At 42.0% G+C, this 88,745-nt stretch carries 70 protein-coding genes; 28 read left to right on the top strand and 42 right to left on the bottom strand.

Features of this window, described 5'->3' with window-relative positions; translation table 11 throughout:
• Nucleotides 1-38: 38 nt before the first annotated feature.
• From G327_RS0110675 to metA, 3 genes are all read right to left on the bottom strand, one after another.
• Entirely contained in the window at nucleotides 39-3,284 is a 3,246-nt protein-coding gene (locus G327_RS0110675) for a DEAD/DEAH box helicase (RefSeq protein WP_019614767.1), read from the bottom strand.
• 175 nt (nucleotides 3,285-3,459) lie between these two features.
• Nucleotides 3,460-7,140, bottom strand: a complete 3,681-nt coding sequence (gene metH / locus G327_RS0110680) for a methionine synthase (RefSeq protein ID WP_019614768.1) — start codon at nucleotides 7,138-7,140, stop codon at nucleotides 3,460-3,462.
• A gap of 997 nt (nucleotides 7,141-8,137) precedes the next feature.
• On the bottom strand, nucleotides 8,138-9,055 hold the full coding sequence (gene metA / locus G327_RS0110690; RefSeq protein WP_019614770.1) for a homoserine O-acetyltransferase MetA: 918 nt from the start codon (nucleotides 9,053-9,055) through the stop codon (nucleotides 8,138-8,140).
• Between the two features lie 130 nt (nucleotides 9,056-9,185).
• Here metA and G327_RS0110695 point away from each other — a divergent pair, with 130 nt between their 5' ends.
• Nucleotides 9,186-9,668, top strand: a complete 483-nt coding sequence (locus tag G327_RS0110695; RefSeq protein ID WP_019614771.1) for a GNAT family N-acetyltransferase — start codon at nucleotides 9,186-9,188, stop codon at nucleotides 9,666-9,668.
• A 124-nt stretch (nucleotides 9,669-9,792) separates the two neighbouring features.
• Here the strand turns inward: G327_RS0110695 and G327_RS24460 are convergent, their stop codons facing one another.
• The 16 genes from G327_RS24460 to gspC form a co-directional block, all read right to left on the bottom strand.
• Complete coding sequence (locus tag G327_RS24460; protein WP_019614772.1) at nucleotides 9,793-10,158, bottom strand: response regulator; 366 nt, start codon at nucleotides 10,156-10,158, stop codon at nucleotides 9,793-9,795.
• Nucleotides 10,159-10,248: 90 nt separating this feature from the next.
• Nucleotides 10,249-10,884, bottom strand: coding sequence for an SCO family protein (locus G327_RS0110705; RefSeq protein WP_019614773.1), 636 nt, complete (start codon nucleotides 10,882-10,884; stop codon nucleotides 10,249-10,251).
• Nucleotides 10,885-10,971: 87 nt separating this feature from the next.
• Entirely contained in the window at nucleotides 10,972-11,601 is a 630-nt protein-coding gene (gene lexA, locus G327_RS0110710; protein ID WP_026339308.1) for a transcriptional repressor LexA, read from the bottom strand.
• Nucleotides 11,602-11,751: 150 nt separating this feature from the next.
• Nucleotides 11,752-12,207 carry a DUF3465 domain-containing protein gene (locus G327_RS24465; protein ID WP_019614774.1) on the bottom strand — a complete coding sequence of 152 codons (456 nt, stop codon included), beginning with the start codon at nucleotides 12,205-12,207 and terminating at the stop codon, nucleotides 11,752-11,754.
• A 31-nt stretch (nucleotides 12,208-12,238) separates the two neighbouring features.
• Complete coding sequence (locus G327_RS0110720) at nucleotides 12,239-12,988, bottom strand: type II secretion system protein N (RefSeq protein WP_019614775.1); 750 nt, start codon at nucleotides 12,986-12,988, stop codon at nucleotides 12,239-12,241.
• Nucleotides 12,989-13,012: 24 nt separating this feature from the next.
• Complete coding sequence (locus G327_RS0110725) at nucleotides 13,013-13,495, bottom strand: type II secretion system protein M (RefSeq protein WP_019614776.1); 483 nt, start codon at nucleotides 13,493-13,495, stop codon at nucleotides 13,013-13,015.
• A complete protein-coding gene (gene gspL, locus G327_RS0110730) occupies nucleotides 13,495-14,694 on the bottom strand; it encodes a type II secretion system protein GspL (RefSeq protein ID WP_019614777.1) in 1,200 nt (399 codons plus the stop codon). Before gspL ends, G327_RS0110725 begins: the two co-directional genes overlap by 1 nt.
• A gap of 51 nt (nucleotides 14,695-14,745) precedes the next feature.
• Nucleotides 14,746-15,720, bottom strand: a complete 975-nt coding sequence (gspK, locus tag G327_RS0110735; protein ID WP_033298195.1) for a type II secretion system minor pseudopilin GspK — start codon at nucleotides 15,718-15,720, stop codon at nucleotides 14,746-14,748.
• An 11-nt stretch (nucleotides 15,721-15,731) separates the two neighbouring features.
• Nucleotides 15,732-16,367, bottom strand: a complete 636-nt coding sequence (gspJ, locus tag G327_RS0110740; protein WP_019614779.1) for a type II secretion system minor pseudopilin GspJ — start codon at nucleotides 16,365-16,367, stop codon at nucleotides 15,732-15,734.
• On the bottom strand, nucleotides 16,354-16,740 hold the full coding sequence (gene gspI / locus G327_RS0110745; protein WP_019614780.1) for a type II secretion system minor pseudopilin GspI: 387 nt from the start codon (nucleotides 16,738-16,740) through the stop codon (nucleotides 16,354-16,356). Before gspI ends, gspJ begins: the two co-directional genes overlap by 14 nt.
• A complete protein-coding gene (gene gspH, locus G327_RS0110750; protein WP_019614781.1) occupies nucleotides 16,737-17,330 on the bottom strand; it encodes a type II secretion system minor pseudopilin GspH in 594 nt (197 codons plus the stop codon). The genes gspI and gspH overlap by 4 nt, the downstream gene beginning before the upstream one ends.
• A 31-nt stretch (nucleotides 17,331-17,361) precedes the next feature.
• A complete protein-coding gene (gene gspG, locus G327_RS0110755; RefSeq protein WP_019614782.1) occupies nucleotides 17,362-17,820 on the bottom strand; it encodes a type II secretion system major pseudopilin GspG in 459 nt (152 codons plus the stop codon).
• A 120-nt stretch (nucleotides 17,821-17,940) separates the two neighbouring features.
• A complete protein-coding gene (gene gspF, locus G327_RS0110760; protein WP_019614783.1) occupies nucleotides 17,941-19,155 on the bottom strand; it encodes a type II secretion system inner membrane protein GspF in 1,215 nt (404 codons plus the stop codon).
• A gap of 1 nt (nucleotide 19,156) precedes the next feature.
• Nucleotides 19,157-20,689 (bottom strand): type II secretion system ATPase GspE, encoded by a 1,533-nt coding sequence (gene gspE, locus G327_RS0110765; protein WP_019614784.1) that lies wholly within the window; start codon nucleotides 20,687-20,689, stop codon nucleotides 19,157-19,159.
• Nucleotides 20,689-22,665: a type II secretion system secretin GspD gene (gspD, locus tag G327_RS0110770; protein ID WP_019614785.1), complete on the bottom strand. Its 1,977-nt coding sequence runs from the start codon at nucleotides 22,663-22,665 to the stop codon at nucleotides 20,689-20,691. The genes gspE and gspD overlap by 1 nt, the downstream gene beginning before the upstream one ends.
• A 100-nt stretch (nucleotides 22,666-22,765) precedes the next feature.
• Nucleotides 22,766-23,692: a type II secretion system protein GspC gene (gene gspC / locus G327_RS0110775; protein WP_019614786.1), complete on the bottom strand. Its 927-nt coding sequence runs from the start codon at nucleotides 23,690-23,692 to the stop codon at nucleotides 22,766-22,768.
• Between the two features lie 416 nt (nucleotides 23,693-24,108).
• Between gspC and hslR the strand changes: the two genes are divergently transcribed.
• The 3 genes from hslR to pckA all read left to right on the top strand — a co-directional run bounded on the left by hslR (nucleotide 24,109) and on the right by pckA (nucleotide 27,353).
• A complete protein-coding gene (hslR, locus tag G327_RS0110780) occupies nucleotides 24,109-24,513 on the top strand; it encodes a ribosome-associated heat shock protein Hsp15 (RefSeq protein WP_019614787.1) in 405 nt (134 codons plus the stop codon).
• A gap of 145 nt (nucleotides 24,514-24,658) precedes the next feature.
• A complete protein-coding gene (gene hslO / locus G327_RS0110785) occupies nucleotides 24,659-25,519 on the top strand; it encodes an Hsp33 family molecular chaperone HslO (RefSeq protein WP_019614788.1) in 861 nt (286 codons plus the stop codon).
• A gap of 202 nt (nucleotides 25,520-25,721) precedes the next feature.
• A complete protein-coding gene (gene pckA / locus G327_RS0110790; RefSeq protein WP_019614789.1) occupies nucleotides 25,722-27,353 on the top strand; it encodes a phosphoenolpyruvate carboxykinase (ATP) in 1,632 nt (543 codons plus the stop codon).
• Between the two features lie 69 nt (nucleotides 27,354-27,422).
• Here the strand turns inward: pckA and G327_RS0110795 are convergent, their stop codons facing one another.
• The gene (locus tag G327_RS0110795) at nucleotides 27,423-28,334 is read right to left on the bottom strand and encodes a DMT family transporter (RefSeq protein ID WP_019614790.1); all 912 of its coding nucleotides are present in this window, start codon (nucleotides 28,332-28,334) and stop codon (nucleotides 27,423-27,425) included.
• A gap of 106 nt (nucleotides 28,335-28,440) precedes the next feature.
• Here G327_RS0110795 and G327_RS0110800 point away from each other — a divergent pair, with 106 nt between their 5' ends.
• Nucleotides 28,441-29,355 (top strand): LysR family transcriptional regulator, encoded by a 915-nt coding sequence (locus G327_RS0110800; RefSeq protein WP_026339312.1) that lies wholly within the window; start codon nucleotides 28,441-28,443, stop codon nucleotides 29,353-29,355.
• A 9-nt stretch (nucleotides 29,356-29,364) separates the two neighbouring features.
• Here the strand turns inward: G327_RS0110800 and G327_RS0110805 are convergent, their stop codons facing one another.
• Nucleotides 29,365-30,453: a hypothetical protein gene (locus G327_RS0110805; RefSeq protein ID WP_033298189.1), complete on the bottom strand. Its 1,089-nt coding sequence runs from the start codon at nucleotides 30,451-30,453 to the stop codon at nucleotides 29,365-29,367.
• 479 nt (nucleotides 30,454-30,932) lie between these two features.
• Here G327_RS0110805 and G327_RS0110815 point away from each other — a divergent pair, with 479 nt between their 5' ends.
• Nucleotides 30,933-31,922 carry a 2-hydroxyacid dehydrogenase gene (locus G327_RS0110815; RefSeq protein WP_019614794.1) on the top strand — a complete coding sequence of 330 codons (990 nt, stop codon included), beginning with the start codon at nucleotides 30,933-30,935 and terminating at the stop codon, nucleotides 31,920-31,922.
• A 60-nt stretch (nucleotides 31,923-31,982) separates the two neighbouring features.
• On the opposite strand, the gene G327_RS0110820 is transcribed toward G327_RS0110815, so the two are convergent.
• On the bottom strand, nucleotides 31,983-32,915 hold the full coding sequence (locus tag G327_RS0110820; protein WP_019614795.1) for a Gfo/Idh/MocA family protein: 933 nt from the start codon (nucleotides 32,913-32,915) through the stop codon (nucleotides 31,983-31,985).
• A gap of 158 nt (nucleotides 32,916-33,073) precedes the next feature.
• On the opposite strand from G327_RS0110820, the gene G327_RS0110825 reads away from it, so the two are divergent.
• The 4 genes from G327_RS0110825 to G327_RS0110840 all read left to right on the top strand — a co-directional run bounded on the left by G327_RS0110825 (nucleotide 33,074) and on the right by G327_RS0110840 (nucleotide 38,895).
• On the top strand, nucleotides 33,074-33,649 hold the full coding sequence (locus tag G327_RS0110825; RefSeq protein WP_019614796.1) for a TetR/AcrR family transcriptional regulator: 576 nt from the start codon (nucleotides 33,074-33,076) through the stop codon (nucleotides 33,647-33,649).
• Nucleotides 33,650-33,957: 308 nt separating this feature from the next.
• Entirely contained in the window at nucleotides 33,958-35,373 is a 1,416-nt protein-coding gene (locus G327_RS0110830) for an aminotransferase class V-fold PLP-dependent enzyme (protein WP_019614797.1), read from the top strand.
• A gap of 263 nt (nucleotides 35,374-35,636) precedes the next feature.
• Nucleotides 35,637-36,569, top strand: a complete 933-nt coding sequence (locus G327_RS0110835) for a transporter substrate-binding domain-containing protein (RefSeq protein WP_019614798.1) — start codon at nucleotides 35,637-35,639, stop codon at nucleotides 36,567-36,569.
• A gap of 4 nt (nucleotides 36,570-36,573) precedes the next feature.
• A complete protein-coding gene (locus G327_RS0110840) occupies nucleotides 36,574-38,895 on the top strand; it encodes a putative bifunctional diguanylate cyclase/phosphodiesterase (protein ID WP_019614799.1) in 2,322 nt (773 codons plus the stop codon).
• Between the two features lie 53 nt (nucleotides 38,896-38,948).
• Here G327_RS0110840 and G327_RS26850 read toward each other — a convergent pair whose 3' ends face one another.
• The 3 genes from G327_RS26850 to G327_RS0110855 form a co-directional block, all read right to left on the bottom strand.
• A complete protein-coding gene (locus G327_RS26850; protein WP_019614800.1) occupies nucleotides 38,949-39,122 on the bottom strand; it encodes a hypothetical protein in 174 nt (57 codons plus the stop codon).
• A 220-nt stretch (nucleotides 39,123-39,342) separates the two neighbouring features.
• On the bottom strand, nucleotides 39,343-39,801 hold the full coding sequence (locus G327_RS0110850) for a methyltransferase family protein (protein WP_019614801.1): 459 nt from the start codon (nucleotides 39,799-39,801) through the stop codon (nucleotides 39,343-39,345).
• Nucleotides 39,802-39,820: 19 nt separating this feature from the next.
• Nucleotides 39,821-40,495, bottom strand: a complete 675-nt coding sequence (locus G327_RS0110855) for a hypothetical protein (RefSeq protein ID WP_019614802.1) — start codon at nucleotides 40,493-40,495, stop codon at nucleotides 39,821-39,823.
• 259 nt (nucleotides 40,496-40,754) lie between these two features.
• Here G327_RS0110855 and G327_RS0110860 point away from each other — a divergent pair, with 259 nt between their 5' ends.
• Nucleotides 40,755-41,318, top strand: coding sequence for a phosphoribosyltransferase (locus G327_RS0110860; protein WP_019614803.1), 564 nt, complete (start codon nucleotides 40,755-40,757; stop codon nucleotides 41,316-41,318).
• A gap of 53 nt (nucleotides 41,319-41,371) precedes the next feature.
• Here the strand turns inward: G327_RS0110860 and G327_RS0110865 are convergent, their stop codons facing one another.
• Nucleotides 41,372-41,968 (bottom strand): acyl carrier protein phosphodiesterase, encoded by a 597-nt coding sequence (locus G327_RS0110865; RefSeq protein ID WP_019614804.1) that lies wholly within the window; start codon nucleotides 41,966-41,968, stop codon nucleotides 41,372-41,374.
• A gap of 247 nt (nucleotides 41,969-42,215) precedes the next feature.
• Here G327_RS0110865 and G327_RS0110870 point away from each other — a divergent pair, with 247 nt between their 5' ends.
• Nucleotides 42,216-43,706, top strand: coding sequence for an alpha/beta hydrolase (locus tag G327_RS0110870; protein WP_019614805.1), 1,491 nt, complete (start codon nucleotides 42,216-42,218; stop codon nucleotides 43,704-43,706).
• Between the two features lie 83 nt (nucleotides 43,707-43,789).
• On the opposite strand, the gene G327_RS24470 is transcribed toward G327_RS0110870, so the two are convergent.
• The 3 genes from G327_RS24470 to cra all read right to left on the bottom strand — a co-directional run bounded on the left by G327_RS24470 (nucleotide 43,790) and on the right by cra (nucleotide 46,301).
• Entirely contained in the window at nucleotides 43,790-44,536 is a 747-nt protein-coding gene (locus G327_RS24470; protein WP_019614806.1) for a metallophosphoesterase, read from the bottom strand.
• A gap of 50 nt (nucleotides 44,537-44,586) precedes the next feature.
• On the bottom strand, nucleotides 44,587-45,105 hold the full coding sequence (gene speG / locus G327_RS0110880; RefSeq protein WP_019614807.1) for a spermidine N1-acetyltransferase: 519 nt from the start codon (nucleotides 45,103-45,105) through the stop codon (nucleotides 44,587-44,589).
• A gap of 212 nt (nucleotides 45,106-45,317) precedes the next feature.
• A complete protein-coding gene (gene cra, locus G327_RS0110885) occupies nucleotides 45,318-46,301 on the bottom strand; it encodes a catabolite repressor/activator (RefSeq protein ID WP_019614808.1) in 984 nt (327 codons plus the stop codon).
• 301 nt (nucleotides 46,302-46,602) lie between these two features.
• Here cra and fruB point away from each other — a divergent pair, with 301 nt between their 5' ends.
• The 3 genes from fruB to fruA are packed head-to-tail and all read left to right on the top strand — an operon-like array spanning nucleotide 46,603 to nucleotide 50,413.
• Nucleotides 46,603-47,724, top strand: a complete 1,122-nt coding sequence (fruB, locus tag G327_RS0110890) for a fused PTS fructose transporter subunit IIA/HPr protein (protein WP_019614809.1) — start codon at nucleotides 46,603-46,605, stop codon at nucleotides 47,722-47,724.
• The gene (pfkB, locus tag G327_RS0110895; RefSeq protein ID WP_019614810.1) at nucleotides 47,721-48,680 is read left to right on the top strand and encodes a 1-phosphofructokinase; all 960 of its coding nucleotides are present in this window, start codon (nucleotides 47,721-47,723) and stop codon (nucleotides 48,678-48,680) included. The genes fruB and pfkB overlap by 4 nt, the downstream gene beginning before the upstream one ends.
• Nucleotides 48,677-50,413 (top strand): PTS fructose transporter subunit IIBC, encoded by a 1,737-nt coding sequence (fruA, locus tag G327_RS0110900; RefSeq protein WP_019614811.1) that lies wholly within the window; start codon nucleotides 48,677-48,679, stop codon nucleotides 50,411-50,413. The genes pfkB and fruA overlap by 4 nt, the downstream gene beginning before the upstream one ends.
• A gap of 148 nt (nucleotides 50,414-50,561) precedes the next feature.
• Here the strand turns inward: fruA and pulA (G327_RS0110905) are convergent, their stop codons facing one another.
• Nucleotides 50,562-54,602, bottom strand: a complete 4,041-nt coding sequence (pulA, locus tag G327_RS0110905) for a pullulanase-type alpha-1,6-glucosidase (protein ID WP_019614812.1) — start codon at nucleotides 54,600-54,602, stop codon at nucleotides 50,562-50,564.
• A 1,356-nt stretch (nucleotides 54,603-55,958) separates the two neighbouring features.
• Between pulA (G327_RS0110905) and pulA (G327_RS26030) the strand changes: the two genes are divergently transcribed.
• Nucleotides 55,959-62,156 (top strand): pullulanase-type alpha-1,6-glucosidase, encoded by a 6,198-nt coding sequence (gene pulA, locus G327_RS26030; RefSeq protein ID WP_051090307.1) that lies wholly within the window; start codon nucleotides 55,959-55,961, stop codon nucleotides 62,154-62,156.
• 511 nt (nucleotides 62,157-62,667) lie between these two features.
• Here the strand turns inward: pulA (G327_RS26030) and pulA (G327_RS0110915) are convergent.
• Nucleotides 62,668-65,952, bottom strand: a complete 3,285-nt coding sequence (pulA, locus tag G327_RS0110915) for a pullulanase-type alpha-1,6-glucosidase (protein ID WP_019614813.1) — start codon at nucleotides 65,950-65,952, stop codon at nucleotides 62,668-62,670.
• Between the two features lie 1,371 nt (nucleotides 65,953-67,323).
• Here pulA (G327_RS0110915) and G327_RS0110920 point away from each other — a divergent pair.
• From G327_RS0110920 to G327_RS0110930, 3 genes are all read left to right on the top strand, one after another.
• The gene (locus G327_RS0110920) at nucleotides 67,324-68,181 is read left to right on the top strand and encodes an MIP/aquaporin family protein (protein ID WP_019614814.1); all 858 of its coding nucleotides are present in this window, start codon (nucleotides 67,324-67,326) and stop codon (nucleotides 68,179-68,181) included.
• Between the two features lie 73 nt (nucleotides 68,182-68,254).
• Nucleotides 68,255-69,778 carry a glycerol kinase GlpK gene (gene glpK, locus G327_RS0110925; protein ID WP_019614815.1) on the top strand — a complete coding sequence of 508 codons (1,524 nt, stop codon included), beginning with the start codon at nucleotides 68,255-68,257 and terminating at the stop codon, nucleotides 69,776-69,778.
• 258 nt (nucleotides 69,779-70,036) lie between these two features.
• Nucleotides 70,037-70,810, top strand: a complete 774-nt coding sequence (locus G327_RS0110930) for a DeoR/GlpR family transcriptional regulator (RefSeq protein ID WP_019614816.1) — start codon at nucleotides 70,037-70,039, stop codon at nucleotides 70,808-70,810.
• 68 nt (nucleotides 70,811-70,878) lie between these two features.
• Here G327_RS0110930 and glpQ read toward each other — a convergent pair whose 3' ends face one another.
• Together glpQ and glpT are read right to left on the bottom strand one after the other, a co-directional pair.
• Nucleotides 70,879-71,961 (bottom strand): glycerophosphodiester phosphodiesterase, encoded by a 1,083-nt coding sequence (gene glpQ, locus G327_RS0110935; RefSeq protein ID WP_019614817.1) that lies wholly within the window; start codon nucleotides 71,959-71,961, stop codon nucleotides 70,879-70,881.
• A gap of 186 nt (nucleotides 71,962-72,147) precedes the next feature.
• Nucleotides 72,148-73,533 (bottom strand): glycerol-3-phosphate transporter, encoded by a 1,386-nt coding sequence (gene glpT, locus G327_RS0110940; RefSeq protein ID WP_019614818.1) that lies wholly within the window; start codon nucleotides 73,531-73,533, stop codon nucleotides 72,148-72,150.
• Between the two features lie 472 nt (nucleotides 73,534-74,005).
• Between glpT and glpD the strand changes: the two genes are divergently transcribed.
• The 3 genes from glpD to G327_RS0110955 all read left to right on the top strand — a co-directional run bounded on the left by glpD (nucleotide 74,006) and on the right by G327_RS0110955 (nucleotide 76,970).
• On the top strand, nucleotides 74,006-75,553 hold the full coding sequence (glpD, locus tag G327_RS0110945; RefSeq protein WP_019614819.1) for a glycerol-3-phosphate dehydrogenase: 1,548 nt from the start codon (nucleotides 74,006-74,008) through the stop codon (nucleotides 75,551-75,553).
• Nucleotides 75,554-75,805: 252 nt separating this feature from the next.
• Nucleotides 75,806-76,117, top strand: a complete 312-nt coding sequence (locus G327_RS0110950; protein ID WP_157601082.1) for a hypothetical protein — start codon at nucleotides 75,806-75,808, stop codon at nucleotides 76,115-76,117.
• A 109-nt stretch (nucleotides 76,118-76,226) separates the two neighbouring features.
• Complete coding sequence (locus G327_RS0110955; RefSeq protein WP_019614821.1) at nucleotides 76,227-76,970, top strand: DsbA family protein; 744 nt, start codon at nucleotides 76,227-76,229, stop codon at nucleotides 76,968-76,970.
• 272 nt (nucleotides 76,971-77,242) lie between these two features.
• Here the strand turns inward: G327_RS0110955 and G327_RS0110960 are convergent, their stop codons facing one another.
• The gene (locus G327_RS0110960) at nucleotides 77,243-77,725 is read right to left on the bottom strand and encodes a GreA/GreB family elongation factor (protein WP_019614822.1); all 483 of its coding nucleotides are present in this window, start codon (nucleotides 77,723-77,725) and stop codon (nucleotides 77,243-77,245) included.
• A gap of 270 nt (nucleotides 77,726-77,995) precedes the next feature.
• Here G327_RS0110960 and G327_RS0110965 point away from each other — a divergent pair, with 270 nt between their 5' ends.
• The 3 genes from G327_RS0110965 (at nucleotide 77,996) to G327_RS0110975 (ending at nucleotide 80,591) form a co-directional block, all read left to right on the top strand.
• Nucleotides 77,996-78,307, top strand: coding sequence for a hypothetical protein (locus tag G327_RS0110965; RefSeq protein ID WP_019614823.1), 312 nt, complete (start codon nucleotides 77,996-77,998; stop codon nucleotides 78,305-78,307).
• Nucleotides 78,304-79,335, top strand: coding sequence for an HlyD family secretion protein (locus tag G327_RS0110970; RefSeq protein ID WP_019614824.1), 1,032 nt, complete (start codon nucleotides 78,304-78,306; stop codon nucleotides 79,333-79,335). The genes G327_RS0110965 and G327_RS0110970 overlap by 4 nt, the downstream gene beginning before the upstream one ends.
• A gap of 272 nt (nucleotides 79,336-79,607) precedes the next feature.
• Nucleotides 79,608-80,591, top strand: coding sequence for a LysR family transcriptional regulator (locus G327_RS0110975; RefSeq protein ID WP_019614825.1), 984 nt, complete (start codon nucleotides 79,608-79,610; stop codon nucleotides 80,589-80,591).
• Between the two features lie 40 nt (nucleotides 80,592-80,631).
• Here the strand turns inward: G327_RS0110975 and G327_RS0110980 are convergent, their stop codons facing one another.
• Complete coding sequence (locus tag G327_RS0110980) at nucleotides 80,632-81,609, bottom strand: zinc-dependent alcohol dehydrogenase family protein (protein WP_019614826.1); 978 nt, start codon at nucleotides 81,607-81,609, stop codon at nucleotides 80,632-80,634.
• Nucleotides 81,610-81,751: 142 nt separating this feature from the next.
• On the opposite strand from G327_RS0110980, the gene G327_RS0110985 reads away from it, so the two are divergent.
• Entirely contained in the window at nucleotides 81,752-82,642 is an 891-nt protein-coding gene (locus tag G327_RS0110985; protein ID WP_019614827.1) for a LysR family transcriptional regulator, read from the top strand.
• 31 nt (nucleotides 82,643-82,673) lie between these two features.
• Here G327_RS0110985 and G327_RS0110990 read toward each other — a convergent pair whose 3' ends face one another.
• Nucleotides 82,674-82,973 carry an ArsR/SmtB family transcription factor gene (locus tag G327_RS0110990; RefSeq protein ID WP_026339319.1) on the bottom strand — a complete coding sequence of 100 codons (300 nt, stop codon included), beginning with the start codon at nucleotides 82,971-82,973 and terminating at the stop codon, nucleotides 82,674-82,676.
• Between the two features lie 195 nt (nucleotides 82,974-83,168).
• On the opposite strand from G327_RS0110990, the gene G327_RS0110995 reads away from it, so the two are divergent.
• On the top strand, nucleotides 83,169-83,867 hold the full coding sequence (locus G327_RS0110995; protein WP_019614829.1) for a glutathione S-transferase family protein: 699 nt from the start codon (nucleotides 83,169-83,171) through the stop codon (nucleotides 83,865-83,867).
• Here G327_RS0110995 and G327_RS24480 read toward each other — a convergent pair.
• Nucleotides 83,806-84,522 (bottom strand): helix-turn-helix transcriptional regulator, encoded by a 717-nt coding sequence (locus tag G327_RS24480; RefSeq protein ID WP_019614830.1) that lies wholly within the window; start codon nucleotides 84,520-84,522, stop codon nucleotides 83,806-83,808. The genes G327_RS0110995 and G327_RS24480 overlap by 62 nt on opposite strands.
• A 193-nt stretch (nucleotides 84,523-84,715) precedes the next feature.
• Here G327_RS24480 and G327_RS0111005 point away from each other — a divergent pair, with 193 nt between their 5' ends.
• On the top strand, nucleotides 84,716-85,198 hold the full coding sequence (locus G327_RS0111005; RefSeq protein WP_019614831.1) for a GNAT family N-acetyltransferase: 483 nt from the start codon (nucleotides 84,716-84,718) through the stop codon (nucleotides 85,196-85,198).
• Nucleotides 85,199-85,766: 568 nt separating this feature from the next.
• Here the strand turns inward: G327_RS0111005 and G327_RS26035 are convergent.
• The 5 genes from G327_RS26035 to G327_RS24495 all read right to left on the bottom strand — a co-directional run.
• The gene (locus G327_RS26035) at nucleotides 85,767-86,528 is read right to left on the bottom strand and encodes a substrate-binding periplasmic protein (RefSeq protein WP_019614833.1); all 762 of its coding nucleotides are present in this window, start codon (nucleotides 86,526-86,528) and stop codon (nucleotides 85,767-85,769) included.
• Nucleotides 86,529-86,727: 199 nt separating this feature from the next.
• Nucleotides 86,728-87,024, bottom strand: a complete 297-nt coding sequence (locus G327_RS0111020) for a hypothetical protein (RefSeq protein WP_019614834.1) — start codon at nucleotides 87,022-87,024, stop codon at nucleotides 86,728-86,730.
• A gap of 204 nt (nucleotides 87,025-87,228) precedes the next feature.
• Nucleotides 87,229-87,789, bottom strand: a complete 561-nt coding sequence (locus G327_RS0111025; protein ID WP_019614835.1) for a GNAT family N-acetyltransferase — start codon at nucleotides 87,787-87,789, stop codon at nucleotides 87,229-87,231.
• A gap of 37 nt (nucleotides 87,790-87,826) precedes the next feature.
• Nucleotides 87,827-88,399, bottom strand: a complete 573-nt coding sequence (locus G327_RS24490) for an esterase/lipase family protein (RefSeq protein WP_019614836.1) — start codon at nucleotides 88,397-88,399, stop codon at nucleotides 87,827-87,829.
• A 23-nt stretch (nucleotides 88,400-88,422) separates the two neighbouring features.
• Nucleotides 88,423-88,745: ISAs1 family transposase (locus G327_RS24495; protein WP_019614837.1), on the bottom strand; the 323-nt coding region annotated here is incomplete at its 5' end.

The following is an 88,745-nucleotide window of genomic DNA, read 5'->3' on the forward strand; positions in this document are numbered from 1 at the left end:
TTTACTGACGATGCAAACTTATTCATCACCGTCACAGTTTAATAACGTTCAAACAGTTTGAGTAATGCATCACTGTTATCAGGCGCAAACTTCTCTTCCTGTTCTTTGCCATAAACACTGTCGGCTAGTTTCTGTTTACGTGTCTGCAGAGCTAAAACACGCTCTTCAACGGTATGTTCACAAATCAGCTTATAAACAAATACCGGTTTATCCTGGCCGATACGATACGCGCGGTCCGTTGCCTGATTTTCTACAGCAGGGTTCCACCAGGGATCGTAATGAATAACGGTATCAGCAGCGGTTAAGTTCAGGCCGACACCACCCGCTTTTAACGAGATAAGGAATACCGGCACATCTCCGGACTGAAACTTATCAATAACCTCTGTACGGTTACGGGTCTGCCCGGTTAGCTTCACAAAGTCGATTCCCTCAGCCTGCAGGGACTCTTCAATCAGACCTAACATCTGTGCGAATTGTGAGAAGATCAGAATGCGGCGCCCTTCTTCAATCATCTCCGGCAGAATTTCCATTAAGAAATCCAGTTTAGCTGAACTTTTAATATTCTGTGCATGTTCAAGTTTCACTAAGCGGGGATCACAGCAGGCCTGACGCAGTTTAAGCAGTGCATCTAAAAATTCGATACGGCTTCTTGCCATACCTTTTTCTTTGAGCAGATCGCGTACCTTCGCTTCCATGGTGACACGAATACTCTCATATAATGTGCGCTGATCATTAGGCAGAATAACATTATGGATAATTTCAGTTTTAGCCGGCAGTTCTTTTGCAACATCATCTTTGGTACGGCGTAATAAAAACGGCCGGGTCTTTTGAATTAACCAGTCTTGAATCTGCTGATTACCCTCACCTTCAATACCTTTACGATAAAAACGATTAAAGGTACTGTGAGTCCCTAAAAAGCCGGGCATTAAGAAATCAAACAAAGACCATAACTCACCCAGATGATTTTCCATTGGTGTACCGGTCAGACATAAACGTTGTCTGGCATTAAGCTGCTTGATACTTTTGGTCATCTTCGCCAATGGATTCTTAATTGTCTGCGCTTCATCAAGAATTAAATCAGAGAACTGCATCTCTTCAAGCTGGGCAAAGTCCCGTCCAACCAGAGGATAAGTTGTGATCACTAAATCATAATCGGGCACATCTGCAAAGTATTGATGCCTATCGGTGCCGTGCAGCACCAGTACTTTTAATGTAGGAGTGAACTTAACGGCTTCATTCAACCAGTTGCCCACCAGTGAGGTCGGGCAGATCACCAGAGCAGGGTTTTCTAACTGGCCGCGCTGTTTTTTATACAATAAATACGCCAGAGCCTGGATAGTTTTACCCAGGCCCATATCATCGGCTAATACTCCGGAAAAACCATATTCATTTAAGAATACCAGCCAGTTTAATCCGGTTAACTGGTAATCACGTAATGTTGCATTAAGATTTTCAGGCAGCTCTACCGCCTGGATACCGGAAAAATTAGCCAGCTTTTCTGCTAATGCTTTTACATGGTCCCCGCCTACCCAGCGGTTTATCTCTGGTAACTGTGCTAATAAAGCAGCCTGGCTTTGCGGCAGATGAATATTGTCATTATTGACTTCACCCAACTCCTGCAGAATAGATAAAATCGGCTGAATAGATTCACGCTTAATACGTAACGGACGTCCATTGGGCTGTGCCAGCAGAATATCAAACTGATGCTGCTGCCAGTCTTCGTTGCTGCGCAGCCATTCTAATAATAAAGGCAGCAGTGCAATACGCTTACCGTCAATTTCAATAGAGACTCCTAAATCAAACCAGTTACCCTGCTCTTCAACTTCAATATCAATACTGTCAATCTGATCGCTTTGTAATGCCAGTTCAGAAGAGATATCAAACCGCCAGCCTAAAACCTCTAAACGAGCTTTATGAGCCGTCAATAGAGACAACCACTGGAACTGCTGCGAACCGCCTAATTCTGGAGGTAAAATGCCCAGTAACTGCGCAGTTTTAGGCTGTTTAGGATCGTACATGTGTACGTCAAGCAGACACAACTGTTCAAACTCGCGCATCGCCAGAGACTCTTTTTCAACCTCACGCGCGATGTTGACTATTTCATTTTTCCACATAAACTGCGTGCGGTCCGGTTCATCAGTCACACTCGGATTCAGTACCAACTCGCCGTAACAGAAAGTTAAACGAGCAAGAAATAACGGCTGCTCTTTAATGTTTTTTTCATTAAGCTCAAATACAACCTGTAACGGCTCACTAATATTACGTGTCTGGAATTCAATAGGGTTAGGCAGAACGGCCTGAGGAAAACGCAGTGAAACTTCCTGAGTAAAGTGCACACACTGTTTTTTAGCCAGCGGCGGGGTTTTTAACAGAGATAATACCCAGTCTCGATCAAATTCACTGCTTATCTCACCAACTAAGCCTTTATCGGTATCCAGATAATAAGGCTGAGGAGTTGGTACCAGCAGCCAGTTTTCACAGTCCTGCAGGCTGACTTGTAATTGTTTTAAATTATCTTCCTGCTCTAACCATTGTAGCTGCAGTTCTTTACTTTCAGAATGATGCAGGGGCAGTGATAAATCGTTCCAAAAACAACGCCCGCTTGCCAGAATTTTCTGAAGTGCCAGCAAATCATGTTCATTGTGGATATATGTTTTAGCCAGCTTAGGCACTCGCCCTTCTTTAGCTAATAACAGCTGCAGAATACTAACATCTTCAGCTTTAACCCATTTATAACTTTCCATCCAGGATTCATTATCAACCACTGAAATAAGATCTTTTTCAGCAAAAACACTGACATTTTCGCTTTTTAAAAAGCGTACAGAGCCGTATTCAACCTGCAGGTACTGCAGTGAATGGTTGTATAGGCTTTTATTAAAAGACAGGCGGAAATAACCCTGATAAGCACTAGCGCTAGTAACCGGCTGTTTTTTGGCTAACTGTGCCTGGAGCAGTTCAAACCAGGTCTGATAGCTGTTTTCAATATTATAATTGGGAGTATCTGCCTGATAAGCAAGCAGTAGAGCCACTGCGTGTTTACAGTTCCAGCCCACAGGACAGCTGCAGGTACTGTGGATAATAAACCCGCCTTTATTGGATTTTTTAATTGAAGCCGTGGTTTGATAAGGCGTTTCTGATGTCCCTTTAACACTGCCGCTAAGTTTATTTTCCTGCTCATCATATTCACACGATAAAACGCGGCTTTCTTTAAAATAACGCGTTCCCCGGTCAATAATATTACGACCGAAACTAGTGAAAATATCTTGCTGAGTAATTTTGGGCATCTGTCCAACCAACTATAAAAACGGATCGCCAATGATAGAGGCAGCGGTGCAATAAATAAAGATTTATTCCGCTATAGCAAGATAAATCAGTGAATATTTTATAGCATGAGCCAAAAGGGAGCCGAAGGCTCCCTTTGAGTTTACAACAAAGCGCAGATTAATCTACGTTTACTATTTACAGATTCGGACCTAACCAGCGCTGTGCCGTTTCTAGATCCCAGCCTTTGCGATGTGCATAGTCTTCGACCTGGTCCGGTTGAATTTTAGCAACGGCAAAATAACGGCTTTCAGGATGTGAGAAGATCCAGCCTGAAACGGCAGCTCCCGGATACATTGCGTAACTGGAAGTTAACTGCATACCGATTTCCTGCTCCACATTCATCAGGTTCCAGATAATTTCTTTTTCACTATGCTCTGGACAGGCCGGATAGCCAGGAGCTGGACGAATACCCTGATATTTCTCACGAATCAGATCATCGTTTGCCAGCGTTTCATGCGGCGCAAATCCCCAGTATTCTTTACGGGTCTGCTGATGCAGATATTCCGCAAAAGCTTCTGCTAAACGGTCACATACTGCCTGCACAAGAATAGCATTATAGTCATCGTTATCAGCTTTATAGCGTTCAGCAACTTCGCGTTCGCCAATCCCGCCTGTCACCGCAAAAGCAGCTAGATAATCCGCAACACCTGAAGACTTAGGCGCCACATAATCCGATAGACAGTGATTTACAAAGGGAGCTTTTTTCTCAGTCTGCTGACGTAAGTTTTCACTTACCTGCAGTATTTCAGTGCGGGATTCGTCCGCATATATTTCAATACTGTCGTTTACACTGTTTGCCGGAAAAATTCCCACAATGCCGCTGGCAGATATCTCACCGCCAGATTCCACTGTATCAAGCATCTTAAGTGCATCAGCGAATAAACGCGAAGCCTCCACACCAACCACTTCATCTTCTAATATACGCGGGTATTTACCAGCAAGGCCCCAGGTCATAAAGAAAGGCGTCCAGTCAATATATTCTCGTAATGTCTTAATCGACATATTTTTTATCACTTGTACACCAAGCTGTTTCGGTACCGGCGGCTGATAATTTGCCCAGTCAATTTTAGCGCAGTTATCACGGGCTCTCTGCAGAGAAACGGGTGCACTGCGGGGGCGCTTATTGGCATGCTGTTCACGCACACGCTGATAGTCCAGATCCAGTTTTTCAACAAACTCAGGTTTATGTTCAGGGTTTAATAATTTCTGACAAACACCTACAGCACGTGACGCATTGGATACGTAAACAACCGGCTGATCGTAATTCTGCTCAATTTTAACTGCAGTATGTGCTTTAGAAGTTGTTGCCCCGCCGATCAGCAGCGGTAACTTCAATCCCTGCCGCTGCATCTCTTTAGCCACATAAACCATTTCATCAAGAGAAGGAGTAATTAAACCGGATAAACCAATTATATCGGCATTTTCCGCAATAGCCGTTTTAATTATTTTCTCAGTAGGAACCATTACGCCTAAGTCGATAATTTCATAGTTATTACACTGCAGAATAACACCCACAATATTCTTACCGATATCATGTACGTCCCCCTTCACGGTTGCCATCACGATTTTACCGTTAGCTGCACCGACCTCTTTAGTTTCCTCTATAAAAGGATTTAAATAAGCAACAGCCTGCTTCATCACTCGCGCAGATTTAACCACCTGCGGCAGAAACATTTTACCTTCACCAAACAAATCACCAACAATATTCATGCCGTCCATTAACGGCCCTTCAATCACTTCGATGGGTTTATCAGCATCCAGACGAGCTTGCTCTGTATCTTCCTCAATAAACTCGGTAATACCTTTTACTAAGGCATGAGCAATACGCTCATTAACCGGCAGTGTGCGCCACTCCAAGGCTTTGCCGTCATCGACTTTTTCAGTGCCGGAATCTCGGTAGTTTTCTGCAATATCCAGTAACGCATCGGTAGCATCCGGACTGCTGTTTAAAACAACAGCTTCTACAGCATCTTTGAGCTCTTTGGGGATATCATCATAAATGGCCAGCTGAGCCGCATTAACAATGCCCATATCCATACCATTTTGGAAACAGTAATAGAGAAATACCGCGTGAATCGCTTCACGAACCGGGTTGTTACCACGGAAAGAAAATGAAACATTAGAGACACCACCTGAGATCATCGCATGCGGCAGGTTATCTTTAATATCTTTAACGGCATCAATAAAATCAACGGCATAGTTATTATGCTCTTCAATACCCGTTGCTACGGCAAAAATATTCGGATCAAAAATTATATCTTCAGGTGGGAAACCAACCTGGTTGACTAAAATATCGTAAGAGCGCTGACAAATTTCGAACTTACGTTTTCGGGTATCGGCCTGACCGACTTCATCAAAGGCCATTACAATCACCGCAAAACCATAACGGCGAATTAACTTAGCCTGACGGATAAAATTATCAACACCTTCTTTCATGCTGATTGAGTTAACAATACCTTTACCCTGTACACACTTAAGGCCTTCTTCTAAAATTTCCCATTTAGAAGAATCGACCATGATCGGCACACGGGAAATATCCGGTTCAGAGGCACATAAATTGAGAAAACGTTTCATCGCATATAATGAATCAAGCATCGCTTCATCCATATTGATATCGATAATATCGGCACCCGCTTCAACCTGATGCAGTGCAACTTCTAACGCTTCATCATACAGCTCGTCTTTAATTAAACGTTTAAAACGTGCCGAACCAGTAACATTGGTACGTTCGCCGACATTCTGGAACAGTGAATCTTTACTAATAGTCAGTGCTTCTAAACCGCTTAAGCGGCAGGCTACTTCAATTTCCGGCAGGGCCCGAGGTTTAACCCCGGCTACCACATCCGCCATCGCTTTAATATGTGCGGGGGTCGTACCACAACAGCCGCCGACTAAATTTAAAAAGCCGCTTTCAGCCCATTCTTTAATATGCTCAGCCATTTCATCAGCTTCTAAGTCGTATTCACCAAAAGCATTAGGTAAACCAGCATTGGGATGCGCTGAAACAAAGGTTTCTGAAATACGCGACATCTCCTGCACATACTGACGCAGTTCATCGGGCCCAAGTGCACAGTTCAAGCCAAAGGAAACAGGCTCAATATGACGCAATGAGTTATAAAAAGCTTCCGTTGTCTGCCCGGACAGTGTACGTCCTGATGCATCGGTAATGGTACCCGAGACCATTACCGGTAATTTATAACCAAGCTGTTCAAAAACGCCGCTGACCGCAAATGCAGCAGCTTTGGCATTCAGGGTATCGAATACAGTTTCAATTAATATTAAATCACAACCGCCTTCAATTAAGGCCAAAGTTGATTCAGAGTAAGCTTCCACTAATTCATCAAAACTGACATTACGAAAAGCCGGATCATTGACATCGGGAGAGATTGAACAGGTTCTATTCGTCGGGCCTAAAACACCAGCGACAAAACGCGGGCGGTCCGGTGTTTCTGCTGTTTTCTGATCCGCGACCTGACGGGCAATACGCGCGGCCTCTCGATTGATTTCAGCTGAGAGATGTTCCATCTCGTAATCAGCCATCGCGATAGTGGTCGCATTAAAAGTATTTGTTTCAAGAATATCAGCGCCGGCATCGAGGTACTCTCGGTGAATATCAGCAATAATATCCGGCTGAGTTAAAACCAGCAGATCATTATTACCTTTGACATCACATGACCAGTTCGAGAAGCGTTCACCACGATAGTCCTGCTCTTCAAATTTATATGCCTGGATCATGGTGCCCATGCCGCCGTCAATAAGCAGAATGTGTTTTTCCAGTTGAGCTTTAATAAGTGCACTGCGATCGTCGACTAACATAGAGTTCCCTGTTACTTTACTGATTAAGTTGTACAGATATTAACATAAAAGCAATATGCATTTACGCCTGAAGATGGACAGCTGTATGAAATATTTAGTTATAAATAATGAATAAATTGATAGTTGGGGCAAGCTTGAAAGAAGCGGCAGATAAATCAGGCATAAAAAAAGCGAGCTAGGAACAGCTCGCTTTTGCTTAAAAGAACATTTGCAATGTCATCACGATAAACATAATTAATAGTTTTATGCTTTCTGGCTTTTACCATCCTTCAGCTCTTGTACTCCATTAACCTTAACAAACATAAACGACTACAACTAACTTTGTTTATAAATGAAACAGGCTCCAAAAACACAAACCAAAAATACTCGAAACTAACACAATAAAACTACAATACATTTATCTTATGATCGACTATCACGTTACAAAAAAAGCAGTAATAGATGAGCCGACTTATTCGGCGGTGAGCTGCTTAAAAAAACACGCTCCTAAAATTTATTACTACCTTTAAGATACTGATATGAAGTAATAATATATATTCCCTCCATGTTAGTGATACATCTGAAACCAGCGTTTTATTTCAACTAACAATAAACCTGAAATAAAAAGATCCTTTCCCTAAACCCCTTCGGGCGATTGAGTTACAATTACTAACTGCAGCTCCTAACTGGGTCCAGATCTTACTAAAAACTGATATGAAGTAATAAACTATCCTCCACTTGGTTTTTAAGATTATCAACGAATTATTTACAATAACAAAACACACAATTTAAAAAAACAAAGCCGCAAATTACAATTTATAAGGCTTCTTAAACTACTAACCGATTTGTCAAAAATCAAACTACTAACATATTGTAAAAATTCGCTGCGCTAGGTATACCTTGTTTGTCCTCCAGCTCATTAATTACTATTAAGTGTAGGTCTGATTCAACACATTACCAGCCCGCAAAATTGTTTATAATTCGTTTTTAAAGGTGCGTCACACTTTTATTTTTTTGATTATTTCAGCTCTGCTAAATCGTACGGCGTTACTTGATAAACACAGTAGTTTAACCAGTTGCTGTATAACAAATTTCCGTGACTTCGCCAGATTGCACGAGGTATTTCATTCTCATCATCACCAGGATAATAATTGACAGGCAAAACCGGATCTAAGCCTTCATCCTGATCACGTAAATACTCATTATTTAATGTATTAGCGTCATACTCCGGGTGCCCTGAAATATAGACCTGACGACAATCAGGGCTGGCTGCTAAATAAACACCGGCATCAGGCGCATCAGCAAAAATTGTTAAGTCACTTTTTTCTGCCAGCTCTTCAGAATTAAACTCGGCAAAACGTGATAAAGGCGCCCAGAATTCATCATCAAAACCGCGCACTAAAGGATGATGGTGATCATAAGTACGATGCAGATAAATACCTGATAATTTCGAATCACGAGTTGTTTTATCAAAGTCATATAAGTATTTAAGGGCTGCCTGTGCAGCCCAGCATAAAAACAGTGTGGAGGTCACGTTATGGCGGGACCACTCTACAATTTCAGTAAACTTATCCCAGTAGTAGACATCTTCAAACGGAATTTTTCCAAGCGGTGCGCCGGTAATAATAAAACCATCCCACTTCTGATCTTTAACACGCTCAAAATCACCGTAAAATTTATCTAAATGTTCTTGAGGGGTATTACGTGAGGCTCTGGCATCCACGCGTAATAACTCTACATCTACCTGCAGCGGAGTATTAGAAAGCAGACGCATCAACTGAGTTTCAGTTTCAATTTTTTTCGGCATTAAATTCAAAATTAATACCCGCAGAGGACGAATATGCTGATGGCTGGCACGAGACTCAGACATAGTGAAAATATTCTCTGATTTTAATATTCCGGCAGCAGGTAAATCATCAGGTATACGAATAGGCATTACAATACTCCACATAAATTCATTTAGACATCTAGAAGTCTAACACTAATTGATACAAAACTTCTAAATTTATTCATAGTGGTGATAATATCGACACAATAGTTGATGATGAATTTAACAAGGAGTGAAAATGTTTAATATTGTCCAGGCAGATTTAACCATAGCAGAGCATGCACAGGCTTACCTGCAGCTGATGTCTCATTACGCTTTAGATCCCATGGGAGGTGGTGAAGCTCTCTCTGATTTTGCAAAAGAAAACCTTATCGAAGCACTGTTAAAACGCAATGATGTATTTATAGTATTAATCTTTAAGGATAAAAATCCTGCGGCTTTATTAACCGCAATTGAAGGATTTTCAACTTTTGCATGCCGGCCTTTGTTAAATATTCATGATCTGGTTGTACATAATAATTATCGAGGCCAGGGATTGAGCGGGCAGTTATTTGCGGAGATTGAAAAAATAGCCCGATCAATAAAATGCTGCAAAATCACCTTGGAAGTATTAGAGGGTAATCAGATTGCTAAAAAAGCTTATAACAAACAGGGGTTTTCAGATTATCAGCTGGATCCAGAGTGCGGCAGCGCGCTCTTCTGGAGTAAACCTTTAAATTAATAACGGCCATTTTTATTAAGGCCGACATTAAAGCATTAATTACTGTCCACAATGTGTGATTGCCGTATCCTGAGTAAGCGCACCAGGTACAAAGAAAAAGGCAGGCTTTCTCATTTGAAGCACTCTAACTGGACAGTAGTTTTGCACTTTTAAAAAGCAGCTCATCCATCGTGAAAGGGATAGAGAGGTAACTATTAACAGCAACTCCCCTTGATGCAACCTCTTCTTCTCCTAAGGGCTCATCGATTAATATCAGCACGGGAGTAAAACGGTTTTGAGAATGATTTCGTAATTGTTCAGCCAGATTTAAACCATCAACCAGCGGCAGATTCAAGGTGGTTATTAATAAATCGACCTCTTTTTCAGCTATATAATCTAAAGCTGATTTGCCGTCAGAGGTTAATACTACGTGATAGTTTTTCTGCAATAATGCAAATTCGATGGAAGCGCTTAAAGATGCTGATGCTGCTGCTAATAATATAATTTTCATATTCCCTCTCAGCTGTTTCAGCTTGCTGTCACATTAATTTACAAGCAGTAAAGCAATATACCTGGCAGTAAAAAAAACGCAGGCTATTTTTTACTGCCATTGTTGATAAATATGATGAATATCTTGAACCATTAAATCCATATTAACATGTGCGATACCATCTTTATTAAGTCGCGCTTTAAATGAAGCATGGTGCTCCCCCCGCGGGTTAATCAGAACAATTGAAGCGCTATGGTCAACTAAATAATACTGATCAGTATCCCCCTCATCCACAATACTATAAACAAGCCCTAAATTCTGAGCAAAAGGAAACAGTTTCTGGTGAGTGCTGGTCGTGCCTTTAAAATTAGGATTAAAGTAACTGACATATTCAGCTAGCTGCTCTGCTTTATCGCGGTTAGGATCAACCGACACAAATACAACTTGAATATTTTTATAGGGTGCTTTGATAAGTTCAGGGTATATACGGTCTAGGTCCGCTAAGGTTGTGGGACAGATATCAGGACAAAAAGTATAACCTATAAAAAATAAAGTCCATTTATTCAATAGATCTTTATTAGTGAAGGTACGATCTGCGGACATAATAAATGAAAAATCAGGGACAGTTTTACCTGCATCTTGGAGCACCAAAGAGGGATTTTTGGAAATAAGGTTATCGGCCTGCCCCCGTCCGAAAAAAGACACAATGCATATGAATACAGCAATACCCAATAACCTTTTTTTCATTTTTGCAGCCGCTCTGTAGTTCGAATAATCCCGGCGATTATTCTTTTCAATATCAACTAAACACCTAATTTTCCAGACAAACTTTGTTTACATCCAGTCCGCCGTACGGATCACACCAACAGCAATACCTTCAATATCAAATGACTGGTATTCTAAGTCTACTTTAATGGGATCAAATGAGCTGTTTTCCGCTTTTAATATTACCTGACTACCTTCACGGTAAAAACGTTTCACAGTGACATCATCTTCAACACGCGCGACAACTACCTGACCATTACTGATATCCTGAGTTTTATGCACAGCTAATAAATCACCATCCATAATACCGATATCCTTCATACTTTCCCCTTGAACACGCAGCAGGAAATCAGCGCCAGGATGAAATAATGACGGATCAACATCATAATGCGCCTCAACATGTTCCTGCGCTAAAATAGGCTCTCCAGCAGCAACCATACCAACCAGCGGCAGCCCTTCATCATTGGCAGCCGCATTATTTTTATGCTCCGCTAAAACCCGGATTCCCCGTGATGTACCGGACAATATTTCAATTGCGCCTTTACGGGCTAACGCTTTTAAATGTTCTTCAGCAGCATTCGCACTGCGAAAGCCAAGAATTTTAGCCAATTCTACACGTGTAGGGGGCATGCCGGTTTTTTGAATCTGATCTTTAATCACATCCAGAACTTCATTCTGACGCTTGGTTAACTCTTTCATTAGTTTTCTCCATGCTAAACCCAAACTACTTAAAATACATTAAGTTAACTTAGATAACAAATAAACTGTAAACATAAACAGTGTATATCTATACACGCCATTATACCAGTTGAGATAAGTAATTTTTTAAATCGAATGAGAGTTATATTTTTATTGATATGTAAGGTCGTTGAACTTTAGCCAGCCTGATTTTTTCGATTCGTCAGCAAGCAGGTGAGTTCCTATAATCAGTCCACCTTTATAGTTCCACCGATACACTCCGTAAAACTCCAGTGACTCCCCAATCTTTAAGTCCGGAACAGCTTGACCTGCCTCGATATTGTGCTTAATAATCAGCTTTCTACCGGAGCTCAAACGAAGCAGTATCTGCTGAGCAGCAAAAGGTTTGTCCTGATTTTTTAATATTTTAATAATTCTACCGACACTATGAACCTGCTGACCGCCGCGCTGCTGCTTATAAAGAAACTCAATGTGGTCCACTCCTTGTATAAGTTTGTCCATCTGCACGTCGTCATCATTGTAAAGTGCGTTTAACTCATCACTTTCATTTGAGAAACAGGCCGATAAAAGCGCCACCAAGGATAAAATCAGGACTGTTCTCGACATTGACTTTTCCCTCAGAGAATAAAAAACACAATTACAGCTTGCCGTTAAATTTTAAGATAGTCGCACCAGAAGAATCTTTTCCGCCAATCCATGAAAGTCCCTGCTTAAATGTCGGGTTAAGCTTATTAGTTGCTTTAATTAAGCCGTTCAGCTGGTATGCCTGATGCTCTTTAAGCAGTGCATTTGCCGTTGTATGAAGCTGCTCTGACTGTTGTTTTAAATCAGCGCTTATCTGCCCCTTATCACACCCCAAATCAATATCTACCGATGCTAAATCAATTTTACCCATATCACTGTTAATCTCTGCATCCTGCCAGCTGATACGCCCGTCAAGTTCCTGGCAATATGGTTCCCCCTGCGAGCCCTGTTTTACCTGCAGCGTAATATCACCAGTGGCTTTTATCGGTACAGGCAGCTTGATGTATGAAAGGATCTCTGAAGCACTCGAGTCTATCAGTAAGTTTTCTACCGCTAAGCCGGAAAAGCCAGCTAAAACAGAACCTTTACCTGACATCTCTGTATTACCATTATTAAACTTTATATCTAGCTTCAACTGCAGGCTAAACAAAGCAGACCAGTCAATTTTCCAGGAGAACTTTTTCAGCTGGTATTTGTTATAGCTGACCTGGGATGCTTTTCCGTCCCACAAAGACCCCGACGGGTTACTAACTTTTACTCCCGCCTGTGCAGGAATAAATCCCGTCACCATTGACGCAGGTAGCGTTATCAGTAAAGAAATAATGTATAACAGAAAAAAAGCTGAAATAATTTTAATTTTCATGAAGATTGAATCTCTTTGCAGGATCTAGTGCCCAAGTAATAAGCGATTAATTTTTATGTAACCTGCTTTATCTGTCCTTGATAAATCAGAGTTAATAACTGAAACTGAATACTGATTGCTTAACACTGTTAACCAGTTTACAAAGCGGTTAAATTCAACATCATTCACCGAAACTTCGATTCTTCCTTTTCTATCCACAATACGCGAGAAACTAATTCCCTGCTTCTTGGCACTGCGAGTAACAATTTGTGTTAAGTTTAAACGGTTGCCGTTTTTTTTATTCTCTGCAGCCCCCGCTTTGCGTAATACAGCGGCTTTATCTTCGACCCAGGATAATGTCTGCTCTGCCCTGATCAGCTGCTTTTTATTATTATCAAGCTGTGCCGTCAGCGGTTTCCACGCTCCCCAGTAAATAACCGCCAGCAATAAAAAAACACCTGTTAATGAAAAAAGCTTCTGCTCTCTTTCAGAAATACTCTGCCACCAGGCTTTAAACTGCTCAACCATTATTTCTTCCTTATTGTCAGCATACCGCTAACTCGATTCTTATTATTTGTCAGAGCCCCCTGCTGCACTGTGTACTCCTGCGGCAGTGAAGCTGAAAATTTCTCAAAAGCAGGGAAATTTTTACCACTGGCTAAAATCTGTATCTCCTGCTTTCTACTGTCAAATTTTATGCTCTGCGGCTGGAGCTCTGAATTATTATCAAATGCAGGTGCCAGCTCATTCAGCATAGGCAGAAAACCAGAGTCAGCCTCGCCGCTGTCTAAATTTTTTAACATCGTATTCAGTTTTTTCTTAATACGCGCATATCTTAATTTACTTTCTGCCGGAAATGCTTTGCTGTAAACCAGTTCAGTCCGCTGTTTAGCCAGCTCCGTTTTTTTCAATACCTGTTCATTTTTAACATAAATATTAAGCATAAAAACCAACATTAAAACAGCGACCACAACGCCAGGGACTCGCCATTTATCAAAGTTCTTATTACTTTCTGACTGTACTTTAAATTCACCGTTGAGCAGATTAAATTTATTACCTTTAACCCCGTCGCTTAATAATGCCATCGGCAGGACCGGCTCCGCATTTAGCCACTCTCCAGAATGCTTTTCAACGGCTGTACTATGGCTTTCAATAACTTGAGACGGCAGATCGGTAAGTTTGCTCTGCAGGATAGACTCAAGCATAAGCTCATCACAACTCCAGGCAATCAGAGAGCTTTCTCGAATTAACCACTGTTTATCAAGCTGTACTGCCTGCCAGCTGCCGTTATCTGAAAACGGTAGTGCTAACCCTTCCGGGATAAACTGCTCGGCTTTTATCTGCGCATTTTCCAACCAGCTTAACCAGTTAATCATTTTAGATTGTTCGCAGACGGCAATATGGATCAGATCCTTCTCTTTTGCTAAAACCGTAAAATGTAGTTTTTCTACATCAGAGGCTAATTCCTCTTCAACCAGGTAGGGTAACCCCTGCTGCATCTGCCGGGTAAATACACCGTTAATCGCAACGGGTTTAATGCACACATCAACCCCCGGCAGCAGACACACAACAGAACGCTGCAGCGCTTTATCTGTTAGTAAATCTAACTGCTCTGCATTATCAACTTCACCTGATGCAATAATTTCATTCTCATCATCAGACCAGATAAGCCAATGGTTCTTCTGCGAAGCTTCACTCGCTAAGCGAATTATTAATCGTTCAGTCACCACACTCTCCATTTACCACCAAGCGGCTCACCCTTTTTTGTAACATTAAACTCATCTAACTCCACCAGACTGGTAACGAATTACCTCTGCTTTTTTTGAAACAATAGTAAATAACAGCTTTATTGCCAGCCAACGCTCTTCAAACTGGACTACCCCGTCCAGTTGAAAAAACTCGCTGCTGACATTCAACTGCCCTTTTAACTCCGCAGATATCACTAAGCCGCTAAATAAACTTTCTGCTAAGAATTCATCCACATTACTCCAGCCGCTTGTCGGCCGGTCTACAAGCAGTGAATGAAAATCACTGATAGAAATATCATGATATTTTTTAAACAGGGCATGTAAAATCTCTGCCTGTTCAGTACTTACGGTATTAACATTTATTTTTTGATCCTTTGCAGGGATCGCACATAAATACGGCTCGATACGGGCATAGACATTTTGGCTAACCCCCTGAACGGCACGCAGCTCACTAATATCAACCATCAGATTATTGGCGGCTAGATGCGGTACTGATCGAGCCTGATAAAAGCGATCTTCCGCACCAGTTCCCGAACCTGAACTGTCGTTTTGATCAATCCAGTCTCGTGTTGACTCAGCAATAACCTCTGCGCCGTAATCATCAATCTCCAGTGCTACCAGCAGATCCTGAAACTGCGTTATTGGAGTCGCGCGATCTCCGTTTTCACTGTCAGCCACTGCAAGAGCATTGACATTAAAACAGCTTCTTAAATCTTTAAATTCCCCCGCCATAAGGCCGTTATCAAGGGGAAAAACCATATCAGGGGTTGCCCAGGTCTGATCTAGACTGACCACTTCACTATCAGCAAAGTCTTCATTCAGGGTTTTAATGCCTAAATCTATACTGGACTGTCCGTACCAGTAAACTTTTTGTGAGAAAGTTAAACCTTCTGTACGTTTTAAACCTAAGGTTAAACGCCCGGTCATTGTTGCAGCAATGGTAACCATAATCGCCAAAATCATTAATACAGTTATTAAAGCGATACCACGTTGTTTTTTATTCACTGCCAAAGCCATTATTGAAGCACCTCACCAGCAGAAATTAAAAATACCCGCCTCAATTCTGAAAAATGCTCGCTGGTTATATTTATTTCAATACCTTCAGGTAAGCTTTTAGGACTATCCCAGGTATCCTGCCAGCCATTATTCCAAAAACGAAAAGTTAACTCTGTCACGTCTTCTAATAGCACCTGCATTTCCGGCTCCTGTCCAACCACAATATCAGGATAAAGAAAATACAAGCGCTGTAACTGCCCTTCTTTAATCAGATAACGTACCCGCACAATCTCTGAACGAGGCAGCAGTCCTAACGGATTGGTCCAGCCGAGGCGGTTAAACTCAATGCCTTGATCATCCGACTCAAATAGTTCCTTATCAACCCTTAAAGCACGAAAATTTTCCGTTTCCAGACCGTCTTCTCGCGATGTACGCGCTACAATTTGGGTAAAATCCTGCTCAATAATCAGCATTGCACGCTGCAGTTCCGTTAGGCGTTCACTGTGCTTTTTACTTATTTCCCCGCTCTGCAATACTCCCTGAAGTATTTGATAAGCAACTAAACTCAATAGCGAAAAAATAGAAATCGCAACTAATATCTCGAGTAAGGTAAATCCTTTGCTGTGCACCTTAGGTGCGAAATTACGGCTTAGCAATGTAAGTCCTAATGTAGGACAATGCCCTACCTTCTTTTTTATCACTAACTTCAATATCCAGCGCTTTAAAAGTGCTGTCACCCGTTGCAACTCCCTGGTAGCGCCAGTACCAGGTCTTGCCGGCAAACTCTAGATCGTCATTTCGCCAGCTTCCGTCCGGCCACTGTTTTTCCAGCTTCAGCTCAGCTAATTTATTACTGGCAATCCATAACGCAAAGGTCTTATCCTGCAGATAGGCCTGATTATTCAGGGCGGCTGAGGCGGCATTCATAACCGCTAAACCAGAAACCCCTAAAATAACCAGCGCTAGCATTACTTCAAGCAGGGTCATACCTTTTTGTTTTATTGAATTATCGCCTTGTGTTGTTTTCATTCTTCAATCAACTCTGGGAATGTAATAACGCCGCTCATATCAACAGAAAGCTTAACAACATCTTCTTCCCTATCACTGCCGTCAATAGAAAACACCAGAGAAAATGGTGTTACTTCACCACTCGCCATAATATAAACCTGCGGATCTAGACTGAGCAGATTATCATCACCATCAATTTCTACGCGATCTTCAGCATTGATAAAATCGTCCTGCTTATCACTGTCAATCTCATCCCACACTGAGCCTAACAGCTGATGCTCAATGCGCATCGATTCAGGCAGTTCAACTTTAGCAGTGAACAGCTCATCAGGAACCGGCAGCCATTTTCTGGTATCGTGATCATACCAGGCGAACTGGTAATTATTTTTATCAAAAACCAGGCCTAACTCTTTACCGGAAATCAGGGCTTCATCTTCAGCAAACTGTAAAACAGTACTAAAACGCTGTGCCTGCCAGTCCAAACTTCTATCTGATGATAAGTTGTCCGGCAGGGTCATAACCACGGCGACTGACACCATGCCGATCAGTAAAAATACCAGCATAATTTCAAGCAGTGTAAAACCGGCCTGGCGCCGATGGTTAATTAACATTCGTTTAGTAATCAATCTAATTTACAGCAGTTTAATATTCGTCATCTTTACCATCAAGATTCCAGTTACCTATATCATCATCACTGCCTTCTTCGCCGTCCGGACCAACAGACAGCACATCAATCTTACTATGTTCGCCAGGACTGTTTAATACATATTCATTACCCCACGGATCTTCTGGAAGACGTTTAATGTAACCATCTTCACGATAATTACGCGGCTCCGGCGACCCGCTCGGCTCACTGACCAGTGCTTCTAAGCCCTGATCCGTACTCGGGTAAGAGCCGTTATCTAATTTATACATATCTAACGCATTTTCTAATGCAATAATATCTGATACTACTTTCTGGCGATCGGCTTTGTCTTTATTACCCATTAAGTTAGGTACAACCATAGAGGCAAGTACACCTAAAATAACGATAACCACCATGATTTCGAGCAAGGTAAAACCTTTCTGCTTGCTGCTGTGCTTGATACTGCTGTTTTTCATGAAATACCCTTTTAATTTTTGTTGTCAAAATAACAGCTAAGCTGTCACGTTTTCAAATAAGAAAAATTTCTGCTTGTTATTATCGGCCTGCTGACGATATATCCATTATCACTGCGATAATTAACCTGCAACCATATTGTTAAGCTGAAGAATCGGCTCTAGGATTGCTACCACAATAAATAACACGGCTCCTGCCATGGAAATAACCAAAGCAGGCTCAAAAATACCTAGTGCAATAGTGACCTGTGACGAAAATTGTTTGTCCTGATTATCCGCACAGCGCTCCAGCATATTTCCAAGCTCTCCGCTGCGTTCACCACTGGCGATCATATGCAGCATCATAGGCGGAAACTGTTTGGTACTTTCTAAAGATCGCCCTAAACTGGCTCCCTCACGAACACGATCCGTCGCTTCACCAACCTGCTGACGCATGTATAGATTACTCAATACCTGCCCGGCAATAGACATCGCCTCCAATAATGGTACCGCACTGCTGTTTAAAATACTCAATGTACGTGCAAATCTTGCAGTATTAAGATCATTAGCAACACGACCGACCACAGCTACCTTAAGCAGATACTGGTCAAAGCGCAACTGGTTACTTTCTTTTTTAAGGTACTGTTTTACAAAAAAGAAGAAGGCAATAATAAACATCAGAAGATAGATACCATAATCACGAAGCGCGTCACTGGAAGCGATTAGAAACTGAGTAGTACCGGGCAGATCCGCCCCCATATGTTCGAACTGTCCGACAACTTGGGGAACAACTGAAGTCAGCAGAATAGTAACCACTGAAATAGCCACTAAGGTAAGCACTATCGGATAGATCATCGCCTGCATCATTTTGCTTTTCATTTCCTGACGCTGCTCAGCGTAATCCGCCAGTCTGTCTAATACTTTATCCAGATGTCCGGACTTCTCACCAGCGGCCACCATGGCACAGAACAGATTATCAAAAATAAGCGGAAAAGCGCGCATACTGTCGGCAAGACTATGCCCTTCAAGAACACCGCTTCGCACCGCAACAAGCATGGCTTTTATTTTAGGTTTATCACACTGCTCAACAACAGCCTGTAAACACTCTTCAATCGGGATGGCCGATGCAACCAAAGTTGACAGCTGACGTGTAACTAATGCCAGATCCGCTGTATTAATTTTACTGCTTAATAAACCTGCACCGCTTTTGGATGCTTTAGCAGCAACAGCTTCAACCTCTATCGGTGTTAAACCGGAAGCGCGCAGCTGCTGACGCAGCTGACGGGCAGAATCAGCTTCTAACGTACCTTTCTTCTGCTTACCCTGAGCATCAATTGCTTTATAAAAAAACGTCGCCACACTAATCCTCTCTGCTTACGCGTAAGATCTCTTCTAAAGTCGTTTTTCCAGCAAGCACTTTCGCTAGCCCGTCATCTCGAATACTTGGGGTACGCTCACGAATCAGCTTTTCAACAGCCTGTTCACCCGCACCGGTATGGATCAGCTCACGAACCTGATCATCAACCATAAACAGTTCATGAATACCAGTTCGTCCTTTGTAGCCACTGTTATTGCAGTTAGAACATCCAACGGCACGATAGATAACAGCGTTTTCAGCTGCAGCTAAACCTAAAATTTGCTTCTCTTTTTCGGTCGGCGTATGTGCCTCTTTACATTTTGGACATAATCGACGTACCAGGCGCTGTGCTAAAACACCTAACAAGCTGGAAGACAGAAGGAAAGGCTCTACGCCCATATCACGTAAACGCGTCACCGCGCCAACCGCGGTATTGGTATGCAGAGTAGATAATACCAGGTGACCGGTTAAACTGGCCTGCACGGCAATCTGGGCTGTTTCTAAATCTCGGATCTCACCAATCATAACTACATCAGGATCCTGACGCAGAATAGCACGCAGCCCGCGGGCAAAAGTCATATCAACTTTACTGTTTACCTGCGTTTGACCAATCCCGTCAATCGCATACTCGATAGGATCTTCAACTGTCAGAATATTACGATCTTTAGAGTTTATCTCTAATAAGCCGGCATAAAGCGTGGTACTTTTACCTGAACCTGTCGGCCCGGTAACCAGAATAATACCGTGGGGTTTATGCACCAGATCACTCATAATATGGTGATTCTGATCAGTCATACCCAGCGTATTCAGATCCAGCTTAATGGCGTTTTTATCCAAAAGACGTAAAACAACACGTTCGCCATGACTAGACGGCATAGTTGAAACACGTACATCAACAGCACGCCCACCGATACGTAGTGAAATACGGCCGTCCTGCGGCACACGCTTTTCAGCGATATCCAGCTTCGCCATAACCTTGATGCGCGACACTAATAATGCAGCCAGCTTACGCTGCGGTTTCAGTATCTCACGTAATACACCATCAATACGGAAACGAATAATCAATGAATTTTCAAAGGTTTCGATATGAATATCAGAAGCTTCTTCTTTAATTGCCTCGCCTAACATAGCATTGATCAGTTTAATAATCGGTGCATCATCTTCAGCTTCTAATAAATCTTCATTACCCGGCAGCTCTTCTGCAAGCGTAAAGAAATCATCGCTGCCGATATCTTCCATCAACTGCTGTGCTTCTGAAGATGACGACTGATAAGCAATCGCAACCAGGTTGTCAAAACGTTCTTTGTCAACCTGGTTTAAAGTAAACGAATGACCGATAACCCGGCGCGCTTCAAGCAGCAGCTCTGCAGCAGGAAGGCTCTTATAACAAAGCTCGGTCAGCTCTCCCTCGTGAAAAACAACCATTTCATGTTTTTTTGAAAACGAAAAAGGCAGTTGTCCGCGCGGTGTAACTTCAATGAGTTCCGGTTCAGTTAGTGATTCAGGCGGCAGCCCAGGCTGTTCAAGTACCGTCATTACAGCTGTTCCTCTGTGCTGCTTTTAGGTTCTTTAATCTCAGGATCATCCCCTAAGTTGAAATCAGCAGGCACAATTTCATGGCTTTCACCCCATTCAGGTAATATCGGTGGAATCGCATCCGGCATCAGATCCACACCAGAATCACGCTGTCCCTGCTGAATTGCACGTATCAGACTGTATTTACGCGAGCTTAGAGCACTCATTTTTTCATCATCACGAATAATTGTCGCACGCAGGAAAACCATCAGATTACGTTTTTCTGTTGTATTCGCAGTTGATCTGAACAGGTGCCCTAAATACGGAATATCACCTAACAGCGGGACTTTAGATACTGATTCAGTGACCTTGTCGTCAATTAAACCGCCAATTATGATTGTCTCGCCTGATTTGGCTAATACTGTTGTTTTAACTGAACGCGTTGAAAATACAACATCAGCTGCATCTGTATCAGGCTTAACGCTGGAGACTTCCTGCTCAATCACCAGCTGCACGGCATCACCTTCATTGATCTGCGGCGTGACTTTTAATTTAACCCCCACTTCTTTACGTTCGATCGTCTGGTAAGGGTTGTCATTATTTGAGCCTGTTGCTGAACCCGTTATAACCGGAACATCATCACCAACGACAAAATTTGCTTCCTGATTGTCCAGGGTAGTGACACTTGGTGTTGATAATATATTTGATGAGTTTGAGGCCGCAACAGCTTGTAAAACAACTCCCCAGTCACTGCCGATATAACCAAATGCAGCGCCTGTTATGCTTGCGATCGCACTAGCCGCATTTTCATCACTTTCACCAGCCGCAATAAGCTGGCCGGTAGTCGCACCATTATTTTTGAATTGTGTTCCGCCGTAGTTACCGCCAAACTGGGTATTGAGGTTAATACCGTCGCCTTCAGAAACTTCAACAATAATTGCCTCAACTAATACCTGTGCCCGGCGAATATCTAACTGGCGAATAATATTATCCAGCGAAGACATTAATGCAGGCTGCGCAGAGACAACAATAGAATTAGTACCTTCGTGCGCTTCAATACTCAAATCTGACGAAGATGATTTACTTTTTTTGCCGTCAGAAGACTGAGCAATACTTTTACTTACCCCCTGCAGCACACCGACTAGATCCTCAGCTTTCGCATACTTGAGATAAAACACACGGGTATTACCATTATTTTGTAATTCTTTATCTAATGATTTAACTAAATCAACGATACGCGCACGCGTTTTCGGCTCACCACTGATAATAATTGAGTTCGTTCTTTCGTCAGCAACCAGACGCGGTTTTAAAATGCTTGGAGTCGTATTTTTTGAGCCGCTGGCCGGTTTTTGAATGGTATCAATAATCTTAACCATTTCCAGAGCACTGGCAAACTCCAGCTTAACAATATCAACTTCCTGATCACCGGCTTTATCAACACGATGAATAATCTGCACCAGACGATTTACAACCGCGGCACGTCCAGTGATCATAATGACATTAGACGGATCATAATGAACTACATTACCGCCGCCGGCATTATCATTTAACTGGCGCAATAAAGGTGCTAACTCCCGAACAGATACATTAGTAACAGGCACAACCCGAGTAACCATCTCGTCACCAGAATATATTTCACCGTCATCAACAACCGGAATTGCAGAAACTTTGGCATCTTTAGCTTTGATTACTTTGATAATGCCGTTATCCATCTCGACAACTGCAAAGCCGTAGACCTCTAATACATTTAAAAAGAACTGGTAATACTGTTTTTCAGTTAACAGATCATAGCTGCGGACGTTAATACTCCCCCGCACAGAAGGATCTAAGATAATGGTTTTATTTAAATTTTTACCAACGATATTAACAAATTCATTAATATCAGCATTTTTAAAGCTCGCAGAATACTCAGTAGCAAGAACCTGCCCAACACTTGCGGTCTGAATTACTAAAGCAAGTAGAGATAAGCTTAATAATTTACCAAGTCTGTTATTCATCCCGAAAAATCTCATTTATTCTAAAACTCCAAATTATTACTTTATTACAGGTTAATTATTTTAAAAAACTATCTAAAACAATAGCAGCTAATTCTTTCTGCTACGGGATACTGAAATACAATTCATGCAGCTGCCCGTTACGATCGACCGTTAAACTTATTTCTGTCATCGTTGGAAACTCTTTCATTAACGAAATACTCTGCTGCATATCAGTTAAATCTATACCGTTTAACTCAATCGCCAGATCACCATTTTTCAAGCCGGCCTCGTCAAATAACGAACGGTCTTTGCCGGGTCTAACTCGGTAGCCCTTTATCTGGTTATCTTTTCTGACAGGTGAAATACCAATAAAATCAGTGAGTTTACTAGGGTCTTTTAATAAAGCCTGACGATCTAAGTTGACTTGCTGTATTTTTTTAGGACGCTTTGAAGGTTTTTTTGTCTTTACAGAAGCAAGACTTTTGGATTCATGAGCTTTAACCTTGCGTGCCGACTCCTCAACACCATCAAGCATCAATGTCTGATACACGCTTCTAACATCTAAAATAATACGATCTTCATAAACGTCATAAACTTTTGCATTAGTTCCTTTTATTTCGGAACCAATAAAGTAACTGTCCTGCTTCCCCTGATAAACGATGATTGCGCTGGATTGAGAGGGGTCTGTAGCTGCAACAACCCCAACCAGTTTTAAAGCTAATTTTGTTTTCGGGGCTTCCATTGGAGATGTTGGATCCTGCCGAGCGGCTAACTTAGCTTTCGCTTCAGCTTGACTTTTATCCTTTTCAGCTTGTTCTGCTCGTGTAAGCTTTTTCGTTTCACCAAAAAGATGCTGGTCTTGTAATTCCTTCGTCTCTATCTTGCGGGACATATCAACGTTGCTGACCGGAGGCGCCTGCCACTGATACTCAGGCTCATCTTCCGGCACAAGGGACCAAGTAAGTACTGCAGCCTGATATGTTAACAATGTGCCCGCCACAGTTAAGACGATTGCTGACGATTTTTGTAAAAATATAGATAAAAACACAAATAGTACCTTGTTGAATTTCAAATTATCAGCATGTCGAATGCACTACTTTAGTAGTATGCTGTAAATTAACATTAAGGCTTTAGCTAAGCCAGTTCACTTCGATTTGTTTTTGTAAAATAATAATAAAAATACAAACAGTATTCTACTGAGCGCTTAATATTTACTGCTTAATTTTCAATCATCAGCCTGCCTAATATTTACAGCATGCAGATAAAATAGGCGAGGATGCTACCCCACCTGGCTTCAGGCGACAACAAACTAACCGCAATAATGAGATCCAGTAAAGTTAATAAGCTTAATTTTTCTTAAATAAAGTATTCGTGGTGTTAATTTTAGCTTACTATCATAAAAAAGGAGTTAGGGGCAATATGAATTTGCTATACTGACTCTTCCAGTAACAAAAGGCTGAAAAAATGGCTGAAAAAAAAATTCGTCTGGATAAATGGTTATGGGCGGCACGTTTTTATAAAACACGCAGTATTGCGCGCGACATGATTCAGGGCGGCAAAGTGCATTATAACGGACAGCGCGGCAAGGCGAGTAAAACAGTCGAACTTGGCGCATTATTATCGATTCGCCAAGGCGATATAATTAAACAGGTAACCATTGAGCTGTTATCAGATCAGCGGCGCGGTGCACCTATAGCTGAAACTCTGTATCAAGAAACACCTGAAAGTATCAGCAAGCGCGAGCAGTACCAGACTTTGCGTAAATTGAGCTTACAGAATGCCCCGCATCCAGATCGTAAGCCGAATAAAAAACAGCGGCGCGAACTGATTCAGGCAAAAACAGAGCGAAACACAGCTAAATTCGATTGAAATAAGCTCGAAATATAGACTGCTCCACGCATAAAAAGCTCTGCGTCAATACTGATCGTAAGCTGTAATCCAAACAAAAAAACAACGTCTCCAAGAGACAGCGTAATAACGCAGATTAAACAAATTAACTAAGAGTAAAAACACCATGACTGACCAGCTACAACGCTTTATTTTTGACGATTATCAAATTCGCGGAGAAATAGTACAAGCACATAACAGCTTCCATGAAATCATCAAAAATCACGATTACACGACTGAGGTCAATAATGTTATTGGTGAATTATTAATCGCAACAAGTTTATTGACCGCAACATTAAAATTTGAAGGCAAAATTGCAGTACAGCTTCAGGGTGACGGCCCCTTGAATCTGGCTGTCATTAATGCCAATCAGGATTTAGAACTTCGCGGTACCGCGCGTGTTGAAGGTGAAACGACAGGGCTTTCATTCAAACAGTTAGTTGGTAAAGGCCACCTGATGATTACCATCACCCCGGATGACGGCGAACGCTACCAGGGAATTGTTGCATTAGAAAAAGATTCTCTCAGTGAATGCTTAGAAGATTATTTTGAACAATCAGAACAGTTAGCCACGCGTATTATTTTACATGCCGACAGCAAAGGAAAAACCTTAGCCGCCGGTTTGTTTTTACAGACATTACCCGCTGTTGATGAAAACCATGAAGATGACTTTGCTCATGTTTGCGCTTTAGCATCAACAGTCAAAGAAAATGAATTATATTCATTAGAACGCGATGAGCTGCTCTACCGCCTCTACCATCAAGAAAAGGTACGTTTGTTTGAAGCTCAGCCGATCAGCTTCAAATGCAGCTGTTCAAAGGAACGCTGTTTAACGTCTCTTGCTTCAATCGCTCAGCAGGAAATTTTAGATCTATTACAGGAACGAGGTGCCATCGACATGCATTGTGAATATTGTGCAAGCGATTATCGCTTTGAAATTGATGACCTGAAGATATTGTTAAATATTCAACACAACACTCAGCATTAACAAAACAGCAGCAAACACACAGTAAATTTACAATAATCGTAGAGTCTTCACATTCCTGATGTAAAGACTCTTTTTTTTTAACTTTTATTTCATAGTTTGAACTAGATCTCCCACATATTTTCTTAATTCCCCTACCCTGAAGACTGAACTTTCATTTAATACTTAATCAATGAAATTTCAACCACTTAAGAGGAACTGATATATGACACTAGCGAAAACACTATCCACAGATAAGTTAAGCACATATGGCATCACAGGCGTTTCTGAAGTTGTGTACAACCCAAGTTACGAGACTCTTTTTGAAGAAGAGATGTCACCTGACTTAACCGGTTTTGAAAAAGGAATTATTACAGAAAACGGCACAGTTGCCGTTGACACAGGCATATTTACCGGCCGCTCCCCCAAAGACAAATATATCGTTAAAGACGATACCACACGCGACACTATCTGGTGGTCTGATCAAGGTAAAAACGATAATAAAGCTATCGAACCGTCAACCTGGAGTCATTTAAAAGAACTAGTTACAACAGAATTGTCCAATAAACGTCTATTTGTTATTGATGCGTTTTGCGGCACCAATAAAAATTCGCGCTTAAAAGTACGTTTTATCATGGAAGTAGCATGGCAGGCACACTTTGTAACTAACATGTTTATTCGTCCATCTGACGATGAACTAATTGATTTTGAACCAGATTTTGTAGTAATGAACGGCTCAAAAACCACCAATCCTGAATGGCAGGCACAAGGTTTAAACTCTGAAAACTTTGTTGCCTTTAATCTGACAGAAAAAATACAGGTAATCGGTGGAACATGGTACGGCGGCGAAATGAAGAAAGGTTTGTTCTCAGTAATGAACTACCTGCTGCCTCTAAACGGCATGGCATCCATGCATTGTTCAGCAAACATGGGTAAAGGCGGCGATACCGCTATTTTCTTTGGTCTGTCAGGTACTGGTAAAACCACTTTATCAACGGACTCAAAGCGCGCTCTGATCGGTGATGATGAACATGGCTGGGATGACGACGGTGTATTTAACTTTGAAGGCGGCTGTTACGCTAAAACCATTCGTTTAAGTGCTGAGGCTGAGCCGGACATTTATGGTGCGATTAAGCGTGATGCCCTGCTGGAAAATGTGGTGGTCAATGCTGATGGTATTGTTGATTATGATGATGCCAGCAAAACAGAAAATGCACGTGTTTCCTATCCAATCCACCATATTGAAAATATTGTACAACCTATCTCTAAAGGCGGTCATGCACAGAAAGTTATTTTCTTAACAGCAGATGCATTTGGTGTTTTACCACCTGTTTCTAAACTGACTAAAGCGCAGACGCAGTACCATTTCTTATCGGGTTTCACGGCTAAACTTGCCGGTACAGAGCGTGGTATTACGGAGCCTACACCAACTTTCTCTGCATGTTTCGGGGCGGCGTTCTTAAGTCTGCATCCGACACAATATGCAGAGCAGTTAGTAAAACGCATGGAAGCCTGCGGAGCAGAGGCTTACCTGGTAAATACCGGCTGGAACGGCTCAGGTAAACGTATCTCAATTCAGGATACACGCGGCATCATTGATGCGATCTTAGACGGATCAATTGAAAATGCACAAACTAAGCAGATCCCGTACTTTAATCTGGAGGTACCGTTAGCGTTACCGGGTGTTGACAGCGACATTCTAGATCCACGCGATACCTATACATCAGCAGCTGAATGGGAAACTAAAGCTGAAGAGTTAGCGAACCTGTTCATCAATAACTTTGAGCGCTACACTGATAAAGAAGAAGGTCAGGCATTAGTTGAAGCTGGACCACAATTAGCAGTAGAAACCGCTTAACTTAACTGGTTATTTAATTAAGCAGTCAAAATAAAGCCGTAGGAATTAATACTTCTACGGCTTTTTCTTTTAGCTGTCTTTACTCTGATCGGAAAGAGAAGCATAAAGCGTTACCAGCACAATCAGTAAAGCACCTAGATACTGGTACCAAAGCAGGGCCTCTCCTAAAAAAATCATCGCAAATAAGATACCGAATAAAGGCTCAGAGCCCATTAATACCGATACATTGCTTGCTGAAGTTTTAGAAAGTGCATAATTTTGCGCAAAAAAAGCAAAGATAGTACAAAACAAAACCAGATAAAGCGTTAACCACCAGAACTGCGCTTCATTAGGTAATTCAGGAATACCCCCGTTATTAGACAGCAGAAGTACAAATAAAGCACCAAAGCCGATAATCCCCGACTGCAGCATGGTTAAACTGAGTATCGGCAACCCTCTGCCCTGCATCAGTTTTTTAGTGTAAACTACCATAAATGCACGCAGAACAGCAGCCAGCAGAATCAGCATATCTCCTTTATTAAAACTTAAGGAAAATCCCGATTTTACTGTCAATAGAAGAACACCGCTAAAAGCCAAAGTGCACAAAACAAACAGCTTTTTGTCCGGCTTGGTTCTAAAAGCAAACCATTCAACAAACGGTGTCATAATCACACACAGGCTGACTAAAACCACTGCGTTAGAAGCACTGGTATTTAAAACACCGAATGCTTCAGTAGTGAATATTAACAACAGCAGAATACCACTAGGTACAGCAATCCAGGCATTCTTAGTTTTACCTTTTTTGTAGTCACTAATAAAAACGGGTAATAACAAAAAAAATGTAAGCAGAAAGCGAACTGCCAGAAAGGCCGTAACAGAAATAAAAGCTAACGCCTGCTTGCTGACACCGTAACTTGTACCCCAAAATACAGCGACTAAAATCAGCATCAATTCTGCTTTAGGTAAACGAACAAACTGTTGCGGCAGATAAAGTGACTTCATTTTTTTCCTTAGCAGTAAATAGAAAACAAGCTGTTACCTGTTTTTATATGCTAATTCATATACCATAGGTTGATAATAGACAGATTTGTAATAGGACTTATTCCCAGTGGACATCAATAGAGTTATCCCGTTAATGCCTGATATGGCAGTATTTGTTACCGTAGTTGATACCGGAAACTTCACTAAAGCGGCCGCATTACTGGGTGTTACCCCGTCTGCTGTCAGCCGTCAGATAGGTCGTTTAGAAGAAGCGTTAGCGGTTAAATTATTAATCCGCACCACACGCAAGCTAGCATTAACCGACCCGGGAAAAGTGACTTATGATTATTGTAAACAGATGTACGAATCGGCCCAGGAAGCCGTTCAGGTGTCTAGCTCAGCGGCTTCCAGCCCGGCTGGAACATTGCGTGTATCAGCTCCAAAAGCTCTAGCCAATCAATTACTTAAACCTTTTATTAGACCATTCTTAGCTTTATACCCGGATATACAACTGCAGTTAAAAGCAACCGACAGATTCATCGATCCGGTGCACGACAACATCGATATCATATTCCATATTACCGAACAGCCGATTGAAGGGTTAATAAACAAAGTCGTTGGCCGGGTTAATCAGCTGCTTTGCGCCAGCCCTGAATATCTGGAACAGTACGGCACTCCTTTACTGCCCTTGGACTTAACAGCTCATAATTGCATTTATCTGGGAGAAACTGTCAGTGACAGGCGCTGGAAGTTTATTCGAGAAGGCCACAGTGCAACGGTAAATGTAAGCGGCAGCTACGCAGTAAACCACAGTGATATGCGCCTTGATGCATTGACTAACGGACTAGGGATCGGTTTTTTACCGGATTTTGTAGCACAACAGGCTATTTCTGATGGTTCACTGATAGAAGTACTCGATCAGTGGCAGATCACCGGCAATTATCAAGGAGATATCTGCATGCAGTACGCCCAGTCAAAATTTTTACCTAAAGCCAACCGGGTTTTTATTGATTACGTCAGTCAGCAGCTGACCAGCCGCTGACAATATTTGTTAAACCTGCAGATGACTAAGCAGGTGCTTAACTAACTGCTGCGCACCATCTTCACAGAGCTGCGACCGCGGATAATCTGAAACATTTAACTTTTCAATTACTTCGGCTAAATGCTGTCCCTGCAGCAGCTCAATATGCACTTCGCTAAAAGGCACTCGTGATACTAAAAACGCATTAAGAAAAGGTGTTTCCGGCCAGTCGGAACGTTCTAAACTTATCACTCTTACCCTCTTGTACAGGGCTACTGCTGCTATTTCACAATAGGTGCCGTAACCAGGTTTGGTTAAAATCAGATCGCAGCTGCCGATCAGCTGCAGAAACGACATATTCACATCACTCACCTGGGTCATATCTGCACGAAGCTGGTTTTCCGGTTGATCCACCAGCCAGTGCCAGCCGGGAATAACAGGCCAGTTTTTAAGGTCTAAAGACATAGGTAGACCGCCTAAAGCCACTAAAGCCACTTTCTCTGTTCCTAACGGCAGCGACTGCAGGAGATCCTGGCGCTGATCCTGCGGAATACTGTTAATACTGGCGATATTGATTTCATCAGTATTTGCCAGCGGCACAGAGGGAAGCGGTTTATAGTTATAATCTACGTTTTTATACACACAGAGCATCTTTTCATAAACGGCCTGTGTATCAGGCAGCTCTGCATTCAGACAGTAACGCTCATAAATCTGTGCCCAGTTAAAAGGGGCCACAGATGCGCAGGGAATATTCAACTGTATAGCGGCATCCAGAGTGACCGGAGAAATATTACTGATCACACAGTCTGGTTTAATACATTTTAAAATTTCTACCTCTTCACTAACTGCCTGCTGCCAGTTATCAAAGAGGTGCTGATATTTGAGCCTGCTGTTGTGCACATCTATCTTTATAGGAGAATCCATCAGCATACCAAAATCATTACCCGCTTCTATATGAGTAAATGGACCGGAAAGACGAGAATCCAGATAACTTCTCGGCAGTAAGCTGAGTACTGTAATTTGTACTTCAGGAAAATCCTGCATCAAGCATTCAATAACTGAGGTGGAGATAGCACCATGGCCGAATCCATGTGCGCTAATAGAAAAACAAAGATGCATATTTTCAGTCTCTTAAAGAAAATAAAGATTATACCCAAGCTACTTGAAGATGCAGGAATCAGCCAGTTGAGAGGTGACCATACTTAAGGCATGAAGTTGAAGGTTTAGTCATTCTAAATCAATGCTTCATAACGCAGAAGATGGTTGCCTCTCTCCAGGCCCTACGGGAGGCTCACTCGGATGCCGGCTCTGCGTTACAACACTTGAAAAGGGAATGCCATTCTCTTCATGTTGTGCCTTAACCTGGCATCCGAGCGAGCCTCTGAATCTTCATCTTCAAATAGTTTGGGTATAAGTTATAACAAATATAAGCAGTGCGGGACAGCGGATAACCAATTATTAACACAGCTTTACAAACTGCATAGCCAAGACTTCCGGTAGGAGCAGGTTTAAAACATCTCTGCTGGATGATCTTCTTTGATTGCTCTGTTATAACACTCATTATAAAATCAATAATAAATATTAATTGGAGTTGTATTATGAAAGTTGCAATGTTTAGCGCGCGCACTTATGACATTAACCATTTCAATCCGCTTATCGATAGTCAGAATGTTCAGATAAAATATTTCGATACTCAGCTGGATATTCATACCTGTCAACTGGCACAAGGTTATGATGCCGTTTGCGCTTTCGTAAACGATGATCTGTCCGCACCGGTATTGATAGAGCTGGCTAAACTCGGCATTAAAGTGATTGTTATGCGCTGTGCAGGTTTCAACAATGTAGATGTTGAAGCCGGCAAAAATCTGGGTTTAACGGTAATGCGGGTACCGGCTTATTCACCGGAAGCTGTTGCCGAGCATGCTGTTGCTTTAATGATGACCCTTAACCGTCGTATTCATAAAGCTTACCAGCGTACTCGCGATGCAAATTTCTCACTGCAGGGGTTAGTCGGGTTTAATATGTTTGGTAAGACAGTCGGTATTATCGGTACAGGTAAAATAGGTCTTGCGGCAATGCGCATTCTCAAGGGCTTTGGCTGTAAGCTGCTGGCATTCGACCCTTACCCTTCAGATCAAGCCATTGAACTGGGGGCGGAATATGTTTCAGCTGAACAGTTATTTGAACAAAGCGATATTATCAGCCTGCACTGTCCGTTGACCAAAGAAAATCACCACCTTCTTAATAATGACTCATTTGAAAAAATGAAAGACGGTGTGATGGTAGTTAATACCAGCCGCGGTGCACTACTCAATGCCACGGATGCGATTGTAGCCTTAAAAGCGGGAAAAATCGGCGCGTTAGGCTTAGATGTTTACGAAGAAGAAGATTCATTATTCTTTGGCGACCATTCTGATGAGATCATCGGCGATGATGTATTCCGCCGTCTGTCAGCCTGTCACAACGTAATATTTACCGGTCACCAGGCCTTCTTAACTAAAGAAGCATTAACCAGTATTGCACAAACCACACTGGATAACTTACAAAGTTTTGCCAGCGGCTGCAGTAACGGCAATGAAGTAAATTAAAAACAAAGAAACAATACAACGCCGCTTTATTGCGGCGTTATTATAATTATTGGAAGTTCTCTAACTGACACTTTTTTGTATTTTTTGACAGACAGCTTCCGCTAGCTGGTGACTGGCTAGATTACGCTCCGCGACTGACTGCTTTAATTTTCCGGCCTTCACTACGCTTATCCAGTCTTCAATCATGCCGGTGAAACCTTTTGCGCTGAGCATAGGTCTCCAGTCCTGCAGACGAATTATTGTCTCCTGATTATCCTGCAGACATCTACCGCTGACAAACGAATCAAATTCATAAGCTCGGTTTGCAAAGCTTACACAAACCCGCTCATTAGTTATGCCGTATAAGCGGTTCATCGATGCTTCAAGGATTGTATTTCCCAGCTGCCAGTGCACATCTACTCTTGCCAGCTGTTCACCTTGAAACTGACTGCCCAGCTGCAGACCATCAAGATTACTTTTTGCACCTATATTGACACTGTCTAATGGGTGAATAAAATCATCAAACACAAAAGTACGAATATCTCCGGGTAAATTATGGCGGTTTTTCTCCCAGCGTAATGATAATAAAAGCGACTCAGAAGAGCTGCTGTGCACGTTCGGAAAATACTGATTATACAAAGGAATAAAACGGCGGTTAAAACCCATATACAAAGGCAGACGATGCTTTTCTGCTAGTTCGTAAAGTTTCTCACAATCGAACGCATTATCAGCCAGCGGTTTATCAACAAAAACCGGCAGCCCCTGGCGTAGAAAATATGCACATATTTCAGGATGCGAAACCGTACTGCTGTGGATCATCACCGCATCAATATTCACTTTATTTAACTGCCGGTAATCCTGGTAGACCTCCTTAATACGATACTGCAGCGCCAGCTGCTGAAGCCTGTTTTTATTTCGAGTACAAAAAACTAACTCAATACCTTTCAATTGAGTAAGAATAGGTAAGTAGGCTTTTTGGGCAATATCACCAATGCCGATGATCGCAATTCTCATTTTTCAGACCTTTTATATTAAATACATAAAGCTTATTACAGAGCGCAGCTTATACAAAATATTAATGCTAATTAGATATAACAATCGGTCTACATTGCTTGAGCAGACAAAATAGTCTACTTTGATCGATACCTAACACTTAGTTTCAGGAAATGGATATGAACAGTAAAAAACGCAGCATTATTGAATCAGCATTTAAGCTGTTTTATAACAAAGGCATACATGCAGTTGGCATTAATGAAATAATTAAAACCGCGAATGTCGCGAAGAAAACGCTGTATAACCATTTTGAGAGTAAAGATGAACTAATCTTAGCGACTCTCGAATACCGAGATCAGCTCTATATGAGCTGGTTAACTGAGTCGCTGGATAAAGCAGAACTGGGCAAAGATGCTCTGTTAGTACTTTTTGAGGCATTAGATGACTGGCTTAATGGGCGGGCAAAAGCTTTGGGTCCGTTTAAAGGCTGCTACTTTATTAATACTTGCGCTGAATATGGTGATGTTAATAAGCAGATCTACCTCGCATGTAAAGAACATAAAGACAATATTAAAGCGCTGATACAAGTTCATGTGGATTCGTTTGAAGCAAATGCGCAAAAAAATGCTCTATTGGTAGAAACCATCTGCCTGCTCAAAGAAGGGGTAATCACCACTGCGCTAGTACAGAAAGAGTCAACAAGTGCACAGAATGCCGGCGCATGCCTGGAAAACCTATTAAGATTCAAACGCTGATATAGAGTCGTTAGGCACTGTTGTTCGCTTAGCTAACGATTAAAGCTGAGCGTTATCTCCTTAGTACTGTTATTCACACCACCAAGCCAAGATAAAATCAACAACAACTTAACTTAAAGTCATTACCAAAGAAAAAACAAGCAAATTTAAAAACAGAAATACTCCTTATATTCTACATTACAGCTATCAGAACAACAGATTAAATAAAAAAACATTACTAAAAACGTAATAATAACTACAATTTTATCTGATATAAAAAAGGTGATTAAAAACTATAGTAGCCTCGATTAACTAAAAGGATATTTATTATGAGCGAGAATAAGAAAAACTCTTCTCCGGTAATCAACCGCCGTGATTTTCTCAAAACCAGTACCGGTCTAGCATTAGCCGGTGTTGGAGGTGTTATGTTTTCCGGCGCAGTGCAGGCACAAGACAGTGATCCTGGCTGGCATGATTTCTATAGTAAAAGTCCCAACCGCAAGTTTTGGAAAAAGGTACGTAAGGAATTTATTCTCGATAAAAGAAATGTTTATATGAATATCGGTACAACCGGCTCTATGCCTAAAGACGTACTCTACGAATATAATAGAAACAACAAAATTATTGCCTCTAATCCATGGGATATGCAGGAAAAATTCGGTCACTGGCCTTATGTTGCTGAAATGATAGATGCAGTCGCTCCCGGCTTCGGTGCAGACAGCCATGAAATTATATTAAGCCGCAATACCACTGACGGCATGTGCAGCATTATCAACGGCCTGCATTTTCAAGAAGGAGACGTTATCCTCACTACCCATCATGAGCACGTAGCGGCGAACTCCCCGCTTAATGTAGTAACGAAGCGTTATGGTGTTGAAGTTATTTATCTGGAAATTCCTGTTTATACCGGCAGTGAATTGATCAGCGAACAAGACTTTGTGGATGTTTTCGCAGATGCCGTGGAAGAATACGGGGATCGTGTCCGCTTAATCACTTTTTCACATATCACCTATAAAACCGGGACAACCTTACCCGCCAAACGTATCTGCCATGAAGTAGCCATTCCCAATCAGATCCCGACATTAATTGATGGTGCCCATACAATCGGCATGTTTGATCTGGATTTTCATGACATCGACTGTGACTTTTATGCAGGTTCAGGTCATAAATGGCAATGCGGGGCTGGTGCTACCGGTATATTATATGTCCGTGATAACGCAAAACGTTTAGATGAATACTGGCCGGATCGTGAAAATCCATTATGGTACATTAATTCATCATTATCACATGCTGCCTACCTTGGTACTCAGCTGCAGCTGCAGTATATCGGCAATGATAATTACCCTGCCAAACAGGCTTTAACCGACGCCTGTTTGATGTGGGATATGCTGGGCCGCGATCTGATTGAAAAACGTGTATTGGAGTTAAGCCGGTTGTGTAAAGAGCGCTTACTGGATACTTTTCCGTCTGCATCTTTTTACTCGCCGAATACCCCAGAGTTATCAAGCGGTCTGACCACATTCAATCCTCTATTTGATCAGCAGGATATTGAGCAGTTAACCATTTTCCGGGATCGTCTGCGTGAAGAATACGGTTATATTATCCGAACCACAGATTTCAAAGTGAAGGTAACGGATCAAAGCGATAGCCATGCACTGCGTATTTCAACACACCTGTTCCATAATGAGCAGGATGTAATCGGTCTCGTTGAAGCAATGCAGGAGCTTTATCTGGATATGATTTAATATCCAGCCGGATTCAAAAATATTTGAATCCGGCTTTCTCAATGTAAATGATATAAATATACAATCTTAAAAATCATTTTTTAATCATTATTGACTATGCTAAGAAGTACTTGTTTTTTGTCTTTCCAAAAAACAAGTACTACAAAGATCACTCTAAAAATCAAAAAAACCAGTAACGCATTGTTTTTTATTGTTTGTTTTGTCTACTGCAGTGCATGCTATGCAGTAACAGAATATTAACAGCAGAATCAAGGAGCAATAAAATGACACGGAAAATGAAAATCCTCCTCTACTTACAAATCATTTTAGCGGTTTCACTGGCTGTATCAGCATTGCAGGTAAATGCTAGAGATCTTGCGGAGATCAAAGAATCCGGAGTACTGCGTCATATCGGCGTGCCCTATGCAAACTTTGTGACTCTGTATTCTGAAGGCGGGAAAAAAGTAGAAGGCGGCCTAGATGTCGAACTAATGAAAGGTTTTGCCGCTCATCTTGGCTTGGAATACCAGTTTATCGCAGCCAAATGGAGCAATGTATTCAGTTTACTGAACGGCCGGAAAATCCAATATATTAACCAGCAGGTAGTCTGGGGTGATAAGCAGCCGATTCTAGGGGATATAATTGCCAATGGGGTAACCACTTTAGACTGGCGCCGGGAAGTGGTCGATTTTGCTGACCCTTACTTTCCTTCAGCCGTATGGTTAGTTGCCCGTGCCGATTCAGATCTGCAGCCGATTACTCCCAACGGCCGGATCAATGAAGATATCCAACAGGTCAAAGCGATGATCAAAGGACGCGATGTATTAGCAATGAAACAGTCTTGTCTGGATCCTGACTTATATAACCTCGAATTAACCGGTGCAAATATCATCCTGCCGGTCAAAGCACGTAATTTAAATGAAATGGTTCCAGCTATTCTTAATAATGATGCAGAAAGTACCCTGCTCGATGTTGCCGATACACTGATAGCACTGCAGAAGTGGCCGGGAGAAATAAAAGTGGTTGGCCCAATTTCAACAGAACAGCATATGGCTGTCGCATTTCGAAAAAACGCCCCACAGCTGCGCCAAGCTTTTAATATTTACCTAAAGCAGATTCGCGCGGACGGCAGCTACAACAAAATGGTCAAGAAATATTACCCTGCAGTATTTCATTTTTATGGTGAGTTCTTTTCCACACCGATAGAAGAAATTTAAAGCAATGCAGCTAAAAAAATGGTTCAGCAGCAAAACAGTAATCATGACAGCCGGTATTATACTGGCGGGTTATCTGCTTTTAATTCTTGCGGTAACCAATGTCGGTCAGAGTAAACTTAAAGAGTCCCAGCATAGCGAATTACAACTTAAAGTAACCCAGTATGTTAATACCCTGAGTTATTTTTTTAATGTCACTCGAGAGAATATTTATGTTCTCGCAAATGATCAGACGGTAAGCACATTTTTCGCAAACCGCAGCTCCGGCATGTCCATGGAATACGGTTTAGGCTCTAGCTTGTTTAATTTAAAGACGTTAATTTATCAGCTTACTCAAGACAGTAAAATAGACGGGACTCCAGTCTACAAGCGTATGATGCTGGTTAGTTTCGGTAAAACAGTTCTTGTTGATACAGACCCTCACTCCCCTATAAATATTAACCAGATCCCTTTAAAAAAAATGCAGGAAAAAGCATCTGATATCATAGTAACCGAAGACCCTAGGGGTCTGAATATCAAAATACTAAGAACCATTTATCAGCAGAATAAAGCAGTTGCTTTGCTGATTGCAGACATCAACACGGATTTAATCGCGCAGCAGTTGACCACACAGGAACACGCAGACAGCGGCAGCCGCCTGCAGCTGAATACCCCCAGCGGCAATATTTATGTCTGGAATTCACTTAAATCAACATTACTATCGGTACCACCGACTAATTTTCAAAGCTCTAGTAATAAACTTTATATAGAAGAGGCGGTTAAAGGCACTCCTTTTAAACTAATGAGCTGGTTTGAACCGGTTAACGAACAGGATATTTTTACATCCGGCTGGTTTATTGCTGCTATTTCAGTCCTGGCTTTCCCAGTGGTAATCGGACTATATTTCCTGATGCGCATAGAGCACAGCAATACGATTCTGCAGACCCAGATAGAGATATCATCTAAGCAGCAGAACAAGCTATCGCAGCATAATCTGCAGCTGGAAACAGAAATCAAAAAACGAAAAAACTCAGAAGAAAGGCTGGCATATCAGGCGACCCATGACGCTCTTACCGGGCTGGCAAACCGTAGTCACAGTCATGAGCGTCTTACTCAGGCTATTCATTATTCGCAGAGAGACAACACCCAGATACTGGTTATGTTCATTGATCTGGATAACTTCAAACAGATCAACGATACCCTGGGGCATATCGCCGGAGATCAGATCCTCAAAGATACCAGCACCCGCCTAACTAACTCAGTACGCAGCACTGATACCGTTGCCCGCTTGGGCGGAGATGAGTTTCTACTAATTATCCCGGAACTGATCGATGATGAAAGTGCCGAAATGCTTGCCGGAAAAATTCTAGCACTATTTGAAAAACCCTTCGAAGTTGAAAACCAGGAGTTTTTCACTACAACCAGCATTGGTATGGCTATCTATCCTCAGGACGGCGACGATCCTGACAGCCTTCTAAAAAGCGCTGACATGGCCTTATACCGGGTTAAAGATGCCGGACGTAATGGTTTCAGCTTCTATGATCCGACTATGAATGACGCACTGCTCCGCTGCCTGTCCTTAAACAGCCGTTTACGCCAGGCAATCAGTAATAGTGAAATTGAGATGTATTATCAGCCTATTATTGATTTAAAAAGCCGTAAGATTATTGCGGCAGAAGCTTTGATGCGCTGGAATGACAGTGAACTAGGTTTTGTCTCTCCGGAAGAATTTATTTCACTGGCAGAGAAAAACGGCTTGATCCACCAGCTCGGCGAATTTGCACTTGAACAGGCCTGCATCCAAGCATCCGAATGGCAGTCAATATCTCCGATTCAGATTGCCGTTAATTTCTCAAGTGTACAGTTCCGCTACTCTACTGAGTTATTAGATAAGATCGAAAATATATTGGAAAAGAGTACGTTACCTGCGCACAAGTTAGATATAGAAGTCACTGAAAGCCTGTTAGTTAATCAGGACAATGAGCTGGCTTACGTTCTGGATCGCCTTAATGAATTAGGTATTCAGCTTTCAATTGATGACTTTGGAACAGGCTATTCTGCATTAAGCTACCTGCAGCAGTTTCCCTTTTCGAAACTAAAAATAGACAGAGCTTTTGTTAATGATTTAGAAACTAACCCGGCTGATATGTCTTTAGTCTCTGCCATATTAGCGATGGCAAAAGCATTGAACTTAAAGGTTGTCGCGGAAGGTATTGAAGATAACTATCAGGCAGACCTGTTAGGGGAGATGCAGTGTGACTACGGGCAGGGGTACCTATTCAGTCGCGCTCTTCCAGCCGATGAATTTACCCGGCTGCTGCATAAAGACAGAGTTAAAAACAGCGCCTGAAACTGTTCATTTACTTAGCGGCTTTATCAGTCTCAGAAGACCGGCCCCGGCTGTTAATCAAGCACCTTTTTATTAAGCAGTTTCAGCCTTTCCTGCATATCTAAAGTGCGATGAATCAGTTTATCCTGCAGTTCAAGACCGTGAAACCGCAGCTCCAGCATCAGATCATCTAACAGCTCAGAAATTTCGGCTGCTGTTACAGTGTTTTTTTCTGTTGAATCATTCATTTCCAGCTCCTTTATTCAATGATATTAGCGGTTTTTTTGATAATCCGCTTGTATTCACCATAACTTAACGCGGAAAGAGCTGCTGTGACAAAGGCCTGATCTGCAGCTGCTTCTACTGCGTTAATCTAATGTTCTGCACTAAGCTTTCCACCCCTCACCATAAATATTAGCACCACTATCATTCTCTATAGAAATAAAAGTGATCTAATAAGCCTTCCCCTTAAAGCCAGCGTCTGACCTTAGCTTTATAATTTGTAAACGACGAACCGAATAACTGAAGCAGCGCCCTTTCTTCTGGAATGATATATAGCTTATTCACAAAATATACATATACAGGCAAAAGCAGTAAATTCAACGGATTGCCTATAAACACCACAACCGCAGCTAAACACAATAGCGCTCCGACATACATAGGATTACGCGAATAAGTATAAATACCGGAGCATACTAAATGTGATGCATTTTCAGGAGATCTGGGATCAACCGTTGTACCGGCTTTTCTAAAAGTAGATCCCGCGCTGAAAACAATCAGCATACCAAAGCTGCACAGCAAGACTGTAACAGCAGTTTGACCGGGAAATAGATAAGAAACAGCCGGGACTGCCGCGGCAACAGCAAACATTAATGCGGTTAATAACAACACAAAAAAGACAGGTAGTTTAAACAATGCACGGATCATCGCACTTCTCCCTAGTAATTTATTTATCAAATTCCACTTTCTTGTTTTTCCACAAATAACAGATTTGATTTAAAAAAGAATTAATTCGATAGGGGTGATACTTAACCGGGATTTTATTCTCCAGCGCAGGAATCGGTTTATGATCTTTGCGTAAATGGGTCAGAATCAGGTTCAGCAGGCCCGTTAAATATACTTTAAATTCCGCGCTTTGATAAAGCTCCTGCCAGTGAATAAGGTTATCGGTACGATGCAGCTCAATCAGAGGCCCCATTTTATAAGTATGCTTCTCAATCTCATCATCACCCATGCAGTATTCCTTCACTAACTGTAAAAATAGATCTAAACACTCACCTCTAGGCACAATATTAAAAAACTCCTGCTGAGTTTCTTCATCTTTTATGCTCTCCTGGGTATTAATCGTTCGGTATAAAATCTCAAACATATGCACAATCGTACGGTCTAAAATACGCTGTTTTGGAAAATGCTGATCCTGTATATCTTGTTCAACAATGGAATAAATTTCATCTAAATCAATATTATCAGCCAGTTGACGAGATAATTTACGTGCAACGCTGACAGGGATACGGTTTTCCAGTAAGGTATCAGTCACCGACTCAACAATCATCGACTGCAGTTTCTTATGCACTTTACCCGAGCAGCCGGCCGGTAGTTTAGGTACTGTACTGTCAAACATATTATCCCTTTAAGCTTTTGTTTTTCTTTATTCTATCTTAGTTGCCGAGATTAATAATCTTTATTGTTCCGGTTTAAATCAACTTATGTTCGCCTTATCAATTAAGCACATAAATAAAGATTAAAAATGAAACAAAAATCACACTAAAATTATTCATTAATATTTTCAGAAAAAAGCGTAATAAAAGGCGTTTAGGACATTGTTATTTTATGCCGTTAGTCTAGACTTTGCGCAAAAATTCACTAGGAGAGGTTATTTTATGTCTGAGAAGGTATTTATCAGCGCACAGCAGCTGCTTGAAGACTCATTCCGTCTGGCGGCTCAAGTATATGACAGCGGTTTTCGCCCGCAGTTTATCGTCGGTATCTGGCGAGGCGGTGCACCGATTGGTATTGCTGTCCAGGAATACTTTGATTACAAGAAAGTAGAAACAGACCACATTGCAGTACGTACCTCTTCTTATTACGGGATTGGCCAGCAGAGTAAAACCATTAAAGTACATGGTCTGCACTACATTATTGAAAATGCTAACGCCGATGACGGCTTATTAATTGTCGATGATGTATTTGACTCAGGCCGCAGTGTTGTTGCATTAACGGAAAAATTAAATGAATTAATGCGTTTAAATATGCCGCGTGATGTTCGTATTGCGACACCTTATTACAAGCCTAAAAACAAAGCTGTATCAATCGTGCCTGATTATTTTATTCACGAATCTGAAGAGTGGTTAGTATTCCCGCATGAGGTTTCCGGCCTGTCGATTGAAGAAATCTCCGAAGGTAAAGGCGATTTCAAAAATATTAAGCACCTTTTCACCGAATAGAGCTTTATATTCAGCTGAATAGTCCCCAAAAAGGAGACCATATGGTCTCTTTTTTACTGCGTTTTAATAAACTGCGCAGACTTCTGCAGAACATCCGGATAAAGCTCAAAAAACTGCTCAGTTAATAATTCATAATGCACCTGAAGAACCTCTCCTGTATCCGCCAGCGGTGCCATTCTCGGACTGCGGGAGGCCATACGCTGCAGAGCGAAACTGATATTATCTATTTCAGCATACTGCTCAAGCCAGCGCCCCTGCCAGACCAGCTGCGAGACCTTTTCAAAGCGATCCGGCAGAGGGTTAATCTCTAATTTTCTTTCCACTTCAATCTGCAGTCGAGCTTGTCTGCAGAAATCTGTTAGCGGACAGCCGTGAAACTGCGCCCAATGTTTCGCCAGGCAATGATCCCAGAACATATCCAGGCTTATCGGAGCAAAACGACGTAACTCAGCAGGAAAGTGAGGTTTCAGCGTTTTTACAATGACATGCTGATCTGTATAACTGTCTACAAAGCGGTGCACACGAATGCCCTGCACAATCTCAGCATTAAACAAACCGTCAGGATTTCCTTTAACGAAATCACCTAAAAAGTTGCCCGTAAAACTGCTGCCGGTAAACGCCGCAATATGTAAATGAGCAAGAAAATTCATAGCTTCACCTGACTATCTTTCGTAAAAATTAACGATGACATTGTATCAAAAACATTAAAAGTTCCGCTCGCTGTAAAAGTAAATTGAGATTAAACACATAGTTAACAAGTTTTTGTGCTTAACACGATAAATATCTTTCTAACAGACAAAACGCTTAGTAATATCAACAAATAACCAATAAAAAATACAATTCTAATTTGTAACCTTATAATCAACATCTGTTAAATAACCAATAAATGGAATTAATATGCACCGTTCAATTATAGCAGCTGTACTGACAGCCCTGCTTGTTGGCTGCAACAGCAGTGACAGCAATACAGATACTTTTTCAAAAACAGGTATAGAGCCAAACACGCCGGTAAACCGAAGCTGCCCGGCAAATATGCAGTGCGGATTATTACCCGTCCCAAAAAGCTACGCCAATGATAACGGTGAAAAGGTTGATATCTTTTACGCTGTACACAAGGCTATAGATGCAGACAAACGTATCGGCATCTTGCTGCTAAACTTTGGTGGTCCCGGCGGTGAAGCAGTTTGGGGGGCATCTAATATGGTAGATTACTATTTACCACAGGAAATTTTAGAGCGTTTTGATATTGTAGGCTTAGACCCAAGAGGAACAGGGGGAAGCGCCTTTGCTCCAGAACTAACTGATTGTGCTGTTGCGCAAAATAACGGCAGTGGTAATTGTGATTCAACTTATGCTCAAATCGCGCCTTATCTAGGCAGTAATACCATAGTTAAAGATATCGATCAGCTGCGCATTTTTCTCGGCGAAGACAAACTTAACTTTTTAGGTTATTCCTACGGAACACGACTGGGCTCATTGTACGCAAACACATTCCCGCAGAAGGTGCGCGCTTTAGTCCTAGACTCTCCTATGCCGCCAGCGACAGGAAATTATACGGATCTGCGCTTAGGCAATACTGTCGGGCATGATCTGGTCGCCAATTATCGATTAGAGTTCAATGCGGCAAGAAAATACCAATATGAAAATATTATTTCGTCAGTGATATACAACGACTACTACTTCGCATCAGACGGAGAAAGCCTTTACCCAGGCGATGCACAGACACTGTTAAGTGCAACCATTAGTCGAGAGCACACGGGTGACTGGAAGGAGATTAAAGATGGTTTATTCACCCTGCTTGATGAAGATACAGCATCACAATTAAGAACAGATCTTTATTACGTGTCAAGCTCATCAGAAACAACAAATGCTCAACTGCGCTCAAGTGCATTATTTAAAGCTGTTGTCTGTACTGATGAATCTAACGCCCTTTCAGCTTCAGATGTAGCAGCCAGACAATACTCTTTTGAAAACGCATCGGCACTATATGGGCTAATTAACTTTTATATCACGGACATGTGCGCAGACTGGCCTATACAACGGGACCCTATTGCAATGATTGAAAACATGGAACAAAGATTAGCCGGTCAGCAGATTCTAGTTATCGGCGGTAAATACGACCCCGCAACTCCTTACCATTGGGCTGAAGAAATGGTCAGCAGTTTCGGTAACTTAGGATCATTAATTACAGTTGATAAACTGGTTAACCATGGATTCAGTTTTAATGATATGAATTGTATCGATCAGAAAACAACGCAGTACCTGTTAGATCCGGCAACGAAGGTTGAGAGTCTCACCTGCGCGAACACACAGCAGGTCAAAACATCATTCAGTGCAAAGTCTAAACCTGCACATCCAACTCAAAAGGCACTTACAGGCACCTATTAATCAAACGGAAACAACAAGGGCCCTAGCTTTTAAAACAAAAGCCGGAGCCCTATTTATTCCGATAGATAAAAATATACTGGTTATTAAATATCAATTTTAGACAGTTCAAAATGCTGCTCAGCTACGGCATAAACATCAATATGTTTTTTTTGAAACTCACAGATAGTTAGATGAGGGGTAGGTCTTTTTTCGTTAGGCAGATGGCCGCAGCCGCTGTCAATAAACAGCAGCTGCTTTTCTAATCGCGCTTTACTTATCGGGGTATGACCGGAAACAATAAAATCAATACCTGCTGTTGAATGAGTATGACCGTTTCGTAGATAATCCCTGCTCCACAGTAATTTAAACAGATTATCTTTATTTACATCATCTGCATGCATCGGCCACTTATCTAACGGATACTGGGCATGTACAACCCCCACTTTTCCACCAGCAGTATCTACGCTTAAAGTAAGGCAGAAATTTTTTGCAATAATATTTTTAGCCAGCAGTTTTTCCTGCACAGCAAGGTTTTCCCACCAGCCACCGCCGTTCTCATACCAGGAAAACTTTTTATACATATTGTTATCGTCAATTTCCCTTAAAAACTGTTCGTGATTACCAATAACAGGGATAAACCAGTTTTTATTTGCAAGCAGAAGGCAGTAAAAAGAATCCTCACCACGGTCAATAACATCTCCAACAGAAAATAAGCGATCCACGCTAAAATCAAAATTGATCTGCTCCAGAGCCAGCATCAGCAGACTATGTTTTCCATGAATATCACCGACAAAAAAGTCCCGTCCATTACGGTTAGCTTCATAATAATTATGAGCAGCTAAAGAATTCAAAATAAGTACCTCATGTAAGAAAAACTAGATAAAACAGGCTGACGGTCAGATTATTCGGCGGATAAATACTGTTCCTGGAGCTGATACATACGTATTGCATCACAGTATTTTCCATTGATGAAAAACTCTTCAACTAAGCGCCCTTCTTCTATGAAACCAGATTTTAAGTAAAGGTGAATAGCCTTACTGTTATCTTCGGAAACCAGCAGGTAAACTTTATGCAGATTGAGAATGGTAAAAGCATAATCCAGCGCTTTATGAATAAGCGCCTGCGCATAATTTTGACCTTGAAAATCAGGGGCAATAATTATCTGAAATTCAGCATTACTATGAATGTAATCAATTTCGATTAATTCAACCAGACCGATAGATTCGTCGTTCTTATTAGTGCCGATAAATCGTCGTTCAGTATTATCGTGAATATGCCTGATATACAGATCTTCAAGTTCACCAAATGATTCATAGGGCTCTTCAAACCAGTAAGACATTATATTGCGGTTATTATCCAGCAGATGTACGAAACGTAAATCTTCTTTTTCTAATGCCCTTAACTTAACCTTATGGTTCATACGGTTTCTTATACGAAATAAAATAATAACTGTAAGTTTAAAATTGCTGATTAGCTTTAACAAGTTAGCTCGGTCAAATTATTCAACAAAACTTAGATTTTTTTTTGATTTTAGAGTGAAATTTATAAAGTTAAACAATACAGACTCAATAAAAAGGCAGGTTTTTACACAAGAAGCCCCCCTTAATAGGGAGGGGAACCTCTTCGGTTTGATTATCTTTTGATCAGTTTTCTAGGCACGACTTCTATACCCGGCTGATGCTGTCCGTCTGCCGCCGCTAATGCCAGCTGCAGCGCTTTTTCTGCAATCACTTCATACTGCTGCGGCAGCGACTGAATTTTAATCGGCAAAAAATCTAACAGGCGGTTATCACCAAAAGTCGCTAATGCGGTCTTTTTTAATAATGCCGGGTGCGCCAGCAGACAATCTAAAACGCCTTCAAATAAAGTATAAGAAGTAATTAAAATCGCATCAGGAAAACAGTCCTGATCCAGCCACTGCTGGGCTAAATCCTGGCCCTGCTGAATACTAAAGTGATCACCATACGCGTATTTAACATCAAGCGGTCTGCTATGTTCCGCAACCGCGGCTTTAAAGCCCTGCTCACGCTCTTTCGACACCCCTAAAGCTGGTACCGCACCAATCAAACCTATGCTGCCTACTTCTTTTTCCAGTAGAGAACGGCTTAAATCTAAGGCACCTTCCAAATCTTCACTGATTACATTCGCAAAAGTTTCATCATCCAGACTTCGATCTATTGCCACTACCGGCACACCTTTCGCCTGAATATTGCGATAAAAAGTCGTATCCGCAGGTAACGCACTGGCGACTAAAAGCACATCGATACGTCGGCTTACCAGACTGGCGGCAACACTTTTTTCTGTTTCAGGCTGATCATCCGAACAGGAAATAATTAATTGAAAACCGGCTTTTCTTGCATCCCGCTCCAATAATTTAGCTAACTTTGCATAACTGGAGTTTTCTAAATCCGGAATAATCAGACCAAATGTCCGGCTGTTACCGGCTCTTAAGGAGCTGGCGGCATAATTTGGTTTGTAGTTGTACTCTTCCACTACCGCCATCACCTTCAGACAGGTTTTTTCACTGATTCTATATTTCTCTGCTTTACCATTGATCACATAACTTGCAGTCGTACGAGAGACACCCGCTAATTTGGCAATTTCTTCTAATTTCATGACTACCCCGCATTAAGCCTGCGAATAATTGCGATAAGCATCACAATTTTTGCGGCAGACAAATAATAAGTGCTTAAAAAGTGATTGCAATTGTAGCTGAAACGGTTCAGCATAACAACTGAATCGTTTCAGCAAGAAGGCTTAATCAAGAATCAGGCACTCCACTGCAGAATAATTCGAGACAAAGAATCCCTTAAACCGGGTAATAAGACTCAAATTTAGCTCTCTGAGTATTTTAAAAGCGCTTGTTTAATCGTTTGGGTTAAACAGACAACAAGACAACAGAAGTAAGGTGGTCAGCATGTTATCAATTAACAGCAGTGATATTGTTCTTTCACAAGCAGCAGAAAATAAACAACAGGCAATACAGTCGATTGCTAACAGCCTAGTCGAAAAGACCTATGTGGAAGCAGCTTATCTGGACGGCATGCTGGCGCGCGAAGCGCAAAACTCTACTTTTTTAGGTAACGGTATTGCTATTCCCCACGGCACCACAGAAACACGTGACAAAGTAAAACAAACCGGTGTTATTGTGCACCACTTCCCGCAGGGCGTGGACTGGGGTAACGATAATACCGTTTATCTGGCTATCGGTATCGCCGCTCAGTCGGATCAACATTTAGCCATTTTAAAGCAGCTGACTAAAGTTCTTTCTGCCGAAGGCATCGAACAACAGCTGAAAGAAGCATCAACAGCACAAGGCATCGTCTCTTTACTCAATGGTGAAATGCAGAGTGAAACTTTGTTTAATGCGGACTTAATACAACTTAACTTTCCTGCCTCAGATCTGCTCCAGCTGACTGCAGTAGCAGCCGGTTTAATTAAAAACCAGGGCGCAGTACAAAGCAGCTTTATTGCCGATGTCATTGCCAAACAAGCATCTTATCTAGGACAGGGGCTGTGGTTAAACAGCAGCAGTACAGGTATCAGCAAAACAGCCGTTTCATTTGTCAGCGCTTCCGAGTCTTTTCAGCTTCAAGGTAAACCGGTACAGGGCCTGCTGTGTATTGCCAGTAACAGCCAGCTGCACTTGAAAAACCTGAATATATTAATCGATCTTATCCATAAACAGCAGATTGAACAGTTATTTGATGCCTCCGAAGAACAGGTAATAACTTTGCTGACTCAGGAAAAGCTTGAAGGTTCTCAGCAGATATTCACCATTAAAAACCCGCACGGTCTGCATGCCCGCCCCGGCGCGATGCTGGTTCATGTCGCGAAGAAATTTAAAGCCAAAATTCAAATGACCAACCTTAACGGCACGGGCAAATCAGCCAACGCCAAGAGTCTGATGAAAGTAATGACTCAGGGGGTACAGTTCGGTCATCAACTGCAGTTTGTTGCACAGGGTGAAGATGCCGAAGAAGCGCTGCACGCTATCGGTCAGGCAATCAATGAAGGTTTAGGCGAGGCAATAGCATGAGTCATCCATTAAAAGTCGTCACTGTCACCTTAAATCCGGCCCTGGATCTGACCGGCTCCTTAAATGAGCTGGTAAAAGGAACGGTTAATTTACTTGATTCGGGCAGCCTGCATCCGGCAGGTAAAGGCATCAATGTTGCTAAAGTGCTTTCTGAACTCGGCGCTCAAGTAACCGCAACTGGTTTACTTGGTGCAGATAACCAGGAACCTTTTGTACAGCTGTTTGAATCATTAAATATTAATGATCAATTTGTACGCGCCGCAGGTGCAACACGGATTAATGTAAAAATAGTAGAAAATTCAGGGCAGGTCAGCGACCTGAACTTTCCGGGAATTACCGTTACCGAGCAGCAGCTGCAGCAGTTTGAAAATACGTTATTAGAACTGGCGCAGTCCCATGAGATTTTTGTTATTGCCGGCAGTCTGCCTCAAGGCCTTACTCCGGAACGCTGTGCAAAGTGGATAAAGCAACTTCAGGCAGCCGGTAAAAAAGTATTTTTTGACAGCAGCAACGGAGCGTTAGTCGCAGGTGTTCAAGCAGGTCCATATCTGATTAAACCTAATGATGAAGAGCTTAGCGTATTAACGGCTGAAACACTGAGCAGCAGTAACGATATCCAAAAAGCGGCCGAAAAACTGCAGCACCAGGGCTGTGAAAATGTAGTAATTTCACTGGGTGAAAAAGGCGTATTGTGGATTGATCAAAACGGCTGGATAAAATCCCAGCCGCCGAAAATGACCGTAGTCAGCACCGTTGGTGCCGGGGATACCTTAGTCGCAGGCCTTTGCTGGGGAGAACTAAAGCAATGGCAAAAGCCTCAAACATTAAGTTTTGCAACCGCATTAGCGGCTCTCGCCGTTAGCCAGATTGGTGTCGGTGCTGCAGATATAAATCAAGTATTAACAGTACAAGAAAATGTACAGATAGAACAATCAATGGAGAGGATAGAAAAATGAAATTAGCTATCGTAACAGCCTGCCCAAGTGGTGTCGCTAACAGCATTATCGCAGCCGGTTTATTGGAAAAAGCAGCCTCAGAATTAAACTGGGAAGCGCAGATTGAATGTCAGTCAAGTGTTATACCGGCACAGCCTCTGACAAAGCAGCAGATAGAAAACGCTGACTGCATTATTATCGCCAGTAATACCGAGATTGATAACAGCCGCTTTAAAGGGAAAAAAGTATATCAGTCAGATATCTCGGAGTGCCTGCTGGATGCTAAAAAGTATCTGCACAATGCCGCTGATAATGCTTCTATCTTAACTCAGGTAACACAGCTGAGCAGCACGGCATCTACAACCACGGGAAGCAAAAAAATCGTCGCTATCACAGCCTGCCCGACAGGGGTAGCACATACCTTTATGGCGGCAGCCGCTCTGGAAGATAAAGGAAAAGAGCTGGGTTATCAGGTAAAAGTTGAAACCCGCGGTTCAGTAGGTGCAAAAAATCAGCTGACAGCAGAAGACATAAAAGATGCAGATGTAGTTATTATCGCCGCTGATATCGAAGTTGATTTAGCCCGCTTTGACGGTAAAAAACTGTATAAAACCAGCACAGGTTCAGCACTTAAAAAAACAGAGCAGGAGATCAATAAAGCATTTTCTGAAGCACCGATTTATCAGCACACTGCTAATGCGGCAGGCAGCAGTAACGATAACCAGGAACAAGGTTCAGCAGTCTATAAACACCTGATGACCGGTGTTTCACACATGCTGCCGTTAGTCGTTGCAGGCGGTTTGTTAATTGCGCTGTCTTTTGTTTTTGGTATCGAAGCCTTTAAAGAAGAAGGCACACTGGCGGCCGCATTAATGAATATCGGCGGCGGATCCGCTTTTGCACTTATGGTACCGGTATTAGCCGGGTTTATTGCATTCTCGATTGCAGACAGACCGGGACTTGCGCCGGGTTTAATCGGCGGCATGTTAGCAAGTTCAACGGGTGCCGGTTTTCTTGGCGGTATCGCAGCCGGTTTTATAGCAGGTTATGCGGCTAAATTTATCGCCGATAAGGTGCAGCTTCCGGACTCAATGGAAGCCCTTAAACCTATTTTGATTATCCCTTTAGCTGCAAGTTTAGTTACCGGTTTAGTGATGATTTATGTTGTCGGTGGTCCGGTATCTGCGGTCATGGCAGGTCTGACTGATTTCCTCAGCAGCATGGGTTCAGCAAATGCGGTATTACTGGGTATTTTACTCGGTTCTATGATGTGTTTTGATTTAGGCGGTCCGGTTAATAAAACCGCATACACATTTGGTGTCGGTCTATTAGCTTCCAGCTCTTACCTGCCGATGGCGGCCATTATGGCGGCCGGCATGGTACCTGCTTTAGGTATGGGTCTAGCAACATTTTTAGCTAAATCTAAATTTATCAGCAGTGAAGCAGAAGCGGGTAAAGCATCATTTGTATTAGGCCTGTGCTTTATCTCAGAAGGTGCTATTCCTTTTGCAGCTAAAGATCCGATGCGCGTAATCCCCTGCTGTATCGCCGGCGGTGCATTAACAGGTGGTCTGTCTATGTTCTTTGGTGCGCAGCTGATGGCTCCGCATGGCGGCTTGTTCGTTTTATTAATTCCAGGCGCTATTACCCCTGCTCTTATGTATCTGCTGGCCATTGCAGCGGGAACGGCAGTCACCGGTTTCAGTTATGCATTCCTTAAAAAAAGTGAAGCAAAACAGCTGGCGGCGGCTTAATTAAAATTTAATACCACTAATAATGAAAGGAGGCTGAACAGCCTCCTTTTTTATTGGAATAATCATTTTCCTGCACATAACAAAAAGCCGGGTTAAACAACACCCGGCTTTTAATCTGCATAATTAAATTAACAACAAGACATAATGATTACTGAGTACACTCTTGAACTAATAATGTACCTGCTGCTGCATCTTCATTTACAGTAAGCAGGAAGCTCCAGTTACCGTCAGGAAGTGCTGCAGTGTTATTACCTGCACCACCTGCACCAACTACAACAGGATATTCAACATCAGGAGTAACTGCAGTACCGTCTGCAAGAACAAAGTTATTATCCCAGTTATCACCGGCAAGTTTAAACTCTACATCACCAGAAAATGCAAAATTAGCCTGGTATGTATTGTTGCCTTTATAAGTCAGTTGATATTCAGGAGCTATTCCCCATTCTGATTGACTACCTTTAACGTAAATATCAAAAGCAAGTGGTCCAGTTTCACTGCTGTCTGAAAGTACGCTGCAGCTAGCAACTTCTTCAGCTGTTACCGAAAGTGTTGGTGCATCTGTATTACTTGCATCAAAGATAAAGGTTACAACTGACTTAGCAGTCAATGTTAGTGAAATATTATCACCACCAGCGACTAACGGCAGAGCTTCACCCAGTGCTAAAGTCCCCTCTGTACCATAGTTAATATCACTCCACTCTGCATCAGCTACTTTGAAACTATAATCACCTGCATCCAGTGTTTTGATGATCTGGTATCTACCGTTTGCAGTAAAGTCCATTTCATCAGTTGGATCCCAAGTAGTCACACCACGCAGGAATACTTCGGTATTACCAAACGGCGGCATTTGAGTCAGATCTTTATTACTTTGGTTTACAGGCCAGCCGGCACCACGAGTACTTGCCTGCGGTAATACAAATACAGCAGTAGTGAATGGAGAGACAGTAACAACATTACCATCAGCGACTGTTGCAGTGAAAGTCTTGTTGTATTCAGCAGAGCCAGCTAAAGCCGGATGCAGCGCCCAAGTCCCTGCACCAAGTGTCACTGTTTTAGCTTCTGGTGAACCGTTGAAAACGGTAACAATTGCATCATTATTACTATCCAGGTCTGCACCTGCACTTACACCATCATCAATTGACATTACAATCAAGTGCAGCTGCTGATCATCACCAACACTGCGGAAGTCAATTCGATTCATTATTTCCTTAGCATCACCAAGACTGAACAGTTTGCTGCTGCTGCGAACTTTCAGGAAGTCCAGTGCAAGTGCTTTTGCTGTTGCAATATCAGCAACTTGAGGCGAAGCAGTTTCATCAGTTATGATTTCACCAATCAACGGCCAGTTATCAACATCACGATTTCTTAGCGGTAAACCAACATTCCACTGAGTAGTTTCTCCCGTAAAGTCAACGCGGTTATACCAGTCACCTGAGTCGTAGCTGTCACGAGACATCGACTTAGAACGAAGTAGTTCAACTCCCATATGAATAAATGGAACACTTTGGCTAAGCAGCGGCATGCTCAGACCTAAAACATGCATTCTAAAACGATCTTCTGTTGATGTTCCATTTGCAATTTTATACTGGTTAAAATCCCAGAATGTCTGGTTATCATGCTTAGATATATAGCTGACAGTTTCATATGGATGGTTAACATAACCAGAAGGAGACTGACCATAAAGTACATCTTGGCCACGGCGCGTATCACCTTCATTATTAACCAGTACAAAATCACGCAAGCCGCCCGCAAGCTCTACACGGATCTGATCACTGCGCAACTGCAGTTCTGCTAATGTCGTGTCAGATTGTGGGAAATCTTCGTTTTGGCTGGTATGTAAGCCGCTTGCCCATCCCTGTGCTGAACGATGGTTTTCTGTATTGTAACGACCGCCACGAACGGCATCACGCAGACGATCAGAGAATGAGCCAATGCCTGTTCCTGCAAGGTTTTCTTGACTAGCCTGAACAAAGCGGGCGTCATTTGCTACTTCACCGAAGTTCCAGCCTTCACCGTAAAAATAGTTATCTTCATCAACAGCAAGCACTGCTTTTAAAGAATCCTGCATTGCGGCCAACGGCTGATGCCCCATCAGATCGAAACGGAAAGAGTCAATTTTATACTTATCAGCCCAAACAACCAGAGTATCAGTCATTAGCTTAGCCATCATAGTATGTTCAGTTGCCGTATTATCACAACAAGTAGACTGTTCAACACTGCCGCTTTCTGCGTTACGACGGTGGTAATAGCCTGGAACTAAACGATCTAGTATAGAGCGTTCACTTAAACCCGAAGCATTGGTGTGGTTGTAAACTACATCCATAGTGACACGCAAACCAAGATTATGCAGTGCCTCTACCATTTGACGGAACTCTTTAATACGACCCAAGCCGTCAGGGTTTGATGCATAGCTCCCCTCTGGTGCCCCATAATGAAGCGGATCATAACCCCAGTTGAAGCTGTCATGCATCGCCATATCGGTCACAATCTGCTCAGCACAATCTGTTTCAGAATCACAAGCGGCTAAAACATCTTTAATAAGCGCGGCAGAATCAGCAGTTGCACAGATACGCGCAGCAGAATTCAATTCACAAAGCTTGCTTACAGGGTCAAGAATATCAACACGCATTGCAGGATCTTCATTAACCGTTGCGATATCGAATGCAGGCATCAGATGGAAGTGTGTTAATCCAGCTTCAGTCAGCTCTTTTATATGCTTCATCGGCACAGAATCAGTCTCAGTGAATGCAAGGTATTTACCTCTATTTTCATCCGATGTAGACTCATCAAGCGCACTAAAGTCACGAATATGTGATTCATAAATAACGATATTTTCTGATGTCGGAATATTTTCAATATGCGCTGCCCAACCATCAGGCGTTACTTCTGCAGCATCAAAATCAACAACTTGTGAGTACTTACTATTAGTCGACAAGCTCCATGAATAAGGATCTGTTACTTGATAGTTTTCTAGCTGGTCACTCACATGGTGATAAACTGATACTTCATAGCGGTAGAAGGTTCCCGCCGGGGCATCATTATCAACACTCCAAATACCAGTAGCAGCATCTTCAACCATTTGTACAGGAGAGTTTTCAAGTTCAGTCTTATCAGCATTGAACAGGTGTAGTTTTACATCAGTCGCGGTAGGAGCCCATAGTTTAAACGCGCTGCCTGTTGCACCTAAAACTGCTTCATCAGCGTCATTATCACCCGCTGTATATAAAGCGTCTAATACACCTGGTGTCTGCACTAAAGTCGCGCTGACAACATCACCATCGGCATTTTTAGCAACGGCAACCAGCTGCTGCTTCAATAATGTTTTTACATCCGCGTCATCAGGCAGTGCCCACGGAGTCAAACTAGAAATATGCGGGAACTTAGCTGCTGCGCTCTCTGTCAAAGCACCAGAGGTCAAAGCAATTTCTGTTGCACCCGTGATAACGCCCTCTTCTGACAGTTCAAAATTTGCCTCAGCAGAGTGATAAAGGCTGACAGTTTGAGCAACGTCACCAGCACTCCAAAGCAGAGTACTTTCATCAACCCAATGCGCTGCAAAGCCGCTCACTTCAATTGCACTCATAATATCCAGTGCAGCCACACGTGAATCATATATGGTTGAAGAGTTGCGGATCATCGTTACAGTACGATCGGTAAATTCAGCAAAATTCAATCGAATATCAGCACCAGATATATTCTGAATGGAATCATCAACAGTTTGACGTACGATAAAGTTAACACAACCTTCATCAGATGCTAGATCGAGCACCCAATATGGACCGTTTGCATCTTCTCCATCAGGAATGCGACTTACGTTACCCCAGTCTCTTCCTAGCTCAGATGCCGCCAATGCGCTGCAGTTTTCATTATTCCAAAGATGCAGAGAGTACGCCTGATACTGGCTGTCATCTGCAATTGAACGAGCGCTAGCCTGCTGAGTGGGATCAAGAAGATAAACAACCGCCTGCTTAGCACCAGCAGTGAACGGTTCTTCACCATCTGGAGTAGGCTCTGGAGTCGGCTCTGGAGTCGGTTCCGGAGTAGGTACTGGAGTTGGAGTTGGTGTCGGCACCACTACATCGTTTGATGACGAACCATCACACCCAGACAGAGTAAGGGAAGCAACGATTGCCATTGCACAGATTCGAGGCATTGTTGCTAACGCCAGTTTATTGAGTTTATTTTGCATTTAAGTAACTTCCTGTATTTTGATATTTTAAAAATCAGTCTTACCTTATTCACAACCAGCTAATGTTGCGCCGAAAAATCATATTGGATTGTCATAAATTAATAGTTGATCCAACCGAAAATTTTCAGAATAGAAACCTGCAAAAATACATTTTTTGTGAGCTGTATCGCCACAAAAATGCTTCTTTGCGGCTAAAGCAAAAAAATACACTTTGTTACAAAAATCATTCAAAAATCCAATGTAAACGTAAACACACAGAAAAATAAACCTTTAAATCAACGCTATACAGAACATCTCGAATTGACAAATATTTTTTAAAACATTTTTTCTATATAAAAAAAAGCTCTTCACAGAACAAAGCCCGCGTTTTAAGGCTTCAATTTTAATGGAAGCGTTACCACTCTGTTTTTGTTATTTTAAAGAGTGACAAAAGTCTGGCGACTGCATCCATAAACGTCTTGTAATTGTAAAGAACAGAGGATGATTACTCTCTATTCTAGAGCCATAAATCATGGCTAAAACAGATAGAGACTTTGACAAAACATTTACTAAACAACTTCATTTTTTCTTATATTTATCCTCAAAATTCTTTTTAAATAAATAAATAAACAAAATAAAGTTTAACATCAAACCAAATTGGTTTGCACTTTTGAAGTCGTACTGCAATTACCAGTACAAATTTTGTTCAGATTAAATTAAAGAGAAGATTAAATTGATCTAGATAATAAACAGACAGGTTAATATATTTTGCGGCACGTATGGTTTGTATCTGGATAAAAGAGCCTAGTGTATGATTAAAAAAACACTCCGCAGCTTGGACTGCTCATAAAAAGCCTGTCAACTATTAACTGACTAGCATTTAGGGTAAACAGGCTCCTTTTTTATTACCACCCTGCTTTCACTTCTAAAGCCAGCACTTATAAACAGATCTATTAGAGCCTCTTTAATACTTAGCAGACTGATAAATCCAAAGCGCAGTTTCATAAAAACAGCCGATTCAAATAATTTGTAGATAGAAAATTTATTAAAAATACCAATTAAAAAGGAACGGCACCAACAGCCTAGAATTGTATACGTTTACATTGAGATCTCTGTAACCATTTAATTTAAAAGCTTTTAACTGTATACGTTTACCCCAAAAAAGTTCTAGAACGATCACAGTTACATTTTTCTGTTTCTATATAGTTTTGCCATATTTGCTAAACCTTCCAAGGTTTCCAAGGTTTCCAAGTTAATGCAGGAGCTTTTATCATTTCTCATCAATAGATATTGACGAACTGATAACTAATTTACTTAAACAAATCTTCAAACGGATTAGTGAACACTTACACCTCGCCTCGAATATAGGGAATTATAATGAACATCAAATACATGAAGTTACCATTGGCAGCCGCTGTTAGTTTAGCCCTGAGTGCCTGTAATGGTAGTGACAGCAGTGACCCAGTACCAACACCAGACCCAACACCAACACCAGTCCCAGCACCAGTCCCAACACCAGAAACAACTCCGTTAAACGGTAAAGTAATTGATGGTTATATTAGCGGTGCAACTGTCTTTTTAGATAAAAACCGTAACTCAGTATTAGATGACGGAGAACCATCCGCTCTTTCAGATGGAGAAGGTGCTTATAGCCTGCCGCTGACTGAAGCTGACATTCTCGCATTACCAACAAGCCCTATTGCTGTGCTTGTTGGTGCGGGTGCTAAAGATATCGACACTGGCGAAGAGTTTACTGAAGATAATAATCTGCTATTAACCACGCCTCCTATTTTAGACTTTGAGCCAGGACAAGCTGCGAATTTTTCCCAGGCTATCACCCCATTCACCACACAATTGTATAATGAAGTAAAAGATACTCTAGAATTAGTCGTTACAGGTGAATTAAGTGCAGGTGCATTAACATTGGCTGTAGACACAGCTAAATCAACGGTATTGAAGGATACCGCTGAGAAATTAGGAATTGAGACAGATAAACTCGAAGATCTGTTATTTACTGATTTCCTTGCTCCAGCAGGAGAGGCTAAATTAGAACTGGCCGAACTTGAAAAGATTGCTGACTTAGCGGTGAGTGAAACCGATAATCTACAGGAAAGCCAACAATTAGAAGATGAACTTGCAGGAGACCTAAAAGATAATCAGAAAGTAACTGCAAGCATTAATGAGTACTCTTTTATTGAATGGCATACAGGGAAAACTCTTCTTATTAAAGAGATCTCTACAAAAACAACAACAACTGCCGACAATGGCGATAAACTGATTGAACGGAAGGCAACAAAATACCGTCTCAATGCTGACGGCACGCTAATGCAGGTTGCAGGTGAACCATTAATTTATGAAATTGTCTCTGATACAACAAACGAAAAATCAGATGGTACTTTTGAAACAGTAGTTAAATATGAGATAGATAAAAATGGTGATAATAAGCGCCTATTTAAAGGCCAGTCTTACCGACGAGGCACCTGGACTGCAACAAGTAGAGAATTTACTGAATATTTTGATGAATCTGCGCCAAGTGTAGAACTACCGGAAGTAACATGGGATGGCGATCGCAGCTATCAAGGCAGTGATATTAAGACTGCTGTATTAGCAGAAGATTATACTGATATTGACTTTATCCAGCACAAAACTGAAAGTAAGGTAAACAAAGACGGTAAAACAATATCGACTTTAGTTTTCAGTCAGTTCACTCCTAAAGATGGAGCATACAATCTAGAACAAGCCAATTATGCTGAAACACGCATCGATACCCACAGCGCAACCGGTGTTTTACACGAAGTTAAAAAAGACTGGGATGCCGATGGGTCTATCAATGAGTACATTGCTGATGAAGTACTGACTGATGGTACGACGATCCAAACAACGACTAAACCTATCTGGCAAAATGCTCAGAAAAGCGACAATTGGCAAGAGTATGCTGATTACAACTTCACAGGAAAACCTTTAAGTAATTTCTGGTTAGAGCAGACCATCACCAACAAAAAAGTTGACGGCTTAGATGTTGTTATATCTCAAGGGGAGCGCTATCTACTCGATTCTTCCACAAACACAGCGAAACAAGACGGTGAGGGTAATAAAATCCAGTTTAGTACCTGGCTTAGTACTACAACTCAACGCACAACAGAATTAAGTGTTGAACAGGTAAAATGGACACATACTCATCAAGATGATTCCCTATTTAATTCCGCCGAAGAAAACTTTACTGTGGATGCTGATGATCTAGGGCAAAAAGTGGCCTATTCCGTGAAGTATGCCAATGATATCTGGCTGACTTGGGATTTCCCTGAGTGGGGAGGACAAAATGTCAGCAACTTGTTAAAAGTGGTTGATGCTCAGTTAGCAGAAAATGAAAATGATTATAGTGCAGTAGATATTCGCGCACTGATGGTAGACGGTTCAACAGAAACACCAGATCAAGATTGGCTCCTGCCAACATCAAGTTTCATTGAGGATGCTCAAGGTAACGTGCGCACCTGGTATATCGTAACCAATACTTTTGATGGTGAACTTAAGCTGCATGAGACAACACTGCCAAATCTTAATGCAGATTGGGAATTAATATTTATCCCGGGCGGGGCAATAACACATGTACCTGACGGCTTTAATTTTGAGAATTGGAACAACACAACTCAAAATGTAAACATGCCGCCAATTACAGAGGTGGACACTGAAAAAGGAAGCTTTAGTTTTGCACCAGGTTTCGGTTGGAATCCTGAATACCCTTTCCACATGTATCTTGATAAAAGTGAAGCCGAGGCTAAGCTTGCACAGTTAAGTACACCAGAAGACGGAACTGTTAAGGCGCAAGATAACCAGGCGGTTATCTATGCAATGACCGATGCGGAAAACCGTGCGGACTGGACTCTGCACGTATGGAATAATGATCAATGTGACGCATTAGACGGAGAGAATATTGACGGTTTTGCAGTTTGGGGCGAAGGCGTCAAAATGACTGGTGAGGATGAAAATGGTGTTTACTGGGTCTTACCGCTGCTAAGCCAGGAAGCTGATGACTGTGTAAACTTTATTGTTCGTGATGGTGAAGGTCAGTCTACAGATTTAAAACTTAAGTTTGCTGACATTGCCGATCGCCAGGCTTTTGTGTCCAGTGATTTCTCTACAATTCTAGACAGCGCTTCGGATACTCCGCCAGTTGCATTAGAAGGCTTAAAAGGTGCGTTAATTGATGCAGCAACTATTGCCTGGAATGTCGGTAACGCGGCTTCTTATGAAGCTCATTACCTGGTAGATGGTGGGTTTGAGATTAACGGCACAACGGGTGAAGTTGTTTCTACTTCTACTCAAGAGTTCGCTCTTACCAGCAAAGATATGCCTGAAGGCGTAGCTAAGCGTTATGAAAATTATAAAGCGTTTGCTTTTGAACTGCCAGACGGTGTCACGCTAGATACTTTACTTCAAGGTCAGCTGGTTGTTACAGCTAAAAATGCTGAAGGTAGAATCATTGATGCAACAGGCATGCAGTTAGCTCCTGGGTTAGATGCCGTTTACGCAACGGGTGAGACTGGTGCGCAAAATGAAACAATGGGTGCTGTAGTTAACGGCTCTGATGCAACATTTAACTTATGGGCGCCAACAGCTAAAAACGTTTCACTTTACCTTTATGATGCTGACTTAGCGCAGGTAGGTGATGCCGTTACTATGACGCGTAAAGAGAATGGTACTTGGGAAGCGATTGATGTTGCAGATGCGCTTGGTAAATATTACCGCTATGAAGTAAAGGTATACCATGCCGCACTGGATAGTGTTGAAACACTACAGGTTACTGACCCATACTCACTTAGCTTATCAACTAATAGTAAATACTCTCAAGTAGTTGACTTATCAATAGAAGCTAAGCCGGCAGGTTGGGATGAGCAGGTTATTCCAACAGTTAATAACCCGGAAGAGCAGGTTATCTATGAAACGCATCTGCGTGATCTGAGTTCTGCACCTGGTGACGGCGGCAGCGATGCACTTGATGGGAAATACACGGCAATTACAGAAACTGAACGTGAAAGTATTAAGCAGCTGGCTTCTCTGGCTGAAAATGGCTTGAACACCATTCACCTTCTGAACTTATTTGATATTGCTACAGTAAATGAAGATCCTGAAAAACGTGTAGAGTTAAGCGATACAGTTGCAAAACTTTGCGGCCTGAACACAGGTGCTGCCGTTTGTGATGATGGAGTTAACGATTCAACGATACGTGAAGTGCTTGAAAGTTATGACTCAGAATCAAGCGACGCACAAGCGTTAATGAATGATTTACGCATGTTTGACAGCTTTAACTGGGGTTATGACCCGTTCCATTACACAACACCTGAAGGCAGCTATGCAACTGATGCCGAAGGTACTGCGCGTATTGAAGAATACCGTACTCTAATTATGGAACTTCATAACATGGGTTACCGCGTAGTAATGGATGTGGTTTATAACCATACTAACTCTGCAGGTACAGATGACAAATCCGTACTAGATAAAATTGTCCCTGGATATTACCAGCGTTTAAATGCATCAGGCTCTGTAGAAAATTCAACTTGTTGTTCAAATACGGCAACAGAAAATGTCATGATGGGTAAATTAATGACAGATTCACTGGTGACCTGGGCACAAGAGTACAAGATTGATGGATTCCGTTTTGACTTAATGGGACATCAACCGAAGCAGTTAATGCTTGATTCACTTGCGGCAGTTAAAGTAGTCGATGCGGATACTTACTTCTACGGTGAAGGCTGGAACTTTGGTGAAGTACAAAATGATGCACTGTTTGTACAGGCAACTCAGGCTAATATGGCTGGTACTGAAATAGGTACTTACTCCGATCGTCTGCGTGATGCAGTGCGCGGCGGCGGTCCGTTTGACGGTGGTGATGCATTACGTGCAAACCAAGGTTTTGCTACTGCAGGTATCTGGAATGAGATGCAGGAAGATGAAGATGCATCCGTTGCTAAGCTAAGAAAAGACGGCGATATCATTCGTTTAGGTATGGCGGGTAACTTAGCCAAGTTTATATTACTGGATCAAGCTGGTAATACTAAACGTGGTCAAGATATCGATTACAACGGTCAGAATGCAGGTTACACAGTAGATCCGCAGGAGAATGTCTCTTACGTGTCTAAGCATGATAACCAGACATTATGGGATAACAACATGTACAAAGCGGCGACAGATGCAACTTCTGCACAACGCGCTCAAATGCAGATCCTTGCATTAAGTACTAACATGTTGGGTCAGGGTATTCCTTTCATCCATATGGGTTCTGAACTATTACGTTCTAAATCTATGCAGCGCGACAGCTACGATTCTGGTGACTGGTATAATATCGTTAACTACGATAAAACGAGTAATAACTGGAATGTTGGTCTACCTCGTGAAGATAAAGATGGTTCTAACTGGCCGTTAATCACTAAAATCATTGCTGATACAAACGCAGCCCCAACAGCGGAAGACATCGCCTGGACAGATGCTCGTTTTAAAGAGCTATTAAAAATTCGTACGAGTTCTCCACTGTTCAGTCTTACAACTGAAGCTGAAGTTAAGGCACGTGTTGACTTCCAAAACACCGGTACTGATTCAATTGCTGGTGTGATTGTAATGAGCATTGATGATGGTACTGGTGTTACTGATTTAGATCCTGCAGTTGATGCGATTGTTGCTGTGATTAATGCAACTAATGAAGATCAGGTTATCCCTGTGACAGATGCAGCTGGTTTTGCATTACATAGCGCGTTAGTTGATGGAACAGCAACTTTTGCCGATGGTAAATTTACCGTTCCGGCATTAACAACGGCAGTATTTGTTAAAGCTCAAGGTGATGCACAAGGTACTGGTCTAGCAGTTGATGATAGTACTAAAGACTTAAGCTCTATCCCTCCATTTGGTGATGATATTCCTCATATTCGTGGTGACATGAATAATTGGGGTGATGCTGATGCAATGAAATTCACTGCTGCTGGTGTTTACAGTATGACCATGACTCTAGAAGCTGGTACTTACGGCTTTAAAGTAGCAGATCCAACTTGGGGCGCGATTAATTACGGCGCTTCCGGTGCATTGGTATTGGGCGAAGTTCTAGCATTGGACGGCGGAGATAATATCTCGCTTACATTAGCTGCTGATTCAGTTGTAACTTTTAAGTTTGATGCAGGCGATAAAGACGCTGCAACACTTACTGTGACAGCTGAAGAAGTTAAAAGCTGTTCAGTACTAGAAGACAGTACGGAAACTGCACCATTAGAAACTGACCTTTATATTAAAGGTGAGCTAAATGGCTGGAGCGCTGTTCCTGAAAATCAGTTAACTTACAAAGGTGATAATATTTACCAAGTTGTATTAACTGATACTGTAGTTAAGTCTGCTTTTAAAATTGCGAATGCAGACTGGAGTGTTGAATATGCGGTTCATGCAGCTTTAAGCTCTGATATAGAATATACAACTGGTACAGGCGATGGTAATGATTCAGTAGATTTAGCACAGGGTGATTGGAGCTTTATGTTAACCCTTGACGCTGAAGATAACAGCAAAGCGACTCTGTTAATCCAGGAGTGCAGCCAGTAGTTGTTTACCTATAAGCAGAGGAACAGTTAGCCCTCTGCTTTAATTGCATTATAAATAAAAACCGGGATTTCCCGGTTTTTTTATGCCTGTAAAATAGAGCTGTTTCCCATACATTATTGATCAATTATCGAATAGGAAAGATCAACACGCCCTACCCAGAATTAAATTAATAGTGCATTTTTAACAGCAGTCAAATTCATGATAACGGGCAATGAATATTAAAAATACAAACAGCGCCGAATGAAGAAAAGTGCGACCTTATATCCTGCACTAGATTTTAAGCACCGTCTCCGTGAAGTTGGTAACCATCGTATTATTAATGTTTGCTATTTTGACTCTAGGATATAAGAACAAGACGTTGGACTGGACATGGTGTGTGGTTGAAGGCACAGTCTGAATTTGTTTCTTGAAGCGATTCTGAAATGCTATAAAAAATGCCTGTCAGCTCTTAACTGACAGGAATTTTAGCTAATAACTACAGCCTCTATACTAAATAGAGATAACAGCTGTTCTACAACTCTTTTGCAGAAACAGGCAGACCAGCACCTTGTGATTTACCCTGTGTTTTTACAAATACTGCAGTTGTTAATGCCGGTACGGTGAACTTCCCATCTGCAAAATCAGCATTTTTTACAACTTGATCAACAGAATTCTGCTGTATCGGATGCAGAGTAAAACCGCTTGCTCCCGTTACAGGCATAGTCTGATCTTCTTCTGTTGCATTAATCACGATCACAACTGCATCGTAATTACTGTCCAGACTAGTCACTCCCGTACCGTCATCAATAGACATAACAACCACACCAGAAACCTGCTCTGTTCCTGTATTATGGAAACTCACACGCGCTATAATATCTGCAGCTGTTTCCAGATTAAATAACGGGCTGGTTGTTCGGATTTTCAATAGTTCTTGGAACTGGGAAGACGCCAGCTGAATCTGCTCTGCACTAGGTCTGGCTTCACTGTCCTTAATAACCTCTTTAATCACATCGTAGTTATCACCGTCTTTATCTTCACGCGGCAGACCAACATTCCAGTTATTATGCAGATCCGTATTTTCCAGATCAAAATCTACCCGATTGTACCAGTCACCTGAATCATAACTGTCACGCTGCATCGACTTAGAACGCAGCAGCTCAGAGCCCATATGCAGGAACGGAACCCCTTGACCTAACAACACCGTACTTAGAGCTATATTATGCATACGCACACGATCAGCCGAAGTTGTACCCGCCTGGGTTTTGTACTGATTATTATCCCATAGAGTCTGGTTATCATGTTTAGAAGCATAGTTCAGAGTCTCCTGCGGCTGTTCAGCATAACCTGCATGCTGACCGTTATAATCAATATCCTGACCGCGTTTAAGAGCACCTTTATAATCTACAAGCATGTAATCTTTCAGATTAGCGGCCATACCCAAACGTACTAAATCCGTCAGACGGTTCAGATCTTCAGTTTTATCACTGTCCGCAAAATCAGATCCCGCATTAGCAAAACCTTTGTTCTCACGTAAACCTTCACCACTGTCGAATGGACTGCCGCCGCGAACGGCATCACGCAGACGGTCACTGAAAGTACCTATTCCGGTACCCGCCATATTCCATTGAATTGCATTTTCACCACGCTTGCCGCTCTCTACTTCACCGAAATTCCAGCCTTCACCATAAAAGTAAGTGCTTGGATTAACCTTTTGTACTGCCTCCAGTGCTTTTTCCATATTTGTTTTCATATGGTGCCCCATCAGATCAAAACGGAAAGAATCAATCTTGTAGTCTTCAGCCCAGGTAACCAATGAATCAATCATCAATTTTTCCATCATAGTATGTTCAGAAGCCGTATTGTCACAACAAGTAGACTGCTCAACTGCACCAGACTCACTATTCAGGCGGTGGTAATAACCGGGAACAACTTTATCCAGCACCGATTTTTCATTGTTGCCGGCAGCATTGGTATGGTTATAAACCACATCCATTACTACCTTCAGTCCCATATCATGCAGCGCCTGCACCATCTGACGGAACTCTTCAATGCGTTTCGAACCGTTAGCATCACTCGCATAGCTCCCCTCTGGAACCGTGTAATGGTAAGGGTCGTAACCCCAGTTAAAACTGTCCAGTGCACGCATATCATTCATCAGCGCCTGCGCACTATCAGTTTGCGGATCATAACTTTCCAGCACAGACTGCAGTGTCTGGCTTGGATCTGCACTGCTGCACACGCCTGCCGCAGCATTGATCGAACATAATTTTTCAACGGTATCATTAAGGTTAACCAGTTTTTCCGGATCTTCATCAACCGTGGCAATATCAAAGGCCGGCATCAGGTGGAAGTAAGTCAGCCCAGAATCTCTCAATGACTGCAGGTGCTTCATACTGGCACGCCCATTTTCAGTGAAAGCCAGATACTTACCGTTATTTTCCGCACTGCCTAGTGTGTCGCTGTTACTAAAGTCACGAATATGGGATTCATAAATAATTGCATCGGTAGCTTTTGCCTGTACATCAAACTGATAATCATCCCAGTTTGCTGGTTTCAAACTTTCATCATCCATATCAACCACTTGAGAAAACAGACTGTTCTCAGACAAGCTTAATGAATACGGATCGGTTACATCAAAAGTTTCAAGATTATCCGTAGTCGGATGATAAACCGTTACACGGTAGCGATAATATTTATTCATTGCACTGCCGTCGGCAGCCAGAGTATAAACACCGTCGCCGTCTTCATCACTCATGACTTTCGGGTACCCAGTTTCAACCTTACCTGCATCAGCTTTGCTGAATAAAAATAGCTCAACTTTCTGTGCTGTCGGCGCCCATACATTGAAAGTAACGTTACCAGAATCAACAACCGCACCTAATGCTTGTTTATCGGCATTACTGCTTTCGTCATCACTACCGGTATAAAGAGCATCCAGTACACCGGGAATCTGTATCTTAGTCAGCGCAGTGATTTCGCCTTTTTCGTTACGAGCAACGGCAATCAACTGACCTTTAAGCACATCTTTAATGGCAGCGGCATTTCCAGGAACGCTGAATGCAGCATTGTCTTTGATATGCGGAAATTTTGCTTTTACGGAATCGCTGGCTGTACCATCGTCCAGAGTAATAACTGTTCCGCCGGAAATTGTCTGGCTGGTAGTAGAAAATTTAATATCAACTGCTTTAGAATGGTAAATTTCAACCTTAGCCGCGGATTTCGCTTGATCCCAAAGCAGGGTATTAGCATCAACCCAGTGTGCATAAGCACCTTCCAGGCTTACAGGAGGAGTATCATCAGGATGATCCAGTATTGTCGAGTAATCGGCAGGTACAAACCCCTGGCGGTCAGAAATGATAGAAAACTCTAGTTTCATATTTCCTGACTGCCCGCCAAGACCGTCACGCACAATAAAATTAATACAGTCTTCTGCTCCCTGAGTGGTTAACGGTAATACCCAGTAAATACCCGCTGCATCTTCACCAGACGCCGTAACACCTTCATCCCACTGCTCAAAACCAGAAATTTTATCGCCGTCCAGCGCACTACACTCGTCATTATTCCATACATGAAGCGTCTTCTCGGCCGCGCTTTTTAGTAAAGAGTTTTCACCCAGCAGATAGATTACTGCCTCTTTATCGCCGGCTGTCACGAAATCGGGGGTAGGATCTGGTGTTGGAGTCGGATCCGGACTCGGCACAACCACATCGTTTGACGACGAATCATTACACCCTAACAGAGCAAGAGACGCAACGATTGCCATTGCACAGATTCGAGGCATTGTTGTTAACGCCAGTTTATTGAGTTTATTTTTCATTTAACTTACTTCCCTTATGTTTACACTTCATTGACACATTTGATTTTATTTACAGCAAGCGAATGCCGCGCCAAAAAATCATATTGGATTGCAGCAACTTAATAGTTGATCCAACCGGAATTATTCAGAACACAAACCTGCCAAAACACATTTTCTGTGAACCAAATCACCGCAAAAAGACTTTCCAGATATTAAACAAAAAACATACACTTTGTTACAAACGCCCTGTGTAAACGTAAACAATAAAAACCAAAAGACAAACAAAACCAAGCAGTTAAACAAACAAAGGGAATTAACAATAAATTTTCACAACACTCAGACTGTTTAAAAAAAACAGCTTGTGGAGTAAAGCCAGCATCCTAAGGCTTCAATATCAATGGAAGCGTTACCACTGTATTTTTTGTGATTTTGAACAGCCAGACAACACAAGAAAACAAACATAAACAAATAATGATAATCATGCACAGAAGATACTCATTTAGTTATTGATAACGGCAAAAAGCAAACTAAACACCAAACACACACTGACCTTTAGTTTACTTTGAGTTTTTATCTCCCACTTTACTATCTGCACGCTTATTTTTATAAAACAACTTAAAAAAACATAGGTTCAACATCAACCAACAAGCATTATTTAATTATTTAAAAGCGCATGTTCTTTACACTGCTGAACAGCGTACAACTCAAAATAAACAGTATTACTCGCACACTTAAAGAAGAGCACGATAAAATCAATTAGATTTTGATCGAAAATCCCACATTACGTATTCGAACGAACCTGTTGTCAGCATAATTAGAGAACGATACTTGCAGCGCGCTTAGTTATTAAGCACACAACATCTCTCTTAAGCCCCTTATATAGCAAGGCAGCTGTAAACACTGATAAGCAGCTTAACGCTGAGTCACTCTATTTAAAAATGCCTACCCGGGCTGCTGAGGCGTATATTTCTATTTAAAATACAAAACCAACTTTTATAGCTTTGCCTGTTGAGTACAAAAAACAAGATAAGACTTTAAAAACAAATGATTGCAAGCAAGTCTCGAGACAAAGCTAATGAAGAATCTGAAGTTTCTTCGCCTAGGAATATAAAACATCGGACAATAATCTAAGGCAGAAAGCAGATAAAAATATACATCACAGCTGAATATCAACAACTAATCTGCACATTTATTAACCAGCCCTTACGGCAAGGGGGCAGCGGCTAATATCAAGCGCATTTAGACAAACAATTCAACCTTCAATTAAGAACATTAATGCGCTCGAACGCTCATTTTTCATTCTTTTATGTTTCATAATTGTTAATATGGAGTACATTTATGCAACACAGAACGTGTAACCTTAATTAAACATCACATACAGAGGAATGGATTATGACTCAAAATAAACAACATACGCTGCTGGGACAATGCATCGCAGAGTTTATAGGCACAGGGCTGTTAATATTTTTTGGTGTCGGTTGTGTTGCCGCACTGGTATTAACAGGTGCAAGTTTTGGTCAGTGGGAAGTCAGTATCATGTGGGGGATGGGAGTAGCAATCGCCATTTACTGTACAGCCGGTGTTTCTGGTGCTCATATTAATCCGGCAGTCACCATCGCCCTGGCTGCTTTTCACGGTTTTGAAAAAAGGAAAGTACTGCCTTATATCCTGTCGCAGCTTTTAGGTGCATTCTGTTCCGCAGCTTTAATTTACGCTTTATACAGCAATCTATTTACTGACTACGAAATTGCTAACGGCTTCCTGCGTAACAGTGAAGCAGCATTATCCACTGCAGGTATTTTCTCAACTTATCCGCACCCGTCATTATCTATGCTTGGCGCTTTCTCTGTAGAATTTGTCATTACCGCTGTATTAATGTTTGCTATTTTAGCGCTTGGAGATGAAAACAACGGCGCACCACGCGGTGCAATGAATCCGATTCTAATTGGTGTATTGATTGCTGTCATCGGCGGCTCATTAGGCCCGCTAACCGGTTTTGCGATGAACCCGGCTCGTGATTTTGGACCAAAACTATTCGCTTATTTTGCCGGCTGGGAGTTTGCTTTAAGCGGTGCGAAAGACATTCCTTACTTTATTGTCCCAATTCTAGGCCCTATCTTCGGCGCATGTTTCGGCGGCTGGGCTTACCCTAAACTGATTGCACAATATCTACCGAATGCCGGTCACGGCTGCACTATTCCGAATCAGTGTGAAGATGAAGAAGAGAATAAGGATTTAGCACAGGCCTAAGCATTATATGTTTAATTAAAAATGAGTATCAGTACAAATTACAACTAAACTAAAAGATATAAAGGACAACGTCATGACAGATAAAAAGTATATTGTTGCACTAGACCAGGGTACAACCAGCTCCCGCGCCGTTATTCTTGACCACGACGCTAATATCGTCAGTGTTTCCCAGCGCGAATTCACACAAATTTATCCGCAGGCCGGCTGGGTTGAACATGATCCTCTGGAAATTTATGCAACACAAAGTTCGGTATTAACTGAAACGTTAGCCAAAGAAGGTATCCGTAGTGATCAGGTCGCCGGCATTGGTATTACCAATCAGCGTGAAACAACCATTGTCTGGAATAAAGAAACGGGCAAACCTGTTTATAACGCCATTGTGTGGCAGTGCCGTCGTACAGCATCGATCTGTGAAACATTAAAAGAACAGGAAGGTTTAGAAGAGTATATTCGTGAAAATACCGGTCTAGTGCTTGACCCGTATTTCTCCGGCACCAAGATCAAATGGATCTTAGACAATGTAGAAGGTGCACGAGAAGATGCTGAAGCTGGAAAATTAATGTTCGGTACCGTTGATACCTGGCTGGTCTGGAAAATGACCCAGGGACGTGTTCATGTTACTGACTACACCAATGCTTCTCGTACTATGCTTTTTAATATCAACACATTACAGTGGGATGAAAAGCTCCTGAAAGCATTCGGCATTCCTCGCTCTATGATGGCAGATGTGAAAAGCTCATCAGAAGTTTACGGCCAGACCAACATCGGCGGCTTCGGCGGCACACGTATTCCTATTGCAGGCATTGCCGGAGATCAGCAGGCGGCATTGTACGGCCAGATGTGTGTAGAGAAAGGCCAGGCGAAAAATACCTACGGTACCGGCTGTTTCTTATTAATGAATACCGGTAAAGAAAAAGTAACCTCTAAAAACGGCCTGTTAACGACGTTAGCATGCGGACCGAGAGGCGGAGCGGCTTATGCGCTGGAAGGTGCGGTATTTATGGGCGGCGCTTCAATTCAATGGCTGCGTGATGAAATGAAACTGCTCGCTGATGCGAAAGATTCAGAATACTTTGCCACTAAAGTTGACTCTTCCAACGGTGTTTATGTCGTACCGGCATTTACCGGCTTAGGCGCACCATACTGGGACCCGTATGCACGAGGTACAATTGTCGGCTTAACACGCGGCGTAAATTCCAATCACATTATTCGCGCAACACTCGAGAGTATTGCTTATCAGACCCGTGATGTACTCGATGCAATGCAGGCAGATTCCGGCATTAAACTGTCGGCATTACGTGTTGACGGCGGTGCAGTAGCAAATAACTTCTTAATGCAGTTCCAGTCAGATGTATTAGATACAACCGTACAGCGCCCTGCTGTCACCGAAGTCACCGCACTGGGGGCCGCTTACCTGGCCGGTATCGCGGTGGGCTACTGGGAAGGGTTAGAAGAATTAGCAGATAAAGCTGTTATTGAACATTCATTCACAGCAAATCCAGATAAAAGCAAACGTCAGCAGCGTTACAACGGCTGGAAACGTGCAGTTAAATGCACCCAGGTATGGGCAGAACTGCATCATGAAGACAACGAGTAACAGATAAAGCTTAATTATCCCTCTGCTGAGAATCTAAAGAGTGTCGCAAGACACTCTTTTTTCGAAAACTATTTCCTCACTTCGCTCAAAATTTCGAGTGTTCGCTGATAAAACTACATTTTAAAAGTCAATTTGTTGTAATTCGAAACTAATATAGCCCCATATCACTCAGCAATATTGTAATTTCATTGCTATTCATTTCCGCCGCGGTAAACTTATTTCACTAAACTTCGGCACAGAACCAAGGAGCAGTGTTTCGTGAAGCAAACTACAAGACATCAGAAAATCATCGATCTCGTACAAAAAAACGGCTATGTCAGTACCGACGACCTTGTTGAGCGGTTCAAAGTCAGCCCGCAGACCATTCGCCGTGATTTAAATGAACTAGCCGATGAAAATAAAATACGTCGTCATCACGGCGGTGCAACCACCCCGCTGAGCTCCGTAAATACTGCATATAACACCCGTAAAGTGATGCAGCTGCAGGAAAAGGACTGTATTGCAGAAGCATTAGTAAAATACATCCCTAACGGTGCAACTCTGTTTATTGACATAGGTACAACGCCGGAGTCGATCGCCAAAGAATTAGTGAAGAATCACAAAGACCTGCGCGTTGTGACCAATAATATCAATGTGGCGGCTATATTAATGGGTAACGAAGACTTTAAGGTTATCCTGGCCGGCGGGGAAGTGCGTAATAGAGACGGCGGTATTGTTGGTGAAGCGACCCTGGATTTTATTAAACAGTTCCGTTTAGATTTCGGCATTCTAGGTATCAGCGGTATTGACTACGACGGTTCACTGCTGGACTTTGACTATCATGAAGTGCGTGTTAAAAAAGCCATTATAGAAAACAGCCGCAGTGTTTACCTGGCTGTTGATCATACAAAGTTCGGCCGTAATGCCATGGTAAATCTCGGTAATATCTCTGAGCTGGATATGCTGATCACCGACCAGCAGCCGCCGGAAGAAATTGCCGCTTTATTAAAGGAACATAACATCCCCTTTGAAGTAATTTCCCACACAAGCTAAACACTCAGTATGCAGGACATAAGCACTTAGGCAAAAACTAAGTGCTTATCATTCCATACTAATACTCTTCAGCTGCTTTTCTGCGCTTCTAAAAAATCAACCGCACGATCTGGAAAGTCCGTAAATACGCCGTCGACATCCGCTTTGTTATAGAAAATATCTAATAACTCTTCGAAATCCTGTGCATACTCAGGAATTTTTCCTTCATCTAATCTAAATGTATAAGGATGAACCTGCATACCTGCCTGATGTGCTTCCTTAACTAAAGAGGTAAAAACTAACTTGTCTTTTTCCGACTCTGGCGCCACCACCATTGGATGCCAGGGACCAACACCGTCGGCATATTCAGCGATTATTTTCATTGCACCAGGCTTAAACATCCAGTCATAGTTATAAGCTTCAGGTTTACCGTCAATATACTGCATGGTTTCCCCCCAGCTTGTTTCAGCCATTAACTGCACTAACCTGATATCCATGGAAAACTTTGGCAGCAGCTCATATTTAACACGCTTTAACTCATCAGCATCAAAAGACTGAAAGTAAACCAGATCTGTTTTCTCTGTGTAACCGTATTTTTTAAGCACTTTTAATACAGCCACACTGATATCTTTGCCCTCATTACGGTGAAACCAGGGAGCTTTCACTTCCGGGTAGATACCGATATTTTTGCCCGTGCTGGTATTTAAGCCCTGAATCATTTCGATCTCTTCTTCTAAAGTATGCACCTTAAAATCAGATTTCCAGATTGGAAAACGCTGCGCATAAACAGCTGTTTTTTTCCCGTTCTTAAGGTTGAATGCTTCGGTCATTTTGAGTGTTTTAATTTCTGCCAGAGTAAAGTCAATAGCATAATACCTGCCGTCTTTACGCTTACGATCCGGATAAACCTCGGCGACATTAGTAACACGATCCAGATAATGATCATGTAGTACTACTAAGAAATTATCTTTGCTCATGACCACATCCTGCTCAATGTAATCAACGTCCATGGCATAAGCCATCGATTTGGCTTCCATACTGTGCTCAGGCAGATAACCGCTGGCACCACGGTGGGCAACAACGATTTTTTCAGCATGAGCAAAACCAGCTGCTGATGAGGTTATCAGTAGACTCAGCAGCAGTTTTTTCTGACTTGGTAATGATTTGAACATAGTTTCACAACTCCTTATGATTAAATAACCTGCTCAGACATTTCAGTCTAACTTTTTATAAGTCATTCTAAGCAGGCACTATTAAGCTTTTATTAAATTGAGGCGGGTAAAAAACATTGACCCCGGACCTGACTATTAAAAGACAAATCCGGGTAGTGATTAAATCAGAGTGGTGTTTCGCTTGATTTATACTGTAGCCGGAGCCATTTCTTCATTTTCTTTATCAAGTTTACGCTGTGCATGAATTTTATTTTCACCAAACATCGCCAGTATAAAGAATACAATAGACAGTCCGCATGAGACGGTTAACACTAAGAAACCGCCGTCCCAGCCGAAGTGATCAACGGTATAACCTAACACTGCATTAGCAGCCACAGCACCGCCAAGATAACCAAACAGACCGGTCAGACCAGCCGCTGTACCGGCAGCCTTTTTAGGCGCAAGTTCAAGAGCATATAAACCAATTAGCATTACCGGGCCGTAGATTAAGAAACCAATAGCTACTAAAGCAAGCATATCAACCATAGGGTTACCGGCAGGGTTAAACCAGTAAACAAAAACCGCAATCGTTACCAGTACCATAAATAAGATACCAGCAGGTGCACGACGGCCTTTAAATAATTTATCCGACATCCAGCCGCATAATAACGTGCCGGGAATACCAGCCCATTCATATAAGAAATAAGCCCATGATGATTTATCCACCGAGAACTCTTTTACTTCACTTAAATAAACCGGCGCCCAGTCAAGTACTCCGTAACGGATCATATAAACAAAGGCATTTGCGATTGCGATATACCATAAAAGTTTATTCTTAAAAACATACTTAAAGAAAATGTCTTTAGCACTTAACTCTGTCTCAAATGACTTAGTATAATTTTCAGGATAATCATCTTTATATTCTTCAACGGCAGGCAGGCCACATGACTGCGGCGTATCACGCATGGTCAGAAAGACAAAGATAGCGATAAATGAAGCAAACATTGCCGGCACATAAAATGCAGCTTTCCAGTCATCATTAAACGCCCACAAACCTAATAAAAACAACGGCCCAATCAAACCTCCGCCGACGTTATGCGCAACATTCCAAACCGAAACAATACCGCCTCGCTCTTTATGAGACCACCAGTGCACCATGGTTCGACCACAGGCAGGCCAGCCCATTCCCTGAAACCAGCCGTTTAGAAACAGAAGAATAAACATAGCTGTAATACTGCCCGTCGCCCACGGCATAAGACCAAAACAGAGCATAACCAAAGCCGACATCAGCAGGCCGGCAGCCAGGAAATAACGCGGATTAGAACGGTCCGATACATTACCCATTAAAAACTTCGATAAGCCATAAGCAATTGAAACAGCGGCCAGCGCCACACCAAGATCACCACGGCTGTAGCCATATTCTTCAATCAAAAACGGCATCGCTAAACTGAAATTTTTACGCACTAAATAGTAACCAGCGTAACCGACAAAAATACTTAAAAATAGTTGCCAGCGCAGGCGTTTGTATATTGGATCAACCTGCCCTTCAGGTAGACGTTCAATATGTGCGACAGGTCGAAATAAACCGAACATAAGCAGTTCCTTAACAATGAATGGTATGTGTGTATTGAGCAGTCGAGCTCAAAATAAATTTATTTTAATCGTTTCCGCTCACATAAAAACTATTGCAGCGATCTCTTAACGATTTTGCTGCGCCACTGTTGCGCGAATGAACAAATAATTCCTCGAGATTGATCACAAACGAAGATTTTATATCAAAAAAAACGGACCAACTTAACAAAACAATAGATTAACACCAATTTACACAGCATTAACAGTAACATACAACAACCCAAGCAATCACAACAAAGCTCTCACCAGCCCAGATCAACACTAAAAAAGGCAACAACCCCTGCCCTTCAAGACACACAACCCAACGTCTAAAAACCACACAATGTTCGCTAACGAAAATAAATGATGCATTTATTTAACATTTAAACTATATTGCATTTACATGTTCGATAATGTTCGTTCGACCAATCCAGATAATCAAAGTGAGTTTAATATGTATAATGGGAAGCAGAAACAGGAAAACAAACAAATTTTAGATCTGATTGTTGTCGGCGGCGGCATCAACGGCGCAGGTATTGCGGCAGACGCTGCCGGCAGAGGTCTAAGTGTAGGGCTATACGATGCATCAGACTTTGCTTCAGCGACATCTTCTGCCAGCTCAAAACTTATCCACGGCGGCCTGCGTTATTTAGAACATTATGAGTTTCGCTTAGTTTCCGAAGCACTAGCTGAGCGTGAGGTTATATTAAACAAAGCGCCGCATATTGTTAAACCTATGCGCTTCCGATTACCACATCGTCCGTTTTTACGTCCGGCATGGATGATTCGGATAGGTCTGTTCTTATATGACCATTTAGGAAAACGCACAACCTTAGACTCAAGCCGACAGGTCAATCTGGCAGAATCGGGCCTACTGAAAAAAGAGATCACTAAAGGTTTTGAATATTCTGACTGCTGGGTAGATGACGCACGCCTGGTTATTCTTAATGCAATGGCGGCTGAGTCTAACGGCGCCGAAGTAAAAAACTACTGCCGTGTAGAAAAAGCCCAGCGCGTAGACGGTTTATGGGTGGTCACCATACTTAATGAACAGACCAATATACGTTTCCAGCGTAAAGCGCGTGCATTAGTCAATGCTGCCGGCCCGTGGGTTAAACAGTTCTTTGACGACAGCCTGCCGGATAACTCCCCGCGTAATATCCGCTTAGTCAAAGGTTCACATATTGTTGTGCCGCGCATTCACAACGAAGAGCAGGCATATATCCTGCAGAACAAAGATAACCGGATTGTTTTTGTTATTCCGTATATGGATGACTTTTCCATTATCGGCACCACAGATGTTGAGTACGTAGGCGATCCGCGTAAAGTGGCAATCTCAGATGAAGAGGTCAATTACTTAATTGATGTTGTTAATCAGCACTTTGTAAAACAATTGAAAACAGATGATGTAGTCTGGACATACAGCGGTGTGCGTCCGTTATGCGATGATGAGTCTGACTCTCCTCAGGCAATCACCCGCGATTACACCTTAGAGCTGGAGCAGCAGGACGACCAGGCGCCGTTGCTGTCTATCTTCGGCGGAAAGTTAACAACTTACCGCAAACTATCAGAATCTGCGATGAAATTAATTCAGCCCTATTTTGCTAAATTAGGCGGCTCATGGACAGCCGATGTACCTTTACCCGGCGGTGATTTCAATTATCCGCGTAAGCAGTTAGCTGAAAACTTAGTCGCCCAGTACGGCTGGCTGCCGATTAAAACTGCAAACCGTTATGTCAGCCAGTTCGGCACCCTGGCGTGGCAGTTATTTGAAGGCTGTGAATCAGAGAGTGATTTCGGTATTCATTTCGGAGCCGGTTTATACAGCCGTGAACTTGATTACTTTATTGAAAATGAATTTGCTAAAACCGCTGAAGATATTCTCTGGCGCAGAACCAAATTAGGCCTGTATTTGAACAAAGAACAGCAGGCGAATGTGGTCGGTTATATTCGCGATCACGTACAGCAGGTAACAGCAGTTAAGCTTGCACAAGTCTGTTAATAACCTTTACTAAGCATCCATTCAATCAACGGTCAGCAGATTATTATATCTGCTGACCGTTGTTATTTATAATAGCCTACGACTCAAAGAAAACAGCTTATTTTTAAATAACTTAGACAGCTACTGAACTTTTTTGCAGGAGAGAGACTCTAAGCAGGTCAGCAGAACTCTAAAAGTTATCCGTTAATGCATATAAACGCTTTAAAACACAAAAAATACTCTTACGCTTTCTTAACTGTTATGGTGTTATTAATGTGTCTGTGCGGGTTATTTAAAAATTCACCACAGGCGCAGTTTAAGCCGTTCAGTATCATTTTCAGTCCGCAGACCGTTGATACATTTAGCCAGGCGACATTTCCCGGTACTGGTATCTGCACCTTAGGAGAGCAGCTGTTAAGTTTTGCTTCTGGTTTAGAAAAAGAGCACAACTATACACTTCTCTGTATTATTTTCCTGAGTCTGCTGCTGTTCAATAAACCCACGGTTCAGCTTTATTTCCCCAGAATACCTCTATATAAACCTCGGCAGAAAATCCATTTAATGAAGTGTTTGTTTTTAGAGTAAATCTGCCGTTTTACCCTTAAAAATTAGTTATACGACCTATAGACAGATCTGTCTCTGGCATTTAACGTTTTCTATACAGAAAATGTAACCGATTATTTTGGAATATTTAATGAACAAAACATTTACTCGATTTATTGTATTAATCAGCTTTATATTAAGCTTTAACTCTATTGCGCGTGCCGAACAGCAGCAGACTAACCAGCAGAAGATTGCAGCCATCACTGAACTGCTGCAGCAGAACCCGCAGATGATTGATGATTTTCTTAACAGCCTGAATTATTACATAGAGCAGGATCAAAAAACCGAAAAAACACTGCTTAAACATCAGGACTGGCTGCAGAATAATGCCTCACAAAGTAGTTTCGGTGCTACTGCCCCTGAAATAACTTTAATTAATTTCAGCGATTATAACTGCCCGTACTGCAAACGCTTAGATCCGGTACTTACAGCATTAAGCAAAGAGATTCCACAGCTTAAAGTGGTTAATGTTTTTGTGCCGCTTCGTCAGAAAAACCCGCCAGGATCTGAGACAAACTCCGCTGAATTTGCATTAAATGTATGGAAAAATGCTCCGCAAAGCTATCAGCAGGTACATGATTCTCTGATGCAGAAATCGGGCCTGCATACCGCAGCTTCACTTCAAAAAGTGGCTCAGCTAAGCGCAACAGAAAGCTTATTAAACACTGATGGCGCTTCTCGAAGCATACTGCAGAAAAACTACCAGGTATTTTCAGAACTGGGGTTACAGGGGACACCAGCAATGATCATTAACAACCAGATCATTCCAGGATATATGCCTTTAGAAAAACTGCAGCCGATTGTTGAACAGGCACTGGCAGAGGTTAATAAGTAGTAGACAAACAAAAAAGGAGACGGGTCGGTCTCCTTTTCTCGCCATAATCGTATCACAGTGACAGTACTTCTACGGATGCTTGATAATCTATAATAAATCCGCTGATGCAGCTGACTATCTCTGCTGCTTGTTTTTATGCTGCACACCGCTTAAAGGTGATAATGCAGGCGTTGACGAATAACGGTCAATACCGGCTCCCCATTATGTTATTGAACGTAATTATTCGTCTGAGTGCATTTCAGTGCACGTCAGACAATACTATAAATTATGCCTTAATAAACGCTTATAATTTCATAACAGCTCACTTTCTCTGCGATTAAAACACTAACCTCTTCACCAGCTTCTCTATTAATAAGCGCGGTGCCGAGCGGTGAGCCCGGAGTGACTACAACAATTTCTTTTTCTGCAAATGTCACTTTCAATCCACCGGCGGCCGGCCCTAAAAAAATGTATTTTTCATTGTCCTGCATATCAAGCAGTACAACTAGTGATCCTAAACAGGCGCACGAATTAACAGCGCCAGCACTTCGGCTTAGCTTTTTAAAAGCACTGATATCAGCCGCACATTGTTCCGCACGTAATGACTGCCCCTGTGCTAAATAGGATGCTTCCAGTGCTAAGGTATCATATTTATTTTCTGCAATATTCTCATCGTTGGTTGCCGTATCGTAGGCTCGAGAAGCGGCATTTACTGCACCTTGATAAGCCTCTTCTAATAGTATAACCAGTTGTTTACACAGCAGTTTTTTATTCATTTTCAGCTCTTTTATTATCAGCAGAAAAGAATCTTAATCAGCCCCGTCCTTAAAGTAAAGTCTGTACATAAAGTAAAGTCTGTACATAAAGTACAACAAAAAGAACATAAGGCCCTCTCTTCTTAATACCAATTTGTAATATCAGGTATACCTATCTTTCATTATTCAACGGCTAATATTTGTTCGAAAATAGAACAATAAATTACATGAGGTATATCTGTTTGTGAAGCAGAGACCTTGAATTAAATAATGCTAAACAACAGGTGTCCTATGAAAATACATGCAACAACGCTGCTATACGAAGAACTGCCTTCGGTATATAAGCTGCTAGACTCGATTGGTTTTATGTGGTTTGTGATCTTAGTCACGGTGGGCATCATCTCCTGGTGTTTAGCAAAACTATGGCATGTTCACTCTATCCCTAAACATCTGGCCAAAGAAAAAGGTCTGGCACAAGCCAAACTGGTTTTCTGGTTATGTATATTAGGCCTCGCCTGGAAACCTCTATGGGTATTGGCGGTACTGGCTATCGTTACCGACTGGGATAAAGTTCAACTGTGGTTAAAAGGAGCAAGATCATGAAAGAAATTATGCTGCCGTATATTCTACTCGTCTGGCTCTTATTCAAATTTAATGTACTGAAACGCACTGCGGGTAATTATTTTATTACTGTCTTTGTCGGTTTGATATTAGCGCTGGCACTATTTTTCGGACACCGCTTTTATTCACCAGCTGATTTAACTAACTCCACAACGGTAAAAGCCCCGCATGCGGTTTTATCACCTGCAGTCGGCCAGCATATTGACAAAATCTATGTGGATCACAATCAGCATGTGAAAAAAGGTGAGGTACTGTATATGTTAAAAGATGACAAGGTAACCTCTGCTATTTCAGAAGTGCACTCAGCACAGGTTGAAATTGAAAGAACCATTGATGCCAAGAAAGTCGTATTAGCGCAGGCGGCGCGAGATCATAAACGCAATACCGGTATGCAGGAGCATGTTTCAATTAAAGAAAGAGAACAATCCAGCGATCTGATTGAAACATTAACCGCCGATTTATTAGTGTTAGATGCCAGACAACAGGGGTTATATGCCAAATTAGACAGCCTTGAATTTGAATTATCACGATTAACTGTCACAGCACCTTTTGACGGCATGGTCACGCATATCTTTATTGCCGACGGATCTCGAATCGGCTCATTACACCTTTGGGATACCAGCAAAAAGTTTATTGAAATGCGTATTCCCGACCAGGCTTACAAAAATATTAAAACAGGTCAGTTTAGTGAGTTCTTTGTCCATGCCTACCCTGGAGAAATATTCAGAGCCCGCGTCCATAGCAAGGTTGATGCGACAGGTGAAGCACAGGGTAGTTTACTGCCGCAGGAACAGTTTGTTTCCCGCCATATTCAACGCGGTGCAGCTCCCGTCGGTCGTACGGTTATTTTAGAAATCGACAAAGAAACCATGGATATGCTGCCGATCGGCGCAACTGGATCAGCATGGATAAGTGCACAAAAACCATGGTCACTGCTAGGTTTCTTAGACATTATCGGTGGTGTAACCGTACGCTTAACAGCAGCTAAGTCTTATATACAAGCCTTATAAAAAATAACCTGGAATAGGGGGACTTCCCCCTATTTTCAGTTTTTAGATATATGTATTACGTATATCAGCAATAACAATAAGTCATTATTAGAATCATCCGGCTTCCAATATTATTAATGTATTCAAATAAACGTAATAAATAATTAGAAAAAAAAGAGTAATTCGACCTGTTTACCTATTACCGCCAGATAGCAGCTTTATTTGGCGGTTTTTTTCATTGCCATCACAGCGTTTGATGCTTTTTATAGCCAATCAGCCCTTGAAGGAACATTATGTCTTTTTTTCAACAATATGGTCTACTGATGAGTCAACTGGATTTAAATCTGTTAAAGGTGTTCAGAGCCTTAATTGAAGTTCAGAATACCCGTAAAGCAGCCGAGCTTCTACACCTCAGCCAGCCTGCGGTGAGCCGCTGCTTGAGCCGCTTAAGAGACTATTTTGACGATGAATTATTCATCCGTACTTCGCACGGCCTTGAACCAACTTCCAAAGCATTAGAGATTGGTGCTCGTCTGCCTGCAGCCATGGACCTGCTGATGGAAGCTGTACACGGCAGTGATAATTTTGATCCAAGCTTTTATCACGGTAAAGTGACTATAGCCATTAACGGGTTTATTGCCCACTGGTTAGCTCCTCCTCTGATCAGCAGTATTGTCAAACAGGCCCCAGATATTGAAATTCAAATCACCAACTGGGAATCGACGACACCAATGTTATTAACTGAAGGTCAGATACAGCTGGCAGTTAATTATTTCCCGCTGGATATATCAAAGCAGCTGGTACAAAAAAAATTAGGCCACGAAAAGTTTGTGGTGCTGTGCCGTAAAGATCACCCCATTCAGGCAGAGGGTATTAAACCTGAACACTTTGAGTTATACCCTCTGGCTTCTCTGCTGATTCCAAACTGGAATGAATTTAAAAACCGCACTGCTGAAGTACTTAAAAAATTTAATGTAACCCCTAAAATTCAGCTGCGCAGCAGCCAGCTGAATATTATCCTTAACGCATTAACAGAAACGGATATGTTATTCCCCTGTTCAAAATTACTAGCTGCCACACTCGATACAGACAAGCTTAAAGTGCTGGAAGTAAGCAGCGAATTTTATGATTCGATACCGTCGGGAGATTTTGCGTTAATAACGGCGAATAAATCTCGACGTCATCCGCTTAATCAATGGCTGCAGGCATGCCTTAGCGACTGCGTAAAAGAACAGCTTCGTAAAAGAGATGAGCTTGAAAAAAAAGAGACTCATTAGTCTCTTTTTGCAAAAATTAAAAACGTTTATAATTAGTTTGTTAAGCCGTTAAAGTTATTTTTCCTACTGCTTCACCGGACTCTAAACGTGCATGAGCATCTGCGGCCTGCCAGATAGTAAAGTTTGAATCATCAATTAACGGTTTGATAAACCCTTGATCCACCAATTCCGCCACCTGTCTTAAAATCTTACCATGAGCAGCACGATTAATACCTTCGATCATCGGGATCAGCATTAATACACTATGGAAACTCAAGCTTTTTAAAGCTACTTGTAAAACATTATCAACCGGCAGTGTCGTGGCAACTGCACCGTAAAAACGGGCTGCTTCAAAACTACGCTGAATATTGTCACCGGCAATCGTATCGAAAACCGCATCAAAACCTTTACCAGCACTAAACTGCTGTACATACTCCTGCACTGAACAGTTATCCACATTAACTAAGTTATCAGCACCTAGACCGGAAGCCTGCTCAATGGTTCTTGATTTCGCCGTTGCTGTTACCGTGGCACCGAAAGACTTAGCAAGCTGTACAGCAATATGACCCACACCACCTGTTGCGCCGTGAATCAGTACGTTATCACCGGCTTTAACGGCTAATTTGTCATGTAATGCTTCCCACGCGGTGATTGCAACTAACGGCAGCGCGGCAGCCTGCTTCATGGTCAGTGTTTTTGGTTTTAGTGCCATCAGCTCTGCATCAACCAGCATGAATTCTGCTAATGCGCCGTCGATGCCCGCAATTCCACCGGCGCAGCCGTAAACTTCATCTCCTACTTCAAAATTATCAACATCAGCAGCAGCTTCAGTCACTATCCCTGCAACATCTCCATGTAGAATTTCAGGTAAATTTGCCGACCAGGGGGTATCTACAGAACGCAGCATAGTATCCAACGGGTTAACGCTAGTGGCTTTTACCTGTACGACTAAGTGCCCGGCTTTAAGCGTTGGTTTATCTTTTTCAGCCTGTTGAAAAACATCACTGCCGCCAAGTTGTTTGATGATCATTGCTTTCATATTAATGCCCTTTTGTTCGTTTATTTAGTTAGTGCGGACATTGTATAGATTGCCTAAATGACCAACAACACACTAAAAAACAAACTACCTTTGCTTTTTATGCAATAATGTTTTCCCTGCTTAATCCGCTAAGGTAAATGAAATGAGTATGCTCACACGCCTGCACTACTTTAATTGTGTGGTAGAAACGGGAAGTATTTCCCAGGCAAGCCGCGTTTTTGATCTGCAGCCTTCTTCAATATCACGGCAGCTGGCGGCATTAGAAAAAGAGTTAGGCATTACGCTGCTCAACCGGACCACACGTAATATCGGCTTAACTGAAGCAGGACAAACCTATTATCAGTATTCGCAGCGTATTGTCGCGGAGCTTGAACAGGCAAATCGTGCGGTCAACGATCTGCAGCAGAATCCTAAAGGTAATTTAAAAATCAGCATGACAGTGGGATTTGGTGAAAGCTGCGTGCTGCCGCTTATTCCGGCTTTTATACATAAATATCCCGAGGTAAAAATTGAATTAGAGCTCTCCGAGCGGGTGATTGATTTAGTCGAAGATAATGTCGATATCGCGATCCGCAGCGGACGTCTTCCCGACTCTAATTTAATTGCCGGAAAGCTGATGGATAATAACTTTATCTTATGTGCCAGCCCTGAATATTTAAATACCCACGGCAGCCCTGAAAATACTGAATCACTGGCTGATTATGACTGCATTCGCTACGGTTACTCGGGCTGGCGGGACTGGTTTGTTATTAAAGGAAAAGCACGTAAATTAACCATTAAAGAGGGACTGGTGGTCAACTCGGTGAACGGCCAGAAACAGCTGTTATTAAATCATGCCGGTTTGGCATTAATTCCCACATGGGCAGTCAAAGATGAATTAAATAACGGCACTTTACTACAGGTACTAGCGGACAGCATTTTCAGCCCTTATGAGAGCTTAAGCTCCACCTATGCCATTTATTTGAAGCGTGATCTTATTTCTCCTAAAGTACGGGTATTTTTAGACTTCCTTAAAGAGAATATCACTAAATAAAAACAGGAGACCAATAGGTCTCCTGCCCTAATCAACCAATATCTTCCATATCCGCACAGCATTCATCCTGTAGAAAGGTAATCACCGATTCCAGTTTCTTATATTCAGCAACACAATAAAGCACACGTCCTTCGCGGCGCTGCGTCACCAGCCCAGCGGAAACCAGGCCGGAAATATGATGTGACAATGTTGAGCCGGGAATAGCCAGCTCTTCCTGCACCACACCAACGGCAATGCCTTGAAAACCAGATTTTACTAAGCGTTTAAAAATCGCTAATCGTGTTGGATGACCTAATTCTTTCAATGCCTTAGCAATCACTTCTAATTCCATCATATTCACCTCTTTATTGATATATTTCGATATTAGCAGAAATATATTGACTCGGATAGTTATCTTCAACCCTATCGACTTTCCGAGGATTACTAATAAGTCAGAAAATCAAAGCGTTTTGTAAATATATGCCCTACTGACACACAGTTGTCAGTAAGGTGTCAGTACCATTGCTATATACACCAAGGAGGTAATATGCTTATTTTAAAACAAACCCAGGTTCAATTTGATGGAATCAATGCCAGTCCATTCTGTGCAAAATTAGAGCTGTTTTTAACTTACTTTAAAATTCCATTTAAAATAGAGGCTGCATTACCCATGCACGGTCCGCATAAAAAAATTCCATTTGTCGAGTATCAAGGAGAGACCCTCGGTGATTCTGAGCTGATCCTGCAGCGGTTAATAAAAGATTATAAAATTGAACAAGGTTTAACCGATATGCAGATAAGCCAAGGTATCGCCTGGCAGGCCATGCTTGAACAGCACCTCTACTGGATAATGGTTTACAACCGCTGGGTCCCGGAGCAAAGCTGGAAAATTTTAGAAAATGCATTTTTCAGTCAGTTGAGGCAACCCTTACGCGCTATTATCGCCAGACAGTCACGAAAACTAGCAAAGAAGAATTTATACGCACAGGGCATAGGACGATTTAATCTAGAGCAGCTACTGGAATTAGCAGAGCAGGACTTAAAAGCGTTAAATGTCCATTTGGCTGACAATGCATTTATCTGCGGTGAAGTTTTCAGCCATTTTGATCTGTTTGCTTATGCACTGATTAAAAACATAAATAGCTGTGAGATAAACACACCATTAAGTGAGTTGAGCCGGCAGTTTAAAGAGCTTTGCCGCTATCAGCAGCGGGTAGAAGCGCAGCTTGCTCCTGGCTGTGAATAAACGCTTTTAAAGATATCTCTTCACTGCTGCTGAAGAAAACAGCAGTCAACATAAGACTATGCATGCGGTCTAAGCGAAACGCACGAAAATCCCGGCGTTTTTCGCACCAGGCCGCCAGTGTCCAGACTTTTCCCCAGAATGCTAAAGCCAGCGGCCGGATCAAGCGTTCACTATAATCGCCATTTGCATCGCTGTACTGCAGCGACAGGACCTGCTGTTTGTCTATTGCTGCGCGGCATAAGGCCATTTTCTTTTTATACTTTTTATCCACCAGCCCGGATGGTGCGTGTAATACCATCTGATCTAATAACGGCTGTTTCTGCTGCGGCAGACTATGCTGAATTTTTTGTAACAGGGAGGCAGCCGCATCTGCCAGATAATCATCCGCGGTCTGCTGCACCAGCTTGGCACCGAAAGAAAGCGCCAGTAACTCCTCTTCATTAAACATTAACGGCGGCATATCAAAGCTTTGATCCAGCCAGTAACCTACCCCTGTTTCGCTGATAACAGGAATACCGGAGAGCGTAAGATCATTAATATGGCGATAAATGGTGCGCACCGAAAGACCCAAGCGATCCGCTAAATACTGGGCGGTGGTGGTTCTACGGCTGCGTAATATTTCCACAATTTGAAATAGTCGTTCGGTACGGTTCATTAACTTTCCTTGCTAAAGATGAAACCCATTTTCTCAAAACAGAGAATGGACACTTATCACCCTCAATGCAAGAACAGCAGTTAAATCTGGAAGAAAGCGGCTGCGGCAGATAGGCGGGCGCAAAATAACTTGTGACACGAATAACGAACAAGTACATTAAACTTCAAGGAACAATCATTTTAGGAAAATACTCATGTCATACCATATTTCAGAAATACAGCCCGCAGACGATAAAACAATCTGTAATATTATCAAAAGTGTCGGTATCGAACACGGTGCAGTAGGTGAAGGTTTCGGCCCTTCCGACCCGGAAGTAGAGTGCATGAGCAGCCACTATAACGGAAACAATAACAGTCGTTATTTAGTGGCTAAAATTGACGGCCGGGTTGTCGGCGGCGGCGGTATTGCACCTTTTAACGGCAGCAGTGAAACCTGCGAGTTACGTAAGTTGTTTTTACTTCCTGAAAGCAGAGGTTTCGGTATCGGCAAAGCCTTAACTGAACAATGTCTGGATTACGCAAAATCACAGGGGTATCTACACTGTTATCTGGATACCTTATCTGCTATGAAGCCTGCCATAAAATTATATGAAAATGCTGGTTTTAGACATTTAGCGCAGCCCCTTGCCGGCACCATTCACGGCAGTTGTGATGTCTGGATGCTGAAAGAGTTATAGCGACGACTGCCCCCAATATACAGGGGGTTATTTGCCGCAGTAACTAGTTCGTCAATTGAGGTTTATCAAACTTTTTTATGTTATTCATCCTTGGGTCTGGCCTGAATTTTATAATAAAACTGCAGTCCACCAACAATTACAGCCAAACCAAGCAGTAGTACATATGAATAATTTTCCATCTCTTTACCCCCTGTTGATAACATAAGAGTTTAATTTTTATCATGCACACATCAGCAATAACAAGAGGCAGATTCACAAGGTGTGAGAGAGGCGGGGTTTTATAGTTGGCAATACAACAAAACAACGGGTGCAGACAAGATCTATACCCATGATACTTCAAGATGCTAGGCATAAAATTGAAGTATAGTTATTCTACATAGAGATTTTATAACAACGCAGATTGGTGCTGTTTGCGTTGCCCTACGGGGCGCAAGCTCGAAAACCAGTCCCGCGTTGCAACAATCGAAAAGGGAGTACCATTACCTCATGTTGCTCCTTGTTCTGGTATTCGAGCTAGTGCCTGACAAAGCATCTTGAGGTAACATGGGTATATATTAATCACAAAGAATTACTGCGCAGCTTTGACTTTCTGCAGCTGTAACAGATGGTTGTAGCGCCCGCTTGCTTTTAATTCTGCCAGTCCAAGGTTAAAAGCATTAAGTAAGTATTTCGCACGCTGATCCGGCATTTTCCGGGAGAAAATAAGCGAAATAGGTATCTCAGCAAAAATGTGCGGATCATAAGTAATAAGTTTAGCCGTTTCCACCGTCAGGTATTCATTAATCAAGCAGTTACCAACGAGAAGATCCATCGGAAAAAGATCAATAACCTGTTTATTTAAATTACTGATATTTCTTGGATTATCATCCACATAGTTAATGTTTAACAAACCATTTTTAACAGCATTATCAAATTTGCTGCCGAATTTATAAGTGTTTGTCACACCAATACGCAGCCCTTTGAGATCATCAATACTATTATAAATAAAATTTAATGATTCTAAATGAAAGAAGACCTTACGGCTGGTATAGATCGGATCTGAAAAATAAAAGTCACGGCTGCGTTGTTCATCCGCCACCCAGCCTAAAGAGCCGTCAAATTTATGATCTCGGGCTTCGCTGTAACTTACAGCCCATGGTTGAAACTGATAAATCACATCAAAGTCCTGCAGAGCAAAAGCTTCCCGTACAATCAGCGCTAAAATACCGTCATTTTCATAACGCTGTGAAATTAAAGGCGACCATTCTCCTGTTGTCAGGCGCACAATCTGATTCGCAGAAACTTGAACTGCACAGAGCAAAGCGATAAGAATAAAAATGACACGTAACATGCTTCCTCCTAGCCAGAGATTTCTAACTCACTATTATTATAGCGGCCAGTGAAGTTCCCTCTCTTTCATTCCATACGTGTTTAGCCCCGGGTACAGAAGCACACAACAAAATGGTAGAAATACATGACTGCATTTAAAGTCTATACCCGATTTGGAATTAAGCAGAGCCTATCGTTCTTTTCTGACAGCTTGCCAATATTTAGCGGCACTGAAAAATATTCTTACTGCCAAAAAGAAATTTTTTACATGACATGCAGCGGTGTTTATAACGAGGGTCATTAACGCGGGTTAACGGCTGAAATAAAACTTTATCTGATTTACAGCTGTAACAAAGCGCTTTTTCATTATCATCTGTGCGGCACTCTGGGTGGCGCTCAAGATATTCGGCCAAAGAGGGTAATTTACGTAAATGACGGCCTTTCAGCTTAAAATAAAATAGCAAATAAGCCGCAAGTGCGGCGCCGGCCGAAACCGCGCCGATCCATACCAGATCCATATATTCAACCTTCCCTGTTGAGTATTAACATTTGTTTAAAAAACAAACCATAATTTGTCTTTTTAGCACATACAGATCCGGATAAATTTGATAAATATCAGTTTATTGAACAAGCACTTCGCTTTAACAGCCGGAACAGAAAAAGGAATCAGCAATTGTGATGAACAATACATTTCTCTTTTCGGATTTATCTGTCTGCCAAAGCTAACGCTGTCCGGGCAGATTCAGTTTCATATCTATATTAACCATCTCAGTCGTAAATGAGCCGTATTCTTCAAAGCCGAATTTTTTATAAAAAGATCTAGCCAGATGGTTGGACTGCTGCGTTCCACCCATTAAAACCAGGCTTCTCAGACCTTGATTTGAGGAAAATTCAATAATTTTCAGCATGACCTGACTAGCAATACCGCTGTTCTGATATTTATCTGCAATGCAGGGAGCAAAGACAGGATCTATGTTACAGTCCAGAGTTGTTCCATAGGAATGATAACGCTTCTTTTCGTGCTCAAACAGGTTGAAATCAAGGATAAAATAACCCGCTATTTCAGACTCATTTTCAACAATAAACCGAGTTATATTGGTATTACCAACCTCAGAGCACAGCAATGATGCATGCTCTTGGGTCAAAAGGTGCGGGCCAAACCTTGAACGTGTCTGCGCCGATAAGTTTACAAAAAAATCCCCCAGTATCTGCGCATCATCAGCCTGCAGTTCGCGAAACACAAATGTTCTATTATTTTTTGCAGTAATAATTTGTTTTTCCATAATTTTCCTATGTTCCTCTATTTGCTGTCAGCCGCATTTAAATACTGCGTACCACGGATAATTCATCACGAGAAAACAGCCCGTGTTGTAGAAAGTGTTTTACCTGGCTAATGACTCGATTATTTTTCATCATAAAGGGGTGTGTTACCGGCATAACCAAATGATCTTTCATACCGCTTAATCTGGTGCTGTGCACTGCAACCTTACCGTCGTTCTGTCCCGGCAGTAACGTTGACAGAATCGGGTTAACACTGCGTTTTCCAGCAATAATACCCAGTTCAAAGTCGGCCCCACCAATACTATTTACAAAGCTGTCCGGCTCAGTACCCAGCTGCATACCCGCCTGCTTATTAAAGTGCCGGTTTTTAATCAGCCTGCCTAACAGATCAATCAGCTGAGAACCCTGATTAGGCGGCCCCAACATCACCACCCTGCCAAGGTTATTAATATGTCTCTTTTGTAAATATAACCGTATTAAAATACCGCCCATGGAATGACTGACAAAATGCACTTTGTCCGACTCCGGGCATAACTGCAGCGCCTGGTTAATAGTATTTTCAGCCAGTATTTCCATAGAATATTTTAATGACGGATAACAACAGTTAATCACTAGATATCCCTGCCTGGTCACGGCTAGCGCATTTTAATCCCTGATTCTAAAAGGGCTGAGCGATAGCCATCATCTAGTGCTGCCATCTTTTTTTTTGCAGCTATACTCGCCGACTTTGTCTTATCTTGTTTAAATAAGCCCATCGCTATTTTTCTCATTACATTAAAAGCAAGTGGACCTCGGCCTTTACGAATCCTTGATTCATCTTCTCTAAAAGTCATATCTAGCATCCAGTGCATACTCTCAACCTGCCAATGATTACGGACTGCATGTAGACTTTGTTCTGCGTTTAAGTTCAGTGAACTAATGTACCAACGGGTTTCTGTGGTCTCTTTTCCTGTGGATT

The sequence above is a fragment of the Psychromonas ossibalaenae ATCC BAA-1528 genome, assembly GCF_000381745.1.
GTDB lineage: Bacteria > Pseudomonadota > Gammaproteobacteria > Enterobacterales > Psychromonadaceae > Psychromonas > Psychromonas ossibalaenae.

Bases quoted from the DNA above. Each gene is read 5' to 3' on its own strand.
- G327_RS0110675 (WP_019614767.1), bottom strand. From the start codon at position 3,284: ATGCCCAAAATTACTCAGCAAGATATTTTCACTAGTTTCGGTCGTAAT.
- metH (WP_019614768.1), bottom strand. From the start codon at position 7,140: ATGTTAGTCGACGATCGCAGTGCACTTATTAAAGCTCAACTGGAAAAA.
- metA (WP_019614770.1), bottom strand. From the start codon at position 9,055: ATGCCTATTCGTATACCTGATGATTTACCTGCTGCCGGAATATTAAAA.
- G327_RS0110695 (WP_019614771.1), top strand. From the start codon at position 9,186: ATGTTTAATATTGTCCAGGCAGATTTAACCATAGCAGAGCATGCACAG.
- G327_RS24460 (WP_019614772.1), bottom strand. From the start codon at position 10,158: ATGAAAATTATATTATTAGCAGCAGCATCAGCATCTTTAAGCGCTTCC.
- G327_RS0110705 (WP_019614773.1), bottom strand. From the start codon at position 10,884: ATGAAAAAAAGGTTATTGGGTATTGCTGTATTCATATGCATTGTGTCT.
- lexA (WP_026339308.1), bottom strand. From the start codon at position 11,601: ATGAAAGAGTTAACCAAGCGTCAGAATGAAGTTCTGGATGTGATTAAA.
- G327_RS24465 (WP_019614774.1), bottom strand. From the start codon at position 12,207: ATGTCGAGAACAGTCCTGATTTTATCCTTGGTGGCGCTTTTATCGGCC.
- G327_RS0110720 (WP_019614775.1), bottom strand. From the start codon at position 12,988: ATGAAAATTAAAATTATTTCAGCTTTTTTTCTGTTATACATTATTTCT.
- G327_RS0110725 (WP_019614776.1), bottom strand. From the start codon at position 13,495: ATGGTTGAGCAGTTTAAAGCCTGGTGGCAGAGTATTTCTGAAAGAGAG.
- gspI (WP_019614780.1), bottom strand. From the start codon at position 16,740: ATGAAAACAACACAAGGCGATAATTCAATAAAACAAAAAGGTATGACC.
- gspH (WP_019614781.1), bottom strand. From the start codon at position 17,330: ATGTTAATTAACCATCGGCGCCAGGCCGGTTTTACACTGCTTGAAATT.
- gspG (WP_019614782.1), bottom strand. From the start codon at position 17,820: ATGAAAAACAGCAGTATCAAGCACAGCAGCAAGCAGAAAGGTTTTACC.
- gspE (WP_019614784.1), bottom strand. From the start codon at position 20,689: ATGACGGTACTTGAACAGCCTGGGCTGCCGCCTGAATCACTAACTGAA.
- gspD (WP_019614785.1), bottom strand. From the start codon at position 22,665: ATGAATAACAGACTTGGTAAATTATTAAGCTTATCTCTACTTGCTTTA.
- hslR (WP_019614787.1), top strand. From the start codon at position 24,109: ATGGCTGAAAAAAAAATTCGTCTGGATAAATGGTTATGGGCGGCACGT.
- hslO (WP_019614788.1), top strand. From the start codon at position 24,659: ATGACTGACCAGCTACAACGCTTTATTTTTGACGATTATCAAATTCGC.
- pckA (WP_019614789.1), top strand. From the start codon at position 25,722: ATGACACTAGCGAAAACACTATCCACAGATAAGTTAAGCACATATGGC.
- G327_RS0110795 (WP_019614790.1), bottom strand. From the start codon at position 28,334: ATGAAGTCACTTTATCTGCCGCAACAGTTTGTTCGTTTACCTAAAGCA.
- G327_RS0110805 (WP_033298189.1), bottom strand. From the start codon at position 30,453: ATGCATCTTTGTTTTTCTATTAGCGCACATGGATTCGGCCATGGTGCT.
- G327_RS0110815 (WP_019614794.1), top strand. From the start codon at position 30,933: ATGAAAGTTGCAATGTTTAGCGCGCGCACTTATGACATTAACCATTTC.
- G327_RS0110820 (WP_019614795.1), bottom strand. From the start codon at position 32,915: ATGAGAATTGCGATCATCGGCATTGGTGATATTGCCCAAAAAGCCTAC.
- G327_RS0110825 (WP_019614796.1), top strand. From the start codon at position 33,074: ATGAACAGTAAAAAACGCAGCATTATTGAATCAGCATTTAAGCTGTTT.
- G327_RS0110830 (WP_019614797.1), top strand. From the start codon at position 33,958: ATGAGCGAGAATAAGAAAAACTCTTCTCCGGTAATCAACCGCCGTGAT.
- G327_RS0110835 (WP_019614798.1), top strand. From the start codon at position 35,637: ATGACACGGAAAATGAAAATCCTCCTCTACTTACAAATCATTTTAGCG.
- G327_RS0110840 (WP_019614799.1), top strand. From the start codon at position 36,574: ATGCAGCTAAAAAAATGGTTCAGCAGCAAAACAGTAATCATGACAGCC.
- G327_RS26850 (WP_019614800.1), bottom strand. From the start codon at position 39,122: ATGAATGATTCAACAGAAAAAAACACTGTAACAGCAGCCGAAATTTCT.
- G327_RS0110850 (WP_019614801.1), bottom strand. From the start codon at position 39,801: ATGATCCGTGCATTGTTTAAACTACCTGTCTTTTTTGTGTTGTTATTA.
- G327_RS0110855 (WP_019614802.1), bottom strand. From the start codon at position 40,495: ATGTTTGACAGTACAGTACCTAAACTACCGGCCGGCTGCTCGGGTAAA.
- G327_RS0110860 (WP_019614803.1), top strand. From the start codon at position 40,755: ATGTCTGAGAAGGTATTTATCAGCGCACAGCAGCTGCTTGAAGACTCA.
- G327_RS0110865 (WP_019614804.1), bottom strand. From the start codon at position 41,968: ATGAATTTTCTTGCTCATTTACATATTGCGGCGTTTACCGGCAGCAGT.
- G327_RS0110870 (WP_019614805.1), top strand. From the start codon at position 42,216: ATGCACCGTTCAATTATAGCAGCTGTACTGACAGCCCTGCTTGTTGGC.
- speG (WP_019614807.1), bottom strand. From the start codon at position 45,105: ATGAACCATAAGGTTAAGTTAAGGGCATTAGAAAAAGAAGATTTACGT.
- cra (WP_019614808.1), bottom strand. From the start codon at position 46,301: ATGAAATTAGAAGAAATTGCCAAATTAGCGGGTGTCTCTCGTACGACT.
- fruB (WP_019614809.1), top strand. From the start codon at position 46,603: ATGTTATCAATTAACAGCAGTGATATTGTTCTTTCACAAGCAGCAGAA.
- pfkB (WP_019614810.1), top strand. From the start codon at position 47,721: ATGAGTCATCCATTAAAAGTCGTCACTGTCACCTTAAATCCGGCCCTG.
- fruA (WP_019614811.1), top strand. From the start codon at position 48,677: ATGAAATTAGCTATCGTAACAGCCTGCCCAAGTGGTGTCGCTAACAGC.
- pulA (WP_019614812.1), bottom strand. From the start codon at position 54,602: ATGCAAAATAAACTCAATAAACTGGCGTTAGCAACAATGCCTCGAATC.
- pulA (WP_051090307.1), top strand. From the start codon at position 55,959: ATGAACATCAAATACATGAAGTTACCATTGGCAGCCGCTGTTAGTTTA.
- pulA (WP_019614813.1), bottom strand. From the start codon at position 65,952: ATGAAAAATAAACTCAATAAACTGGCGTTAACAACAATGCCTCGAATC.
- G327_RS0110920 (WP_019614814.1), top strand. From the start codon at position 67,324: ATGACTCAAAATAAACAACATACGCTGCTGGGACAATGCATCGCAGAG.
- glpK (WP_019614815.1), top strand. From the start codon at position 68,255: ATGACAGATAAAAAGTATATTGTTGCACTAGACCAGGGTACAACCAGC.
- glpQ (WP_019614817.1), bottom strand. From the start codon at position 71,961: ATGTTCAAATCATTACCAAGTCAGAAAAAACTGCTGCTGAGTCTACTG.
- glpT (WP_019614818.1), bottom strand. From the start codon at position 73,533: ATGTTCGGTTTATTTCGACCTGTCGCACATATTGAACGTCTACCTGAA.
- glpD (WP_019614819.1), top strand. From the start codon at position 74,006: ATGTATAATGGGAAGCAGAAACAGGAAAACAAACAAATTTTAGATCTG.
- G327_RS0110950 (WP_157601082.1), top strand. From the start codon at position 75,806: ATGTGTCTGTGCGGGTTATTTAAAAATTCACCACAGGCGCAGTTTAAG.
- G327_RS0110955 (WP_019614821.1), top strand. From the start codon at position 76,227: ATGAACAAAACATTTACTCGATTTATTGTATTAATCAGCTTTATATTA.
- G327_RS0110960 (WP_019614822.1), bottom strand. From the start codon at position 77,725: ATGAATAAAAAACTGCTGTGTAAACAACTGGTTATACTATTAGAAGAG.
- G327_RS0110965 (WP_019614823.1), top strand. From the start codon at position 77,996: ATGAAAATACATGCAACAACGCTGCTATACGAAGAACTGCCTTCGGTA.
- G327_RS0110970 (WP_019614824.1), top strand. From the start codon at position 78,304: ATGAAAGAAATTATGCTGCCGTATATTCTACTCGTCTGGCTCTTATTC.
- G327_RS0110975 (WP_019614825.1), top strand. From the start codon at position 79,608: ATGTCTTTTTTTCAACAATATGGTCTACTGATGAGTCAACTGGATTTA.
- G327_RS0110980 (WP_019614826.1), bottom strand. From the start codon at position 81,609: ATGAAAGCAATGATCATCAAACAACTTGGCGGCAGTGATGTTTTTCAA.
- G327_RS0110985 (WP_019614827.1), top strand. From the start codon at position 81,752: ATGAGTATGCTCACACGCCTGCACTACTTTAATTGTGTGGTAGAAACG.
- G327_RS0110990 (WP_026339319.1), bottom strand. From the start codon at position 82,973: ATGGAATTAGAAGTGATTGCTAAGGCATTGAAAGAATTAGGTCATCCA.
- G327_RS0110995 (WP_019614829.1), top strand. From the start codon at position 83,169: ATGCTTATTTTAAAACAAACCCAGGTTCAATTTGATGGAATCAATGCC.
- G327_RS24480 (WP_019614830.1), bottom strand. From the start codon at position 84,522: ATGAACCGTACCGAACGACTATTTCAAATTGTGGAAATATTACGCAGC.
- G327_RS0111005 (WP_019614831.1), top strand. From the start codon at position 84,716: ATGTCATACCATATTTCAGAAATACAGCCCGCAGACGATAAAACAATC.
- G327_RS26035 (WP_019614833.1), bottom strand. From the start codon at position 86,528: ATGTTACGTGTCATTTTTATTCTTATCGCTTTGCTCTGTGCAGTTCAA.
- G327_RS0111020 (WP_019614834.1), bottom strand. From the start codon at position 87,024: ATGGATCTGGTATGGATCGGCGCGGTTTCGGCCGGCGCCGCACTTGCG.
- G327_RS0111025 (WP_019614835.1), bottom strand. From the start codon at position 87,789: ATGGAAAAACAAATTATTACTGCAAAAAATAATAGAACATTTGTGTTT.